This window comes from Kitasatospora aureofaciens (genome assembly GCF_019192735.1).
GTDB lineage: Bacteria > Actinomycetota > Actinomycetes > Streptomycetales > Streptomycetaceae > Kitasatospora > Kitasatospora aureofaciens_A.
The window spans coordinates 56,206-171,548 of record NZ_JAHTKP010000009.1 but is presented as its reverse complement, the minus strand read 5'-3'; the positions used below and the strand labels follow the sequence as shown (position 1 = coordinate 171,548).

The 115,343-nt window shown below is 73.7% G+C and carries 97 protein-coding genes, 1 tRNA gene and 2 riboswitches (2 of these 100 only partly in view); of the genes, 41 read left to right on the top strand and 57 right to left on the bottom strand.

Going from position 1 to position 115,343, the window contains the following annotated elements; translation table 11 throughout:
- On the top strand, positions 1-692 hold the 3' portion of the coding sequence (locus KV557_RS44435; RefSeq protein ID WP_308129872.1) for a phosphatase PAP2 family protein. It extends 112 nt beyond the left edge of the window; 692 of the gene's 804 nt are visible here — the last part of the coding sequence; its start codon lies off the left edge, out of view; its stop codon occupies positions 690-692.
- A 23-nt stretch (positions 693-715) separates the two neighbouring features.
- Here the strand turns inward: KV557_RS44435 and KV557_RS12645 are convergent, their stop codons facing one another.
- Positions 716-931, bottom strand: a complete 216-nt coding sequence (locus tag KV557_RS12645) for an I78 family peptidase inhibitor (protein ID WP_218199948.1) — start codon at positions 929-931, stop codon at positions 716-718.
- A 75-nt stretch (positions 932-1,006) separates the two neighbouring features.
- On the opposite strand from KV557_RS12645, the gene KV557_RS12640 reads away from it, so the two are divergent.
- Positions 1,007-1,279 carry a DUF6343 family protein gene (locus KV557_RS12640; protein WP_218199947.1) on the top strand — a complete coding sequence of 91 codons (273 nt, stop codon included), beginning with the start codon at positions 1,007-1,009 and terminating at the stop codon, positions 1,277-1,279.
- 66 nt (positions 1,280-1,345) lie between these two features.
- Here KV557_RS12640 and KV557_RS12635 read toward each other — a convergent pair whose 3' ends face one another.
- From KV557_RS12635 to KV557_RS12565, 15 genes are all read right to left on the bottom strand, one after another.
- The gene (locus KV557_RS12635; RefSeq protein ID WP_218199946.1) at positions 1,346-2,752 is read right to left on the bottom strand and encodes an aspartate aminotransferase family protein; all 1,407 of its coding nucleotides are present in this window, start codon (positions 2,750-2,752) and stop codon (positions 1,346-1,348) included.
- Positions 2,742-4,652: a 1-deoxy-D-xylulose-5-phosphate synthase gene (dxs, locus tag KV557_RS12630; protein ID WP_218199945.1), complete on the bottom strand. Its 1,911-nt coding sequence runs from the start codon at positions 4,650-4,652 to the stop codon at positions 2,742-2,744. The genes KV557_RS12635 and dxs overlap by 11 nt, the downstream gene beginning before the upstream one ends.
- Positions 4,653-4,765: 113 nt before the next feature.
- Positions 4,766-5,794 carry an adenosyl-hopene transferase HpnH gene (gene hpnH, locus KV557_RS12625; protein ID WP_218199944.1) on the bottom strand — a complete coding sequence of 343 codons (1,029 nt, stop codon included), beginning with the start codon at positions 5,792-5,794 and terminating at the stop codon, positions 4,766-4,768.
- 2 nt (positions 5,795-5,796) lie between these two features.
- Positions 5,797-6,477, bottom strand: coding sequence for a phosphorylase family protein (locus KV557_RS12620; RefSeq protein WP_218199943.1), 681 nt, complete (start codon positions 6,475-6,477; stop codon positions 5,797-5,799).
- Positions 6,474-8,573 (bottom strand): squalene--hopene cyclase, encoded by a 2,100-nt coding sequence (gene shc / locus KV557_RS12615; RefSeq protein WP_256177298.1) that lies wholly within the window; start codon positions 8,571-8,573, stop codon positions 6,474-6,476. The genes KV557_RS12620 and shc overlap by 4 nt, the downstream gene beginning before the upstream one ends.
- A gap of 7 nt (positions 8,574-8,580) precedes the next feature.
- Positions 8,581-9,669, bottom strand: coding sequence for a polyprenyl synthetase family protein (locus tag KV557_RS12610; protein WP_374106618.1), 1,089 nt, complete (start codon positions 9,667-9,669; stop codon positions 8,581-8,583).
- 128 nt (positions 9,670-9,797) lie between these two features.
- Positions 9,798-11,231, bottom strand: a complete 1,434-nt coding sequence (gene hpnE, locus KV557_RS12605) for a hydroxysqualene dehydroxylase HpnE (protein WP_218199942.1) — start codon at positions 11,229-11,231, stop codon at positions 9,798-9,800.
- Between the two features lie 127 nt (positions 11,232-11,358).
- A complete protein-coding gene (gene hpnD / locus KV557_RS12600; RefSeq protein ID WP_218200004.1) occupies positions 11,359-12,216 on the bottom strand; it encodes a presqualene diphosphate synthase HpnD in 858 nt (285 codons plus the stop codon).
- A 41-nt stretch (positions 12,217-12,257) separates the two neighbouring features.
- On the bottom strand, positions 12,258-13,223 hold the full coding sequence (gene hpnC / locus KV557_RS12595) for a squalene synthase HpnC (RefSeq protein ID WP_218199941.1): 966 nt from the start codon (positions 13,221-13,223) through the stop codon (positions 12,258-12,260).
- Positions 13,224-13,543: 320 nt separating this feature from the next.
- Positions 13,544-14,353 carry an ABC transporter ATP-binding protein gene (locus tag KV557_RS12590; protein ID WP_308129871.1) on the bottom strand — a complete coding sequence of 270 codons (810 nt, stop codon included), beginning with the start codon at positions 14,351-14,353 and terminating at the stop codon, positions 13,544-13,546.
- The gene (locus KV557_RS12585) at positions 14,346-15,287 is read right to left on the bottom strand and encodes an ABC transporter permease (protein ID WP_218199940.1); all 942 of its coding nucleotides are present in this window, start codon (positions 15,285-15,287) and stop codon (positions 14,346-14,348) included. The genes KV557_RS12590 and KV557_RS12585 overlap by 8 nt, the downstream gene beginning before the upstream one ends.
- 136 nt (positions 15,288-15,423) lie before the next feature.
- Positions 15,424-16,329, bottom strand: coding sequence for a glycosyltransferase family 2 protein (locus KV557_RS12580; RefSeq protein ID WP_218199939.1), 906 nt, complete (start codon positions 16,327-16,329; stop codon positions 15,424-15,426).
- Positions 16,326-17,063 (bottom strand): CDP-alcohol phosphatidyltransferase family protein, encoded by a 738-nt coding sequence (locus KV557_RS12575; RefSeq protein ID WP_218200002.1) that lies wholly within the window; start codon positions 17,061-17,063, stop codon positions 16,326-16,328. Before KV557_RS12575 ends, KV557_RS12580 begins: the two co-directional genes overlap by 4 nt.
- A gap of 91 nt (positions 17,064-17,154) precedes the next feature.
- Complete coding sequence (locus KV557_RS12570) at positions 17,155-18,216, bottom strand: iron-containing alcohol dehydrogenase family protein (RefSeq protein ID WP_218199938.1); 1,062 nt, start codon at positions 18,214-18,216, stop codon at positions 17,155-17,157.
- Positions 18,204-18,959, bottom strand: coding sequence for a phosphocholine cytidylyltransferase family protein (locus KV557_RS12565; protein WP_218199937.1), 756 nt, complete (start codon positions 18,957-18,959; stop codon positions 18,204-18,206). Before KV557_RS12565 ends, KV557_RS12570 begins: the two co-directional genes overlap by 13 nt.
- Before the next feature lie 558 nt (positions 18,960-19,517).
- On the opposite strand from KV557_RS12565, the gene idi reads away from it, so the two are divergent.
- Positions 19,518-20,168 carry an isopentenyl-diphosphate Delta-isomerase gene (gene idi / locus KV557_RS12560; protein WP_218199936.1) on the top strand — a complete coding sequence of 217 codons (651 nt, stop codon included), beginning with the start codon at positions 19,518-19,520 and terminating at the stop codon, positions 20,166-20,168.
- Between the two features lie 81 nt (positions 20,169-20,249).
- Here idi and KV557_RS12555 read toward each other — a convergent pair whose 3' ends face one another.
- On the bottom strand, positions 20,250-20,726 hold the full coding sequence (locus KV557_RS12555; protein ID WP_308129876.1) for an ATP-binding protein: 477 nt from the start codon (positions 20,724-20,726) through the stop codon (positions 20,250-20,252).
- Positions 20,727-21,151: 425 nt separating this feature from the next.
- On the opposite strand from KV557_RS12555, the gene KV557_RS12550 reads away from it, so the two are divergent.
- Both KV557_RS12550 and KV557_RS12545 read left to right on the top strand, forming a co-directional pair.
- Positions 21,152-21,239, top strand: a tRNA-Leu gene (locus KV557_RS12550).
- A gap of 338 nt (positions 21,240-21,577) precedes the next feature.
- Positions 21,578-23,281, top strand: coding sequence for an APC family permease (locus KV557_RS12545; protein ID WP_218199934.1), 1,704 nt, complete (start codon positions 21,578-21,580; stop codon positions 23,279-23,281).
- A 204-nt stretch (positions 23,282-23,485) separates the two neighbouring features.
- Here the strand turns inward: KV557_RS12545 and KV557_RS12540 are convergent, their stop codons facing one another.
- Positions 23,486-24,487, bottom strand: a complete 1,002-nt coding sequence (locus tag KV557_RS12540; protein WP_218199933.1) for a class I SAM-dependent methyltransferase — start codon at positions 24,485-24,487, stop codon at positions 23,486-23,488.
- Between the two features lie 384 nt (positions 24,488-24,871).
- Here KV557_RS12540 and KV557_RS12535 point away from each other — a divergent pair, with 384 nt between their 5' ends.
- Positions 24,872-25,405: a DUF6624 domain-containing protein gene (locus KV557_RS12535; protein WP_374106617.1), complete on the top strand. Its 534-nt coding sequence runs from the start codon at positions 24,872-24,874 to the stop codon at positions 25,403-25,405.
- A 122-nt stretch (positions 25,406-25,527) separates the two neighbouring features.
- Positions 25,528-26,967: an aldehyde dehydrogenase family protein gene (locus tag KV557_RS12530; RefSeq protein ID WP_218199932.1), complete on the top strand. Its 1,440-nt coding sequence runs from the start codon at positions 25,528-25,530 to the stop codon at positions 26,965-26,967.
- 75 nt (positions 26,968-27,042) lie between these two features.
- Here KV557_RS12530 and KV557_RS12525 read toward each other — a convergent pair whose 3' ends face one another.
- Complete coding sequence (locus tag KV557_RS12525; protein WP_256177297.1) at positions 27,043-28,515, bottom strand: glycine hydroxymethyltransferase; 1,473 nt, start codon at positions 28,513-28,515, stop codon at positions 27,043-27,045.
- A 19-nt stretch (positions 28,516-28,534) separates the two neighbouring features.
- Positions 28,535-28,632, bottom strand: a riboswitch (ZMP/ZTP riboswitch).
- Entirely contained in the window at positions 28,626-29,219 is a 594-nt protein-coding gene (locus tag KV557_RS12520) for a GNAT family N-acetyltransferase (RefSeq protein ID WP_218199930.1), read from the bottom strand. Its footprint overlaps the riboswitch before it by 7 nt.
- A gap of 41 nt (positions 29,220-29,260) precedes the next feature.
- On the opposite strand from KV557_RS12520, the gene KV557_RS12515 reads away from it, so the two are divergent.
- The 3 genes from KV557_RS12515 to KV557_RS12505 all read left to right on the top strand — a co-directional run bounded on the left by KV557_RS12515 (position 29,261) and on the right by KV557_RS12505 (position 30,958).
- The gene (locus KV557_RS12515; RefSeq protein ID WP_218199929.1) at positions 29,261-29,683 is read left to right on the top strand and encodes a cytidine deaminase family protein; all 423 of its coding nucleotides are present in this window, start codon (positions 29,261-29,263) and stop codon (positions 29,681-29,683) included.
- A 215-nt stretch (positions 29,684-29,898) separates the two neighbouring features.
- On the top strand, positions 29,899-30,180 hold the full coding sequence (locus KV557_RS12510; RefSeq protein WP_218199928.1) for a hypothetical protein: 282 nt from the start codon (positions 29,899-29,901) through the stop codon (positions 30,178-30,180).
- A 214-nt stretch (positions 30,181-30,394) separates the two neighbouring features.
- Positions 30,395-30,958 carry an EF-hand domain-containing protein gene (locus KV557_RS12505; protein WP_218199927.1) on the top strand — a complete coding sequence of 188 codons (564 nt, stop codon included), beginning with the start codon at positions 30,395-30,397 and terminating at the stop codon, positions 30,956-30,958.
- 61 nt (positions 30,959-31,019) lie between these two features.
- Here KV557_RS12505 and KV557_RS12500 read toward each other — a convergent pair whose 3' ends face one another.
- Entirely contained in the window at positions 31,020-31,595 is a 576-nt protein-coding gene (locus KV557_RS12500) for a TetR/AcrR family transcriptional regulator (protein WP_218199926.1), read from the bottom strand.
- A 128-nt stretch (positions 31,596-31,723) separates the two neighbouring features.
- Here KV557_RS12500 and KV557_RS12495 point away from each other — a divergent pair, with 128 nt between their 5' ends.
- Complete coding sequence (locus KV557_RS12495) at positions 31,724-32,329, top strand: dihydrofolate reductase family protein (protein WP_218199925.1); 606 nt, start codon at positions 31,724-31,726, stop codon at positions 32,327-32,329.
- Here KV557_RS12495 and KV557_RS12490 read toward each other — a convergent pair.
- A complete protein-coding gene (locus KV557_RS12490) occupies positions 32,283-33,275 on the bottom strand; it encodes an EamA family transporter (protein ID WP_218199924.1) in 993 nt (330 codons plus the stop codon). The two genes, KV557_RS12495 and KV557_RS12490, sit on opposite strands and share 47 nt — an antisense overlap.
- A 133-nt stretch (positions 33,276-33,408) precedes the next feature.
- Here KV557_RS12490 and KV557_RS12485 point away from each other — a divergent pair, with 133 nt between their 5' ends.
- From KV557_RS12485 to KV557_RS12470, 4 genes are all read left to right on the top strand, one after another.
- The gene (locus KV557_RS12485) at positions 33,409-33,828 is read left to right on the top strand and encodes a gamma-glutamylcyclotransferase family protein (RefSeq protein WP_308129870.1); all 420 of its coding nucleotides are present in this window, start codon (positions 33,409-33,411) and stop codon (positions 33,826-33,828) included.
- A 201-nt stretch (positions 33,829-34,029) separates the two neighbouring features.
- On the top strand, positions 34,030-35,268 hold the full coding sequence (cbiE, locus tag KV557_RS12480) for a precorrin-6y C5,15-methyltransferase (decarboxylating) subunit CbiE (protein ID WP_218199922.1): 1,239 nt from the start codon (positions 34,030-34,032) through the stop codon (positions 35,266-35,268).
- On the top strand, positions 35,265-36,026 hold the full coding sequence (gene cobM / locus KV557_RS12475; RefSeq protein ID WP_218199921.1) for a precorrin-4 C(11)-methyltransferase: 762 nt from the start codon (positions 35,265-35,267) through the stop codon (positions 36,024-36,026). The genes cbiE and cobM overlap by 4 nt, the downstream gene beginning before the upstream one ends.
- Positions 36,026-36,766: a cobalt-precorrin-6A reductase gene (locus KV557_RS12470; RefSeq protein ID WP_218199920.1), complete on the top strand. Its 741-nt coding sequence runs from the start codon at positions 36,026-36,028 to the stop codon at positions 36,764-36,766. The genes cobM and KV557_RS12470 overlap by 1 nt, the downstream gene beginning before the upstream one ends.
- Before the next feature lie 169 nt (positions 36,767-36,935).
- On the opposite strand, the gene KV557_RS12465 is transcribed toward KV557_RS12470, so the two are convergent.
- Together KV557_RS12465 and KV557_RS12460 are read right to left on the bottom strand one after the other, a co-directional pair.
- A complete protein-coding gene (locus tag KV557_RS12465; protein WP_218199919.1) occupies positions 36,936-38,465 on the bottom strand; it encodes a UDP-N-acetylglucosamine 1-carboxyvinyltransferase in 1,530 nt (509 codons plus the stop codon).
- 145 nt (positions 38,466-38,610) lie between these two features.
- The gene (locus KV557_RS12460) at positions 38,611-39,747 is read right to left on the bottom strand and encodes a cobalt-precorrin-5B (C(1))-methyltransferase (RefSeq protein WP_218199918.1); all 1,137 of its coding nucleotides are present in this window, start codon (positions 39,745-39,747) and stop codon (positions 38,611-38,613) included.
- Positions 39,748-40,133: 386 nt separating this feature from the next.
- On the opposite strand from KV557_RS12460, the gene KV557_RS12455 reads away from it, so the two are divergent.
- Positions 40,134-41,873, top strand: a complete 1,740-nt coding sequence (locus KV557_RS12455; RefSeq protein WP_256177295.1) for a TIGR03767 family metallophosphoesterase — start codon at positions 40,134-40,136, stop codon at positions 41,871-41,873.
- Between the two features lie 137 nt (positions 41,874-42,010).
- Here KV557_RS12455 and KV557_RS12450 read toward each other — a convergent pair whose 3' ends face one another.
- From KV557_RS12450 to KV557_RS12440, 3 genes are read right to left on the bottom strand one after another with little or no spacing between them, the layout of a single operon-like run.
- Entirely contained in the window at positions 42,011-43,531 is a 1,521-nt protein-coding gene (locus KV557_RS12450; RefSeq protein WP_218199916.1) for a precorrin-2 C(20)-methyltransferase, read from the bottom strand.
- Positions 43,528-44,154, bottom strand: a complete 627-nt coding sequence (locus KV557_RS12445) for a precorrin-8X methylmutase (RefSeq protein ID WP_218199915.1) — start codon at positions 44,152-44,154, stop codon at positions 43,528-43,530. The genes KV557_RS12450 and KV557_RS12445 overlap by 4 nt, the downstream gene beginning before the upstream one ends.
- The gene (locus KV557_RS12440) at positions 44,151-45,503 is read right to left on the bottom strand and encodes a hypothetical protein (RefSeq protein ID WP_256177294.1); all 1,353 of its coding nucleotides are present in this window, start codon (positions 45,501-45,503) and stop codon (positions 44,151-44,153) included. The genes KV557_RS12445 and KV557_RS12440 overlap by 4 nt, the downstream gene beginning before the upstream one ends.
- A gap of 223 nt (positions 45,504-45,726) precedes the next feature.
- A riboswitch (cobalamin riboswitch) is annotated at positions 45,727-45,812 on the top strand.
- 115 nt (positions 45,813-45,927) lie between these two features.
- On the opposite strand from KV557_RS12440, the gene cobN reads away from it, so the two are divergent.
- Entirely contained in the window at positions 45,928-49,557 is a 3,630-nt protein-coding gene (gene cobN, locus KV557_RS12435) for a cobaltochelatase subunit CobN (RefSeq protein ID WP_218199913.1), read from the top strand.
- Between the two features lie 160 nt (positions 49,558-49,717).
- Positions 49,718-51,301 (top strand): apolipoprotein N-acyltransferase, encoded by a 1,584-nt coding sequence (gene lnt / locus KV557_RS12430; protein ID WP_256177293.1) that lies wholly within the window; start codon positions 49,718-49,720, stop codon positions 51,299-51,301.
- On the opposite strand, the gene KV557_RS12425 is transcribed toward lnt, so the two are convergent.
- The 4 genes from KV557_RS12425 to gdhA form a co-directional block, all read right to left on the bottom strand.
- Positions 51,277-52,041, bottom strand: coding sequence for a VOC family protein (locus KV557_RS12425; protein WP_218199912.1), 765 nt, complete (start codon positions 52,039-52,041; stop codon positions 51,277-51,279). The two genes, lnt and KV557_RS12425, sit on opposite strands and share 25 nt — an antisense overlap.
- A 78-nt stretch (positions 52,042-52,119) precedes the next feature.
- Positions 52,120-53,028 (bottom strand): NADP-dependent oxidoreductase, encoded by a 909-nt coding sequence (locus KV557_RS12420; RefSeq protein ID WP_218199911.1) that lies wholly within the window; start codon positions 53,026-53,028, stop codon positions 52,120-52,122.
- A gap of 300 nt (positions 53,029-53,328) precedes the next feature.
- Complete coding sequence (locus KV557_RS12415) at positions 53,329-54,204, bottom strand: AraC family transcriptional regulator (protein WP_218199910.1); 876 nt, start codon at positions 54,202-54,204, stop codon at positions 53,329-53,331.
- A 132-nt stretch (positions 54,205-54,336) separates the two neighbouring features.
- Complete coding sequence (gene gdhA, locus KV557_RS12410) at positions 54,337-55,737, bottom strand: NADP-specific glutamate dehydrogenase (RefSeq protein WP_218199909.1); 1,401 nt, start codon at positions 55,735-55,737, stop codon at positions 54,337-54,339.
- 361 nt (positions 55,738-56,098) lie between these two features.
- Here gdhA and KV557_RS12405 point away from each other — a divergent pair, with 361 nt between their 5' ends.
- Complete coding sequence (locus KV557_RS12405) at positions 56,099-56,728, top strand: GTP cyclohydrolase II (protein WP_218199908.1); 630 nt, start codon at positions 56,099-56,101, stop codon at positions 56,726-56,728.
- 85 nt (positions 56,729-56,813) lie between these two features.
- On the opposite strand, the gene KV557_RS12400 is transcribed toward KV557_RS12405, so the two are convergent.
- The 3 genes from KV557_RS12400 to KV557_RS12390 form a co-directional block, all read right to left on the bottom strand.
- Positions 56,814-60,149: a protein kinase domain-containing protein gene (locus KV557_RS12400; protein WP_218199907.1), complete on the bottom strand. Its 3,336-nt coding sequence runs from the start codon at positions 60,147-60,149 to the stop codon at positions 56,814-56,816.
- A gap of 268 nt (positions 60,150-60,417) precedes the next feature.
- Positions 60,418-62,553 (bottom strand): putative bifunctional diguanylate cyclase/phosphodiesterase, encoded by a 2,136-nt coding sequence (locus KV557_RS12395; protein ID WP_218199906.1) that lies wholly within the window; start codon positions 62,551-62,553, stop codon positions 60,418-60,420.
- Positions 62,554-62,719: 166 nt separating this feature from the next.
- The gene (locus KV557_RS12390) at positions 62,720-63,526 is read right to left on the bottom strand and encodes an SAM-dependent methyltransferase (protein ID WP_218199905.1); all 807 of its coding nucleotides are present in this window, start codon (positions 63,524-63,526) and stop codon (positions 62,720-62,722) included.
- A gap of 181 nt (positions 63,527-63,707) precedes the next feature.
- Between KV557_RS12390 and KV557_RS12385 the strand changes: the two genes are divergently transcribed.
- The 9 genes from KV557_RS12385 to KV557_RS12345 all read left to right on the top strand — a co-directional run bounded on the left by KV557_RS12385 (position 63,708) and on the right by KV557_RS12345 (position 73,210).
- On the top strand, positions 63,708-63,848 hold the full coding sequence (locus tag KV557_RS12385) for a glycoside hydrolase family 15 protein (RefSeq protein WP_218199904.1): 141 nt from the start codon (positions 63,708-63,710) through the stop codon (positions 63,846-63,848).
- A gap of 9 nt (positions 63,849-63,857) precedes the next feature.
- Complete coding sequence (locus KV557_RS12380; protein WP_218199903.1) at positions 63,858-64,343, top strand: SRPBCC family protein; 486 nt, start codon at positions 63,858-63,860, stop codon at positions 64,341-64,343.
- Positions 64,340-65,515, top strand: a complete 1,176-nt coding sequence (locus KV557_RS12375; protein ID WP_218199902.1) for an aminotransferase class I/II-fold pyridoxal phosphate-dependent enzyme — start codon at positions 64,340-64,342, stop codon at positions 65,513-65,515. Before KV557_RS12380 ends, KV557_RS12375 begins: the two co-directional genes overlap by 4 nt.
- Before the next feature lie 175 nt (positions 65,516-65,690).
- Positions 65,691-67,055, top strand: coding sequence for an ergothioneine biosynthesis glutamate--cysteine ligase EgtA (egtA, locus tag KV557_RS12370; RefSeq protein ID WP_218199901.1), 1,365 nt, complete (start codon positions 65,691-65,693; stop codon positions 67,053-67,055).
- The gene (gene egtB / locus KV557_RS12365) at positions 67,052-68,395 is read left to right on the top strand and encodes an ergothioneine biosynthesis protein EgtB (protein ID WP_218199900.1); all 1,344 of its coding nucleotides are present in this window, start codon (positions 67,052-67,054) and stop codon (positions 68,393-68,395) included. The genes egtA and egtB overlap by 4 nt, the downstream gene beginning before the upstream one ends.
- Positions 68,395-69,198 carry an ergothioneine biosynthesis protein EgtC gene (gene egtC / locus KV557_RS12360; protein WP_218199899.1) on the top strand — a complete coding sequence of 268 codons (804 nt, stop codon included), beginning with the start codon at positions 68,395-68,397 and terminating at the stop codon, positions 69,196-69,198. The genes egtB and egtC overlap by 1 nt, the downstream gene beginning before the upstream one ends.
- Positions 69,199-69,243: 45 nt before the next feature.
- Complete coding sequence (gene egtD / locus KV557_RS12355; RefSeq protein ID WP_218199898.1) at positions 69,244-70,215, top strand: L-histidine N(alpha)-methyltransferase; 972 nt, start codon at positions 69,244-69,246, stop codon at positions 70,213-70,215.
- A gap of 163 nt (positions 70,216-70,378) precedes the next feature.
- Positions 70,379-71,803 (top strand): sugar porter family MFS transporter, encoded by a 1,425-nt coding sequence (locus KV557_RS12350; protein ID WP_308129869.1) that lies wholly within the window; start codon positions 70,379-70,381, stop codon positions 71,801-71,803.
- A 120-nt stretch (positions 71,804-71,923) separates the two neighbouring features.
- Positions 71,924-73,210, top strand: a complete 1,287-nt coding sequence (locus tag KV557_RS12345; RefSeq protein ID WP_374106616.1) for a nitric oxide synthase oxygenase — start codon at positions 71,924-71,926, stop codon at positions 73,208-73,210.
- Positions 73,211-73,284: 74 nt separating this feature from the next.
- Here the strand turns inward: KV557_RS12345 and KV557_RS12340 are convergent, their stop codons facing one another.
- Complete coding sequence (locus KV557_RS12340) at positions 73,285-73,986, bottom strand: TetR/AcrR family transcriptional regulator (protein WP_218199897.1); 702 nt, start codon at positions 73,984-73,986, stop codon at positions 73,285-73,287.
- A 203-nt stretch (positions 73,987-74,189) separates the two neighbouring features.
- On the opposite strand from KV557_RS12340, the gene KV557_RS12335 reads away from it, so the two are divergent.
- The 4 genes from KV557_RS12335 (at position 74,190) to KV557_RS12320 (ending at position 79,119) form a co-directional block, all read left to right on the top strand.
- A complete protein-coding gene (locus tag KV557_RS12335; protein ID WP_218199896.1) occupies positions 74,190-75,353 on the top strand; it encodes an acyl-CoA dehydrogenase family protein in 1,164 nt (387 codons plus the stop codon).
- Between the two features lie 43 nt (positions 75,354-75,396).
- On the top strand, positions 75,397-76,584 hold the full coding sequence (locus KV557_RS12330) for a thiolase family protein (protein ID WP_218199895.1): 1,188 nt from the start codon (positions 75,397-75,399) through the stop codon (positions 76,582-76,584).
- A gap of 121 nt (positions 76,585-76,705) precedes the next feature.
- Positions 76,706-77,464 (top strand): 3-oxoacyl-ACP reductase FabG, encoded by a 759-nt coding sequence (gene fabG / locus KV557_RS12325; RefSeq protein ID WP_218199894.1) that lies wholly within the window; start codon positions 76,706-76,708, stop codon positions 77,462-77,464.
- A 284-nt stretch (positions 77,465-77,748) separates the two neighbouring features.
- Positions 77,749-79,119 (top strand): S53 family peptidase, encoded by a 1,371-nt coding sequence (locus KV557_RS12320; RefSeq protein ID WP_218199893.1) that lies wholly within the window; start codon positions 77,749-77,751, stop codon positions 79,117-79,119.
- 273 nt (positions 79,120-79,392) lie between these two features.
- Here the strand turns inward: KV557_RS12320 and KV557_RS12315 are convergent, their stop codons facing one another.
- The 14 genes from KV557_RS12315 to KV557_RS12250 form a co-directional block, all read right to left on the bottom strand.
- Positions 79,393-81,582, bottom strand: coding sequence for a hypothetical protein (locus KV557_RS12315; protein ID WP_218199892.1), 2,190 nt, complete (start codon positions 81,580-81,582; stop codon positions 79,393-79,395).
- Positions 81,583-81,929: 347 nt separating this feature from the next.
- Positions 81,930-85,643 (bottom strand): LysM peptidoglycan-binding domain-containing protein, encoded by a 3,714-nt coding sequence (locus tag KV557_RS44050; RefSeq protein ID WP_218199891.1) that lies wholly within the window; start codon positions 85,641-85,643, stop codon positions 81,930-81,932.
- A gap of 170 nt (positions 85,644-85,813) precedes the next feature.
- Positions 85,814-86,197 (bottom strand): hypothetical protein, encoded by a 384-nt coding sequence (locus KV557_RS12305; RefSeq protein WP_218199890.1) that lies wholly within the window; start codon positions 86,195-86,197, stop codon positions 85,814-85,816.
- A 259-nt stretch (positions 86,198-86,456) separates the two neighbouring features.
- On the bottom strand, positions 86,457-86,858 hold the full coding sequence (locus KV557_RS12300) for a TadE/TadG family type IV pilus assembly protein (RefSeq protein WP_218199889.1): 402 nt from the start codon (positions 86,856-86,858) through the stop codon (positions 86,457-86,459).
- 137 nt (positions 86,859-86,995) lie between these two features.
- Positions 86,996-87,370: a TadE/TadG family type IV pilus assembly protein gene (locus tag KV557_RS12295; RefSeq protein WP_218199888.1), complete on the bottom strand. Its 375-nt coding sequence runs from the start codon at positions 87,368-87,370 to the stop codon at positions 86,996-86,998.
- Between the two features lie 35 nt (positions 87,371-87,405).
- Positions 87,406-87,747 (bottom strand): hypothetical protein, encoded by a 342-nt coding sequence (locus tag KV557_RS12290; protein ID WP_256177292.1) that lies wholly within the window; start codon positions 87,745-87,747, stop codon positions 87,406-87,408.
- A gap of 54 nt (positions 87,748-87,801) precedes the next feature.
- Positions 87,802-88,680, bottom strand: a complete 879-nt coding sequence (locus KV557_RS12285; RefSeq protein WP_218199887.1) for a hypothetical protein — start codon at positions 88,678-88,680, stop codon at positions 87,802-87,804.
- Positions 88,677-89,645 carry a type II secretion system F family protein gene (locus KV557_RS12280; protein WP_218199886.1) on the bottom strand — a complete coding sequence of 323 codons (969 nt, stop codon included), beginning with the start codon at positions 89,643-89,645 and terminating at the stop codon, positions 88,677-88,679. The genes KV557_RS12285 and KV557_RS12280 overlap by 4 nt, the downstream gene beginning before the upstream one ends.
- Positions 89,642-91,261, bottom strand: a complete 1,620-nt coding sequence (locus KV557_RS12275) for a CpaF family protein (protein WP_308129868.1) — start codon at positions 91,259-91,261, stop codon at positions 89,642-89,644. Before KV557_RS12275 ends, KV557_RS12280 begins: the two co-directional genes overlap by 4 nt.
- Positions 91,251-92,573, bottom strand: coding sequence for a hypothetical protein (locus KV557_RS12270; protein WP_218199885.1), 1,323 nt, complete (start codon positions 92,571-92,573; stop codon positions 91,251-91,253). Before KV557_RS12270 ends, KV557_RS12275 begins: the two co-directional genes overlap by 11 nt.
- Positions 92,573-93,451 carry an SAF domain-containing protein gene (locus tag KV557_RS12265; protein ID WP_218199884.1) on the bottom strand — a complete coding sequence of 293 codons (879 nt, stop codon included), beginning with the start codon at positions 93,449-93,451 and terminating at the stop codon, positions 92,573-92,575. Before KV557_RS12265 ends, KV557_RS12270 begins: the two co-directional genes overlap by 1 nt.
- 111 nt (positions 93,452-93,562) lie before the next feature.
- On the bottom strand, positions 93,563-94,492 hold the full coding sequence (locus KV557_RS12260; RefSeq protein WP_218199883.1) for a hypothetical protein: 930 nt from the start codon (positions 94,490-94,492) through the stop codon (positions 93,563-93,565).
- Entirely contained in the window at positions 94,486-95,109 is a 624-nt protein-coding gene (locus KV557_RS12255; RefSeq protein WP_218199882.1) for a hypothetical protein, read from the bottom strand. The genes KV557_RS12260 and KV557_RS12255 overlap by 7 nt, the downstream gene beginning before the upstream one ends.
- A 137-nt stretch (positions 95,110-95,246) precedes the next feature.
- On the bottom strand, positions 95,247-96,101 hold the full coding sequence (locus tag KV557_RS12250) for a hypothetical protein (RefSeq protein WP_218199881.1): 855 nt from the start codon (positions 96,099-96,101) through the stop codon (positions 95,247-95,249).
- 152 nt (positions 96,102-96,253) lie between these two features.
- Between KV557_RS12250 and KV557_RS12245 the strand changes: the two genes are divergently transcribed.
- The 3 genes from KV557_RS12245 (at position 96,254) to KV557_RS12235 (ending at position 98,708) form a co-directional block, all read left to right on the top strand.
- Positions 96,254-96,682, top strand: a complete 429-nt coding sequence (locus KV557_RS12245; protein WP_218199880.1) for a pyridoxamine 5'-phosphate oxidase family protein — start codon at positions 96,254-96,256, stop codon at positions 96,680-96,682.
- Positions 96,683-96,785: 103 nt separating this feature from the next.
- Positions 96,786-97,238, top strand: a complete 453-nt coding sequence (locus tag KV557_RS12240) for a MaoC family dehydratase (RefSeq protein ID WP_218199879.1) — start codon at positions 96,786-96,788, stop codon at positions 97,236-97,238.
- 270 nt (positions 97,239-97,508) lie between these two features.
- The gene (locus tag KV557_RS12235) at positions 97,509-98,708 is read left to right on the top strand and encodes an MBL fold metallo-hydrolase (RefSeq protein WP_218199996.1); all 1,200 of its coding nucleotides are present in this window, start codon (positions 97,509-97,511) and stop codon (positions 98,706-98,708) included.
- Between the two features lie 71 nt (positions 98,709-98,779).
- Here KV557_RS12235 and KV557_RS12230 read toward each other — a convergent pair whose 3' ends face one another.
- Both KV557_RS12230 and KV557_RS12225 read right to left on the bottom strand, forming a co-directional pair.
- A complete protein-coding gene (locus KV557_RS12230) occupies positions 98,780-101,626 on the bottom strand; it encodes a DUF7824 domain-containing protein (protein WP_218199878.1) in 2,847 nt (948 codons plus the stop codon).
- Positions 101,623-102,990: an SWIM zinc finger family protein gene (locus KV557_RS12225; RefSeq protein WP_218199877.1), complete on the bottom strand. Its 1,368-nt coding sequence runs from the start codon at positions 102,988-102,990 to the stop codon at positions 101,623-101,625. The genes KV557_RS12230 and KV557_RS12225 overlap by 4 nt, the downstream gene beginning before the upstream one ends.
- A gap of 148 nt (positions 102,991-103,138) precedes the next feature.
- Here KV557_RS12225 and KV557_RS12220 point away from each other — a divergent pair, with 148 nt between their 5' ends.
- On the top strand, positions 103,139-104,038 hold the full coding sequence (locus KV557_RS12220; protein WP_308129867.1) for an acyl-CoA thioesterase: 900 nt from the start codon (positions 103,139-103,141) through the stop codon (positions 104,036-104,038).
- Between the two features lie 114 nt (positions 104,039-104,152).
- On the top strand, positions 104,153-104,803 hold the full coding sequence (locus KV557_RS12215) for a TetR/AcrR family transcriptional regulator (protein ID WP_218199876.1): 651 nt from the start codon (positions 104,153-104,155) through the stop codon (positions 104,801-104,803).
- A gap of 51 nt (positions 104,804-104,854) precedes the next feature.
- On the opposite strand, the gene KV557_RS12210 is transcribed toward KV557_RS12215, so the two are convergent.
- Positions 104,855-106,102, bottom strand: a complete 1,248-nt coding sequence (locus tag KV557_RS12210; RefSeq protein ID WP_218199875.1) for a sulfite oxidase — start codon at positions 106,100-106,102, stop codon at positions 104,855-104,857.
- Between the two features lie 375 nt (positions 106,103-106,477).
- On the opposite strand from KV557_RS12210, the gene KV557_RS12205 reads away from it, so the two are divergent.
- The 3 genes from KV557_RS12205 to KV557_RS12195 all read left to right on the top strand — a co-directional run bounded on the left by KV557_RS12205 (position 106,478) and on the right by KV557_RS12195 (position 108,029).
- The gene (locus KV557_RS12205) at positions 106,478-107,260 is read left to right on the top strand and encodes an alpha/beta fold hydrolase (protein WP_218199874.1); all 783 of its coding nucleotides are present in this window, start codon (positions 106,478-106,480) and stop codon (positions 107,258-107,260) included.
- A gap of 47 nt (positions 107,261-107,307) precedes the next feature.
- The gene (locus tag KV557_RS12200; protein ID WP_218199873.1) at positions 107,308-107,679 is read left to right on the top strand and encodes a MerR family transcriptional regulator; all 372 of its coding nucleotides are present in this window, start codon (positions 107,308-107,310) and stop codon (positions 107,677-107,679) included.
- Between the two features lie 170 nt (positions 107,680-107,849).
- Positions 107,850-108,029, top strand: coding sequence for a hypothetical protein (locus KV557_RS12195; RefSeq protein ID WP_218199872.1), 180 nt, complete (start codon positions 107,850-107,852; stop codon positions 108,027-108,029).
- Positions 108,030-108,106: 77 nt separating this feature from the next.
- Here KV557_RS12195 and KV557_RS12190 read toward each other — a convergent pair whose 3' ends face one another.
- A complete protein-coding gene (locus tag KV557_RS12190) occupies positions 108,107-109,828 on the bottom strand; it encodes a DUF2398 family protein (protein WP_218199871.1) in 1,722 nt (573 codons plus the stop codon).
- Between the two features lie 243 nt (positions 109,829-110,071).
- Between KV557_RS12190 and KV557_RS12185 the strand changes: the two genes are divergently transcribed.
- Positions 110,072-110,782: a lysoplasmalogenase gene (locus KV557_RS12185; RefSeq protein ID WP_256177291.1), complete on the top strand. Its 711-nt coding sequence runs from the start codon at positions 110,072-110,074 to the stop codon at positions 110,780-110,782.
- Between the two features lie 105 nt (positions 110,783-110,887).
- Here the strand turns inward: KV557_RS12185 and KV557_RS12180 are convergent, their stop codons facing one another.
- The 4 genes from KV557_RS12180 to KV557_RS12165 all read right to left on the bottom strand — a co-directional run.
- Entirely contained in the window at positions 110,888-111,475 is a 588-nt protein-coding gene (locus KV557_RS12180) for a hypothetical protein (RefSeq protein WP_218199870.1), read from the bottom strand.
- 153 nt (positions 111,476-111,628) lie between these two features.
- Positions 111,629-112,432, bottom strand: a complete 804-nt coding sequence (locus KV557_RS12175; RefSeq protein ID WP_218199869.1) for an exodeoxyribonuclease III — start codon at positions 112,430-112,432, stop codon at positions 111,629-111,631.
- A 132-nt stretch (positions 112,433-112,564) separates the two neighbouring features.
- On the bottom strand, positions 112,565-114,352 hold the full coding sequence (gene ggt, locus KV557_RS12170) for a gamma-glutamyltransferase (RefSeq protein ID WP_218199868.1): 1,788 nt from the start codon (positions 114,350-114,352) through the stop codon (positions 112,565-112,567).
- 163 nt (positions 114,353-114,515) lie between these two features.
- Positions 114,516-115,343: the 3' portion of an ROK family glucokinase gene (locus tag KV557_RS12165; RefSeq protein ID WP_218199867.1), read on the bottom strand. The gene runs 279 nt beyond the window's last position; only the last 828 of its 1,107 coding nucleotides appear in the window; its start codon lies beyond the right edge, outside the window; its stop codon occupies positions 114,516-114,518.

Sequence of the window (115,343 nt, the reverse complement as noted above, 5' to 3'; positions counted from 1 at the left end):
GTGACCGCCCCGGCCCGGACCGCCCCGAGCCCGGCTGGCCGCCGATGAGCCGCCGCCGGACCACGCTGCTCGCCGCCACCCTCGCCGTATATCTGCTGGTACTGGCCGGTGTACTGCTCAACACCGCCCTCGTCGACCTCGACTGGTCGGTCCGGCTGCTGCGCCCCTACGAGCGCTGGCCCAGTCTGCAGCCGCTGCTCGACACCTGGGTGGTGGCCGGCCAGCGCGGGCCCTCCGCGATCGCCGCCTTCGCCTGGCTCGGCTGGCGCGCCCACCGCCTCGGCCGGCTCCGCCCCCTGCTGGTGATGGGCATCGCGCTGCTGTTGCTCAACGTCACGGTCGGCGCGGTCAAGATCGTCACCGGCCGGCTCGGACCGCACTACGCCCAGTACGTCGGCTCCCCCGAACTGTTCTCCGGCGGCACCATCTTCCCCTCCGGCCACACCGCGAACGCCGTGGTCACCTGGGGCGTGCTCGCCTACCTCGCGGTCCGCTGGCGGCGCACCGGCGCGGTGCTCGCCGCCGCCACCGCCTGCTCGATCGGCCTGACCACCGTCTACCTGGGCACCCACTGGGTCACCGACGTCCTGGCCGGCTGGGCCGCCGGACTGCTGGTGCTGCTCTCGCTCCCCCTGCTGGAACCGCTGGTCACCACCGTCGAGCAGCGCCTCGCCCGGTACCGAACGCGCTGAGAGAACGCGCCGAGACGCGGGCGTCACCCCTCCCAGCTGCGCTCCACCACCCCGTCCCGCACCGCCAGGTTGAGCCGCCCTTCCCGGTGGTCCATGGTCATCATCGCCCCCGGCGCCAGCACCCGGACCGCCGCCCACCCGTGCCGCCGGGCCAGCTCCTCCGCCCGCTCGACCCGCAGCCCCGCATAGCCCTCGGCGTCACCCATCGCGCCCGGCCCCACCGCGTCCGACCCCGTCATCGCCCCTCCCCGGCCCGCCCCTCGGACGTACGCTGGAATCGTAGCCCGCACCCGCACGGCCGGGAGGTGAATGGCATGCGCACCACGACCCCGCGACGCTGGCGCAGCGGCACCGAGCCCGCGACCGCCCGCAGCGACCTCAAGCTCCGGTACCTGCTGTCGCTCACCTTCACCCCGCTGTTCGCCCTGGCCACCGTGGGCTTCGCGGTCTGGGCGGCCAACTCCCCCACGTACGGCGCCCCCAGCCGGGGCACCCTCACCGGCTTCGCCGTCGCCTGCGGCCTGCTCACCCTGTTCGCCGTCGTCGATCTCGTGGTGGTCATCCGGCGCCGCCGGACCGAGCTCTGACGCGGTATCTCCCACGGAGTGGGAAGTCGACCCGGCCGACTTCCCACTCCCAATGCGGTGGACGTCTCAGCGGTTGCCGACCGCCTGCTTCACGAGCGTCCGCCCGAAGTCCCACATCAGGCCGCTCCCCCGGTGCGCGTCGTCCATGACGTCGGTGAAGGCGGCGACGAACCGGTCCACATCCCGCTCGGTGATGATCAGCGGCGGGATCAGCTTGATCACCTCCAGGTGGTCCCCGGACACCTGGGTCAGGATCCGGTGCCGCTGGAGCAGCGGCACGACCACCATCTGGGCGAACAGCCCCTTGCGGGCCGCCTGGAGCGCGGTCCACCCGGTGCGCAGCTTGAGCGACTTCGGCCGGCCGAACTCGATGCCGATCATCAGCCCCTTGCCGCGCACCTCGGCGAGCAGTTCGTACGTGTCGACGAGCGCGGCCAGCCGCTCCCGGAGGTGGTCGCCTACCTGGCGGGAGTTCTCGACCACCTTCTCGTCGCGCATCACCTCCAGGGTCGCCAGCCCGGCCGCCATCGCCTGCGCGTTGGAGCCGAAGCTGGCCGAGTGCACCAGCACCCGGTCCATCGAGGAGTACACCTTCTCGAAGATCCAGCTCTTGCCGAGCGTCGCCCCGACCGGCACGTACCCACCGGAGAGGGCCTTGGCCACGCACACCAGGTCGGGCAGCACGCCCTCCTCGTGCTGGTAGGCGAAGAACTCGCCGGTGCGGCCGATCCCGGTCTGCACCTCGTCGCAGATCAGCAGCGCCTTGTGCTCGTGCAGCAGGTCCTGCGCCGCCCGCAGCCAGCCGGGCGGCGGAGCGAGCACGCCCTTGCCCTGGATCGGCTCGACGATCAGGGCCGCGACGTCGCCGCGCTTCAACTCCTTGGCCAGCGCGCCGAGATCGCCGAGCGGGATGGCGGTGTCCGGCAGCAGCGGGTCGAAGCCCTTGCGGAAGCCGCTCTCCCCGTTGACCGAGAGCGAGCCGGTGGTCAGGCCGTGGAAGGCGTGGTCGGCGTAGAGGATCCGCTTGCGGCCGGTGGCGTAGCGGGCGAACTTGAGCGCGGTCTCGACCGCCTCGGTGCCGCTGTTGCCGAAGAACACCCGGTCCAGCCCCGGCGCGTACGAGAGCAGCCGCTCGGCCAGCAGTCCGGGCAGCGGCGAGCAGTCGAAGCGGACGAGGTCGGGCAGGTCGAGGTCCATCACCTGCTGGATCGCCGAGCGCACCACCGGGTGGTGGCGGCCGAGCGCGAAGATGCCGAAGCCGGCCAGCATGTCGAGGTACTCGTTGCCCTCGGCGTCGTAGAAGTACGGGCCCGTGGCGCGCTCGTAGTACTTGTCGAAGCCGATGGTGTGGAGCATTCGCGGCAGCTGCGGGTTGAGGTAGCGGCTGTGCAACTCGTAGCGTTCGGCGCCGCGTTCGGCGATCAGCGCGGCGAGGTCGAAGCGGCCGTCAATCGGGTCGGGGTCAGCCGGCATGGCGCTGGTTCGCTCCTCGGGTCGGTAGCAGGTTCTTGGCGAAGACGGCGGTCTGGGCCGCGACCCCGGTGCCGGTCAGCCCGGTCTCCTCCAGGATCTCGCCGCGGGCGGCGTGCCCGAGGAACTCCTGGGGCAGGCCGAGCACCCGCACCGGCACGTCGACGTCGGCGTCGCGCAGCGCCTGGGCGACGGCGGCGCCGACGCCGCCCACCCGGCCGTTGTCCTCGACGGTGACCACCAGCCGGTGCGCGGCGGCGAGTTCGGGAAGCGCCGGGTCGACGGGCTTGACCCAGCGCGGGTCGACGACGGTCGCGGTGAAGCCCTCGGCGAGCAGCAGCCGGGCTGCGTCCAGGCAGGCGGAGGCGGTGGTGCCGACCGCGACCAGCAGGATCTCGGGCAGTTCCCCGGTGCGCAGCAGGACGTCCACCCCGCCGATCCGCTCGACGGCCGGCACGGTGGGCCCGATGTTCGCCTTCGGGAAGCGGACGACGGTCGGGGCGTCCGCCACGTCGACGGCCTCGCGCAGCTGGGCCCGCAGCTGGTCGGCGTCGCGCGGCGCGGCCAGCCGCAGGCCGGGCACGACCTGGAGGATCGACATGTCCCACATGCCGTTGTGCGAGGCACCGTCCGTGCCGGTGACGCCCGCCCGGTCGAGGACGAAGGTGACGCCCAGCTTGTGCAGGGCGACGTCCATGAGCACCTGGTCGAAGGCCCGGTTCAGGAAGGTCGCGTAGACGGCGACGACCGGGTGCAGCCCTCCGATGGCCAGGCCCGCCGCGCTGGTGACGGCGTGCTGCTCGGCGATGCCGACGTCGAAGATCCGGCTCGGGTAGGCCTTGGCGAAGCGGGCCAGCCCGACGGGCTGGAGCATCGCCGCGGTGATCGCGACCAGGTCGGGCCGCTCCGCGCCGAGCGCCACCATCTCGTCGCCGAACACCGAGGTCCAGGAGACCCCGCCGCTGGGCAAGATCGGCAGGCAGGTGTACGGGTCGATCGGGTTGACGGCGTGGAAGCGGTCCGCCTCGTCCTGCTCGGCGGGCCGGTAGCCGCGCCCCTTGACGGTCAGGCAGTGCACGATGACCGGGCCGCCGAAGTTCCGGGCCTGGCGCAGCGCCTGCTCGACGGCGCCCAGGTCGTGGCCGTCGATCGGCCCGAGGTACTTGAGCCCGAGGTCCTCGAACATGCCCTGCGGGGCGAAGGCGTCCTTGAACCCCTTCTTGGCGCCGTGCAGCGCGTCGAAGATCGGCTGGCCGACCAGTGGGGTGCGCTGCAGCGCCTCCTTGCCGAGGGCGAGGAAGCGTTCGTAGCCCTGGGTGGTGCGCAGGGTGGCGAGGTGGTTGGCGAGGCCGCCGATGGTCTTCGCGTAGGAGCGCTCGTTGTCGTTGACGACGATGACGAGCGGCCGGTCCCGCGCTTCGGCGATGTTGTTGAGCGCCTCCCAGGCGAGCCCGCCGGTGAGCGCGCCGTCACCGATGACGGCGACGGTCCGCCGGTCGTGCTGGCCGAGCAACTGGGCGGCCTTGGCGAGGCCGTCGGCGTAGGAGAGGGCCGTGGAGGCGTGCGAGTTCTCGACCAGGTCGTGCTCGGACTCGGCCCGCGAGGGGTAGCCGGACAGGCCGCCCTTCATCCGCAGCCTGGTGAAGTCCTGGCGGCCGGTGAGGAGTTTGTGGACGTAGCTCTGGTGGCCGGTGTCGAAGACGATCCGGTCGTGCGGGGAGTCGAACACCCGGTGCAGGGCGATGGTCAGTTCCACCACGCCGAGGTTGGGACCGAGGTGCCCGCCGGTCCGGGTGACGGCGTCGATCAGGAATTCGCGGATCTCCTCGGCGAGCAGCGGCAGTTCGGCCGCCGGGAGCTTCCGCAGATCGGCCGGGGACGTGACGCTGGAGAGCAGTGACATGGGTACACCTCACGACTCGGAGTGGAGCGGTGGTGCCTCCGCCCGGCGGGGGCGGAGCCGGCCCGGGCGCGCGGCCCGGGCCGGGGGGGCTCACGAGCGGGTCAACTGCCCGCTCAGTGGCCGCGGTTGGCGCTGATGGTCTCGGTGATCGCGCGCAGCGACTCCTTGAGCGAGCCCATGGTGGCGAGCACCGCGGTCGGCTCGTAGCCGCAGTGGGCCATACAGTTGGCGCAGCGCGGGTCCCTGCCGCGCCCGTACTTGCTCCAGTCGGTCTTCTCGACCAGCTCGCGGTAGGTGGGCACGTAGCCGTCGGCCATCAGGTAGCAGGGCCGTTGCCAGCCGAACAGCGAGTAGTTCGGGATGCCCCAGGGCGTGCACTCGAAGTCCTTCTTGCCCTCCAGGAAGTCCAGGAAGAGCGGACTGTGGTTGAGCCGCCAGCGCCTGCGGTTGCCACCGGCGAACGCCTTGCGGAACAGCTCCCTGGTCTGCTCGACGCCGAGGAAGTGCTCCTGGTCGGGGGCCTTCTCGTAGGCGTAGGCCGGGGAGATCATCATCTCGTCGACCTTGAGCTCGTCGTTGAGGTAGTCCAGCACCTCGACGACGGTCTGCGGGGTGTCGGTGTTGAAGAAGGTGCTGTTGGTGGTGACCCGGAAGCCGCGCCGCTTGGCCTCCTTGATCGCCGCCACCGCCTCGTCGAAGGTGCCCTCCTTGGCCACCGACTCGTCGTGCCGCTCGCGCATGCCGTCGATGTGCACGGCGAAGGTGAAGTACGGCGAGGGCTTGAACTTGTCCATCTTCTTGCGCAGCAGCAGCGCGTTGGTGCAGAGGAAGACGTACTTGCGGCGCTCGACGAGCTGGCGGACGATCTCGTCGATCTGCGGGTGCATCAGCGGCTCGCCGCCGGCGATCGAGACCATCGGGGCACCTGACTCCAGGACCGCGCCGACCGCCTGCGCGACCGGCATCCGCTGCTTCAGGACGCCCGCCGGGTGCTGGATCTTGCCGCAGCCCTCGCAGGCGAGGTTGCAGGCGAACAGCGGTTCGAGCTCGACGATCAGCGGGAACTTGTCCCGTCGCTTGATCAGCTTCTGCTGCATGAGGTAGGTGCCGACCCGCACGGTCTGGCGCAGCGGCATGGCCATGGCTAGCTCGCCTCCTGAGGGAGCGTCGAGGATGTGGGGTGGTGCAGGGCCGGGGCGCCGGTCGGCAGCTCCTGCCGGTGCCAGTCGACGAGGGCGGGGACGGTCGCCCGCAGGGTCCGCCAGGCGCGCACCCCTGCGGGCAGGGTGCCGGGCCGCAGCAACTCGCGCTCGGGGGTGTCCACCACCACCCGCAGGACGGCCGCGGGCAGCGCCGGCCGCATCTCGCGCAGCGCGGCGAGGACGGCGGCGGCCTCCATGTCGACGGCGAGCGCGCCCTGCAGGTGCAGGGCCCGCCGTTCGAGGCCGCGGACGACGTGGTCGGCGGTGTGGTGCACCCCGGTGTGCGCGGTCAGCCCGCGCTCCTTGAGGGCCCGGGCGAGATCCGCGGCCGAGCCGACCGCGAAGAGGTTGCCCTCCGCGTCGCGCACACCATCGGCGACGATCACGTCCCCCGGGGCCATCCCCGGGGCGACGGCCGCACCGAACCCGGCCACGACGACGGCCCCGTAGCTGCCCGGGGCCGAGCCGAGCACCCGCCGCACCGCGTGGGCGGCGCGCCGCCGGCCGACGCCGGTGCGGACCATCACCGGCGGCCCGCCCGCCGAGCCGCGCCAGTCCCCGCCGCGCAGGGCCCAGACCTCGGGGCCCAGTGCGCAGAGCACCAGCAGGGGGGCGGTGGTCACCGCGCCGCTCCGATCGCCTGGGCGCCGCCGCTCTCCCGGCCGCCGCTCTCGCCGCCGGTGCCGGGGCTGCCGTGGAGGTAGCGGCCGAGCGCGGTGACCGGGAAGACCAGCCGGTACAGGTGGTAGTTGATGGAGAAGTCCCACGGGAAGCCGGTTCCGGTGAACTGCGGCTCGTCCCAGGTGCCCTCGGGCAGCTGGGTGCGGACCAGCCAGTCCACCCCGCGCTCCACCGCCGGGTTGGCCCGGCCGTCCGGGCCCTCGCCGGCCGAGAGCAGCGCCATCAGCGCCCACGCGGTCTGCGAGGCGGTGGAGTCGCCGCGCCCGGCCCAGCGCGCCGGGTCGTCGTAGGAGCGCATGTCCTCGCCCCAGCCGCCGTCCGCGTTCTGCCGGTCCTCCAGCCAGCGGACGGCCTGGCGGATCGCCGGGTGCTCCTCCGGGATCCCGGCCGCGACCAGGGCGGGCAGCACCGAGCCGGTGCCGTAGATGTAGTTGGTGCCCCAGCGGCCGAACCAGGAGCCGTCGGCCTCCTGGTTGCGCAGCAGCCACTCGACGCCGCGCCGGGTGGCCGGGTCCCGCGCCTGGCCGACCTCGGCGAGCATCTCGACCACGTGCGCGGTGACGTCCGCGGACGGCGGGTCGACCACCTCGCCGAAGTCGCAGAACGGCAGCTTGTTCGGCAGCGTACTGGTGTTGTCGACGTCGAAGGCGCCCCAGGCGCCGTTCTTGGACTGCATGCCGAGGTTCCAGCGGACCCCGCGGTCCACCGCCCCGCCGACCTTCTCCGGGTCGGGGTGGGCGACCCTGCGCAGCGCGAGCACCACCTCGGCGGTGTCGTCGATGTCGGGGTAGGTGTCGTTCTCGAACTCGAAGGCCCAGCCGCCCGGGTCCAGCGAGGGCCGCCGCACCGCCCAGTCGCCGCGCTTGCGGATCTCCTCGCCGAGCATCCAGTCGACGGCGGAGACCAGCGCCGGGTGGTCGGCCGGCACCCCGGCGTCGACCAGGGCGATGGTGGCCAGGCAGGTGTCCCAGACCGGGGACTGGCAGGCCTCCAGCCAGCGCCGGCCGTCCTCGGTGTGCACGGTGAAGCGGTCGAAGGCGGCGAGCCCGGCCTGCACCACCGGGTGCTCCAGCTCGTAGCCCTCCAGGTGCAGGGCGATCAGCGAGTAGACGGCGGGAGGCTGGATGCCGCCCCAGCAGCCGTCGGCCTCCTGCCGTTCGACGATCCAGCGGCAGGCCTGGGCGATGGCGAGCCGGCGCAATGGGCGCAGCGCGCGGCGGTGGTAGGCGTGCAGGACCTTGTCGAGGCGCTCGAACAGGCCGTCCCAGGTGGTGGCGGGGGCGAGCGGCCGGTCGGGGAAGGGGTGGTCCGGGTCGGTGTGCAGCTCGGTGAGCGCGAAGGGCGCGGGGCGGACCGGGCGGTGGGCCGAGACGATGGTCAGCGGGACGATGGTCTGGCGGGCCCAACAGCCGAAGGCGTAGATGTTCAGCGGCAGCCACTTGGGCAGGAAGATGATCTCGGGCGGCATCTCGGGGAGCCGATCCCAGGGCCACCAGCCGAAGAGCGCCAGCCAGATCCGGGTGAACACCCGGGCGGCGGCGATACCCCCGGCGGAGCGGACGTAACGCGCGGCGGCCAGCATGTGCGGGGCGTTGGGGTCGTCGCCGGCGAGCTTGAGGGCGACGTAGGCCTCGACGGTCGTGGACAGTTCGGGCGGCCCGCCGTGGAAGGTGGACCAGGTGCCGTCCTCTCGCTGTTGGGAGCGGATCCATTCGGCAGTCGCCTTGGTCTGTTCCTCGGTCCTGATCCCGAGGAACTGCCGGAGCAGTAAGTCCTCGGCATCCATGGTGACGTTGGTCTCCAGGTCGCCCTTCCACCAGCCCTCGGAGCTCTGCAGCGAGAGCAGGTGGGTGGTGGCCCGGGCCAGCGCCTCCCGGGCGTCGGCCGGTACGGGGTCCGCCTCGGCGCCCGGCCGGAGCGGGGCGGTGTCTTCGGGCTGCCATCGCCCGGCACCCAGCAGCGCCGGTGGGCGGTCGCCCACCGCGACCGGCTCGGAATCGTACTCAGGGTCGAGCCGGCCGTCCGCGGTTGCTGTCAACGTAACGTCACCTCTCTCGTACCACCACGAATTCGGCGAGTGCGACGAAGTGCTCGCGCACCTCGTCGGACATGGGCACCTCGTCCAGGGCGGCGAGGGCAGTCGTGTGCTGGCGGCGGGCTTCCTCCTGTGTCCAGGCCCGGCCGCCGGCCTCCTCGATCAGTGCGGCGCGGGCGGCGAGCTGGGGCTCGCTCTCCTCGCCGCGGCCCTTCGGGTCGGCCAGCTGCTGGGCCAGCCGGCGCGAAGCGGCACCGCCCTCGGCCAGGGCGGCGGCGACCGGCAGGGACTTCTTGCGCTGGCGCAGGTCACCCCAGTGCGGCTTGCCGGTGACCTCGGTGGCGCCCCAGATGCCGAGCAGGTCGTCCACCGCCTGGAAGGCCAGGCCCAGGTGGTGACCGTAGCGCTGGAGGCAGTCGGAGACCTTGTCGTCGGCCCCGGCCAGCACGGCGCCGATCGCCGAGGCGGCGGCGAGCAGGGCGGCGGTCTTGCCGCCCTCCATCTCCAGGCACTCGGCCACGGTGACGCTGTCCCGCTGCTCGAAGGCGACGTCCATGGCCTGGCCGTCGATGAGCCGGCGGGTGGCGGTGGTGAGCAGCCGGACGGCGCGCGCGACGTCGGTGGCGCTCGTTCCGCCGGCCGCGCCGGCGTCGAGCAGCACCTCCGTCCCGAGCGTCGCCAGGGCGTCGCCGACCAGGATCGCCTGGGCCGGACCGAAGACCGTCCAGGCGGTGGCCCGGTGGCGCCGGGTCTCGTCACCGTCCATCAGATCATCATGGAGCAGGGAAAAGTTGTGCACCAGTTCAACGGCGACCCCGCCGGGCACCCCCGCCTCCGCCGGAGCGCCCGCGGCCCGGGCCGACAGCAGCGCCAGGGCCGGGCGGACGGCCTTGCCGCCGTCCCCCTTCACCGGTGTGCCGTCCCGGTCGATCCAGCCGAAGTGGTACGCCGCGACGGTGTCCATCGGTGCGGCCAAACGGGCGACGGCGGCACGCAGCGGCGGGGTGCAGAGCGTGCGGCTGCGGGCGAGCAGCTCCGGCACCGAGACCGGTTCGGCGTGCGCCGTGCCTCCGACGGCGATGCCGGTGCGTGACTCCACGTGCGTTCCCTCTCCCTGATGGTGCCGGACCGCGCGGGCCGGCCGGATGCTTGCGATGCCGGTGCGCTCCGTGCGCCCGGCGGTGGGGCCGCCGGCTCTCGCGGGGTCGCCGGCGGCGGGGCCGCTCGTCACCTCGGCCACCTCCCGTCGCCCCGGTCCACGGGGAGCCGGGTGCCGGCGCCGGCGAGCGCCGCGTCGGCCGCGGCGTGGCCGCTGCGCACGGCTCCCTCCATGGTCGCGGGCCAGCCGGTGGCCGTCCACGAACCGGCCAGCAGTAGGCCGGGGACGTTCGTCGCGGCCGACGGGCGCAACGCAGCGCTGCCGGGGGCCGGGTCGAAGGTGGCGGTGCGCTCGCGGGTGACGAAGAAGTCCAGCACCTCGGCGCCGGCCGCGGCGGGCAGCAGCCGGGCGAGTTCGGGCAGGTAGCGGGCGCGCAGCTCGGCGACCGGCAGGTCGATCTCGTCCTGGACGGCGGACTGTGAGAGAGCCAGGTACTGGGCGCCGGGGTGCTCCCGGCCGAGCGAGGTGCCGGCCAGGCCGGAGTGCGCGGTGCGGTCGAAGACCCACTGCACCGGGGAGTCGAGCGCCGCGAAGAACGGGCGGCGCAGCAGCTTGCGGTCGTAGATCACGTGGACGTTGAGGATCGGCGAGGTGCCGAAGCCGGCCAGCCGGTCCTGTCCGGCGATCGCCTCGGGCGGCAGCAGCGCGGCGGCGCTGTCCTGGGCGCCGGCCAGGACGACGGTGTCGGCGGTGAGCAGCTCGCCGCCTTCCAGGCGGACGGCGTGCTGGGGCGCGCCCGGCTTGAACTCCGCCACCCGGGCGCGCAGCAGTACCGTCACGCCGGCGCGTTCCAGCTCGGCCAGTGCCCGGTCGTGATGGATCGCGCCGAGCGGGACGGCGGCCATGCCGATGTCCGAGGCGCCCGGGTCGGAGAGCAGGCCGGTCTTGAAGACCATCGCGGCCAGGGCCAACGACACCTGGTCGGCCCGGGCGTTCAGGGTGGCGACGCCGACCAGGTCCCACAGGGCGGCGAGGGTCTGCTCGTTCTGCCCGTGGCGGCGCAGCCACTCCCCGAAGGAGACCCCGTCCAGCGCCGGGTCCGCCAGGTCCAGGCCCTGCAGGGCGAGCGCGCCGCGGACCACCCGGGCGCGGTCGGCCGGGCCGAGGTGCTGGTAGCGGGCGAGGCTGCCGGCCAGGTGCAGCGGGACGGGCAGGCCGGCCCGCCGCAGCCTGCCGAGGGTGCGCACGGGGGCGTCGGCGGGCCCGGTGACGGACAGCACCGGGACGTCCAGGCGGTCCTGGAGGTGGACCAGCCGGGTGGCGCCGAGCCGGTCGAGCAGGCCCCGGTAGGCGGTGCAGCAGCGCAGGTAGACGTGCTGGCCGTTGTCGACGGTCAGCTCGCCGCGCCGGAAGGAGAAGGCCAGCCCGCCGAGGCGGGGCCGGCCCTCGGCCAGGGTGACCCGGTGGCCGGCCTCGGCCAGGCGCAGCGCCGCGGTGATCCCGGCCAGGCCGCCGCCGACCACGACGGCGGCCGGGCGCGCGGCATCGGCTCGCCCGGTCATCGGCCCTCCCCCTCGCGATCGCTGGACCGCCCGGCGGCGGCTGCTGTGGTCGGTACAGTCGTGGACAACACGGCTCTACCCATAAGTGATTCCCCGCTGACACAGCGTGACAGAACTGCGGCGAGAATCAAGAACGCCCCCCGGCGAGCCCGGAAAGCGCCACGTACGCCTTCTCCCAGCCCGGCAGCGAGACCCGGCCGCGCAGCACCGACTCGGGGTCGCCGGCGATCCGGCCGAGCAGCCGGTGGTAGATGCCGGCCATCGCGGCGGTGCACGCCCGGCTGCGGCGGTCGAGCATCGGCAGCAGCCGCAGGCCCTCCTCGAACGCGGCCTGGGCACGGGCGGCCTCGAAGGCCACCAGGCCGGTGAAGTCGGCACCGGCCGGCGGCTTCGGCAGCGCGAAGCCCTGCTGGCAGCCGAACCGGACCAGGTCCTCGGTGGGTAGGTAGGTACGGCCGTTCAGGGCGTCCTCGCGCAGGTCGCGCAGGATGTTGGTGAGCTGGAGCGCCAGGCCCAGGGTGTCGGCGTAGTGCGCCCCGCGCTCGGGGTCGTCACAGCCGTACACGCCGAGCGAGAGCCGGCCGATCGCGCCGGCCACGCAGCGGCAGTAGACCTTCAGCTCCTCGTACGTCTGGTACTCGGCGCCCTTCAGGTCCATCTCGACGCCGTCGATCAGCTCGTCGAAGCCGCCGAGCGGGATCGGGAAGCGCCGGGCCGCGTCCGCCAGGGCGACCTTGATCGGGTCGGTGTCGTCCTCGGCGACCACGCCGGCGCGGACCTCGTCCAGCAGTTCGCGGGTGCGCAGCAGCGCCTCCGCCTTGCGGTCGCCGGGCAGGTCCCCGTCGCCGATGTCGTCCACCCGGCGGGCCAGGGCGTACAGGGCCGACATGGCCAGCCGCTTGGGCTCCGGCAGCAGCCGGATGCCGTAGCTGAAGTTGCGCGCCTGCAGACCGGTGACTGCCTCGCAGTACCGGTACGCCGCCATGACCTGTGCCGACGCCAGTGGTGATGCCGCCACGCGGGCGTTCACCTTCCCTTCGCGAAGATGGCCGCCGCCTTCGCTGCGAGGCGGCGCTTGTCCGGCTTCGCCTGCTGGGCGAGAACGTCGTACCCGGCGTCCTCGATGGCCGCCAGGGCCGCGTATCCGCCTGCGGTGAATCCCGCCAGCAGCAGTCGAAGCCTCCCCCGAACCGTACCTACCAACGGCGCGCCGCGGTCGAGCAGGGTGCGGGCCCGCTCCGCCTCGTAAGCGATCAGCTCGCGGACGGCGCCGTCGGCCGAGGGGGCGGCGAGGTCGGCCTCGGTGACGCCGAAGCGCGCGAGATCCTCGGTGGGCAGGTAGATCCGGCCGCGGGCCAGGTCCTCGGCGACGTCCTGCAGGTGTTCGACCACCTGGAGGGCGGTGCAGATCGCGTCGGAGAGCTCGATCCGTTCGGGGGTGGAGACGCCGGCGATGGCGAGCACCAGGCGGCCCACCGGGTCGGCGGAGAGGGTGCAGTAGCCGACCAGGTCGTCGAAGGTGGCGTAGCGGGCGGTGGTCTGGTCCACCCGGTTGGCCTCGATCAGGCGGCGGAACGGCTCCTGGGTGAGTCCGTGCCGGTCGACCAGCGGCACCAGGCGGCGCATCAGCGGGTGGCGCGGCCGGTCGGCGGTGTCCGGGCGCATTGCCGTCTCGAACACTCGGGTGAGGTCGTGCTCCAGTCCGTCGAGCAGGGCGAGGCGGAAGACGACCTCCTCCGGAGCGGGCGGGCCGGACTGGGCCGAAAGGGTGGACTGGGCCGAAGGGGTAGCCGGGGGCTGGGCGTCGACGCCCAGCAGGCGGGCGGTGCCGACCGGGTCGGCCAGGTCGCCGTCGCCGGCGTCGTCGACCAGCCGGGCGAAGCCGTAGACCGCCATCAGGTCGTCGCGCCAGGCGGCGGGCAGGAAGAACGGGGCGACCGGGAAGTTCTCCGCGCTCGCCTTGTCCAGGGTCGCCCCCGCTGAACGGTCCACTGGCTCACTGCTGGGCTGGGCCGAAGCCGACACTGCTGTCACTCCCCCGTTCTACACCGATGGGCATCAGCGGCCCGACTCGGACACGCGTCCGAGCACGGGCGTCACGTCCGGCACACGACCCCCGCGCCTACAGCCTGACACCACGGGCCGCGCCGGAGAAGAGTGCCCCGCCCGGCGCACGGGGCGCTCACCCCGGCGGCGGCGGGCCACCCGGGGGTACTGGCGGGGGTACACGACAAAGGGCACACGCAGGAGGGCACACGACGGAGGGGCCGGTCCCGGAGACTCCCGGAACCGGCCCCTGAGTGCCTCGGGTACTACGGGCGCTCGCCGCGCTCGTAGCGGCCGACGACCTCGTCGGTCGGGCCGTCCATGACCAGCTCGCCGTGCTCGATCCAGATGGTCCGCTCGCAGACCTCGCGGATCGAGCTGTTGTCGTGGCTGACCAGGAAGACCGTACCGGCCGACTTGCGCAGCTCCTCGATCCGCTTCTTGCTGCGCTGCTGGAACGCCTGGTCGCCGGTGGCCAGCGCCTCGTCGATCAGCAGCACGTCGTGGGTCTTCGCGGCGGCGATGGAGAAGCGCAGACGGGCGCCCATGCCGGAGGAGTACGTGCGCATCGGCAGCGAGATGAAGTCGCCCTTCTCGTTGATGCCCGAGAACTCGACGATGTCGTCGTAGCGCCGCCGCACCTCGGCCGGCGGCATGCCCATCGCCAGGCAGCCGAGGATGACGTTGCGCTCACCGGTGAGCTCGTTCATCAGCGCCGCGTTCACGCCCAGCAGCGAGGGCTGGCCGTTGGTGTAGATGCCGCCCTTCTCGGTCGGCAGCAGGCCCGCGATGGCGGCCAGCATGGTCGACTTGCCGGAGCCGTTCGAGCCGATCAGGCCGACCGCCTCGCCCTTGTAGGCGGTGAAGCTGATGCCGCGCACGGCGTGCACCTCGCGCACGCCCGCGCTGCGCTTGCGGCTGAGGATCCGGCTCACCGCAGAGGTAGCGCTGCCCTTGCCGGAGCCGGCGCCGTGCACCCGGTAGACGATGTGCACGTCGTCGACGATCACGGTGGGCTCGCGGGCCACGTCGGCATCGCGGACGATGTCGTTCTTACTCAGGTCGATGTCAGCCACGGCCGTACTCCTCCTCGGCCTTCCAGAAGAAGACGTATCCGATCGCCAGCAGGACCACGCCCCATGCCAGGCCCATCGCCCACAGGTGGTGGGGCAGCTTCTGCGCGTGCTCACCGTAGATGTGCTTGTTGTAGATCTCCGGCGCGAGGGCGTGCCGGATCAGGTCCATGTACACCGAGGCCGGATTGACCGTCATCAGCCACTGGATCGCCGGGGTCCACTTGTCGATCCGGTCCTGGATGCTGTACATGACGCCGGACATGTAGAGCCAGGCGCGCATCGCGAACGGGATCAGCTGGGAGATGTCACTGGTCTTGGCGCCGATCCGGGCCATGATCAGCGCGACGCCGGTGTTGAACATCGACTGCAGGATCAGCGCCGGGATCACCAGCACCCAGGTGACGCTTGGCTTGACTCCGGTGGCCACCACCACGACGACCAGCACGACCATCGAGATCAGCAGCTGCTGGAGCTGGATCACGGTGAAGGCGATCGGCAGCGAGGCGCGCGGGAAGTGCAGCGCCCGGATCAGCCCCAGGTTGTCGGAGATCGCCCGGGTGCCGGACTGCACCGCGCTCTGGGTGAACTGGAAGACGAAGACGCCGATGCACAGCCACGCGATGTACTTCGGGAATCCGTCCTTGTTGTTCAGGATCACGCCGAAGACCAGGTAGAACACCGCGCAGTTCAGCAACGGGGTCACGACCTGCCACAGCTGGCCGAGCTTGGCGTCGGTGTACTGCGCCACCAGGCGGGCGGTGGCGAAGGCCCAGATGAAGTGGCGCCGGGCCCAGAGCTGCTTGGTGTAGGCGATGAGGCCGGGCCGTCGGCCGCTGACCGACAGACCGTACTTGTCCGCAAGCTGCTTGGGGGTCAGGCCCGCGTCCGCCCCCCTGGGGGCGGAGAGGCTGACGGGTTCACTCACTGTCGACACATTCGTCCTTCACGCGGGATCGGTCGGGGCGGCCGGTCGGCGGGGGTCCGCCGGCCTTGCGCCGATGGGGATCCACTGGGATCACGGGAGAGTCCGGCCGGTGTGTGGTCACCGGCCGCGGTGATCGATCATTCGATCAGATGACCGGTGGCCGGCCCAGCCTGGTCAATCGCCAAACGGTACGCCATCGCATCGGCCGACGCGGGCCGCAGGGCTCGCGCCAGCCTGCCCGGAACCCGCCCCACCAGGCCTTCAGCGCCTCCGGGGAGGGGCGGCGGGCCAGGGTCAGCAGGAACCAGGTTCCCAGATAGAGAGGCATCAACAGGGCCGGAAGGTTCCGCCTCGCGAGCCAAACCCTGTTCCGGGCCACGTTGTGGAAGTACGTGGCGTGCCTTGCGGGCGAGGTCGTCGGGTGGTGCAGCACCACGTCCGCCCGGTAGTCGATCGCCCAGCCGGCGTCCAGCGCGCGCCACGCGAGGTCGGTTTCCTCGTGGGCGTAGAAGAACTCGGCGGGCAGCTGGCCGGCCTGCTCGAACACCGTGCAGCGCACGGCGCTGGCGCCGCCCAGGAAGGTCGTCACCCGGGACGAGCGCAGCGGGTCGCTGGCGCGCAGCCGGGGGACGTGACGGCGCTGGGTGACGCCGGTGTCGGGGTCGGCGATCCGGAAGGACACGATGCCCAGCTCCGGATCGGCGGTGAAGGCCTCGCGCAGAAGTCGGGCCGAGTCGGTGCGCGGCAGGTGCCCGTCGTCGTCCAGGAAGAGGACGGCGTCGACGTCCCGGCCGTCGCGGCCGAACAGCTCGATGCCGACGTTGCGCCCGCCCGGAATGCCGAGGTTCTCCGGCAGCTCGACGCTGCGCACGCCCTCCGGGAGCGGCGGCAGCGGGGCGCCGTTGGCGACCACGGCCAGCTCGACCTCCGGGCCCGTCTGGGCGCGGACGGACTCGATCAGGGCGTTCAGCTCCGCGGGACGGTTGCCCATCGTGATGATGACGGCGCCCAGCTTGAACGTGTCTGCGGCCGTACTGCTCGCGGCGCTCATCGCAGCCTGCTCGAAAGGACGATGCTGAGCAGGTGCAGCACGGTCTGCAGCATGGCGATCGCGGCCAGCACGACCACCGCGAGGCGGGTGAAGAACAGCCCGCCGTGGACGGCGTCGGCGACCCCGGCGGCCAGGATGAACAGCGAGGCCTCGACCGCGCCCACCAGGCGGTGGAACTTGAGGAAGGAGGCCGCCCGGCGGGCCTTGGCCACCGAGGACGAGCGCGGCACCGAGGCGCTGTCCTCGACCGCGGTCATGCCGCTGCGGGCCCGGGCCACGTCCACCAGGTCCGTCTCGGACTTGATCAGGATCGCGCCGAGCGCCGCCAGCGTGCCGAGGAACGCCCACTCCCAGTGCGCGGTGGCGCCGGCCCGGTGGAACAGGTCGCAGCCGCGCAGACCGAGGCCGGTCAGCAGGGCCGCCTCGGACATGTAGTGGCCGACCCGGTCCAGGTAGACGCCGGTGAGCGAGGTCTGCCGGCGCCAGCGGGCCACCTCGCCGTCCACGCAGTCCAGCAGCAGGTAGACCTGGATCAGCGCGGCGCCCAGGATCGCGCCGGTCAGACCCGGCACGACCAGCGCGGCACCGGCCAGGACGCCGGTGAACATCATCAGGTAGGTCAGGCCGTTGGGCGTGATCGCCGTCATGGTGGAGAGCACGCGGGTGATCCGCAGCGAGATCTTCCGCATGTACAGGCGCCCGGCCCAGTGCTCGGCGCTGCGGCGCTGGAGCATGCCCTCCGGGTGGATCACCGCGCGCAGTTCCTCGATCGAGGGCCGGCGGGTCAGGTCCACCGGGGGCCGCTCGGCGCCCGCGGTGGAGGGGTCAGCTGTTGACGGCTTGGACATAGTCGGCGTACGCGTCCCTGATTGCTGAGGGGGAGAGGTCGAGGTGCTCAAGAATGGTGAAGCGGCCCGGGCGGGTGTTCGGAGCGTAGTGCACCGCTTCGGTGAACTCCGCCTCGGTGAAGCCGATCTGAGCGGCGGTCACCGGCAGCCCGTGGCGCGCCAGGCGCTCCACGATCAGACCGGTCAGCTCGCGCTCGCCCCGCAGGAAGCTGGCGAACGCCGCGCCGAGGCCGACCTGTTCGCCGTGCTGGGCGGACCGCTTGGGATACAGCACATCCAGGGCATGCGAGATCTCGTGGCAGGCGCCCGACGAGGGCCGGGTGCTGCCCGCGATGTTCATCGCGATGCCGGACAGTACCAGGGCTTCCGCGAGCGCCGTCAGGAGGTCCTGGTCCGCCAGGCTCCCGGGGTGGCGCAGCAGGTTCTCGCCCGCCGAGCGGGCCATCGCCACGGCCAGTCCGTCCACCGGTTCGCCGGTCACGGCGTGGGAGAGCTCCCAGTCCGCGCAGGCCGAGATGTTGGAGATGACGTCGCCGATGCCGGCCGCCACGAAGCGCGACGGGGCCTGCCGGATCACGTCCAGGTCGACGACGATGCCGATCGGGCTGGGCACCCCGTAGGAGCCCCGGCCGGCGTCGTTGTCGAGCGTGGAGACCGGCGAGCAGATGCCGTCGTGGGCGAGGTTGGTGGCCACCGCGACCAGCGGCAGGCCGACCCGGGCCGCGGCGTACTTGGCGGCGTCGATGATCTTGCCGCCGCCGAGGCCGACGACCGCGTCGTAGTGCCCGCCGCGCATCGCCTCGGCCAGGCTCACCGCACTGTCCAGGCTGCCGTCGTCCACGTTGTACCAGTCGGCGCCGGGCAGGGCCGGCTCCAGGCGCTCGCGCATCGCGGCGCCGGAGCCGTTGCTGATCGCCACCGCGATCCGGCCCGAGGCCGACAGCCGCTGGTCGGCGAGGATGCCGCCGAGCGCGTCCAGCGCGCCCGGGCGGATCTCCACGAAGAGCGGCGACGGGACCAGCCGGGTCAGTACTGGCACGCGATCTCCCGCGCCTTCGCCAGGTCGTCGTGGTTGTCGACCTCGACCCAGGACACCTCGCCGATCGGCTGCACGTCGATCCGCAGGCCCCGGTTCACCATCTCCTGGTAGCCGTCCTCGTAGTACAGCTGCGGGTCGCGCTCGTAGGTGGCGCGCAGCGCGTCGGTCAGGTCGGCGGCGGCGGACGGGTTGATCACGGTGACGCCGATGTACTCGCCGGTCGCCTCGGTCGGGTCCATCAGCTTGGTGATGCGGCGCATGCCGGCGGCCGGGTCGACAACGACCTTCATCTCCTCGTCGGCGAGCTTCTTCACCGTGTCGAGGGCGAGCAGGATGCCCGGGGCCTGGCCGGCCTCGGTCAGGCGCTGGTTGCCCTCCAGCATGGTGCGCTGGACGGAGGCCGGGTGGACGGTGTCGCCGTTGGCGAGCAGCAGGCCCTCGGCGAAGAGGTCACGGGCGCACCACAGCGAGTAGGCGTTGTTCCACTCCTCGGCCCGGTCGTTCTCGACGAGGGTGAGCTTGACGCCGTACTTGCTCTCCAGGGCGGCCTTGCGGTCGTACACGGCCTCCTTGCGGTAGCCGACGACGATCGCGGCCTCGCGCAGGCCGACCTCGGCGAAGTTGCCGAGGGTGAGGTCCAGGACGGTCCGCTCCCCGTCGACCGGCACCAGCGCCTTGGGCAGGGTGTCGGTGTACGGGCGCAGTCGGCGGCCGGCGCCGGCTGCCAGAACGAGGCCGATCATGCGGGGGTCTCCTGATCCGTCGTGCTGTGCGCGCGGGTGCGCCGGGGCACCGGCACGGGGTCGGCCGGGCTGCACAGCGGCGCGCCGGTGCCGGCGCAGATGCGGGCACCGTGTCGTAAGCGATGGTAGGCGACCCGGGCGACCAGCCCGAACGCGGCCGGGGAACTGGGAGGTGGCTGGGAGGTGACTGGGAGTGGTGGCTGGGAGTCGTGGCTGAGTGGTGGTCGGGAGTGTGCCGGCGGTGGGGGCGGGAGCGGTGCGAGGAGGGGGCGGGGGCGGTGCGAGGAGGGGCGTACGGTGCTCGAACGCGCCCCGAACGGCTCCGAACTGTTTTGCTACCTCCGTGACCCTTCCGGGGCCCTCTCCGGCCCTCCTGTGCCCGGAAAAGACCCCTGGAGGGTCATGATCCGCCCGGTTGTGCGTGGGACCCGTGCCGACCGCCACCCATACGGCAGACTGGAGCCCGACGCCGGCGCCGGTGCCCCCGCTGCGTCCGCTGCCCCCGCTGCACCGGACGCACCCGATGCTCCCGTTGCTCCCGTTCCCGAAAGAGGCCCCATGCCCCAGAGTCCGCCGACCAACCCGACGCACTTCACCTCCGAGATCGACACCGGTCTCGACGTGGAGACCGACGTAGCGGCCGACCCGCGGGCCGCGGCCGGGGCCGCCGGCACCGAGATCCTGCTGGAACTGGTCGACGACGAGGGCGTCACGATCGGCACCGCCGAGAAGCTCTGGGCCCACCAGCAGCCGGGCCGGCTGCACCGGGCGTTCTCGGTGTTCCTCTTCGACCGCCAGGGCCGGCTGCTGCTCCAGCGCCGCGCGCTCTCGAAGTACCACTCCCCCGGCGTCTGGTCGAACACCTGCTGCGGCCACCCGTACCCGGACGAGCCGCCGTTCGTCGCCGCCGCCCGCCGCACCGCCGAGGAGCTGGGCGTCGCCCCGGCGTTGCTGTGCGAGGCCGGGAACGTCCGCTACGACCTGCCGGACGAGGCCTCCGGGCTGATCGAGCGGGAGTGGAACCACCTGTTCGTGGGCCTGGTCACCGCGCCGGTCGTGCCCAACCCGGACGAGGTGGACGAACACGCCTTCGTCACCGCGCAGGAGCTGCGGGAGCTGCAGGCCGAGCGGCCGTTCTCGGTCTGGTTCGACACGGTCTTCGAGGCGGCGCTGCCGGGGATCCGCGAGATCGCCGGGCGGGACTGGTAGTCCGGCCGTTCTCGTCACGGTCGGTCGTCTCCCCGTCATGGGCAACCGTCTCCGTGTCACGGGCAGTCGTCGAGGTCCGGTTCACGGACAGTCGTCGAGCTCCGGGGGGATGGGCAGCGAGGCCCAGATGACCTTGCCGCCCTCCCCCGTCCGCTCCACGTCGCACACCCCGCCGGCCTGCAGGGTCACGCTCTTCACCAGCAGCAGGCCGCGCCCGCCGGTCCGCCCGGCGTCGCTCTCCAGCGCCTTCGGGCGGTACGGGTCGCCGTCCTCGACCGAGACCCGCACCCAGCCGTCGCACACCGCCAGCTCGGTGGTCACCTCGGGCGACAGCTCTGCGGCGTGCGTCACGGCGTTGCTCACCAGCTCCGAGACGATCAGCAGCAGGTCGTCCACCAGCTCCTGGTAGCGCACCCCGGCCATCCCCTGGGCCAGCAGGCGGTCCCGCACCGCGTGCCGGGTGCGCGGCACCGAGGACGCCGAGGCCGGTACCGGGAACCGCCACACGCCCTCGGCCGGGTCCGCCGCCGTACGGCCGGCCCGTCGGGCGGGCCCCACCGTGCGCGTGGCCCCGCGTGCGGCCCCGTCGCGTCTCGGCTCGGCCTTCGCCGCCCCGCTGATCTGCTCCACGTCCAGCCGCCCTTCGTCCGCGACCCGGGATGCCCGCGACCCGGGAATCAGGCGTTCCGCCATGGCGCCCTCGGTGCACAGAGGCTAGGAGAGGCACCCCCGGGACCGTGGCACCGTCGACAACTTGCCCGTGTCGGACCACTCCGGATCGGTTCTGATCGGCAGCCTTGGCGGAGGCGATCGTTTCGTTCACGCTCGCCATCGCTTCGCCTCCGGTTCGCGCACCCTCGCGAGCCGTCCCAGCCAGCCCAGGCATCCCGGCCGGGGAAACGCAGGTGAGAAGCACTCCGGAACCCTGGTAATGTTCTCTCTGTCGCCGAGGGGGCGAGCAAAACCCCCGAAGCACACACCCCGTCCGGGTGGCGGAATGGCAGACGCGCTAGCTTGAGGTGCTAGTGCCCTTTATCGGGCGTGGGGGTTCAAGTCCCCCCTCGGACACCATCGAAATTCCCCGCAGGATCCTCAGGGATTCTGCGGGGAATTTCTGTTTTCCGCCGTCGGGTTTCGCCGGGCTTTCGCCGTCGGGTCTCGCCATCGGGCCTCGCCGCCGTGTTCTGCCATGCCATCCGGCCGGTCTGCGCTGGTGGCGGGCCTGCTCCAGGGGCGATGACACCCCGGAAACCGGACACGAGATGGCAACGATCGGACGGTTTGAGCTTCCTCTGAGGTATACGCCCCATTTCGCCCCATAGGCTGCTGTGCGTTTGTCCGGAATACCGGCGCAAAACCATAAAAACGACGACACCACCCGATGACCCCCGAGCGAGAGGACCGATACGTTGAGTGAGCCAGAGCCGTCGACGGCATCGCATCAGAACTACCGACGCTCGCTCGGAACCATCAGCCTCACAGCCGTCGGGCTGGGCTCGATCATCGGGTCCGGGTGGCTGTTCGGCGCCGAGCGGGCCGCCCGGCTCGCCGGGCCCGCGTCGATCCTCGCCTGGGTGATCGGGGCCGCCGTGGCACTGACCATCGCCCTCACCTACAGCGAGCTGGGATCGATGTTCCCCAAGGCCGGCGGCATGGTCCGGTACGGCCAGTACTCGCACGGCTCGCTGGCCGGCTACCTCGCCGCCTGGGCCAACTGGATCGCCATCGTCTCGGTCATCCCCGGCGAGGCCACCGCGTCCGTCCAGTACATGAGCTCCTGGCACTTCGGCTGGGCGAAGGGCTTGTACGACGGCAAGGAGCTGACCCTCAGCGGCGTCGCGCTCGCGAGCGTGCTGCTGGTCGGCTACTTCGTCCTCAACTGGTTCGCAATCACGCTGTTCGCCAAGACGAACACCGCGATCACCGTGTTCAAGGTCGTCGTCCCGACGCTGACCGCCGGCGCCCTGCTGTTCGCACACTTCGACACCGCCCACTTCACCGACCACGGCGGCTTCGCGCCGAACGGGTGGAGCGCGGTGTTCACCGCCGTCGCCGTCTCCGGCATCGTCTGGGCGTTCAACGGCTTCCAGTCCCCGCTCAACATGGCCGGCGAGGCCCGCAACCCCGGCAAGTCGCTGCCGAAGGCCGTCATCGGCTCGATCCTGATCGCCCTGGTGATCTACGTCGCGCTGCAGATCGCCTTCCTCGGCGCCATCCCGGCCGCCGACCTGTCGAAGGGCTGGAGCGGCCTCGGCTACACCTCGCCGCTGGCCGACCTCGCGATGACCTGGGGCCTCAACTGGCTCGCCCTGCTGCTGTACGCGGACGCGTTCATCTCCCCCAGCGGCACCGGCATGATCTACGCCGCCACCACCTCGCGCATGATCCACGGCGTGCAGGAGAACGGGCACCTGCCGCGGATCTTCGGCAAGGTCGACGCCCGGACCGGCATCCCGCGCCCGGCCCTGCTGCTCAACCTCGTGGTCGCGTTCCTGTTCCTGGCCGTCTTCCGCGGCTGGGGCTCGCTCGCCGAGATCGTCTCGGTGGCCACCGTCATCTCGTACATCACCGGCCCGGTCGCCGTGATGGCGCTGCGGCGCCTCGCCCCGGACCTGCCCCGCCCGGTCCGGCTGCGCGCGATGCCGGTCATCGCGCCGATCGCGATGATGTTCGGCTCCCTGGTCCTGTACTGGGCCCGCTGGCCGCTCACCGGCAAGGTCATCCTGCTGATGGCCGCCGGCCTGCCGATCTGGGCCTGGTACGAGCTGCGCAAGCCGTGGGCCGAGCTGCGTCCGCACCTGAAGGCCGGCGCCTGGATGGTCGCGTACCTGTTCGTAATGTCCGCCGTCTCCTGGGCCGGGAGCACCGACTTCGGCGGGCACGGGTACCTGCCGAAGGGCTGGGACCTGCTGATCGTCGCCGCCATCGCGTTCGCCTTCTACCGCTGGGGCGTCGCGAGCGCCTGGGCCAACCCGTCCCTGGCGGCGGTCCGGCGGGAGCTGAGCGAGGCGGAGTCGGTCGAGGCGGAGTCGGTCGAGGGCGCTGCGGGCGACGCGGCCTCGGGCGGGTCGGCTGCCGACGAGGCAGTGTCGCGGGAGCCGTCGCGGGCCTGAGGTGCTGAGGTCGGGACGCGTTGACGTCCTGAAACGCGGAGAGTGCCGGTCGAGCTTGTCTCGACCGGCACTCTTGCGTCTGGGCGGGGGCGGGAAGGCGGGTGGCGGGTGACGGGTGACGGCGAACAGATGACAGCGGACAGATAACAGATTTCAGAGTCTGTTATCTGTCATCTGTCAGTTGTCATCCGCCACCGCCGCTCCTCAGCCCCGTCGGGCGCGGCGAATGGCGGAGGTGACCACCGGGGGGAGCAGGTCGCGGGCGGCGCGCTTGGCCACGTTGACCGGGCGGCGCTGCTCGGCGGCGCGGGCGCGGCGGGCGGCGAGGTCGCGAGCGGCGTCCTCCTGTGCCTCCAGGAGGGCCCGGCGGGACTCCTCGGCAGCGTGATCGGCCTCGCGGCGGGCGGCCACGGCGGCCAGCCGGCGCTGGTAACGGGACGGGCGGAACGGCTCGATGCCCTCCGAGGTGCCGGTCATCCGCAGCACCTGCCGGCCGTTCAGGGTCTCGATGCTCAGGTGACAGCCCTCGGCGAGGTCCACCCGATCCAGGAGGTCACGCTGGAAGGGCTCCGGGTCCCCCCAGGTGCCGTAGAACTTGCACTCGGTCAGCAGGATCGGCCTGAGCCCGTGGTTGAACACGGCCTCCCAGGTCGCGGCAGCGACGCCCGGGGTGTGCTGGGCGCGATAGTCGTCGAGCACCACGACGCCCTGGTCCTGCAGCGCGACGCGGGCCACCTGGAGGTCGCCGACGACGTGCTCGTAGAGGTGGGAGGCGTCGATGTGGATGAACCGGAACGCGCCTGCTGGTATCCGGCCGCCCGCCAGCGACGAGGTCGGCGCCTGGATGATCTCCGGCAACTCGCCGTGGAACGCGAGGTAGTTGGTCTCGAAGGCGTAGCGGGTCAGGGTCTTCCGGTAGGAGGTGTCCATCTCGGCGGCGTTCTCGTCGTCCGGCGCGTCCGAGTCGAAGAGGTCACAGACGGTGAACGTCTCGCCGGGCCGGAGGTGCTCACCGATGACGATCGCGCTGCGGCCCAGGTATGCGCCCATCTCCAGCAGATCACCGGTGGGTCCGGCCTTCTCCTGCCGGCCCAGGAACCATTCGAAGGAATGCCGGTCGTGATCCCAGAACCACCCCGGGACGTCGTCCAGCGAAGCCGGCTCGGCGGGCCGCTGCTGCTCGTCGGTGAACGCGGCGTCGGTCACGGGAAGCTCCTTATGCGGCACGGATGACCTGCGGAATCGAGCCTGACCTCAGAACGGCGGCGACCTCGCGTCGACCTCGGGACACACGAAATGCCGACGGCGTGCGCACTACTTGCACCCGCCACCAACAGTGTTCCCCCGCAGCTGGGTCCGCTGCAATCTACAGCGGCGCCATCGGCGTGAGGAGGGTTTCGCGCAAGGAGTTTCGTGGACCGTCGCATCAGGGCCGGGAGGTGAACACGGCAGCGCTGGGCACGTAATCCATTGTGCCTCGTCGGATCCGCAGCGTCACCATCCCGCGGAATGATCTTCGTCGCATTTCCGGCGCCTACCGTTGTGGCGGGCGGCCCGGACGAAGGGCCCGGGCGTGAGGAGTGGAGCGCGATGCCGGCAGCGGAGCAATCGGACCAGGGGCGGACGGTACTGGGTGGGCCGGCCGGGGAGTTGGCCGCGATGATGGCCGAGGACGCCGCCTCGGCGCGGCTGGCGAACAGCCCCGACCTGGCCGAGCAGGCCGTCTGGCGGCGGCTCACCGCCCGGCACGGGGACCGGCTCGCCGAGATCATGGCGGCGCACGGCTGGCCGACCGAGGCGCTGGTCGGTCCGGACGCGGCGAAGGCAGCCTGGCTGGTCGCCCAGCACGCGGACCGCCAACTCGACGTCCAGCGGCGGGCCGTGGAGCTGATGACCGCGGCCGTCGCGGACGGCGCGGCGAGTCCACGGGACCTGGCGTTCCTTCAGGACCGGCTCGCCGTCAACGAGGGCCGCGAGCAGCGGTACGGCACGCAGATCGGCGCGGTCGCGGACGGCCGCCCGGTGCCGTGGCCGTGCGAGGACCCGGAGCGGCTGGACGAGCGGCGCGCCGAGGTCGGGATCGAGCCGTTCGACGAGTACACCGCGCGGTTCGCACCGCGGTAACCGGCCGGTCCGCCGGGCCGGATTGACTCTTGCGCGCGGCCATCCGGCCGCCTTGACTTGGCCTTTGACCAGCGCTGGTAGTTAAGCGCGGTCGATCGGCCAGGCGGACGAGAGGACTATCGGTGCAGCAGGACGCGGAACAGTGCGAGCGGTACGGCGACCAGTACATCGACGGCGCGTGGCGGCCCTCCGGGGACGCCGGGTCGATCCCGGTGCTGAACCCGGCGACCGAGCAGGTGCTCGCCACCGTGCCGGCCGGCGGAGCGGCCGACGTGGACGCCGCGGTGTCCGCGGCCCGCCGGGCGGCCCGGGCCTGGGGCGCGACCACCCGCGAGGAACGGCTCGCGTTGCTGACCCGGCTGCGGGACGGGATCGCCGAGGCGCAGGACGAGATCACCAGGACGGTGGTCGCCGAACTGGGCGCCCCGGTCGGCTTCGCCGCCGCCGTGCACGCCGGACTGCCGCTGACCGTCGCGACCTCCTACCTGACACTGCTCGCCGAGCACCCCTTCGAGGAGCGGATCGGCAACTCGGTGGTGCTCGCCGAGGCGGCCGGGGTGGTCGCCGCGATCACGCCGTGGAACTACCCCCTGCACCAGATCGTCGCCAAGGTCGTCCCGGCCCTGGCGGCCGGCTGCCCGGTCGTCCTCAAGCCGGCCGAGGACACCCCGCTGGTGGCCCGGCTGTTCGCGCGGCTGGTGCACGAGGCGGGCCTCCCGGCGGGCGTGTTCAACCTGGTGACCGGCACGGGCGCGGTGGCCGGCGCCGCGCTCGCCGCCCACCAGGGCGTGGACGTCGTCTCGTTCACCGGTTCCACCGCCGTGGGCCGCCAGATCGCCGAGACGGCCGGTCGCGGTCTGAAGCGGGTCACCCTGGAGCTGGGCGGCAAGTCCGCCAACGTGGTGCTGCCCGGCGCCGACCTGACCCGCGCGGTCAACGTCAACGTGGCCAACGTGTTCGCCAACTCCGGTCAGACGTGCAGCGCGTGGACCCGTCTGCTGGTGCCCGAGGACCGGTACGACGAGGCCGTCGCCATCGCCGCGAACGCCGCCGCCAAGTACACCCCGGGCGACCCCACCGACCCGCAGACGCGGGTCGGCCCGCTGGTCAACGCCAAGCAGCTGGCCTGGGTGCGGAGTTACCTCGAAGGGGCGCTCGCCAAGGGCGCTCGCACGGTCGCCGGCGGCCCGGACCCGATACCCGAGCTGCCCACCGGCTTTTACGTCCGACCGACCGTTCTCGCGGACGTCACACCGGATATGACGGTGGCTCAGGAAGAGATCTTCGGCCCGGTGCTGGTGATCCTCCCCTACCGCGACGAGGACCACGCCGCCGAACTCGCCAACGACACGCCCTACGGGCTGGCCGGCGGCGTCTGGGCCGCCGACACCGAGACCGCCGCCGCCTTCGCCCGCCGCCTCGACACCGGCCAGGTCGACCTCAACGGCGGCCGCTTCAACCCGCTCGCCCCCTTCGGCGGCTACAAGAGCTCCGGCCTCGGCCGCGAACTCGGCCGTCACGGGCTGGAGGAGTTCCTGCAGTACAAGTCGCTGCAGTACTGAGGCAGTTGAGGAGGTCAGATGGTTGAGGAGGGGCGGGGCGCACGGTCGCGTCCCGACCCTCCTCGACGCAGGCCGTCAGGCGAGGTCGACGCCCGGGTAGAGGGGGAAGGGGGCGAGGAGGTCGGCGGCGCGCTTGGCGATGCCGTCGCGGAGGGACTCGTCCAGGGCGTACTGGGCCTTGGACGGGGCACGGTTCGCGGTGGTGGTAGGGGTGGTGGCGCGCAGGACGGTGTCGATCAGGGCGGCGATCTCGTCCATCTCGACGGCGCCCAGGCCGCGGGTGGTGAGGGCGGGCGTGCCGAGGCGGACGCCGGAGGTGTACCAGGCGCCGTTCGGGTCCTGCGGGACGGAGTTGCGGTTGGTGACGATGCCCGAGTCGAGGAGTGCCGCCTCGGCCTGACGACCCGTCAGACCGTAGCCGGAGACGTCGGCGAGGACCAGGTGGTTGTCGGTACCGCCGGTGACGAGCTTGCCGCCGCGCCGCAGCAGGCCCTCGGCGAGGGCCTGGGCGTTGTCGACGACGGCCTGGGCGTAGACCTGGAACTCGGGGCGGCGGGCCTCGGCGAAGGCCACCGCCTTGGCCGCCATGACGTGCGAGAGCGGGCCGCCGAGGACCAATGGGCAGCCGCGGTCGACGTGTTCGGCGAGTTCGGCGGTGCTCAGGACCATGCCGCCGCGCGGGCCGCGCAGCGACTTGTGGGTGGTCGTGGTGACGATCTGGGCGTGCGGCACCGGGTCGTAGTCGCCGGTGAGCACCTTGCCCGCGACCAGGCCGGCGAAGTGCGCCATGTCGACCATGAGGGTCGCGCCGACCTCGTCCGCGATCTCGCGCATCCTGCGGAAGTTGACCCGCCGCGGGTAGGCGGAGTAGCCGGCCACCAGGATGAGCGGCCGGAACTCGCGGGCGGTCTCGCGCAGCGCGTCGTAGTCGATCAGGCCGGTGACCGGGTCGGTGCCGTAGCTGCGCTGGTCGAACATCTTGCCCGAGATGTTGGGCCGGAAACCGTGGGTGAGGTGGCCGCCGGTGTCCAGGGACATGCCGAGCATCCGCTGGTTGCCCAGCTCGTGGCGCAGCTGCGCCCAGTCCTGCTCGGTGAGGTCGTTGACGTTGCGGACCTTGGCGCGCTCAAGGGCCGGGCTCTCGACGCGCTGGGACAGGACCGCCCAGAAGGCGGTGAGGTTGGCGTCGATGCCGGAGTGCGGCTGGACGTAGGCGTGGTCGGCGCCGAACAGGGCGCGGGCGTGCTCGGCGGCGATCGTCTCGACGGTGTCGACGTTGCGGCAGCCGGCGTAGAAGCGTCGGCCCGCGGTGCCCTCGGCGTACTTGTCGCTGAGCCAGTTGCCCATGGCGAGCAGGACGGCCGGGGAGGCGTAGTTCTCGCTGGCGATCAGCTTGAGGGAGGCGCGCTGGTCCTCGATCTCCTGGCCGATCGCGGCGGCGATCCGCGGCTCGACGCCCGCGACCACGTCGAGGGTGCTGCGGAAGGCGGTGTTGGCGGCGTCGGTGGCGGCGGTGTGCGGGTGCTGGGGGTGTTGCTGGGCAGCCAAGGCAGTCTCCTGGTGGGATGCGGACGGCCCAGGCGCTCGGCAACTTTGACGTGAGGTGCCACGAAGCCGCTTCCCGATGGTTGATTCCATCCCTACGCGCCAGTCGCGGCTCACCGGGATCGTATCAACACGCCACCAGGGCCGACCGGGAGCTGCGGCGCCGGCTCAGCCGCGAGGAGGGCGTAGAGCTCCATGTCTCGGCGCTCGCCGGCGATCGTCCGATGGCTGCGCAGCAGGCCCTCGCGGCGGAAACCGGCCCGCTCGGCCGTCCGGAGCGAGCCGGTGTTCCACGGCTCGATGTGCAACTCCAGTCGGGCCAGCCCCAGTTCGCTCAGCGCCCAGCCGGCGACCGCGCGCAGCGCGTGCCCGGCCACGCCCTGTCCGCGCGTCGAGGCGGCCGTCCAGTAGCCGATCGACGCGCGGCCGTCGCCCTGCGGGAACAGCCCGACGAAGCCGACGGCCCGCTCGTCCACCCGCCGCGCCACCGCGAACGAGTAGCCGGCGCCGGTGGCGGCCTTCTCCCACTGCCGCTCGACGAATGCGCGGGCGGACTGCGCGTCGTAGCGGGCCGGGACGGTGGTCACGAGCGGGATGTACGGGTCCGCGCCCGCCTCGCGGAGCACGTCGGCGTCGCTGAGCCGCCAGGGGCGCAGGTCGAACGGCCCGGCGAAAAGTGTTGGCACGAACAAGGGTCGGCGGTCCATGCTGGAAGCGTGCCACGATCGACCGAGGAGCCCCACCGATTATGGCCGCCGCCCAGCCCGCCTCCGCCGCCTTGCCCGCCGCGCACCAGGAACTGATCGACGCCGCCGAGGACGTCGCCCGCCGCTTCGCCTGCGGGGACAACCACACCGTCGCTGCTGCCGCCCGCAACGCCGACGGGCGCATCGTCACGGCGCTCAACGCCTACCACTTCACGGGCGGGCCCTGCGCCGAGCTGGTCCTGATCGGCGCGGCGGCCGGGCAGGGCGCGTACGACCTCACCGCCATCGTCGCGGTCGCCCACCAGGGCCGGGGCGTCATCCCGCCCTGTGGCCGGTGCCTGCAGGTGCTGCTCGACTACTTCCCCGAGATCGAGGTCCTCGTCGGCCGAGGCCCCGAGCTGCGCGCCGTCCCCGTGCGGGAGCTGCTTCCCGAGGCGTACGTCTGGGCCGACCACCAGGGCTGAGGCCCGTCTTTCGGTGTGCGGCGCCCCCGCCGTTCGGTGCGGATCCGGGGGCTCCGCCTCGGCCCTCGGGGTGACGCCGGGGCCTGCGCCGCTCTGGGAGAGTTCAGCGATCCCAGCCGCGCGGGCGCGTCGTCGGGAGGACATGGCCGGGGGAACGCAGAGGGCTGGGGGACCGGGTGTACGCGAGTCCGCGATTACGGTGGCCGCTGATCGGCGTGAGCCTGGCGGTGTCGGGCCTGGTCGCCGGCAGCGCCGGGGCCTGGCAGCTGTTCCACCAGGACGCGCCCTGCGAGGGCGAGGAGCCCGGGTGGCCGGCGTCCGCGCTCGGGGCGATCGGGCTGGGCGTCGTCGGCACGGTCGCGGTGGCGCTCTCCTGGTCGGCCGAGCGGTGGGGCAGCTCGCGCGCCGCCGAGGTCGCGGTCTGGGCGCTGGCGGCGGTCGCCATGCTGTGCGCGATCGGGATGGTGCTGCTCGGGCGGTCCTCGTACTGCGGCTGAGGTCCTGCTGCAGAGGGGCGGATCGTCTATCACCGGCGCCATGGGTGTGGCAGCGGATCGTGGACGATTCACCCATGCGAGTCGCGTGCGGTGGGGACGCGTAACTGTTCGCTCACCGTTCGGCTGCGCGGCCTCAGGGTGAGGCGTTAGCGTGCTGGCGTCGTGGCGTGAGATCGCCAGTCGTGTCGCAAGAGATCGCCAACCGAGGGGACATATGTCGGACGAGCTGCTCATCGCAAAGATCAACCACGGATTCGGGTACCTCGACGCCGACGGGGACGGGCTGATCACCGAGCGGGACCACGTCCTCATGGGCCACTCGGTGGCGCGCTCGCTCGGACACCAGGAGGGTTCGGAGGCCGAGGCGGTCATCGTCCGCGCGTATCTGACGATCTGGCACGACCTGCACCTCGCCCGGCTGCCGGCCGGGACGGAGTCGATCACGCGCGAGCAGTTCATCCGCTCGACGAGTTCGCTGGCGGACGACCCGGAGGCGGCGCAGGCCAGCCTCGGGGCGCTCGCCAAGGCGTTCCTCGCGGTGGCCGACGCCGACCGCAGCGGGACGGTGGACGCGGGCGAGTTCTTCGTGTTCCAGCGCGGCCACTTCGTCGGACTCTCCCGCGACGACGCGGACGAGGCGTTCCGTCGGCTCGACCGCGACGGTGACGGCACGCTGTCCGGGGACGAATTCACCTCCGCGATCATCGAGTTCTGGACCAGCCGTGACCCCGAGGCCCCCGGCAACTGGTGGACGGGCACAGCGCCGCAGGAGCTGTGACGTTCAGGCTCTGCTTCTGCGCAACGGGAGTTGGGGCGCGCCCGCGAGCCGGCCGCCCCGGTCAGGTGGCCGGGACGGTCCGCCCGACCACGGTGTCGACCAGTGCGGCGAGGCCGTCCACGCCCAACACCTCGGGCAGGGTGAGGTGTTCGAGGATCAGGCCGGTCATGGCGAGGTAGAGGACGACGACGGTGTCGCGGTCGCCGGGCAGGCCCTCGGCGAGGTGGTAGGCGATGTTGTTCTCCAGGTCCTCCCGGATGGTGCCGGTGAGCTGGGTGCGCAACTCGGGTCGGCGGGTGGCCTCCAGGCGCAGTTCGAGCATCGCCAGGTAGCCGGCGCGGTCGGCGGAGATGCGGCGGATCAGGTCGTGCATCAGCGCCGTGACGAGCGCGCGGTCGCGGGGGGCGCGCAGCAGCTCGGCGAGGATCAGCGGGTCCGGGGTGAGCCGATGGTGGATGTGGCGGGCGGTCTGGTGGAGCAGGTCGTCGCGGTTGGCGAAGTAGTTGGACGCCGTGCCGTTCGGGACGCCGGCCTCGACGTCGACCGCGCGGAAGGTGAGGCCGCGGGCGCCCTCGCGGGCGAGGACGTCGATGGCGGCGTCAGCGAGGGCGGTGCGACGGGCGGGATTCTGGACCATGGGCCGATTCTCTCTTGATAACCACTACGACTGGAGTACTATAACTGGAGTGGTTGGCCAGGGCGGGCCTCACCGGACCGAGCGCCCTCTCCACCACTCTCCAATCCTCCGCGACCCCAAGGACCTGAATGCGCAAGCTCACGTACTTCATCGGCGCCACCATCGACGGCTACATCGCCGGCACCGACGGCGACTTCGACTTCTTCGCGCCCTACCTCACCGAGGACTACGTCCCGGTGCTCATGTCCGAGTACTCGGACGCCCTGCCCACCCCCGCCCGCGCGGCGTTCGGCGTCGCGGATGCGCCCAACAAGCGCTTCGACACCGTCCTCATGGGGCGAGGCACCTACGACCCGGGGCTGGCCGTCGGCCTCACCAGCCCCTACGCCCACCTGCGGCAGATCGTGTTCTCGCGCTCGCTCGGCACGAGCCCGGACCCGGCGGTGGAGGTCACCGCCGAGGATCCGCTGACCGTCGTCCGCCGGCTCAAGCAGGAGGACGGGCTCGACATCTGGCTCTGCGGCGGCGCGGACCTGGCGGGCCAACTACTGCCCGAGATCGACGAGTTGATCGTCAAGCAGTACCCGGTGGTAGCGGGCTCCGGCATCCCGCTGTTCCGTGCGGAGTTCACGCCGCGCGCCTTCGCCCTCACCGACAGCCGGATCTTCGAGCGGGGCAACGTCGTCCTCACGTACGCGATGGCCGCCGACCGGGCTTCGACGGCTTCCGGCTGACACTCACGACGAGGCAGACCCCGGCCACCACGATCCCGCCGCCCGCAAGCGTCGGGCCGGTCAGCGGCTCGGCCAGGATCAGCCAGCCCAGCAGCACCGCCACCACCGGGTTCACGTACGCGTAGGTCGCGACCAGGGTAAGCGGCGCGGACCGCAGCAGCCACGCGTACGCGGTGAAGGCGAGCAGCGAGCCGAACAGCACCAAGTAGGCGAGGGCCAGCCAGGACCGGCCGGAGACGGCGGCCAGGTCCAGGCCGTGCGTTTCGCCGCGCACCAGTCCGATCAGCAGATCGCCGAGCCCGCCCGCGAGCATCTGATAGCCGCTCGCGGCGAGGACGTTGCCCGGCATGGGGATGCGCTTGCTCGCGAACGAGCCGGCCGCCCAGGTCAGGGTGGCGCAGATGATCAGGATCACGCTGAGCGGCGCGATGTCCCCGCCGATCGCGGGGGCGGAGAGCACGGCGAGGCCGACCAGCCCGAGCAGCACCCCGGCCAGTTCGGCGCGCTTCGGGCGCTCGCCGCCGACGACCGCCGTCAGCAGGACCATCCACAACGGGACGGCGGCGACCAGCAGCGCGGCCAGGCCGGACGGCACCGACCGCTCGCCCAGTACCACCAGCCCGTTGCCGCCGGTCAGCAGCAGCACGCCGACCAGCGCGGCGGAGCCGAACTGGCGCAGGCTCACCCGCAGGCCGGCCGGGCCCTGGCGGACGAGCACGAAACCGGTCAGCAGCAGGCCGGCGGTGAGGAAGCGGGCGGCGGCGGAGAGGAAGGACGGCATCGTCTCCAGCGTGATCCGGATCGCCAGGTAGGTGGAGCCCCACACCACGTAGACCACGGCGAGCGCCAGCCAGACCGCCCCGCCGAGCCGGGCCGGACGGGTGGCGTCGGAGGAGGCAGCGGCGGCGGAGGCCTTGGCTGATCGGGAGGAGGCGGGCGCTGTCATGTGTGTCTCCCTTGGACGGTGCTGGCCGAACACCCGCCATGACAGCGCATCGGCGGCCCTGTGCGCCAGTGGGTATCACGAAGTGGGCGCGAGGACGTACCGTGGGCCCTCTCCCAGCCAGGAGGTCGAACCCGTGTCCGACGAGGCGCTGCCGTTCTTCGTCTACGGCACCCTGCGCAGCGACGGCCACAACCATGTCACCCACCTGGCCGGTCGCTGCGCCGACATTCGCCCGGCCGTCCTGGAGGGCGCCGCGCTGCACGACGGCCCCGGGTTCCCGTGGGCGGTGCCGGATCCGACGCCCGGGCGCCGGATCGTGGGTGAACTCGTCAGCGTACGCCCGGGCGCGTACGCGGGCGCGCTCGCGACGCTGGACGAGTTGGAAGGGTGCCGCGCCGACGGGGCGGGCCTCTACGTGCGGCGGCGGATGGTGGTGCGGACGGAGGCGGGCGAGGCCCGGGAGGCGTGGGTGTACCTGGCCGGGCCGGCGGCGGCCGAGCGGCTGCGGGCGCGGCCGGCGCTCATCGTCTCGGGGGACTGGGCGGACAGGTGATGGCAAACAACTAACAGATTACAGATTTCGAAATCTGTTATCTGTCATCTGTTAGTTGTCGCCTGTCGGTTGTCATCCGCTCCCTCGCCCCACCTCCTCCGACCGAAGGCCGCCCACAGCCCGCCGACATACCGCCAGGTAGGCTGCCCCGGCCACTTGCGTTTCGTACTCACGGCCCGCCGAACCACGAGGAGCCACCCGGTGCCCGAGCTGCCACCCCCGATCACCGTCGTCGGGATCGGGGCCGACGGCTGGCCCGGCCTCGCCGCCACCTCCCGGGCCGCACTGCGGGCGGCCGAGGTAGTCGTCGGCGGCCCCCGGCAGCTGGACCTCCTCCCCCACGACGAGGTCCCCGCCGAGCGCGTCCCGTGGCCGTCCCCGCTGCGCCCGGCCGTCCCCGGGCTGCTCGCCGCACACGCCGGCCGACGGGTGGCCGTACTCGCCAGCGGCGACCCGATGTTCTACGGCATCGGCCGCACCCTCGCCGAGACGGTCGGCGCCGAGCGGCTGCGCGTCCTGCCGCACCCGTCCTCCGTCTCCTATGCCTGCGCCCGCCTCGGCTGGCCGCTGGAGGCCACCGAGGTGGTCAGCCTGGTCGGCCGCCCGCTGGACACCCTCGCCCTCGCCCTCCACCCCGGCCGCCGCCTGCTGGTGCTCAGCGCCGACGCCGCCACCCCGGCCGCCGTCGCCGCGCTGCTCACCGCCCGCGGCTACGGAACCGCCCGCCTGCGGGTGCTCGAACAGCTCGGCGGCCCGAGCGAGCGGCAGCTCGACGGTCCGGCGGACGCCTGGCCGCACCCGCCCGGCGACCCGCTGAACGTCATCGCCGTCGACCTCGGCGACGGCCCTCGTACCTCCCTCGTCCCCGGCCTGCCCGACGCCGCGTACGAGAGCGACGGCCAGCTCACCAAGCGCCACGTCCGCGCCGCCACCCTCGCCACCCTCGCGCCCGCCCCCGGCGAACTGCTGTGGGACGTCGGCGGCGGCTCCGGCTCGATCGCGATCGAGTGGCTGCGCGCCCACCGCGACTGCCGGGCCGTCAGCGTCGAGCGCGACCCCGTCCGGGCCGAGCGGATCGCCCGCAACGCCGCCGCGCTCGGCGTGCCCCGGCTGCGCGTGGTGACCGGCCCCGCCCCCGCCGCGCTCGCTGAACTTCCCACCCCTGACGCCGTGTTCATCGGCGGAGGCCTCACCGCGCCCGGCCTGCTGGAGAGTTGCTGGGCCGCTTTGCCGCCGGGCGGCCGGCTGGTCGCCAACACCGTGACGCTGGAGTCCGAGGCGCTGCTCACCGACTGGTACCGGCGCCACAGCGGCGAGTTGCTGCGACTCGCCGTCGCCCACGCCGTCCCGGTCGGCGGCTTCACCGGGTGGCGGCAGGCCATGCCGGTCACCCAGTGGTCCGCCGTCAAGCCCAACACCCCTCAGGAGGACGCCTCGTGACCGTCTACTTCATCGGAGCCGGCCCGGGCGCCGCCGACCTGATCACCCTGCGCGGCCAGCGCATCCTGGCCCGCGCCGAGGTCTGCCTCTACGCCGGCAGCCTGGTGCCGCGCGAACTGCTCGACGAGTGCCCGGCCGGCGCCCGCCTCGTCGACACCGCGCAGCTCAACCTGGACCAGATCATCGCCGAACTGGTCCGCGCCCACGAGGCCGGGCAGGACGTGGCCCGGCTGCACTCCGGCGACCCGTCCGTCTTCTCCGCCGTCGCCGAGCAGATGCGCCGCCTGGACGCGGTCGGCGTGCCGTACGAGGTGGTCCCCGGCGTGCCCGCCTTCGCCGCCGCAGCGGCAGCGCTGAAGCGTGAGTTGACCGTGCCGACCGTCGGTCAGACCGTCATCCTCACCCGCATCGCCAAGCGCGCCACCCCCATGCCCGAGGGCGAGGACCTCGCCACCCTCGGCCGCAGCGGCGCCCTACTTGTGCTGCACCTGGCCGCCGGCTACGTGGACGACGTCGTCGAGCAACTGCTGCCGCAATACGGCGCCGACTGCCCGACCGCCGTCGTCGCGATGGCCAGCCGCCCCGACGAACTGGTGCTGCGCGGCACGCTCGCCGACATCGCGGCACAGGTCAAGGCGGCCGGCGTGGTCCGCACCGCGGTGATCATCGTCGGGCGGACGCTGGCCGCCGAGCAGTTCCGCGACAGCCACCTCTACTCGGCGGACCGTGAGCGCCCGCACGAGCCCTGCGGCGCCTGATGCGGCACGTCCTGATCCTGGGCGGGACGACCGAGGGCCGGGCGCTGGCCGAGGCGCTCGTCCCGTCCGCTCTTCGGGTCACCAGCTCGCTGGCCGGCCGGGTGGCCCAACCCCGGTTGCCCGCCGGGGAGGTGAGGATCGGCGGCTTCGGCGGTCCGGACGGGCTCACGGCGTGGCTGCGCGCCGAACGGGTGGCCGCCGTGGTGGACGCCACCCACCCGTTCGCGGCCGGCATCTCCCGCAACGCCGCCCTCGCGGCCGCCGCCACCGGCGTGCCGCTCCTGGCCCTGCGGCGGCCCGGCTGGACGCCGGTCGCCGGGGACCGCTGGCACCCCGTGCCCTCACTCGCCGCAGCGGCCGAGCTGCTGCCCGGGCTCGGGCGTCGGGTGTTCCTCACCACCGGGCGGCAGGGCATCGGCACCTTCGCCCACCTCGACGGTCTGCACTTCCTGGCCCGCTCGGTCGACCCGCCCGAGCCTCCGCTGCCGTCCGCGCTCGAAGTCCTGCTGGACCGCGGCCCGTTCACCCTGGACGACGAGCGGGCGCTGCTGCGCGAGCACCGGATCGACGTCCTGGTCACCAAGGACAGCGGCGGCGCCGCCACCGCGCCCAAGCTCACGGCCGCGCGCGAACTCGGGCTGCCCGTGGTCGTCGTGGAGCGTCCGCCGGTACCGGCCGGCGTCCCGGTCGCCCCGGACGTGCCGGGAGCGGTCCGGTGGTTGGCCGAAATGGCAGGCTAGGGGCGGCGGTTACGGCCGGTACGGGTTGGCCCGGCCTGCGAACGGCGCGCCTCGGAAGCCTGGGCACTGAACAACCCGGTGTTCGTGGAGTACCTGAACACCGGGTTGGATGTGGCGCTGTTGCTGTCCGGCCTCAACGGGTGAGGCCGGACGGCGATGTGACCAAGGCTCAGATGTCGCGGAAGGTCTCGATCTGGGCGCCGATGGAGTTGAGGCGCTCGGCGAGGTCCTCGTAGCCCCGGTTGATGACGTAGACGTTGCGCAGGACGGAGGTGCCCTGGGCGGCGAGCATGGCGAGGAGGATGACCACGGCGGGGCGCAGGGCGGGCGGGCACATCATCTCGGCGGCGCGCCAGCGGGTCGGGCCCTGGACCAGGACGCGGTGCGGGTCGAGGAGCTTGACGTCCGCGCCGAGCCGGGTCAGCTCGGTGAGATATATCGCGCGGTTGTCGTAGACCCAGTCGTGGATCATCGTGGTGCCGTGGGCCGCCGCGGCGATGGCGGCGAAGAACGGCACGTTGTCGATGTTGATGCCGGGGAACGGCATCGGGTGGATGGTGTCGATCGGCGCGGTCAGCTTGGACGGGCGCACGGTGAGGTCGACCAGGCGGGTGTGGCCGTTGTGGGCCGGGTACTCGGGAGTGCGGTCGTAGTCGAGGCCCATGCCCTCCAGGACCGCGAGCTCGATCTCCAGGAACTCGATCGGCACCCGGCGGATCGTCAGCTCGGAGGAGGTGACGACGGCGGCGGCGAGCAGGCTCATCGCCTCCACCGGGTCCTCGGCCGGGGTGTAGTCGACGTCGCAGGTGATCTCGGGCACGCCGTGCACGGTGAGGGTGGTGGTGCCGATGCCCTCGATCTTCACGCCCAGCTTCTCCAGGAAGAAGCAGAGGTCCTGGACCATGTAGTTGGGCGAGGCGTTGCGGATCACGCTGACGCCGTCGTGCCGGGCGGCGGCGAGCAGGGCGTTCTCGGTGACCGTGTCGCCGCGCTCGGTCAGCACGATCGGGCGGTCCAGCAGGGTGCCCGGCTCGACCGAGGCGTGGTAGGCGCCGCCGGTGGTGGCGACCTCCAGGCCGAAGCGGCGCAGCGCGGTCAGGTGCGGCTGGACGGTCCGGGTGCCGAGGTCGCAGCCGCCCGCGTACGGGATGGCGAAGTGCTGGGCGCGGTGCATCAGCGGGCCGAGGAACATCAGCACGCTGCGGGTGCGGCGGGCGGCCTCGACATCCATCGCGGCGAGGTCGAGCTCGGCGGGCGGGGTGAGTTCGAGGTCGCGGCCGCCGTTGATCCAGCGGCTCTTGACGCCGATGCTGGTGAGCACCTCAAGGATGCGGTAGACCTCTTCGATCCGGGCGACGCTGCGGATCGTGGTGCGGCCGGTGGTCAGCAGCGAGGCGCACAGGATCGCGACGCAGGCGTTCTTGCTGCTGCGGACGTCGATGGCGCCGGAGAGGCGAGTGCCGCCGGCGACCCGCAGGTGCATCGGACCGGAGTAGCCGAGGGAGACGATCTCGCTGTCGAGGGCTTCGCCGATGCGGGCGATCATCTCAAGGCTGACGTTCTGCTTGCCCTGTTCGATGCGGTTGACCGCGCTCTGGCTGGTGCCGAGGGCCTCGCCGAGCTGCGCCTGGGACCAGCCGCGGTGCTGGCGCGCGGTACGGATGAGGGTGCCGATACGGGTGAGGTAGTCGCCTGTCACCCGGCAGACCATATCTCATGGTTGAGATGGCAACAGAATCGAGGCTTGGCACATCGCTCTTTTTGTCCGTTTCTCACCCCGTATTGGCGTCAGATCTTCACATCACCACATGAAAAGGCATACGCCTCATCGCGACTCGGGCGCCTCACGGGCCGAGCGGCTCCACCCGTCCGACGATGGTGCCCGCGCGGTCGATGCAGATGACGTCCACCGCCACCGGCGAACCCACCAGCACGCCGAGGGCCGTCGCCCGGGCCGCCTCGGCGACCAGGTCTCCCAGCGGCACGCCCGCCGCCCGGCACAGCTGCACCGCCTCCAGCCCGGTGTTGGCGGCGGCCACCGCCTGCTCCAGCGCGTCGTCCGCCCCGCCGCGCCGGGCCAGGTCCGCCAGGTACCCCTTGTTCACCTGCGAGCGCGCCGAGTGCAGGTCGAGGTGCCCGGCCGCGAGCTTGGACAGCTTCGCGAAGCCGCCCGCGATGGTCAGCCGGGGCACCGGGTGGCGCTTGAGGTACTTGAGGACGGCGCCGGCGAAGTCGCCCATGTCCAGCAGCGCGTCCTCGGGCAGCCCGTGCACGGCGACGGCGACCTTCTCCGACGTCGAGCCGGTGCAGCCGGCCACGTGCGTCCGGCCGGCCGCGCGCGCCACGTCCACGCCGCGGCGAATGGAGTCGATCCAGGCCGAGCAGGAGTAGGGGACGACGATGCCGGTCGTGCCCAGGATGGACAGGCCGCCGAGGATGCCGAGCCGGGGGTTCCAGGTGGAGCGGGCGATCTCCTCGCCGTGGTCGACTGAGATCTCGACGACGACGTCCCCGGTGCCGCCGTGCTCGGCGGCCACCTCGGCGATGGCATCGCGCATCATCTGCCGGGGCACCGGGTTGATGGCAGGCTCGCCGACGGGCAGCGGCAGGCCGGCCTTGGTGACCGTCCCGACCCCGGGACCGGCCCGGAACACCACCCCGGCGCCGGGCTCGCCGGCCCGGACGGTCGCGCGGATCAGGGCGCCGTGGGTGACGTCGGGATCGTCCCCGGCGTCCTTCACCACGCCGACCATGGCGTGGGCTCCTTCGGGTGCGCCAGTGGGCGCGAGCTCCTCGGCGGCCAGGGCGAAGGCGGGCTGCTGGCCCTTGGGGAGGGTGATGGTCACCGGGTCCGGGAACTCGCCGGTGAGCAGCGCGGTGTAGGCGGCCTTGGTGGCGGCGGTGGCGCAGGCGCCCGTCGTCCAGCCGTGCCGCAGGCCGCTGCTCTTCAGCTGCCCGGCCCGGCCTCCCGGTTCGGCCACGTCCGCCTCGCTTCGCTGACCCGGGACGGGGCCGCCGGCCGTGCCGGGGTGCGCCGTCCGCTTCCGTTCCTGTTTCGGTACGGCCGCAGCGGCCGCCGGGGCCGATTTTCCCCCATTCGCCTGGCGGCGCCCCGACCGGGGCCCTCCGCGCAGCTGCGAGGCGGCCGAGGCAGGACACGCAAGACGGGAAGCGCGGCAGGAAGTCAGGCAGGAACTGGAGAGCAAGCGCTGCCCCGCGTTCCCGAAGAGTTCTCTGCACGGGCCTCGCACCCCGCGCCTACCAGTGAGTAATCTGGCGCTCCGCCAGAAGCGGGTTCATGACACGAGGCCACGCAGCCGGGGCAGCCGGCCGGGCCATCAGGTATGTGGGGGTTTTTGTGGCTGGGATGAGTCGGCGTACGTTCGTCACGGGTACGTCGGTGGCCGCCGCCTGGGCGGCCCTGTCGCTGGGCGGCGCGCAGTTCGCCTCGGCAGCGACGCGCGAACAGGAACTGGCGGCCGGCGCCGCCAGAGCGGTCCGGGTGACCGGGACCACCCTCGACCAGGTGGCGACGCCGGTCGGCAGCGGGACGTACAAGCGGCTGACGGCCGGGCCCGGCTGGCCGCTCGTCGTACGCGGCGACATCGCGACGCCGGGCACCGGCCGCGACGACCGCCGCACCGGGCTGGCCAGCTTCGTCCAGTTCTCCGACCTGCACCTGGTGGACACCGAGTCCCCGGTGCGCTTCGAGTACCTGGCCCGGTTCAACGGCAGCGCGTACCGGCCGCAGGAGACCCTGAACGCCCGCGGTGTCTCGGCCCTCGTCGAGCGCGTCAACTCGCTCGCCGGCGGCCCCTACACCGGGATGCCGTTCAGCATGGTGATGGCCACCGGCGACAACACCGACAACCACGAGCACGCCGAACTCGACTGGTACCTCACGGTGATGGCGGGCGGACGCCTCGCCCAGAACACCGGTGACCTCACCCGCTACGAGGGCGTGCAGAACTCCGGCAGCGCCACCTACTGGAACCCCGAACTCGCCTTCCAGGACGAGTACAAGGCGAAGGGCTTCCCGGAGATACCCGGCTTCCTCTCGGCCGCCGGCCGCCCCTTCGACGCGCCGGGCCTGCACACGCCCTGGTACACGACGGTCGGCAACCACGATGACAGCCTTGAGGGTTCGCTGCCGGACTTCGGGCTGCTGAACGACCTCTACACCGGCGAGTACAAGCTGGAGGGCTGCAACGACGCCGATGCCGCGCAGCTGATGGAGTCGCTGCGGCGCGACCCGGCGGGCGCGGCCCTGCTGCTCGGCAAGCTGCTGGCGACCGGCGACGCGGTGCGGGAGATCACCCCGGACGAGCGCCGACGGCCGTTCACGCTCAAGGAGTTCGCGAAGGCCCACCTGGACCCGGCCGTCACCGGCGCGGGGCCGCACGGGCACGGCTTCACCTCGGACATGGTGAGCAGCGGCAAGCTCTACTACACCTTCCGGATCTCGGAGAAGGTGGTCGGCATCAGCCTGGACACCACCAACCAGGCCGGGTTCGCGGACGGTTCGCTCGGCACCGCGCAACTGCGCTGGCTGGAGCAGCAGTTGAAGGCGCACAGCGGGCACTGGTACGACTCCGACGGGCGGAAGGTGACGGGCGGCAGCACCGACGACCTGATCCTGGTCTTCAGCCACCACACCAGCACCACCATGGGCAACCTGCTGCCCGACCCGCGCAACATCTTCGAGAAGCGGCACGACGGCAACGAGCTGGTGGCGCTGCTCCAGCGCTACCCGAACGTCGTCGGGTGGGTGAACGGCCACACCCACATGAACAAGATCACGGCGCACGGCCACGCGGTGCCGGAGCGGGCGTTCTGGGAGATCAACACCGCCTCCCACATCGACTACCCGCAGCACGGCCGCATCATCGAGATCGCGGACAACGGGGACGGCACGCTGTCCCTGTTCACCACGCTGATCGAGTCCGCCGCGCCGTACGGGACGGACTTCGCCAGCACCTCGGACGCCAACCTGGCCGCGCTCTACCGCGAGCTGTCGTACAACGACCCGTACGGCCGGCCGGCCGCGCTGCTCGGGTCGGGGCAGGACCACAACACGGAGCTGCTGATCGCCAAGCCGACGCGGTGACGGCGGGCGGGTAACAGGCGACAGAGAACAAGTAACAGAAAACAGATGACAGCTGACAGATGTTGAAATCTGTCAGCTGTCATCTGTTACTTGTCACCCGTCGGCTGCTACCCGCCAGCCTCCCGTCGCCCGCGCCGTCAGCCCTCCGGGTACCGCCGGGGCGTCCAGACGACCTCCACGCCGCCGTCTCGCTCGACCGCCCGGGTCTGCGAGGAGCCGATGAGCAGGATCGTCCGCATGTCGACCAGCGCCGGGTCGAGCTCGCCCAGCCGGACGATGCGCACCCGCTCCGTCGGCCCGCCGACGTCGCGCGCCATCACCACCGGCGTCTCGGGCGCGCGGTACTCCAGCAGCAGGTCCCGGGCCAGGCCGACCTGCGTCGTCCGGGACTTCGAGCCCGGGTTGTACAGCGCGAGCACCAGGTCCGCTTCGGCCGCCGCGCGCAGGCGCCGGGCGACCGCGTCCCAGGGCTTGAGCCGGTCCGAGAGCGACACCACCGCGTAGTCGTGCCCCAGCGGGGCGCCGGCGCGGGAGGCGGCCGCATGGGCGGCGGTCATGCCGGGGAGGACCCGCACCGGGACGTCCCGGTAGCCCTCCTCGCAGGCGACCTCCAGCACGGCCGTGGCCATCGCGAAGACGCCCGGGTCACCCGAGGACACCACCGCCACCCGGTGCCCGCGCCGGGCCAGGTCGAGGGCGAACTCGGCGCGCTCCGACTCCACCTTGTTGTCCGAGCCGTGCCGCCGCTGCCCCGGCCGCTCCGGCACCCGGGCCAGGTAGGTGGTGTAGCCGACCAGGTCGGTGGCCTCGGCCAGCGCGCCGCGCGCCTCGGGGGTGAGCCAGAGCGGCCCGGCCGGCCCGGTGCCGACGACGGTCACGCTGCCCATGCCGTCCGCCACCCGGGCCACCGGCTCCAGCGGCGCGACCTTGCTCGGCAGCACCGCGACGGAGAAGTACGGCACGGTCTCGCCGTCGATCTCGGCGAGCGGCGCGATGCGCTCCCCCTCCATGAAGGCGCGCTCGACGTACTGCGCGTCCTCCAGACGCCCCGCCCGCTCCAGCGCGCGCCGGACGACCGGGAAGGTGCGCCCGAGCTTCATGATCACGGCCGAGTCGGCCGAGGCGATCCGCGCCGCCAGCTCCTCCTCGGGCAGCGTGCCCGGGATGACGGTGAGCGTCTCCTCGGCCTCGGTCAGCGGCTGCCCGAGCCGGGCGGCCGCGGCGCTGACCGAGGTCACGCCCGGCACCACCTCGGTCGGGTAGCGGTGGGCGAGCCGCTTGTGCATGTGCTGGTAGGAGCCGTAGAACAGCGGGTCGCCCTCGGCGAGCACCACGACGTCCCGGCCGGCGTCCAGGTGGGCGGCCAGCCGGGCGGCGGCCTCCTCGTAGAAGTCGTCCAGCGCACCCCGGTAACCGCCCGGGTGGTCGGTGGTCTCGACCGTGATCGGGTAGACGAGCTTCTCCTCGACCTGACCACCCGTCAGATACCGCTCGGCAATGGAACGCGCGATGGAGCGCCCGTGCCGGGCACTGTGGTACGCCACGACGTCGGCCTTGCCGATGAGTTCGGCCGCGCGGACGGTCACCAGCGACGGGTCGCCCGGGCCGAGCCCGACCCCGTACAGCCGTCCCGTGGAACCGGACTGACGCTCCGTCACTCTTCTTCACTCGCAATCGCGTTGACGGCGGCGGCGGCGATCGCGCTGCCGCCGCGCCGGCCGCGCACCACCAGGTGCTCCAGGCCGGACGGGTGCTCGGCCAGGGCCTGCTTGGACTCGGCCGCGCCGATGAAGCCGACCGGGACGCCGATCACGGCGGCCGGGCGCGGCGCGCCCGCCTCGATCATCTCCAGCAGCCGGAACAGCGAGGTCGGCGCGTTCCCGACGGCCACCACCGCGCCCTCCAGCCGGGGCAGCCACAGTTCCATGGCGGCGGCGCTGCGGGTGTTGCCCATCTTCCGGGCCAGTTCGGGGACCGCCGGGTCGGTGAGGGTGCAGATCACCTCGTTGTCGGCCGGCAGCCGCTTGCGGGTGACGCCGCTCGCGACCATGTTGACGTCGCAGAGGATCGGCGCACCGGCGCGCAGCGCGGCGCGTGCGGAGGCGACCACGCCGGGCGAGTACACCAGGTCCTCGACCAGGTCGACCATCCCGCAGGCGTGGATCATCCGCACCGCGACCTGGGAGACGTCCGCCGGCAGGGCGGCCAGATCGGCCTCCGCGCGGATGGTGGCAAAGGACTGGCGGTAGATGGACGCGCCGTCCTTCTCGTACTCGATCACTTCGTGGTCCTCCTGGCCTCGGCGACCGCCTCGGCCATCTCCTCGTTCGTCACATCCACGGAAACCGCATCCGCAGCCGGCTCATCCACAGGCACCGCGCGCGCAGCCGCCGCGTCCGCCCCGTCCGCGACCGCCCCGGCGGCTGCCGGACCGTTCACGGTCACCCGGTAGCCCTGCCCGGTGGCGAGCACGTCCACCCATCGCCCGGCCGGATGGCCGCAGCGCCGTTCACAGCCGGACCAGTGCACGGGCCGGCCGCCACCGGCCACGACGTCCAACGCCCGTGCCGCGTCGGCCCGGACGTCGGCGAGCGACTTCGAGCACCCGGGCAGCCCGGTGCAGGCGGTGGCCCGCTCCCAGGGCGAGCCGGGCGCGGTCCGGAACCCGGCAGCGGCGAGCGCCGGCAGCCGGTCGGCCGGGGCGCCCGGCAGCACTGCGCCGCGCCAGGGCGTCAGCCGCAGCTCACCGGCCGAGGCCGCCACCAGGGCCCGCCACTGCGCCACGGTCGCCCGGCCGAAGCGCATGCCCACGGAGAGCCCGCCGGTCAACGCGCCGACGACAGGCACAGGTCCGGCGACGGCGGGCAGCGCACCGACGGCGGGCGCGGCTCCGGCGAAGGCGGGCAGCGGTACCGGTCCGTCCGGCAGGAGGTCGGGCACCTCGCGCAGGTGCCAGGCCTTGCGACCGCTCGCCCGCAGCGCGTCCAGGAAGGACCGGGCCGCGTCCAGCACGGCCGTCACCTCCTGCCCGGCCTCGACCGGATGCCCGTAAGCGGCCCGCCCGAGGCGCAGCAGCCGGGTGCCGTCCGAACCTGCGATCAATGTCACATCGGCGTCGAGCGCGGCGACGTCGCCCCGCCCGTCGTCCAGCGCGAACAGGAACTTGCCGGAGAGCCCGGCCGCCCAGTCGCTCGCGCACAGCCGCGCGTCCAGCTCCCGCACCCAGGCCTGCACGTCAGCCCGAACGTCGGCCCGCGCGTCAACAGAAGGAGCCGGAGAAAGCCCCGCGAGCGGCGAGGCGACGATGTTGCGCACCCGCTCGTGCGTGTCCGAGGGCAGCAGCCCGACGGCGCGCAGCCGTTCGGCGAGTTCCGCGCCGCAGTGCGAAGCCAGGCCGCGGAGTTGGACGTTGCCGCGCGAGGTGGTCTCCAGCTCGCCGTCGCCGAGGGCCTCCGCTGCATCGGCCAGCGCAAGTGCCTGACGGTCCGTCAGCAGACCGCCGGGCAGGCGGATCCGGGCCAGGGCGCCGTCGTCGGCGGTGTGCAGACGAAGCGCCCCTGGGCAGGCGTCCGCGCGCCCCCGGTCGGGCACCGCGGCGCCCGGCGCGGTGGCGTCGGGTGTCGGTGGCATGGCGGCGAGCATACAGATGATCCGATCGGTTGCCTCCGTCCGCTGCATCACACCTCCCGACACCTCCCGCTTCAGACCTCCGCGCACCTCCGCACACCTCCGGCAGCAAACTCCGCCCGTGCACCCGTCGACTCGAAGCTCGCTCTCCCCCAGGTCAGCCGCACCCCGTACGATGCTGGCGGGCGGTCCCCGCGGACCGTCCGACGCCAGCGACGGCGCAGGGGAGGAAACCGGTGCAAACCCGGTGCGGTCCCGCCACTGTGACCGCGGTTCACCGGGACGACCGGCGGCCGCGGGAGCCAGGAACTCCTGCCGTCCTCCACCGGCCCGGGGCGCGGACCCCGAGGAAGGCAGAAATGCACCAGCGCCGCCGCATGCCCGCGCCCGCGTCCCTGGCCACCTTCGAGGCCGGGAGGGCCTTCGCATGATCCTGCTGCTGTCGACGTCCGACACCGACCTGCTCAGCGCCCGCGCCTCGGCCGGCCCGGTCCCGTACCGGCTCGGCAACCCGGCCCGGCTCGCCCCCGAGGACCTGCCCGCCCTGCTGGAGGGGACCGACCTGGTCGTGATCCGCCTGCTCGGCGGGCGCCGCGCCTGGCAGGAGGGCCTGGACGCCCTGCTGGCCGGCCCCCGCCCGGTGGTGGTGCTGACCGGTGAGCAGGCCCCCGACGCCCAGCTGATGGAGCTGTCCACCGTCCCGGCCGGCATCGCCGCCGAGGCGCACGCCTACCTCGCCCACGGCGGCGCGGCCAACCTGGCCGAACTGGGCGCGTTCCTCTCCGACACCGTGCTGCTCACCGGTCACGGCTTCGCCCCGCCCGCCTCCGCCCCGGCCTGGGGCCCGCTGGAGCGCGAAGCCCGTACGGAGAGCGGCCCGACGATCGCGGTGCTCTACTACCGCGCCCACCACATGAGCGGCAACACCGCCTTCGTCGAGACCCTGTGCCAGGCAATCGAGGACCAGGGCGCGCAGGCGAAGGCCTACTACTGCGCCTCGCTGCGCGGCGCCGAGCCCGAGCTGCTGGCCGCCCTCGGCGAGGCCGACGCGATCGTCACCACCGTGCTCGCCGCCGGCGGCACCCGTCCGGCCGACGCACAGGCCGGCGGCGACGAGGAGGCCTGGGACGCGGGCGCGCTGGCCGCCCTGGACCGCCCGATCCTCCAGGCGCTCTGCCTCACCTGGTCGCGCGCCCAGTGGGAGGCCAGCGACGACGGCCTGTCGCCGCTGGACACCGCCACCCAGATCGCGGTGCCGGAGTTCGACGGCCGGCTGATCAGCGTCCCGTTCTCCTTCAAGGAGCTGGACGAGGACGGCCTCACCGTCTACGCCGCCGATCCGGAGCGCGCCGCCCGCGTCGCCGGCACCGCCGTCAGGCACGCCCGGCTGCGGCACGTCCCGGCGGCCGAGCGCCGCCTCGCGCTCGTGCTGTCCGCGTACCCGACCAAGCACGCCCGGGTCGGCAACGCCGTCGGCCTGGACACCCCGGCCAGCGCCGTCCGCCTGCTGAACCGGCTGCGCGAGGAGGGCATGGACCTGGGCTCGGCCCTGCCCGGTCTCGACGAGAACAGCGACGACTCCCAGGAGGGCGCCGGCCACGAGGGCGACGCCCTCATCCACGCCCTGATCGCCGCCGGCGGCTACGACCAGGACTGGCTCACCGAGGACCAGCTGGCCCGCAACCCGGTCCGCATCCCCGCCGCCGACTACCGCCGCTGGTACGCCACGCTCCCCCAGGGGCTGCGCGAGCAGGTCGAGGAGCACTGGGGCCCGGCCCCCGGCGAGCTGTACGTCGACCGGTCGCAGAACCCGGACGGCGACATCGTGCTCGCCGCGATCCACTCCGGGAACCTGCTCGTCCTCATCCAGCCGCCGCGCGGCTTCGGCGAGAACCCCGTCGCGATCTACCACGACCCCGACCTGCCGCCGAGCCACCACTACCTGGCCGCCTACCGCTGGATCGAGGCCGCGCAGGAGGACGGCGGCTTCGGCGCCCACGCCGTCATCCACCTCGGAAAGCACGGCAACCTGGAGTGGCTGCCCGGCAAGACCGCCGCGCTGTCCGCCGAGTGCGGCCCGGACGCCGTCCTCGGCGACCTGCCGCTGATCTACCCCTTCCTGGTCAACGACCCGGGCGAGGGCACCCAGGCCAAGCGCCGCGCCCACGCCACCCTCGTCGACCACCTCGTGCCGCCGATGGCCCGCGCCGACTCCTACGGCGACATCGCCCGCCTGGAGCAACTGCTCGACGAGCACTCCAACATCGCCGCGATGGACCCGGCCAAGCTGCCCGCGATCCGCGCCCAGATCTGGACCCTCATCCAGGCCGCCAAGCTCGACCACGACCTCGGTCTGGACGAGCGCCCCGAGGACGACGGCTTCGACGACTTCCTGCTGCACGTCGACGGCTGGCTCTGCGAGGTCAAGGACGCCCAGATCCGCGACGGCCTGCATGTCCTCGGCCAGGCCCCGGCCGGCACCGACCGGGTCAACATCGTGCTCGCCATCCTGCGCGCCCGGCAGATCTGGGGCGGCGTCAGCGCACTGCCCGGCCTGCGCGAGGCGCTCGGCCTGGACGAGGCCGCGCTCACCCTCGGCGCCACCGACGCGGCCGAGGCGCAGGCCCGCGCTCTGGTCGAGGCGATGGAGGCGCAGGACTGGGCGCCCGAGGCGGTCGAGAAGGTCGCCGCCGGTCTGCCGGAGGCCGTCCACGAGGTGCTCGCCTTCGCCGCCACCCAGGTGGTGCCGCGCCTGGCCGCCACCACCGACGAACTGGACGCCGTCCTGCACGCGCTCCAGGGCGGTTTCGTCCCGGCCGGCCCGTCCGGCTCGCCGCTGCGCGGCCTGGTCAACGTGCTGCCGACCGGCCGCAACTTCTACTCCGTCGACCCGAAGGCCGTGCCCAGCAAGCTCGCCTGGGAGACCGGCCAGGCCCTCGCCACCTCGCTGATCGACCGCTACCGGGCCGACAACGACGGCGCCTTCCCGCCCTCGGTCGGGCTCTCGCTCTGGGGCACCAGCGCGATGCGCACCGCGGGCGACGACATCGCCGAGGCCTTCGCCCTGCTCGGCGTCCGCCCGGTCTGGGACGACGCCTCGCGCCGGGTCACCGGCCTGGAACCGATCCCGCTCGACGAGCTGGCCCGCCCGCGCATCGACGTCACGCTGCGCATCTCCGGCTTCTTCCGGGACGCCTTCCCGCACGTCGTCGCCCTGCTGGACGACGCGGTGCGCCTGGCCGCCGCCCAGGAGGAGGCGGACGAGGACAACTACGTCCGCGCCCACGTCCAGGCCGACCTCGCCGTCCACGGCGACGAGCGCAAGGCCACCGTCCGCGTCTTCGGCTCCCGCCCGGGCACGTACGGGGCGGGCCTGCTCCAGCTGATCGACAGCCGCGACTGGCGCACCGACGCCGACCTCGCCGAGGTGTACACGGTCTGGGGCGGCTACGCGTACGGGCGCGGGCTGGACGGGCGGCCGGCCCGCGAGGAGATGGAGACCGCGTACAAGCGGATCACCGTCGCCGCGAAGAACACCGACACGCGCGAGCACGACATCGCCGACTCGGACGACTACTTCCAGTACCACGGCGGCATGGTGGCCACCGTCCGCGCGCTCACCGGCAAGGCGCCGACCGCCTACATCGGCGACTCGACCCGCCCGGAGACGGTCCGCACCCGGACGCTGACCGAGGAGGCCGCCCGCGTGTTCCGCGCCCGGGTGGTCAACCCGCGCTGGATCGAGGCGATGCGCCGGCACGGGTACAAGGGCGCGTTCGAGATGGCCGCCACCGTGGACTACCTGTTCGGCTACGACGCCACGACGGGCGTGGTCGCGGACTGGATGTACGAGAAGCTCACCCAGGAGTACGTGCTCGACCCGGTCAACCGGGAGTTCCTGGCCGGGGCCAACCCGTGGGCCCTGCACGGGATCAGCGAGCGGCTGCTGGAGGCGGCGAGCCGCGGGCTGTGGGAGCAGCCGGACCCGGAGCTGATCGAGCAGCTGCAGGCGGCGTTCCTGGAGACCGAGGGCGACCTGGAGGGCGGCGAGGGCTGAGTCCGCCTGGCTCATGCCGTTCGGCGGTTCATACCGTTCCTCGGTTCGTACCGTTCCTCGGTTCGTACTGTTCCTCGGTTCGTACCGTCGGGGTTCCCGTCATCTATTCGGGTGACGGGAACACTGGTGGCCTACCCCGTCCAAGCGGACAATACGGGGCATGCCGCGCCGCCTCACCCTCAGCCGTCCTGCCGTCCGCACACCTGGTCCGGGCGAAGCGGTAGCGGTGCCCGCGCACCGCTACCGGGCGCGCCTCGGCGCGCTGGCGGCCGGGGCGGTGCCGGTGCTCGCGTTCCCGGCGCCGGGACTGGCGTGGCTCGCGTGGGTCGCGCTGGTGCCCGGGATGCTGCTCATGCAGCGGGCGCCCGGTGGCCGGGAGGCGGCGGTGCGCGGGTGGTGGTTCGGCACGGGCTTCATCCTGACGGCGATGTACTGGCTGGTCCCGTCGATCGGGCCGGCCCTGCCGGTGCTCGCCGTCCTGTTCGGGGCGCTCCAGGCCGGTGTCGGGTACGGCGTGCACCGGCTGCTGCACCCGCCGCTGACGGCCCGTCGGGCGCTGCTCGCGCTGGCCGTTGTCCCGGCGCTCTGGCTGACCACCGAGTACGCGCGCTCCTGGCACGCGCTCGGCGGGCCGTGGGCGCTGCTCGGCGCCACCCAGTGGCAGCACCCGGCGCTCCTCGGGCTCGCCTCGGCGGGCGGGATCTGGCTGGTCAGCGCGGTGGTGGTGGCGGTCAACACCGGGGTGCTGATCGTACTCACCGCCGCCCCCTGGCGCCCGCGCGCCGTCGCGGCGGTGACGGCCGTGCTGGTGCTGGCGGCCGGTCCGCTGCTGTTCGCGCTGCGCGACGCGCCCGTCCGGGCCGGGGCGGTGACGGTGGCCCTGGTCCAGCCCGGGATCGTCGACGACCCGCAGGCGCGGTTCGACGCGAGCGCCCGCGCCACCGCCGCGCTCGGCGGGCGGCCGGTGGACCTGGTCGTCTGGGGCGAGAGCAGCACCACGTCCGACCTTGACCGCGACCGGGTCGCGCTCGACCGGCTGCGCGAACTGTCCGCCGCCACCGGCGCGCAGATCCTGGCCGGCGAGGACGCGCGCAAGGCGGACGGTCGCATCTCCAAGGACGCGGTCCTCGTCTCCCCGGCAGGCGTGATGGACCGCTACCGCAAGATCCGGCTGGTGCCGTTCGGCGAGTACATCCCGCTGCGGCCGGCGCTCGGCTGGATCGCCGGGGTCAGCCGGGCCGCGAGCGAGAACCGGGCGCCCGGCACCGCCTTCCACGACCTGCCCGCCACCGACCGGGCGGGCGGCCCGCTGCCGGTCGGGGCGCTGATCTGCTTCGAGTCGGCCTTCCCCGACATGGCCCGGACGGCGGCGCGCGACGGCGCCCGGGTGCTGGTCTACCAGTCGTCGACCTCGACCTTCCAGCACACCTGGGCGCCCGAGCAGCACGTCTCGCTGGCCGCGATCCGGGCCGCCGAGACCGGCCGTCCGGCCGTGCAGGCCTCGCTGACGGGGGTCTCGGCGGCCTTCGACGCGCAGGGGCGGGAGCTCGCCCGGCTCGGCACCGACGGCACCGGCGCGCTGACCGTCCGGCTGCCGCTCACCGCGCCCGGGACGCTGACCTGGTACGACCGGGTCGGCGACGTGGTGCCGCTGGCCGCGCTGCTGGTGACGGCGGGGTCGGCGGTCGTGGTGTGGCGGCGCTCCCCTCGTGCGGGCGCTCAGCCCTCGGCGGCGGCCAGGTAGACGCCGAACGCGGCGCCCTGGGCGTCGCGCAGGACGGCGATGCGTGGGCCGTCCGGCACGTCCGTCGCGGGCATCAGCACGTCGGCGCCGAGGGCGGTGGCCCGGGCTACCGTGCCGTCGACGTCGGCGACCGAGAAGTACGGCAGCCAGTGCGGCGGGACCTGCGGCGGGAAGCGGTCGTCCATCACCAGCATGCCGCCGAAGTCGGCGCCGTTCAGGCCCCACTGGGTGTACTGCTCGGACGCGGTGACGGACCAGCCGAACACCGCCGGGTAGAAGGCGGCCGCGCCGGGCGCGTCCCGGGTGAGCAGCTCGACCCAGCCGAGCGCGCCGGGCTCGTTGAACACGCCGGCGCCCTGGAAGGCGCGGGCCTGCCAGAGCGTGAAGACCGCGCCGGACGGGTCGGCGACCACCGCGAACCGGCCGAGGTCGAACACGTCCGCGGGCTCCATCAGGGCGCTGCCGCCCGCGGCCTTGATCTTCGCGACGGTGGCGTCGTTGTCGGCAACGGCGAACGACACCGTCCAGGCTATCGGCTGCTTCGGGGCGTAGATCGGGGTGACGGCGGCGGCCGGGGCGTCGCCGAGGAACATCTGCGTGTAGCCGCCGGCCTCGGGGCGCACGTCGGTCTCGGCGCGCCAGCCGAACAGCTCGCTGTAGAAGGACTGGGCGGCGGCGGGGTCGGAGGTGCCCAGCTCGACCCAGCAGGGGGCGCCGGTGGTCACGGAGTTCTGCTTCATCGCTTCTCTCTAGGTTGCTAGGTTGGATCTGACGTCACTGTCCGTCAGATCCCATGTGAGTCAGGCGACTTCTTCGGGTCAGGCGACTTCGAGGACGAGTTTGCCTCGGACATGGCCGGACTCCACGAGGGCCAGCGCCTCGGCGGCGTGGGTCAGTGGGTAGCGGCCGGTGATGTGCGGGTCCAGTTCGCCGGCGGCGACCAGGGCGGCCAGCGCGGCGAGGCTCTCGGGGGTGGTGGAGCGGGTGACGTAGCGGCCGCCGAGCTCGGCGGCGGTGGCCGGGTCGGCGGTACTGACCAGCTTCGAGCGGTCGGCGAGGGCGACGGCGGCGGCCCGCAGGGCGTCACCGCCGACCAGGTCGAGGATGCCGTCCACGCCGTCCGGCGCCGCCTCGGCGATCCGCTCGGCGACGCCGTCGCCGTACCGGACGTGGGCGGCGCCGAGCGACTCCACGTGCCCGCGGTTGGCGTCGCTCGCGGTGCCGGCCACGCGCAGGCCGCGGCTGCGGGCGATCTGCGCCGCGGCGCTGCCGACGCCGCCGGCGATGCCGAGGATCAGCAGCGTCTGCCCGGAGCCGAGGCCGACGTCGCGGACGGCGTCGTCGGCGGTGGCCACCGAGACGCACAGGATGGCGGCCTGGTCGAAGCCGACGCCCGCGGGTTTGACGGCGCTCATCCCGGCGCGCAGCAGCGTCTGTTCGGCGAAGGCTCCGGCGGCGGCGACCCCGAACACCTCGTCGCCCGGGGTGAACCCGGCCACCCCCGGGCCGACCTGCTGCACGACGCCCGAGGCCTCCTGGCCCATGACGGCGGGCAGTTGGCGCTCGCGGCCGAGCAGGCCGCGCCGGATCTTCCAGTCCACCGGGTTCACCCCGGCCGCCCGGACCGCGATCGCCAGCTGACCCGGACCGGCGTCGAGCTCCGGGCGGTCCAGGAACTCCTGAGTCTCCGGCCCGCCGTAGTCGACGAACCCGAACGTCTTGGCCATCTTGATCCCACTCCTCGGGTAGCCGGTCCTCGGGTAGCCGGCCGACGATCGCCGGCCTGGCGGTCACCGGCGCCTCCGGTCACCGGCCGGCGTTCGCAGCTTTGCGATCCCCCGCCCCAGCATGCGGGGACCGTCCGGGGCGGGCCGCTGGTGCTGCGCCGAACGGGGGTGGGCGAACAAAAGACAGATGACAGATGACAGATTTCGAAGTCTGTGATCTGTCATCTGTTAGATGTCAGCTGTCCGCCGCCGGCCTGTCCAGCCTGTCCGACCCGTCCGGCCCGGCCAACCCGTCCCCCGCTACTGGCGCACGGCCCGCGTCACCGGCACCCACAGCTCGGCCTCGGCGTCGCCCGCCCCCGGGACGAAGCGGGTCCGCAGCAGCTCCGGGCCCGGCCGCGACTCGTACGGGTTGGACGGGAACCACTGGCTCGCCACGTCGCCCCACATCTCCTGGAGCGCCTGCGGGAACGGGCCGGTGTTGCTGAACACCGCCCACGTGCCGGCCGGGACGTCCAACACGTCCAGACCCTCCGGGAGTTCGGCGTCGGGACCCGCCACCACCGCGTGCCAGTAGTCGAGTTCGGACCCCTCCTCGCGGCTGACCGACAGGTAGTCGGTCACCGAGACGATGCCGTCAGGGTCCTGGTCGGAGAGCGCCGAGATCCGAGCGACGGTCTCCGCGCCGAGTCCCTTGATGAACTCGGCGATCCCCGGGTTCACCCCCTGGTAGATCAGGGTGACCCGGGCCTTCTTGCCGACGATCCGGAAGTCGGGCTTCTCCACAATCCGGTATTCCATGCTGCTTGTTCCTTCCACGACGAGTCGGAAGGACATCCGGGGCTGGGACTTGAGCACCGCACCGTCGCGCCGGGCCTCCCCCGGCCCGACCCCGTGCATCGCCCGGAACGCCCGGGCGAACGCCTCCCCCGAGGTGTAGCCGTAGCGCACCGCGACATCGAGCAACGTCCGCTCGCCACCAAGCACTTCGGCCCCCGCGACGGTCAGCCGCCGGCGCCGCACGTACTCCGACAGCGGCATCCCGGCGAGCATCGAGAACAGCCGCCGGAAGTGGTACTCCGACGTCATCGCGATCCGCGCCAGCTCGGCCACCTCGACCTCGTGGTCCAGGTTCCGCTCGATGTGGTCCATCGCGCGGTTCAGGTGCTCCAGCACGCCGGCCCCCGTCCTTCCTTGTTGATCTCCACCGTAGGAAGGACCCAGCTTGCCGCACCCGACAATCGGTGCCCGCTCCGATCGGGTGCGCCCGGGTCAGGCAGGCACCCCGCCCGAGCGGGCACCGGGAGGTCAGACCAGGCCCTGCGCCAGCATCGCGTCCGCGACCAGCTCGAAGCCCGCAATGTTCGCGCCCACCACGTAGTTGCCCGGGTGGCCGTAGCGCTCGGCGGTGGTGGCGCAGGAGTCGTGGATGTGCCGCATGATCCCGGCCAGCCGCTCCTCGGTGCGGGCGAAGGTCCACGAGTCGCGGGAGGCGTTCTGCTGCATCTCCAGCGCGCTGGTCGCCACGCCGCCCGCGTTCGCCGCCTTGCCCGGGCCGAAGGCCACGCCGGCCTCCTGGAACACCCGCACCGCCGCCGGGGTGGTGGGCATGTTGGCGCCCTCGGCGACCGCCTTCACCCCGCCCCGAACCAGCGCGAGCGCGTCCGTCTCGTCCAGCTCGTTCTGGGTGGCGCAGGGCAGCGCGACGTCGCACGGCACGCCCCACACCCCCGTACCCTCTCCGGCCGCCTCCACGAACCGGACGTGACTGCCGCGCAGTTCGGCGTAGTCGGCGACCCGGCCGCGCCGGACCTCCTTGACCTCCTTGAGCAGTTCGAGGTCGATGCCCTTCTCGTCCACCACGTAGCCGGAGGAGTCCGAGCAGGTGACCACGGTCGCGCCGAGCTGCTGCGCCTTCTCGATCGCGTAGAGCGCGACGTTGCCCGAGCCGGAGACCGCGACCCGGCGCCCCTCCAGGCCCTCGCCGCGGCTGCGCAGCATCTCGGCGGTGAACAGCACGCAGCCGTACCCGGTCGCCTCGGTCCGCACCTGCGCGCCGCCCCAGCCCAGGCCCTTGCCGGTGAGCACGCCGCTCTCGTAACGGTTGGTGATCCGCTTGTACTGGCCGAACAGGTAGCCGATCTCCCGGCCGCCGACGCCGATGTCCCCGGCCGGGACGTCGGTGTGCTCGCCGAGGTGGCGGTACAGCTCGGTCATGAAGGACTGGCAGAACCGCATGATCTCGGCGTCCGAGCTGCCCTTGGGGTCGAAGTCGGAGCCGCCCTTGCCGCCGCCGATCGACAGCCCGGTGAGCGCGTTCTTGAAGATCTGCTCGAAGCCGAGGAACTTGACGATGCCGAGGTTGACGGACGGGTGGAAGCGCAGCCCGCCCTTGTACGGGCCGAGGGCGCTGCTGAACTCCACCCGAAAGCCGCGGTTGACGTGGATCGTGCCGGAGTCGTCCGTCCACGGCACACGGAACATGAGCTGCCGCTCGGGCTCGCAGATCCGCTCGATGATCCGGGCGTCGGCGAACTCGGGGCGGCGGGCGAGCACCGGTCCGAGGGTCTCCAGGACCTCGTGGACCGCCTGGTGGAACTCCGTCTCGCCCTTGTTCCGGCGGACGACGTCCGCGTAGAGCGCCTCGATGACGCGGTTCTCCGCGTCGAACGAGGCCGGGGAGGTAACGGTTTGAGGGTTGGTGGGCATCCTGTTCGGGACCTTCCGTGGTCGGCAGTGGTCGTGCGCGAGGCGTTCCCGTGCCCAGGAAACACGGGCAAGTCTCGCAGTGTCCACGGCCCGGGCCCACGACCCATCCACATGCTGAAACCCGCTCACCTGACGGGCAGCACGATCCACCGGCGCCGCCCCGACGCCGAACACCACTCATGACGGAACGTGGTCGCCCCGAGTGGGAACAGCTGAGGCGGACGTGGCGTTCTCCGCCTCCGTAGTCATCCCGGGCACCGACAGTACCCAGTTGTTCAAATTGGAACGACCGAGTACGGTCGGAGTCCGGCTCATCCCCAGACAGCTCATCCCCAGGCAACTCGGTAACGGAGGCCCGCCCATGCCGCAGCCCGGCTCCGCCACGGTGCGCTCACGTGTGCGCATCCCGCTGACCTTCCCGGACGGCTACCGCGCCGACGCGGAGGTCTTCACCTTCCACGGACTGGCCGACGGCGCCGAGCACCTCGCGCTCGCGTTCGGCGAGGCCCCGGAGGGCGGGACGCCGCTGGTGCGGCTGCACTCGGAGTGCCTGACCGGCGACGTGTTCGGCTCGGACCGCTGCGACTGCGGCCCGCAGCTGCGCGAGTCGGTCGAGCGGATCAGCGAGGCCGGCGGTTACCTGCTCTACCTGCGCCAGGAGGGGCGCGGCATCGGGCTCTACAACAAGCTCGATGCGTACGCCCTCCAGGACTCGGGCCTCGACACGTACGATGCCAACACCGCCCTCGGCCTCCCCGAGGACGGCCGGGACTACACCGCCGCCGCCCAGATGCTCACCGCCCTCGGTGCCACCGGCATCGAGCTGCTGAGCAACAACCCCGACAAGGCGGCACAGTTGGCCAGCCTGGGCATCAGCGTGGAACACCGCACGCCGACCGGCGTCCACCTCTCCGCGAGCAACGTCCGCTACCTGCGCGCCAAGGTGGAGCGGACCGGGCACTCGATCGAGCTGTCCCGGCTGGTCGGCTGAGCGCGGCCCCGTTCGGCGAACAACTAACAGATGACAGATTTCGAAATCTGTCATCTGTCATCTGTTAGTTGTCAGCTGTCACTCCTCACCCGTCCCCCTCCCGCAGCCGCACCACCCGCAGCACCCCGTACGCCGTGACCGGCAGCGCGATGAGGAGCGCGGCCCAGAACGCGGCGTGCCCCCAGAGTTCCGCGACGGCCCTGAACTGCCCCTCCAGCACCGGGATGCGCAGCGCCTCCACCGGGCCGAGCGGCCCGGGCCAGGCGCCGAGCAGCAGCGTGCCGGCGATCCAGCCGACGAACAGGACCCGGGCGGTCCGCGCGGTCGCCAGTGTGCTCGCGAGCGACACGGCGGCCAGCATGATCACGAACCCGGCCTGATACCTCGCACCCGTCCGGCCGGTCCCCCAGGAGGCCGGTGTGGGGTGGTGTCCGGTCGCGGCCAGCCGGACCTCGACCACCGCCCACAGCAGCACGACCAGCACCAGAGTGCTCCGGAGCGCGAACACCACGCGGTCGCGGGCACCTTCGCGGCCCGTCCGCCACTCCTTGCCCGCGCCCTTCGACTTCCCGCCGTTCTTCGTCCTCCCCGCGCCCTTCGCCTTCCCGTCCGGTCGGGCTCCCCTCCCACGGAGCCCGCGGCACGCCTCCCGCGCCCGCCTCCGGGCCTCGTGGGCAGGCTTGAGCAGCCGGCCGGCGGCCCGCTCGATCAGGACGAGCGACGCCACGAGCGCCGTTACCGCGACCACACCCGCCCAGCTGCCCATCCCACCCTCGAACGTCACCACCCGGTCGGCCACCGGCTGCGGCGGCTTGAGGACCGTCATCGGAGGTCCGAGCCGCAGGTAGCCGATCGCGAAGGCGCCGGCCCCGGTCAGGGCGGCCGTGCCGAAGCCGACCCGGGCGGGAAAGACCGCGAGCACGACGGCGGCGGTCAGGGCCGCACCGAGTTGCCCGACCACCTGGTGCGCCGCGTGCTCGCCGGCCCGGCGCAGCGGGCCGCCGAAGGCGCCGTTGGGCCAGATCTTGAGCTGTTGCCCGGCATCGATGGGGTACCGGAAGACCGCGCCCGCCCACATCAGCAGGCCGAAGGCGACGAGCAGCAGCAGCGCCGCCCCGGCCCGGCGCGGCAGACCGGTGCGCGCGTGCGGCCACCAGGCGCGGACGACGGCCCGCACGTCGAGCGACGGCCACTCCCGTTTGGCCTTCTCCACGGGTTGCGCAGCCTGCCCCGACCCGTCCGTCCGGCGCCCGCCGCGCGCCCGCAGGGCCTCGGCCGCGACGAGCGCCGCACGCCCGGCGAGGTCCCCGGGGTCGGCGCCCACCGCCCGCCGCCGCAGCGCCGACCAGCGGCGCCGGACGGTGTTCGACGCACCCTCCGGCCCCTTCCGGCCGACCGCCGAGCGCGCGCCCAGCACCGCATCCGCGACCACGGCCGCCAGCACCGCCGCCCCTTCGGATAGCCGCTCGGGCAGCGGCAGCCGGTGCAGGGCGGCGGGCAGCGGCGAGAGCCGGCCGAGCAGTCGGGAGCGCTCCTCGGGGCGGACGGTCAGCCACACCGTGAGCCGGTGCGCCTCCTCGCGTTCCTCCGCACTGAGCCCGTCGCCGCCCCGCCGCCCACCGCCGAGGCTGCGCGCCGTGGCGTTCACCTCGGCCAGTACGTCCGGCAGTTGGGCGAGGGCGAGCAGCCGAGCACAGTGCTCGCCGGAACACTCGGGGTGGAAGCAGTCGTAGCGGGCGGCGACGGCGGGGACGCCGGCCGCGACGAGTCCGTCGACGAACGCGGCCCCGTCCGGCCCGGTGGCGATCCGTTCGAGCCCGGTTGTGTCGATCGGGCGGTCGAGGTAGTGCGGGGTGGCGGAGGGCGCGAACGCGGCGCCGAGGGCGAGGACGGCGAGGGCGGCCACCGCGTCGCGCCGGTCGCCGCGCGCCTTGACCACGTCGGTGAGGTAGTGCAGGTCGAAGACGGTGTCCTTGACCTCGTCGCGCAGCCAGTCGCGCAGCCGTTCCGCTCCCCCGGCGGCCAGCCAGCGGGCGGCGTCGGCGGAGCGTCCGAGGAGGACGACGGCGAGCGCGGCCGGGTCGTGGTACGGGGTTCCGAGGAAGGTGACCGGCCGGTGGGTGCGGCCGCCGGCCGCGCGGGCCCGGTGCCGGGCGACCTCCGGGCTGCCGCCCGCGAGCCAGCTGCGGACCTGCGGGGCGGTCCAGCGCTCGGCCGGATTCTTGGTGAACAGCCCTTGGAGGAGCAGCAGTCGGCGTGGGTCGGCGACGGCGGAGAGGTCGACCTCCTCGCCCATGACCAGGTCGTACTGCAGCACCTCGTCGCTGAGCAGCCGCCCGTCGGCGCCCAGGAAGCGGGGGCGGCCGGTGAACAGCTCGTACAGGATGTTGCCGAGCGCCCACCAGGGCCCGGCGGGGTGGTTGGTGCCGGCCAGTTGCTCGGGGGCCATGTAGGCGACGGTGATCGTCATCTCGGGCGTGAAGCGGCGGCTGGCGGTGAGTCGGGCGATGCCGCCGAAGTCGGCGATCACGAACTCCGCAGGGGTGCGGCCGGGCCGGACCAGGACGTTGGCCGGCTTGAAGTCCACCGGGTTGCGCATGATCCGCTTCTGCCAGAAGTCGAGCAGCGCGACCAGCTCGTAGATGATCTGCTCGGTCTCGCGCACGTCGGTGTGCCGGCCTGCGCGGCGCAGGGCGGCGAAGTGGTCGGCGAGGGTGACGGGCAGGTACTCCATGGCCGCCCAGCCGTGTTCGACGCCCTGGTGGGAAACCCGTCCGAAGCCGATGATGCGCGGGACGTGGCGGAGGTAGGCGTCGTTGGAGAGGTGCTCCAGGAGTTCGGCGTCCATGGACTGGCCGACGGCCGTCACCTTGACGGCGGCCTCACCGCGGCCGTCGGTGCGGCGCACGTGCCAGACGGTGCCCTCGGTACCGGAGCCGGCGACGCCCAGCGGCTCGAAGCGGTCGCGCAGCGCGGCCGGGAAGCCTCCGACGTACTGCCCTCCGGCGGCGCGGTCGCCGGAGCGGTCGGCCGTACGGTCGCCGGACCGGTCGGCGGTGCCGTCGTCGACGGGCGCCCCACCGCCCCTGCTGGGCCCGGGCCCGACGTTGGCCGCCCACGCGCCGTCCGCCCAGGTGCCCGCCGAGGCGTCCGCGCCCGGGGCCGCTCCGCGCGCCCTGCGCGGGGTAACCCGGGTCGGCGCCTCCGGGTCCACCCGGACCGAGGGGTCCGGCACGCGCCTCGTCGCCGCCTCCGGGTCCACCCGGGTGTGCGGGACGGCCCCGAGCCGCGACGGCGGATCCGGGACGACGCCGAGGGTGCGGCGGCGGCCCCACGGCCGCCGGTCCACCTTCGTCCGGGGCTCGGGCCCGCGCTCCCGCCCCTCGTCGCCGACCGGGCCCGGGTCCGCCGGTGTGGCCATCGTGGCGCTCTCCTCCCCGCTCCCCCGGGGCCGGTGCGGGGGTCGTGCCCGCGCTGTACGGCACCGGGAAGGTGATCGTGACGCGCCATCATCCCGCATGCGGGGCGGCGCCGTTGAGCTCTTTCCCGGAACGCGACGCGGCCGTTTCCCTACCGCTGCCAGACCCGGACAAAGTCGACGCGAAACGTCGCCGGGACGTCGCCGCCCCGCGGCCGGGCGCCTGATCGGGGTTCCAACCGGGAGCCAACGGGCGAACGGTGACGCCAAGTCACCGCGCCCCTTGACCTGTCCCACCCCCGACCGGCCGGCCCTCCGGCTCCTCGGCGATCCGACGGGCGATCTCGGAGGGGCGCACCGGCCGCCCGAAGTGCCAGCCCTGCGCCCAATCGCAGCCGATGGTCCGCAGCCGGTCGGCGTCCTTGCGGGTCTCCACACCCTCCGCGGTGACGGTCAGCCCGAGCGCGTGCGCCATCGACACCAGGCCGCTGATGATCCGCCACCCGGTGGACTCGTCCTTCCCCGGATCGTGCAGATCGCCAACGAAGGACCCGGCGATCTTCAGGCCGGAGACCGGCAGGTCGCGCAGGTAGGCGAGGTTGGACCAACCGGTGCCGAAGTCGTCCACCGCCAGCGAGACCCCGAGGTCCACCAGCCCGTGCAGGGTCCGCAGCGCCTCGTCCTCGGGTCCGACCACGGTGGACTCGGTGATCTCCAGCTGGAGCCGGGCCGGGTCCAGGCCGGTGGTGTCGAGGATCCGGCCGAGGTCGGCGACCAGCGCCGCGCTGCGCGCCTGACGGACTGCCAGGTTGACGTTGAGCTGCGGCGCGGCGTCGCCGAACCGCTTGATCCAGTCGGCCGCCTGGCCGCAGGCCTGCTCCAGCACCCAGCGGCCGAGTGGCATGATCAGGCCGGTCTCCTCGGCGGTGGTCACGAACTCGTCCGGGCCGAGCACGCCGAGCTGCGGGTGGCGCCAGCGCACCAGCGCCTCCACGGCGGCGAGCCGGCCGTCGGCCAGCGCGTAGAGCGGCTGGTAGTCGATGAAGAACTCGCCGCGGTCGAGGGCGGCCGGCATCCGCACCGACACCGCGTACCGGCTGACCGCGCGGGCGTTCTCCTTGGGGTCGAACAGCGTCCAGCGGCCCCGGCCGGCCTCCTTGGCCCGGTACAGCGTCAGGTCGGCGGCCCGGACGGCGGCGCCCGGGGTGGTCGTGGAGACGCGCCGCTCCAGCACGCCGACGCTGGCGCCCACCGCCAGCTTGTGATCGCCGATCAGCACCGGCCCGGCCAGCGCCTTGAGCACCGTCTTCGCGGCGGCCACCGCCTCCTGCTCGCCCCGGCAGTTCTCCAGCAGGACGACGAACTCGTCGCCGCCGAGCCGGGCGACCAGGTGGCCGAGCGGGGTGAGCGCGGCCTTCAGCCGGGCGGCGACGGCGGACAGCAGCTGGTCGCCGGTGTCGTGGCCGAGGCTGTCGTTGACCACCTTGAAGCCGTCGAGGTCGACGTAGCACAGGCCGAACCGGGCGCCCGGCTCCGGCTCCTCGAACAGCTTCTCCAGCCGCTCGAAGAAGGCCGCCCGGTTGGGCAGTCCGGTCAGCGGGTCGTGGGTGGCCTGGTGGCGCAGCCGCTCCTGGAGCCGGTAGCGGTCGGTGATGTCCTCCAGCATCGCGACCTGGTACTGCGGGGTGCCGTCGTCGTCGCGGATCAGCGAGACCGTCAGGTGCGTCCAGACCACCTCGCCGTCCTGCCGGTAGTACGGCTTGTCGAACTGGAAGTAGTCCCGCTTGCCGCTGATCAGCTCCTCGTACGCCTCCCACACGCCCGGGGTGTCCTCGGGGTGGACGAGGTCGCCGACCCGGCGGCCGGTCATGTCCTCCGGACCGACGCCGAACAGCTCCTGCAGCGCCTTGTTGACGGCCAGGATGTTGCCGTCGGTGTCGCCGATGCCGATGCCGATCGCCGCACTCTCGAACAGCGCGCGGAACCGGGCCTCGGAGGCCCGCAGCGCTCGCTCGGCCTCCTTGCGGGCGAGGTCCGCGGCAGCCCGGATCGACTCCTGCTCGCGCAGCGTGCGCTCGCGCAGGGCCGCCGCCCAGCCGGCCGCGAAGGCGCCGGTCAGGGCCGGGCCGCGGTCGTCGCCGACCGGCTGGGCCTGGAGCAGCTCGACCGCCCGGGCCAGCACGGCCGGGTCGGTGAAGTGCGCGTCCACCAGCTCGGCACCGGCCTGGGCGGCCAGGTGCGGCTCGAACGGCTCTTCCTGCTGGGCGCGGTGGAGCAGCGCGGCGGTGCGGGCCACCAGCCGGCCGAGCAGGCCGGGGTGGACGGCGATGCCGTGGTCGCTGGAGAGCAGCAGGGCCCAGTCCTCGTGGAACCGTTCCGCGCTGCCCGACACCGGGGCCGTGCTCATACGACCGCCGCCCCGCCGCGTCCGGCGAGGCCGGGCCTGGTGAAGCCGGGCCTGGTGAAGCCGGGCCTGGTGAACAGGAGGCAACGCCGGCGCGCGGCGGCCGCCTCGCGGGACCCCCGGCCGTCGGTCGGTCGCCCGCTCCACCCGCTCCGTCCGCCCCGTCCGCTCAAGGGCGGAACCCCACGCCCGCCACCCCGCTCATCCGCTCGGGGTGCTCCCCGACCGCCTCCGGCTGGTCCGGCCGCCACTGCGGCAGGTAGACCACGCCCGGCTCGACCAGCTCGAAGCCCGCGAACATCGCGGTGATCTGCTCGTGGGTGCGCATGGTCAGCGGGGTCGGCGTCATCCGGTACAGCTTCTGGTGGTCCTCGGCCTGGTCGGGACGACCCTCCGAGGAGGCGTGCGAGAGGACCAGGGCGCTGCCGGCCGGGAGCGCGTCGCGGATCGTCGCGATCAGCTTCCGCGGGTCCTCGTCGTCGCTGACGAAGTGGGCGACGGCCACCAGCAGGACGCCCACCGGCTCGCCCGCCGCCAGCAGCTCGGTCACCTCGGGGCGGCCCAGCAGGTCGTCGACGTCGCGCAGGTCGGCCTGGACGATCGCGCTCCACGGGTCGTCCGCCAGCATCAGGCGGCTGTGCGCGACGGCCACCGGGTCGCGGTCCGCGTACACGACCCGCGACTCGGGGCGGATCGCGCGGGCGATCTCGTGCACGGCGCCGAAGGTCGGGATGCCGGAGCCGATGTCCAGGAAGCGGGTGATGCCGCGCTCGGCGAGGAGGGTCACGGCGCGGCGCAGGAAGGCCCGGTTGGAGCGCATGATCTGCGGCAGCTCCGGCCACAGGGCCATCGCCTTGCGGGCCATCTCCCGGTCCACCTCGAAGTTGTGCGAGCCCCCGAGGTAGTAGTCGTAGACCCGCGCGGCGTTCGGTTTGTCCAGGTCCGTGCCCTCCGGTACCCAGCTCGGTCGCCGCATGCCTGTGACTCCTTCACTCCGGTTGTGGGGCGGCAGCGCCCGCAGGCCACTGCTGTGACAGATGAGACTACAAGCACGGAAGATCCTCCCCCGGCACCCCGAACGGGTGCAAGCGGAGTGTGCCCTTCCCGCTCACAGTGGAGTGCGCCCTTCCCGCCCAGGCGAGGGACTGTTCGCCCGCGTGGGCGAGCTCGCCGACGACCTCGACCTGTTCCCGGAGCAGTGGGGGCTGCACGCCGGACGCCAACTCGGCAACACCCCAAAGGCGTTCAGCCATGTGAGCCTGGTCAATACCGCGTTCACCCTGCCCGAACCGGGCTAGGGTGGCGATGTGGACCCCAACCACTACCGCTTCCGGGGCGCGTGGCAACTCGCCGCGCCCGCATCGGAGGTGTACGCGGCGCTGGAGGACGTGCGGAGCTACCCGCTGTGGTGGCCGGAGATCCAGGACGTGCGGCAGACCGGCGAGGAGTCGGGCGAGGTCGTGGTGCGCGCGCTGCTGCCGTACCGGCTGGTGATCGAGCTGGAGTCGCGCCGGCAGGACCCGGCCGCCGGGGTGCTGGAGGCGGTCATGCGGGGCGACCTCATCGGATGGTCCCGCTTCACCGTGACGCCGGAGGGTACGGGCAGCCGCGTGCTCTTCGAGGAGGACACCCGCCCGGGGAAGGCCCTGCTGCGGCGGCTCGCCCTGCCGCTGCACCCGCTGTTCCGGGCGAACCACACGGTGATGATGTGGCGCGGGCGGCGCGGGTTGGCGGCGTACTTGGGGCGGGTTAGCGTGGCGGCGCCCGCCCGACGCCCCGGAGGCCCGCCGTGAGCCGTACCGTCCCCAGCGCGCCGTCCGACGACCACGGTTTCGGGCGGCCCTTCGACCGGGCCGGGACCGGGAGCAGCAAGTGGGCGCGGGCCACCGGGCCAGGGGTGATCGCGATGGGCCTCGCGGACATGGACCTGCCCGGGCCGCCCGCCGTCGCCGAAGCGCTGGAGCGGCGGGCGAGGCACCGGGCGTACGGGTACACCGTGTGCGACCCGGCCGGGCGGGGGCTGGTGGCGCGCTGGTACCGGTCCCGGCACGGCGTCGAGGTGGACCCGGACTGGGTGCTCCTGCTGCCGTTCGGCCCGCGCACCGCCGTCCGGCTGCTGCTGGAGGCGGTGCGCCCGGCGGGGCCCGTCGTGTTCCCGACGCCGGAGTGGGGCGGTTTCGCGCAGGTCTGCCGGGCGGCCGGTCTGCCGTACCAGGAGCTGCCGCTCGTCGAGCTGCCACTCGCCACCGACCCGGGGGACGGCTACCACCTCCCGTCCGGCCCGCTCCCCCGCCCGACCGGGGCCGTACTGCTGAGCAACCCGCACAACCCGTCCGGCCGGGTCTGGCCCGCCGCCGAAATCAGCGCTCTCGCCGAGGCGGCGGCGGAGGCCGGCGCGTTGCTGGTCTCCGACGAGGTGCACGGCGACCTCACCCACCCCGGGCACGCCCACCCGGTCGCCGTCACCACCGTCCAGAAGCAGCTCCGCCACCGGGTCGTCACCCTCAACTCGGTCGGCAAGACCTTCAACGCCTCGGGCCTCCCGAGCAGCTTCGCGCTCGTCCCCGACCCCGGCCTGCGCGCCCGATTCCTCGACACCATGGCCGGTTTCGGCTTCTGGGAGGGCGGCCTGATCGAGCAGACCGTCCATCAGGCGGCGCTCGGCGAGGGCGCTCCGTGGCTGGACGCCCTGCTCGCCCACCTGTCCGCTGCCCGCGCCCGCCTGACGGACCGCCTCGGCCCTGCCGTCCGCTCCACGCCCCAGGCCTCCTACCTGCTCTGGCTGGACGCCGCCGCCCTCGGCCTCCCGCCCGCCACCGCGCGCCGGGCGCTGCTGGAGCGCTGCGGCCTCGAAGCCTCGGACGGCACCGAGTTCGGCCCCGGCGGCCACGGCTTGCTGCGCCTGAACTACGCCCTGCCACGGCCGACGCTGGAGGCGGTCCTGGAACGTCTTCAGCGCCTCTGAGCAGCCCCTGAGTAGCCCCCGAGTAGCCGCTGAGCAGCCCCCGCACGCGCCGTTCACCCGATTGCACCGACTCTGACCTGCGACGATGAACATTCACGCGAACTTTGCGAAGCGCCCCCGCATGCTCCGTAGCAGACTGGGCAAGGTAGACCGGGCCGCAATCGTGATCCCGAGGATGGTTAGTCCGGTGATACCCGTATCCCCCGCCACTCCGCCCCATCGGCAGAGCACGCCACCGCCCCCGACGGGGGTGACCCCGCTGACCGAGTCGGGGGCGCGCAGCCACATGTCGGGCGTCTGTTTCAAGATCGGACCTCCCCGGCTGGTGGGTGTCGAGGTCGAGTGGTTCGTCCACGACGACCGATGTCCGACCCGGCCGGTCCAGCCGGAACGGATCCACGCCGCCCTGGAGTCGCTGCCGCTCGGCGGCGCGGACGGCACCTCGCTCCCCTCCGGTTCGCGCCTCACGCTCGAACCCGGCGGACAGGTCGAGCTCAGCTCCCCGCCCGCCACCGGCCTCCTGGCCTGCGTCGACGACACCCGGCGCGATCTCACCGCCCTGCGGGCCGCGTTCGCGGCGCAGGGCCTTCGCCTCACTGGCACCGGCACCGACCCGCTCGCCCGCCCCCGCCGGATGGTGCTGGACCACCCCCGCTACCTCGCGATGGAGCGGTTCTTCGACTCCGCAGGCCCCTGGGGCCGGATCATGATGACGGGCACCGCGTCCGTGCAGGTGTGCCTGGACGCCGGCGACGCGGACGGCCCGCACGCGGTGGAGCGGCGCTGGCGACTGGCCCACCAGCTCGGGCCGGTGCTGGTCGCGGCCTTCGCCAACTCGCCACTGCTGGACGGGAAGCCGACCGGCCACCGGTCGACCCGGCAGACCGTCTGGTCCCGGATGGACCCGACCCGCACGCTCGCCCCCGGCCTCGACCACGGCGACCCGCGCGAGGCGTGGGCGCAGTACGTGCTGGACGCCGAGGTGCTGTGCGTCCGCCGCCCGGACGGCCTGCCGTGGACGGCACCGCCCGGCCTCACCTTCCGCGACTGGGTGCGCGGCGCGGGTGAACGCCCGCCCACGCTGGCCGACTTGGACTACCACTGCACCACGCTGTTCCCGCCGGTGCGCCCGCGCGGCCACCTGGAGCTGCGGATGATCGACGCCCAGCCCGGGGACGGCTGGGTGGTGCCCGCCGCCCTGGTCACCGCGCTGCTGGACGACCCGCCGGCCGCCGACGCCGCGCTCGCCGCGCTGGAGCCGCTGGAGTGCGCGGACGGTCCGCGCCCGCCGCGCAGCGACGTCTGGCGCCGGGCCGCCACCCTGGCCGTCGCCGATCCCGAACTGCGCCGCGCCACCCTCACCTGCTTCGCCGCCGCCGACGCCGCGCTGGGCCGACTGCCCGGCGCCGGGCGGCTGCGCGCCGCCGTCGCCGAGTTCGCCGAGCGCTACCCCGCGCGCGGCCGCTGCCCGGCCGACGACCAGCTGGACGCCCTGCGCTCCGGCACCCGACGCACTCCTCCGGAGGAGGCCGCATCATGACCGACATCCGACCCCCTGCCGCCGCACCGGCGGACGCCGAGGCGCTGCGCGAGACGATCGCCACCGAGCTGCTGGCCGCCCGCGCCCGGACCGCCGCGCTGACCGACTGCGTCGAGGACCGTGACCTCACGGCCCAGCACTCGCCGCTGATGTCGCCGCTGGTCTGGGACCTGGCGCACATCGGCAACCAGGAGGAGCTCTGGCTGCTGCGCAACGTCGGCGGGCGCGACCCGATGCACCCGGAGATCGACCCGCTGTACGACGCCTTCCAGCACCCGCGCGCCGAGCGCCCAAGCCTGCCGCTGCTGCTGCCGGGCGAGGCCCGCGCGTATGCGCACGAGGTGCGCGGACGGGTGCTCGACCTGCTCTCCGCCAGCCCACTGGAGGGCGCGCCGCTGCTGGACGCCGGGTTCGCGTTCGGCATGATCGCCCAGCACGAACAGCAGCACGACGAAACGATGCTGATCACCCATCAGCTCCGCAAGGGCGAACCGGCGCTGGCCGCTCCCCCGCCGCCGCCCGCACCCGCCGACGCGGCCACCCTGCCCGCCGAAGTCCTCGTCCCCGCAGGGCCGTTCACGATGGGCACGGACATCGAGCCGTGGGCGCTGGACAACGAGCGCCCCGCGCACGTGGTCGACCTCCCGGCGTTCCGGCTCGACACCACACCCGTCACCAACGGCGCGTACCTGCGGTTCATCGCCGACGGCGGCTACGACGAGCCGCGCTGGTGGACGCCCGAGGGCTGGGCGCACCGGCAGCACGCCGGCCTGACCGCCCCGCTGTTCTGGCGGCACGAGGACGGCCAGTGGCTGCGCCGCCGCTTCGGCGTACTGGAGCCCGTTCCGCTGGACGAGCCGGTCCTGCACGTCAGTTGGTACGAGGCGGACGCGTACGCCCGGTGGGCCGGGCGGCGGCTGCCGACCGAGGCGGAGTGGGAGAAGGCGGCCCGGCACGACCCGGCCACCGGCCGCTCCCGCCGCTACCCGTGGGGCGACGCGACCCCCGGCCCGGAGCACGCCAACCTCGGCCAGCGGCACCTGCGCCCGGCCCCGGCGGGCAGCTATCCGGAAGGACAGTCCCCGTACGGCGCACGGCAGTTGATGGGCGACGTGTGGGAGTGGACGGCCAGCGACTTCCACCCCTACCCCGGGTTCCGGGCGTGGCCGTACAAGGAGTACTCGGAGGTCTTCTTCGGTCCCGAGTACAAGGTGCTGCGCGGCGGCTGCTTCGCGGTCGCGCCGGTGGCCTGCCGGGGCACCTTCCGCAACTGGGACTACCCGATCCGGCGGCAGATCTTCTCCGGATTCCGCACCGCCGCCGACGCGGAGAGGGACTGATGTGCCGTCACCTCGCTTATCTGGGTGAGCCGGTGGCGCCCGGGGAACTGCTGGTGGCGCCGCCGTGCGCGCTGTACCGGCAGTCCTGGGCGCCGCGGACGCAGCAGTACGGCACGGTGAACGTCGACGGCTTCGGCCTCGGCTGGTACGCGGACGGGGACGGCATCCCCGCCCGCTACCGCCGGGCCGGACCGATCTGGGCGGACGCCTCCTTCGCCGACCTCGCCCGGGTGATCCGCACCCGGGCACTGCTGGCGGCCGTCCGCTCCGCGACCGACGGCTGCGCGGCGGGCGAGCAGGCCGCCGCGCCGTTCGCCTCCGGGCACTGGCTGTTCAGCCACAACGGCGTCGTGGCGGGCTGGCCCGGGAAGGTGGACGCCCTCGCCGCGCTGCTGCCCCCGGCCGAACTCCTGGACCTGGAGGCGCGCACCGACTCGGCGCTCCTGTGGGCGCTCACCCTGCACCGGCTCCGCGCCGGGGCCGGGCTCGGCGAGGCGCTGGCCGGAACCGTCGCGGACGTCACCGCGCACACCACCGGGCGGCTCAACCTGCTGCTCACCGACGGCCGGACGATCGCCGCGACGGCCTGGGGCGACACCCTGCACCACCGCACCCTGCCGGGGCTCGGCGTGGTGGTGGCGTCCGAGCCGTACGACGACGACCGGGGCTGGACGGCCGTCCCGGACGGTTCGCTCCTGCTGGCCGGGCCGGGCGACGCGGGTGAGCAGCCGAACGCGGCCGAACAGCCGAACAGGGCCGACCGGCTGACCGTCGTCGTCCGCCCGCTCCCGGGCCGCGACTGATCCCGCGCCCTTCCTTCATTTACTGAACAGAGGAACCACCCTGTCATGAACAGCTTCGACCTCACCCGCCTCCTCCCCGCCGACCACTTCAGCACCGCCTTGCACCACGACGTGCAGCACGGTCTGACGTCCGAACCCAAGTGGCTGCCGCCGAAGTGGTTCTACGACGCGCGGGGCAGCGAGCTGTTCGAGGAGATCACCCGGCTGCCGGAGTACTACCCGACCCGCACCGAGCGGGCCATCCTCACCGCCCGGGCCGGCGAGATCGCCGCCGCCACCAAGGCCCGCACCCTGGTCGAGCTCGGCTCCGGCTCCTCCGAGAAGACCCGGCTGCTGCTCGACGCGCTGAACGCGCTCGGCACCCTGCACACCTACGTCCCGGTGGACGTCAGCGAGAGCGCGCTCACCGCGGCCGGCACCGCGCTCGCCGCCGAGTACCCCGGGCTCGCGGTGCACGGGGTACTGGCCGACTTCACCGCCCGCCTCGGCCTGCCGCCGGACGGCGGCCCGCGCCTGGTCGCCTTCCTCGGCGGCACCCTCGGCAACCTGCTGCCCGACGAGCGCGCCGCCTTCCTGCGCGGCCTGCGCGCCGCGCTCGACCCGGGCGACTTCCTGCTGCTCGGCACCGACCTGGTCAAGGACCCGGCGGTGCTGGTCGCCGCCTACGACGACGCGGCCGGGGTGACCGCCGAGTTCAACCGGAACGTGCTCAACGTGCTCAACCGCGAGCTGTCCGCCGACTTCGACCCCGACGCGTTCGAGCACGTCGCGCTCTGGGACCCGGAGCGGGAGTGGATCGAGATGCGGCTGCGCTCGCTGCGCGCGCAGACCGTGAAGATCCCGGCCCTGGACCTGCCGGTGCACTTCGACCGGGGCGAGGAGCTGCGCACCGAAGTGTCGGCCAAGTTCCGCCGCGAGCGGGTGGCCGACGAGCTGGCGTCGGCCGGGCTGCGGCTGAGCCACTGGTGGACGGACGAGGAGGGCCGATTCGGGCTGTCGCTGGCCGCCCCGGCGTAGCCGGCCTTCGGACTCCGCCGCACCCGCCGTCCGCGCTCAATTTGGTTGTTCACCTTACGAATTCTCAGAGCAAAACTTGAGGATCCCGGTGTACAAGACTTAAACGAACAGGGGTTACGATCTCGGCTACCGAGCTCAGCGTTGAGTACCAGGAGTCAAGATCGTGAGCGTCACCCAGAAGCCCTCCGGGGCGGTCGAGGCCTCCGCGCCCGGCCGCCTCGGCTTCGTCGTCTTCATCACCGCCGCCGCAGCCCTCGGCGGATTCCTGTTCGGCTACGACAGCTCCGTGATCAACGGCGCCGTCTCCGGCATCAAGGAGAAGTTCGGCGTCGGCGACGGCGTGACCGGCCTGATCGTCTCCTCGGCCCTGCTCGGGTCGGCGGTGGGCGCCGCGGTGGCCGGCCGCTTCGCCGACAAGTACGGCCGGATCAAGGTCATGAAGGCGGGCGCGCTGATGTTCGCGGTCAGCGCGGTCGGCTCGATGCTCCCGTTCTCCGCCTGGGACCTCGCCTTCTGGCGGGTGCTCGGCGGGGCCGCCATCGGCATCGCCTCGGTGATCGCGCCGACCTACATCGCCGAGGTCGCGCCGACCAAGTACCGCGGCCGGCTGGCCTCCTTCCAGCAGGCCGCCATCGTCCTCGGCATCGCGATATCCCAGCTGGTCAACTGGGTGCTGGCGGACGCGGCCGGCGGCGAGACCCGCGGCCACCTGCTCGGCCTGGAGGCCTGGCAGTGGATGCTCGGCATCTGCGTGATCCCGGCCGTCGTCTACTTCGTGCTCTCCTCGGTCATCCCCGAGTCCCCGCGCTACCTGATCCAGGCCGGCCGCCTGGACGACGCCCGCAAGGTGCTCGCCGAGGTCGAGGGCGAGGGCATCGACGCCGACGCCCGGATCGCCGAGGTCCAGGCCCTGATCGCCTCCGACCACCGCCCGCGCTTCCGCGATCTGCTCGGCGGCCGGTTCGGCCTGCTGCCGGTCGTCTGGGTCGGCATCGGCCTGTCGGTCTTCCAGCAGCTGGTCGGCATCAACGTGATCTTCTACTACTCGTCGATCCTGTGGCAGTCGGTCGGCATCGACCAGAGCAACTCGCTGCTGATCAGCTTCATCGGCTCGGTCATCAACATCCTCGGCACCGTGGTCGCGATCCTGCTGGTCGACCGGATCGGCCGCAAGCCGCTCGCCCTGATCGGCTCGGCCGGCATGGCGATTTCCCTCGGCGCGGCCGGCTGGGCGTTCTCCTCGGCCACCGGCAGCGGGGACAACGTCTCGCTGCCCGACCTCCAGGGCACCGTCGCGCTGATCGCCGCCAACGCGTTCGTGCTGTTCTTCGCGATGTCCTGGGGCGTGGTCGTCTGGGTGATGCTCGGCGAGATGTTCCCGAACCGCATCCGGGCCGCCGCGCTCTCCGTCGCCGCCTCCGCGCAGTGGATCGCCAACTGGGCGATCACCGTCTCGTTCCCGTCGATGTCGCGGTGGAACCTGTCGGCGACCTACCTCGTGTACGCGGCCTTCGCGGCGCTGTCGATCCCCTTCGTGGCCAAGTTCATGAAGGAGACCAAGGGCGTCCGGCTGGAGGACATGGGCTGATCCGACAGTCGGACCTTCGGCCCCCGCACCCTAGCGCGATCAGCGCGGGTGCGGGGGCCGAATCGTTCACTCTGTGCGGCGGACCGGACACCTCCGGTACTCCTGTTCGGCAGGAGGGATGTGTCCTTGATCTTCAACCGGCTTCGCACCCGCAGACCCGCCGCCACGCCCGCCGGCGGCTGCCCGTACGCCCACACCCACGCCCCGGCGGTGCACGCCCCGGCAGTGCACACGCCACCCGTCCTGGGACCTGTCGCATTCCGGCCGGTCGTCCCGACCGACTCGCTGCTCCCGGCGGCGCCGCCGTTCACGGACCCCGACCAGGCCACCGAATTCGTCCGTCAGTTCCACCGCGAGCAGCCCGCCGCCGGCGACCCTGACGCCCGGGTGCGCGCCGTCCTCGACGAGATCGACCGCACCGGCACCTACGAGCACACCCCCGCCGAACTCGCCTACGGCGCCAAGCTCGCCTGGCGCAACGCGGCCCGCTGCATCGGCCGGCTGTACTGGCGCAGCCTGGTGGTGCGCGACCTGCGGCACCTGAGCGCGGCCGACGACATCGCCGCCGAGTGCTTCGAGCACCTGCGACTGGCCGGCAACGGCGGACGGATCCGCCCGGTGGTCTCGGTGTTCGCCCCCGACCGGCCCGGCCGCCCCGCCGCCCGCATCGTCAACCAGCAACTCGTCCGCTACGCGGGCCATCCGGCCCCGGACGGCACGGACGGAATCACCAACGGCATCACCGGCGACCCGGCGGGCGTCCAACTCGCTGCCCGCGCCCGGGACCTGGGCTGGAAGTGCGCCGAGGAGCGGTTCGAGGTGCTGCCGCTGCTGATCCGGGAACGGGCCGGCGAGCGCCCGCAGTGGTACGAGCTGCCGGACGACACCACGCTCGAAGTGCCGCTCTGCCACCCCGAGTTCGACTGGTTCGCCGAACTCGGCCTGCGCTGGTACGCGGTGCCGGCGATCAGCGACATGACGCTGGAGATCGGCGGGGTCCGCTACCCCGCCGCGCCGTTCAACGGCTGGTACATGGGCACCGAGATCGGCGCCCGCAACCTCGCCGACGCCGACCGCTACGACATGCTCGGCACCGTCGCCGAGCGGCTCGGCCTGGACACCTCCAGCGACCGCACGCTCTGGCGGGACCGCGCGCTGATCGAGCTCAACGTCGCCGTTCTGCACTCCTTCCAGGAGGCCGGGGTGACGATCGCCGACCACCACACCGAGTCGGAACGTTTCCTCAGGCACGTCGCCCAGGAGAAGCGGCTCGGCCGGCCCACCCCGGCGGACTGGAGCTGGATCGTGCCCCCGGTCTCGGGCGGGCTCACGCCGGTCTACCACCGGTACTACGACCCGGTGGACCCGTCGTTGCGGCCGGCCTTCGTGGCCCGCGAGCCCGGGTAGCCGGTACTGGTAACTGGTAACTGGCAATGCCACGAAGTTCGTTCGGGTACGTTCGCTCGGATACGGCTGTTCGACTACGGTCGTTCGGCGAGGCGCTCGAAGCGCAGCGCGAGCCCGTCGAGGAGCGCCTCCAGACCGGTATCGAAGGCACCCTCGTCGACGGTGCCACGGTGTCCGGCCAGGCGGTGCGCCTCGCCGAGGTGCGGGTAGTCGGCCGCGTCGTACACCTCGGCGTCCGCCGGGAACCCGGCCGCGAAGGAGGCCAGCGCCGAACCGGTGACGAAGTAGCGCATGAGCGCGCCGATCCGGGTGGCCTGGCCGCGCGGCCACCCGGCGTCGACCAGGTGGCCGAAGACGGCGTCGGCCAGCCGCAGCGCGTTCGGCCGGCGGCCGGGGCCCTGGGCCAGCACCGGGACGATGTTGGGGTGGGCCGCCAGCGCGGCGCGGTAGGAGCGGGCCCAGTCGCGCAGCGCGTCCGGCCAGGGGGTCTCCCGGCCTCCGGCGGCGGCTTCTCCGGCAGCGTCTCCTTCGGCGGCGATTCCTGTGGCAACGGATCCGAACATCGACAAGTCGACTTCGCCGATGACGGTGTCCACCACCGCGTCCAGCAGCTCGTCCTTGGTGGCGAAGTGGTTGTAGAGCGACGGCCCGCTGACCGACAGCTCGGTGGCGAGGCGGCGGGTGGAGAGGGCGTCCAGGCCCTCGGCGTCGATCAGCTGCAACGCAGCGGCGACGATGCGCTCGCGGCTGAGCAGCGGGGTGCGCGGGCGGGCCATCGTGGCGCCTTCCTCCGGGTCGGTCTCCCCGGCCGTTCCTCCGGCCGGGTGGGTGGGGACCGATTCTGGCAGGCGCCTCTTCCCAGCGCGGGCCGGTCGGGCTACAGTCCCCCCATAAAACTTGCAGCGCTAGTTTACTGGGTCTGGGGCCTGGAGTCGCCGTGAAGGAGTCGCCGTGAAGGAGTCGCCGTGAAGGAGTCGCCGTGAATCTGGAGCTGTCCGAGGAACAGGCCGCCGTCCGGGATCTCGCCGCCGAGTTCACCGACCGCGAGATCGCGCCGTACGCCGCCGCGTGGGACCGCGCCGAGTCCGTCGACCGCGCGATCATCGGCAAACTGGGCAAACTCGGCTTCCTCGGCCTCACCCTCCCCGAGGAGTACGGCGGCAGCGGCGGCGACCACCTCGCCTACTGCCTCGTCCTGGAGGAGCTCGGCCGCGGCGACTCGGCCGTGCGCGGCATCGTCTCGGTCTCGCTCGGCCTGGTCGCCAAGTCGATCAACGGCTACGGCACGGAGGAGCAGAAGCGGCACTGGCTCCCCCGGCTCACCGCCGGCGAGGCGCTCGGCTGCTTCGCGCTCACCGAGCCCGGCACCGGCTCGGACGCGGCCAACCTCACCACCCGGGCCGTCCGGGACGGCGAGGACTGGCTGATCAGCGGCGCCAAGACGTTCATCACCAACGGCACCTGGGCCGACGTCGCCCTCGTCTTCGCCCGCACCGGCGGCAGCGACCCGGACCGGCAGGGCCACAAGGGCATCACCGCCTTCCTCGTCCCCACCGACCTGCCCGGCTTCACCCGCACCGAGATCCACGGCAAGCTCGGCCTGCGCGGCCAGGCCACCGCCGAACTCGCCTTCGACCAGGTCCGGGTGCCCGACAGTGCCCGGCTCGGCGCGATCGGCAAGGGGTTCAGCGTGGCGATGAGCGCGCTCGCCAAGGGCCGGATGTCGGTCGCCGCCGGGTGCGTCGGCATCGCCCGCGCCTGCCTGGACGCCGCCGTCCGCTACGCCGGGGAGCGCGAGCAGTTCGGCAAGCCGATCGCCTCGCACCAGCTCGTCCAGGAACTGCTGGCCGGCATCGCCGTCGACCTCGAGGCCGCCCGGCTGCTCACCTGGAAGGTCGCCGACCACATCGAGCGCGGCCTGCCGTTCGCCACCGAGTCCTCCGTCGCCAAGCTCTACGCGAGCGAGGCCGCCGTCCGGGCCGCCAACAACGCGCTCCAGGTGTTCGGCGGCTACGGCTTCATCGACGAGTATCCGGTCGGCAAGTACCTGCGCGACGCGCGGGTCATGACCCTCTACGAGGGCACCAGCCAGATCCACCAGCTGCTCATCGGGCGCGCGCTCACCGGCGTCAACGCCTTCTGATCAACCCAATTCATCGGATCAATCGGATAAGGAGCCCGACGACGTGCGTCCTGTCTACTTCGCCGCAGCCCGCCGCACACCCATCGGCCGGCTGCGCGGAGCGCTCGCCACGGTCCGCCCGGACGACCTCTCGGCCACCGTGCTGCGCGCCCTGCTCGCCGACGTGCCCGCCCTCGACCCGGCCCGGATCGACGACGTCTACTGGGGCGCCGCCAACCAGGCCGGCGAGGACAACCGCAACGCCGCCCGGATGGCCGTCCTGCTGGCCGGCATGCCGGAGACCGTCCCCGGAGCCACTGTCAACCGGCTCTGCGCCTCCGGCCTGGAGGCCGTCACGCTCGCCGCGCGGGCGATCGGCTCCGGCGAGGCCGACGTGGTGCTGGCCGGCGGCTGCGAGTCGATGACCCGCGCCCCCTTCGTCCTCCCCCGCCCCGACGAGGCGCTGCCGCACCGGATCGAGACCTACGACACCCGGCTCGGCTGGCGGCTCACCAACCCGCGGATGCCCGAACTGCACGGCGTGCTCAGCATGGGCGAGACCGCCGAGGAGGTGGCGACCCGGTACGGCATCGGCCGCGAGCGCCAGGACGCCTTCGCGCTGCGCAGCCACCAGCGGGCCGCCGCCGCCCGCAAGGACGGCCACTTCGACGCCGAGCTGATCCCGGTCGAGCGGCCGGACGGGGTGACGGTCAGCCAGGACGAGGGCATCCGCGAGGACACCAGCCTGGAGAAGCTCGCCCGCCTCAAGCCCGCGTTCCGTCCCGGCGGCACCGTCACCGCCGGCAACGCCTCGCCGATGAACGACGGCGCGGCCGGGCTGGTCCTGGTCAGCGAGGAGGCGCTGCGCGACCTCGGGCTGGAGCCGCTCGGCCGGTACGTCGCCGGGGCCTCCGCCGGGGTGCACCCGGACGTCATGGGCATCGGCCCGGTGCCCGCCACGCAGAAGGCGCTCGGGCGCAGCGGCTGGTCGATCGGCGACGTCGACACGGCGGAGCTGAACGAGGCGTTCGCGGCCCAGGCCCTGGCCTCCATGGACGGCCTGGGCATCGACCCGAAGCTGGTCAACCCGAGCGGCGGCGCGATCGCCCTCGGGCACCCGCTGGGCGGCTCCGGCGCCCGCATCCTGACCACCCTGCTGCACCGGATGCACCGCACCGGCGCCCGGCGCGGGCTCGCCACGATGTGCGTGGGCGTCGGCCAGGGCACCGCCGTGCTGGTCGAGAACGCCTGACGTCCCCGCTCATCCTGACGTCGCCGCTCGTCCTGACGTCGTCTTGTCCGGACCTTGTTTTGTCCGGACATCCCTTTGTCTACATATCCACCCTCAGGATCCACCCCCCAGGGAGTACGAAGTGTCGCGTTTCGCAAGAAAGGTTGCCGTGGTCACCGGTGCGGCGCAGGGCATCGGCGCGGCGACGGCCCGCCGGCTGGCCGAGGAGGGCGCGGCGGTCGCCGTCGTCGACCTCACGGCCGAGCGCGCGGCCGGGACGGTCGCCGAGATCACCGCCAAGGGCGGCACGGCGCGGGCCTACGGCTGCGACGTGGCCGACTACGACGCCGTCGAGGCGGTGTTCGCCCAGGTCGCCGCCGACCTCGGCGGCGTGCACATCCTGGTCAACAACGCCGGGATCACCCGGGACAGCCTGTTCTTCAAGATGCCGAAGGCCGACTGGGACGCGGTGCTGACGGTCAACCTGACCAGCGCCTACAACTGCAGCCACGTCGCGCAGAAGTACATGGTGGCGCAGAAGTTCGGCAAGATCGTCTCGCTCAGCTCGCGCTCGGCGCTCGGCAACCGGGGCCAGGCCAACTACGCCGCCGCCAAGGCCGGGATCCAGGGGCTGACCGCGACCCTGGCCATCGAGCTGGGCCCGTTCAACATCAACGTCAACGCCGTCGCGCCCGGCTACATCGCGACCGCGATGACCGCCGCCACCGCCGAGCGGGTCGGCAGCTCGGCCGAGGAGCACCAGGCCGAGGTGTCCGCCCGCACCCCGCTGCGGCGGGTCGGGCAGCCGGAGGAGATCGCCTCGGTGGTCGCGTTCCTCGCGAGCGAGGACGCCTCGTACGTCAGCGGGCAGACCCTGTACGTCAACGGCGGGGCACGCTGACCCGACGAAGGCTTACCCCGCGCCGATGAACTTGGTAAAGTTGGCCAACACGGTGAAAACTGTGAAATCGGTGAGGCTTCCCGACGTGTAGTCAACGGGCCGTCCCAGCAACGGAGTTACTTTCCCCTGGGACGGCCTTTACCTTTTCGCGTGGCCGAACATGACCATGCCGTTCGTAACACCACCACACCAAATGACTATGGCATGATCATGTGGCAATCGATGGGATGGCCGGACCGACCCGACCGGACCAAGGTCGGGCCCTGCGTCCCCCAAGGAGTCCCATGGGCAGCCCCGCTACCCTCCGCCGCGCCCTGGCTCTGCTCGCCGTCGGAGCGACCGCCGTCACGGCCGGCACCGTCTCCGTCCCGGCGGTCGGCGCTGCCGTCGCCGCGCCCTCGCACAACCTGGCCGGCGTCCACGTCCAGCCCGCCTCGGCCGGACACCACCTCGCCACGGCCCGCCCGGCCCCGCTGAGCACCACCCAGTGCGTCAGCCAGATCGGCATCCACTGCTACTCGCCGCTCCAGTACCAGAAGGCCTACAACCTGGGCCCGCTGTACCAGGAGGGCATCACGGGCAAGGGCCGCACGATCGTCATCGTCGACTCCTTCGGCTCGCCGACCATCCAGCACGACCTGGAGGTCTTCGACAAGCAGTGGGGCATCAAGGACACCAACGTCGAGGTGGTCAAGTGGGGCAACGTCCCCGTCTTCGACCCGAAGAACCCCGACCACACCGGCTGGGCCGGCGAGACCACCCTTGACGTCGAGTACGCCCACGCGATGGCCCCCGACGCCCACATCGTCCTGGTCGAGACCGGCGTCGCCGAGACCGAGGGCGTCACCGGCCTGCCCGAGATGATGGACGCCGAGAAGGACCTCATCAAGAAGGGCGTCGGCGACGTCATCTCGCAGAGCTTCGGCGCCACCGAGAACACCTTCCCGGGTTACGACAAGGGCGACTTCAAGTCCCTGACCGACCTGCGCTACGCGTTCAAGGCCGCCGCGGCCCACAACGTCACCGTCCTCGCCGCCTCCGGCGACAACGGCGCCACCGACGCGCAGCTCAACGGCACCGACCTGTACCCGTACAAGGTCAACTCGTGGCCGTCCTCGGACCCGCTGGTCACCTCGGTCGGCGGCACCCAGCTCACTCTGGACGACAATGGCAACCGCACCGCGGCCGACAAGGTGTGGCACGACAAGTCCGGCGCCGGCGGCGGTGGCGTCTCCGGCATCTTCGAGCGCCCGTGGTACCAGGCCGGCGTCGCCAACGTCACCGGCAACCACCGCGGCACCCCGGACATCAGCATGAGCGCGGCCGTCGACGGCGCCGCCTGGACGTACGAGTCGTACGACCCGACCGCGGTCGGCTGGCACCTCACCGGCGGCACCAGCGAGGCCACCCCGCTGTTCTCCGGCATCGTCGCCCTGGCCGACCAGGCCGCCGGCTACCGCCTCGGCCAGATCAACTGGCGCATGTACGGCCTGAGCCTGCTCCCGAGCGACTGGAGCGGCATCACGGACGTCAAGGACGGCGACAACGGCTGGAACGGCGTCACCGGCTACAACGCGACCGAGGGCTACGACCTCGCCAGCGGCCTCGGCACCATCGACGGCACGAAGTTCGTCCACGCCCTCGCGGGCCGGTGACGGACCTTCAGCGGTCACAGCAGGGACGCAGCACGGTAGCTGTGCGCGGTAGGGACCTCCGGTAGGGACCTGCGCGACGGCGACAGCACATGCACTGGGCGGGAAGTCGGCGGCGGCCGGCTTCCCGCCCAGTGGCGTTCGGGGATGGTGTGCGCGGGGTGCGGGTGCAGGGACGCCGGGGTGCTGGAGGCGGGGCGCGGAGCGCGAACAGATAACAGATTTCGAAATCTGTTATCTGTTCGCTGTTATCTGTCACCTGTCGGCTGTCGCCGGTCAGTTGCCCGGCGCCGCCAGCTGGGCAAGGTAACGCTCGGCGGCGCGGAGCTTACGGCCCTCGGGGCCCGGGAGGTAGGCGCGCAGTTCGATGATCTCGGGGGCGATGCGGATGGCCTCCGCGCGGTCCGGGATCGCGCGCCAGCAGGCCTCGGCGTTGGTGGCCGCCTGCTGGGTCTCCGGATGGTCAGCACCCTGCGAGCGGAGCAGGGTCAGGGCCACCTCGCGGTAGATGTCCGCGGCCTCGGCGGGCTTGCCGGCCAGGCGGCACACGTGGGCCCGGACCTGGCGTACCTGGAGGACCGGCTCGGACACGGCGCCGTGCTCGGCGATCGCCTCCAGTTCGAGGGCGAAGGCGAGGTCGGTGGCGGCAGCGTGGTTGCCCGCGTCCGCGCTGCGGACGATCCGGCCGAGGGTCTCGCGGTAGTCGGCGCGCGGTTGGTGGGCGGCGGGCGTGGGAGCGTCCGCGGGGGCCGGGGGCTCCGGCTGGGGGGCGGCGGACGCGGCTGCGGCGGCCTCGGCCTCCGGCTGGGGCTCGTCGGCCGCTTCCGGGGCCTTCGACTCCTGCGGTTCCTCTGCCTCTTCCGGCTCCTCCACGGTGGCGTCCTGTGGCTCGTCGGCCGTCTCGGGAGCTGGGGCCGGGGCCGGGACGGCGTCGCGGGGCTCGTCTGCCGTCGGCTCCGGAGCCAGGACGGCGGCGTCCCGCGCCTCGTCGGCCGTCGCCTCGGGAGCCGGGGCCAGGACGGCGTCGTGCGGCTCGTCGGCCGCCGCCTCCACGGTCGGGGCCGGGACGGCGTCCTCGGGCGCCTCCGGCTCGTCTGCGGGCGGGGCGGGCTTCTCCAGCGTCACACCAGGCGTCGGGGTGGCGTCCTCGGGGGTGGCGTCCGGGGCGGGCTTGCGGAGAGTCACGCCTGACGGGGCTTCGGGCAGCTGCTTCAGCAGGCTGACCGGACGGGCCGGCGCCGGCGGGGTGGGCGGTACGCCCGGCTTGACGAGGCTCACCAGGATCGGGGCGCCGGCCGGGACCTCCGCCGGGGCGGGCGGTTCGACCATGGCATCGCGCGGTTCAGCCATGGCATCGTGCGGTTCCGCCGGTTCCGCCGGCTGCGGCAGGACCGTTGCCGGCCGCAGCGCGGGCACCGGGACGGCGTCCGCCACCAGGGCGGCGTCCGCCGGCACCGTGTCCGCCACCGGGCCGTCGATGCGGCGGGCGGTGTTGCGGAAGACCGGGCGGTCCGGGGCGTGCGCGGCCACGATGACGACGTCCGGGCGCAGCACCGAATACACCTGCTGGCGCAGCTGCTCGGGCGCGAGGACGTCGCCCGCGCCGGGGCGTCCACCGTGCAGAGCCTCGATGAGCGCGCGGGTGAAGGTGCCGATCTGCTCCGGGTCCGGGCTGACGACCGCCCACAGCGGGATCCCGTCGCTGAGCGGCGAGGTGGGGCCCTGGAGGTACGGCCAGGCGCCCGGGTCGGCGCTCAGGTCGGCGATGACGAGGGTCTGCCACTCGGCCGGACGGTGGCCCAGTTCGGCGGCGATCGCCTGCCAGGGCAGGCCGTCCTGCCGGATGCTGCCGGACTTGGAGTCGCGCAGGGTCAGGTGGAGCTGGCCGCCGCGCTTGTCCGCGAGCAAGTGGCCGCCGAGGTGGACGAGCAGCGGCCCGGGGTGGCGGGCGGCGGCGCGCAGGTGGGCGAGGACGGTGTGCGGGTCGCTGGCGCCGGGCAGGTGGACGGCGTCGACCGCGTCCGCGGCGAGCAGCACCTGCGGCGAGACGGCGGCCAGCATCGCGGACAGCACCGGCGCCTGGGCGGGCCCGCCGCGGCCCCAGGTGCGGCGGCCGGCGTTGCCGTAGCCGCCCTCGACGACCAGGATCCGCCCGCGCGGCGCCGCCCCCAGCCCGCCGCCGACGCCGGGAACGGTGAACGGCAGCGGCGTCGCAGCGGCCGGTACGGGCGCCGAAGCGTTTGCAGCCGAAGCGTTTGCAGGTGCGGCGGCCATGTTGGTGAGCGTCCATCCGGTCGGCGCGACCGGGGGCTGCGGCGGAACGGGCGCGGCCGGCGGCTCGTACAGCGCGGCCGGGCCGGGCGGGTGCTCGTCGGCCGGGACGCGCGGGGACGGCGGTACGGCGTCCCGGGGTCCCGCGTCCGCTGCCGGATCGGGGCCTCCTGGGACAGCTTTCGCTTCCGCCATCTTCTGGTCACCGCCCCGCCCCGCCGCTTGTGCGGCGTCTGATGCCCTTGCTGCGTGGTGTCCGGCACCACTCCCGTTCGCGCCACCCTACGAGATCCCGGCACACCCGATCCAGGCCGGGTGGCCGATCGGCGCGCCCGGCCGCACGTCGCCGCTCAACTGCGCGCCGGAGAGGGCTTGTTGGAGAACGTCAGGGCGGATCCCGTCGCACCGCTCCCCCGACGTGTGAAGCTTTCCGCCGGGCAGTGATCGAACTGTGCCCGGACGGCGACCCCGTGACGCCCCCTCCGGCGGCGGGCGAGCCCGGGGACTCGCCCGCCATCAAAGATCCGGCACCCGCCCGGGCGTCAGGAACCCGCCAGGAGGTCGCGGAGCAGCGCGACGGTGTCGGCGTCGAGTTCCCGGCCGGTGCGGCGGCTGAGGGCGTCGAGGCGGTTGACGGCGCGCAGGAGTTGGTCGCGGGCGCCGGCGGAGGCGTAGGCGTAGAAGAGGTCGCGGTGCAGGAGTTCGACGTCCGGGGCGACGGCGAGGCCCCGGAAGACGGCCGCCTCGGCGCTGCGGTGGTCGCCGTACTGGAGACGGCGGGCGGCGAGTTCGTGGGCGGTGTCGACGATGGCGGCGATCATGTCCTGGCGCTCGGCCTCGGCCCAGCCGTAGGAGGCGGGCGGGGCCTCGGCGAAGGGGGCGCCGCGGACCAGCGCGAGGGCGTGCGCGAGGGCGGCGTCGGCGGTGGCGCTGGTGCTGCGCATGCCGCGCCGGTAGAGGCTGCGGAACTCGTCCCAGTCACAGGTGACGGCCGGGGCGAAGGAGTAGCCGTCGGGGCTGTCGGTGGGCAGGAAGGCGCGGCCCTCGGGGGTGGTGCCGAACCAGGCGGCCAGGTCGGCGATCTTGCCGGGGAGCGGGCTCTTCGCGTCGGCCGCGGTGGGGTGCGGGTCGAGGTGGGCGGCGCCGGGGTGGAGGTCGTGGTCGAGGGCGTTGTGGTCGGCACCGGGGCGCAGCGCGAGGTAGACGGCGAGCTCGGTGAGGCGGGGCAGGGCGGCAGGTTCGGCGGTGCCGAGGGTGCCGGCCACGTCGACCGGGCCGAGCAGGCGGATCCGGGGGGCGTTGCGGGCGGCGTGGGCCTCCGGGGAGCGGAGGATGGCGAGGAGGTCGTCGCAGTCGCTGCGGCCGGAGGCGGTTGCGCGGGCGACCGGGGCCGTGGCGGCCGGTCCGGGTTCGGGCCCGGCCGCCCGGTCCGCCACGGGGACGGGCTCGGCCTCCGGCTCCGGGCGGGCCGGCACGCGCGGGTCCGGAGCCGTGGGCGCCGGGGCGGCGTCATGGGTCGGAGCGGGTTCGGCGGCCGGCTGCGGGACGACCGGCTGCGAGACGCCGGGCTGCGGCACGACCGGCTGGACCGGGATCACGACGTCGGCCGAGGCCGGCACCCGCAGGTCCCGGGTCGTCTCGTCGGCGGCCGGCGCAGTCTCGGAGGTGACCGCCTTCCGGCCCTGCCCGTTGACGGCATGCCGGGCGGACCCGGGCCCGACGGCCGGCACAGCCGCCGGCGCCGCCGGGTCGGTGCCCGCGAACGGGCTGGCGCCGGTGCCGATGACCCGGGTGAGCGCCCGCGGCCCGGCCGCCGGGCCGGTGCCGTCGGCGCCCTCCTCCGCCGGGCCGCCGACGGTGGCCAGCACCGGTACGGCGGCGGGCAGTTCGGCGGTCTCGGCGTCGGAGTCAGCGTCGGTACCGGGGTCGAGGCCGGGACCGTCCAGGGTCCAGGCGGGCGCCGGGTGCTGGGTGGTGTCGTCGGCGGCCCGGAGCAGTTCGGCCACCTGGTCGTACTGCGGACCGCTCAGCCGCTGCAGCTCGACGGTCAGGTGCAGGCCGGGGACGGCGGCCTGGCCGGTGGTGGGGAGCGTCCAGCGGGCGACCGGGCCGGTGCCGCGCTCGGGGGCGCGGGTGACGACGGCGACGCAGGTGCGCGGGCGGGCGTCGAGCAGGCGGCCGAGTGCGGCGGGGACGTCGCCGCCGGGCTGCTGGGCGCAGAGCACGATCTCCGGGGTCCAGGACTCGTCGGCCTGGCCGCGGCTGCGGGCGTCGCGCGGGCTGGTGGCCTCGGCGGCGACCAGGGTGGCGCGGGCCTTGGCCGTGCGCGGGCCGAGGGCGGCGAGCGCGGCCTCCAGGGTCGGGTGGCGGTGGACGCGTTCGGCGGCCGGGCCGGTGACCGGCACCTCCTCGGCCAGGTCCACCAGGTGGAGGTGGAGCCGGTCGGCGAGCGGGCTGTGGGCGAGTTCGAGGGCGAGGGTGCGCAGGACGTCGCGGGCGTCGTCGGGGTGGCCGGAGAGGTGGAGCAGCCGGACGGTCTCCAGGTCGGCGAGGACGACCGAGCCGTCGGGCGAGGTGCCGAGGGTGACCAGGGCGGGGTAGGGGGCGGCGGTCCGGCGGGCCTGGGTGGCGTTGAGCAGGTCGCCGGCGTCGGGGCTGCACCACCAGACGTTGGGGGTGTGCGCGGCGCGGAACGGCGCGATGGGCGTGGCCGGGCCGGAGAGGTGCAGTTCGACGGTGTGGCCGGGGGTGATCCGGGCGGCGACGATGGCGGGCAGGCGCTTGCCCCCGCGGACGGTGTTGCGGGCCATGGTGCGCAGCGCGCGGTCGAGCAGGTCGAGGCCGGCATCGTCCTGGCGGGCCCTGAGCTCGTTCTCGAAGGACGCGGCCTCGGCGGCGGGCATGGAGATGCGGTGCCGGGGGCGGCGGGCGCGCAGCTGGGTGCCGCGCTTGTGGGCGACGGTGCCGACCATGATCGCGGCGAGCAGCACGCTGACGGTGGAGGCGGCGAGGGCGACGGTGTAGTCGCCGCTGGTGGCCGGGTCGGCGTGCGCGCCGGGGGCGGGCGCGTTGCCCGGGGCGTGCGCGGGTGCCGGGGTGACCGGGTGCGGCGCGGCCTGGGTGGGTGCGGCCTGTGTCGGGGCGGGTGCCGGGGCCGCGGTGGCGGGCGGCTGGGTGGCAGGCGCGGACGGGGCGGGGGCCGGCTGCGCGGGAGCCGGCGCCGGCTCAGGGGCCGGCGCGGGCGCAGGGGCAGGGGCGGGAGCAGGCGCGGCCGCGCCCGGCACCGTGAGCACCGTCCCCGGCACCAGCTCGTCCGGGTCCGTCAACCGTTCGCCGTCCGGCGCCTGCGCGCCCTTGTTCGCCTCGAACAGCTTCGGCCACGCCTCGGCGTCCCCCAACTCCCGCTGGGCGATGGCGGACAGGCTGTCCCCCTCCTTGACGGTCACCGTCGCGTGCCCGGCGCCACCGGAGGAACCGGACGCACCCGACCCGTCCGTCCCGGCCTGCGGCGTCTGCGCCGGGGCGGGAGCGGGCGCCTGGGCGGGCGCCGGAGCCGGAGCCGGGGCCGGAGCCTTGGCCTCGTCCGGCTTGGCGTCGGCCGGCATGAGCAGTTCCCACCCGGGCTGGATCGGCCGGTCGGCGTCGAAGCGGACGCCCGAACCGTCCATCACCCGGCCGTCGTTGAGCTTGGCGATCTCCACCCACCGCTCCCCGGAGCCCAGTTGCCGCTCGGCGATGGACCACAGGCTGTCGGCGGGCCGGCTGTCCCGCACGGTGTACGTGGGGTGCTGGTCGGCGGCGGGCGTCAGGGCGGGCGCGGCCTGCGCCGCGGGCAGCGCGGCCCGCTGCACGCCGGCGCTCAACTGGGCCGGGGCGGTGGCCGCCTGGGGCCGCTCGGGGACGGCCGCGAAGGCCGAACCGGCCACCGGCAGGAGCGCGAGCACCGAACCGACCAGTCCGGCCGCGAGCCGCTGGCTCCAGCCGAAGGCGGGGATCCGGCGGGCGATCCGTCCGCGCAGCTGGGCGGGGATCTCCAGCAGGACGGAGAACGCGAAGCAGGCCCACGCGAGCCAGCCGACGACCACGAGCAGCCAGAGGAACAGGCGCCCGTCGTCCGGGCTGGTGAGCGCCTGCCCGATGCCGTCCGGCGCGACGTCGCCCATCGCGGCGACCGCACTGGTGCCGTGGAGCAGCAGCGCGGGCAGGCCGACCAGCAGGGCGGCCAGGGCGACCAGCGCGGCGAGCGCGGTGATCACGGCGCCGGCGCGTCCCCGGCCGCCGCCCGGCCGGGCCGGGGTCCGGGCAACCCGCTTATGACTCCCGGCAGTTCGGGCCTGAGCAGTTCGGGCCTGGGCGGTCCGGGCCTGGGCAGTTCGAGCCCGGTCCGGAGCAGGTCGGGCCTGGTCCTTGGCACGTGGCGCGGCCATCAGTCGGTCTCCGCTTTCTCGACTCCGTGGACGAGGGTGGCACTGCCCTTGCCCAATACCTTCCGCTCGCCGAACCTGCCCAGCAGGACGGGCCGGAAGTCGCTCTCCACCGTGACGGTGACGACCGTGCCGTCCGCGGAGAAGTCGACCTGAGCGGCCTTGAGGCCGTACAGCCCGAGGTAGGCGTTCGCGGCCTGCTCGACGTACTTTTGCTTGACCTTGACGCCCTTCCCCTGGAGGACGGCCGCCTGGTCGAGCTGCTGTCCGCCAACCCGGGCGGCCTCCTGGGCGTAGGCGTCGGTCCGTTCGGCGACCCGCAGCCGGCCACCGACGTCGACGACGATGGCGATCACGAACACGAGGTAGACCGCGCAGATCGCCACGAAGAGGGAGATCGCACCGCGATCCGACCGGCGCGATCGGAACCGCCAACTCCCCGCACGTGTACGCACCTTCACACCCCCTCGCACAACCGCACCTCGTCCGACTCCCGGAGCCCCCGGCCCCCACCGAGCGGCACCGCTCGGCCCCGTACCGTCATCACCCGAGCGCTCTCCGCTTGCGTCTCCCCCGCGCGGGCCGTCCCCAATCCCCCGATCCGGCCCGCCCGCCGTCCAGTTCCGTCACGTGCCCCGGTATCCGTCATGCGCCCCGGTAACGGTCCACCACCGAGGTGAACTCGCCGGCCAGGGTCTTCGTCACGGGCACCCCCGACAGCCAGCCGAGCAGGTCGCCCAGCCCGACCTTGCACACCACCCGGACCTTGACGGTCGCGACCGCGCCGCCCGGCAGTTTCAGTTCGCCCAGGGTGACCGCCACGTTCAGGTCCTGGCAGGACACGCCCTGCTGCTTCAGCTCCTGCTCGACCGTCGTCCGCGCCGGCTCCTCCATCCCGTCGAAGCTGCGCGCCAGCGAGGCCGTCCGGGCGGCGGAGCGGGCCGCCGCCTCGACCGTGCCGGAGGTGGTCTGCAGCCGCCCGGCGGCGATGGCGATCAGCACCAGCCCGACGACGTACGGGGCGACGATCGCCGCCTCCACGGCCACCCCGCCGCCGTCCGAACGCCACCGGGACGCCAGCCCGTTCCGCGGCGATAGCCCGTTCCGTCGCGAAAGCCCGCCGCGCAGCGCAAGCCCGTTCCGTGGCGAAAGCCCGTTCCGTCGCGCAAGCCCCTTCCGCCCCCTCACGGCGCCGCCACCGGCGAGACGAAGCGCTCGCGCGGCGCCTCGGCGAACTGCGTGATCTTCGGCGCCGTCAGGCCCGGGATCAGCAGCGTCGGGGTCAACTGGACGGTGACCCGCACCAGTTCCGGCGTGCTGCCGGCCGTGCTCACCTGGTACGAGCCGCTGCCCTGCCGGTGCAGGAAGTCCTCGGCCTGCCGCTGCGCCGCGCCGTCCTTCATGGCGTCGCTCGCGCTCCCCTGCGTCCGGCCCGCCTCGACGCCCTCGCGGGCGGCGGTGAGCGCGACCTGGCGCGCGTACCACCAGAGCGAGGCCTGGACGACCAGCAGCAGGAGCAGTAGGACGACCGGGAAGACGATGGCCAGGCTCAGGCTCATCGCTCCCCTGTCGCCACGGCGGCGGGCGCGGTGCCTCACGGGGTCGCCGCACCGCCGCCCGGGTACTTCGGGTCCTCCTCGACCTTGGTCGAGACCTTCTTCTGCAGGACCACCAGCGAGGCCGCGACCGCACCCGCGACGACCACCAACGCGATGATGGCCAGGGCGAGTTCGATGCTGATGGCGCCGCGGTCGCCGCGGGCCCGGGCGGCGCGCAGCCGGCCGAGCCGGAAGGTGAGGAGCAGCAGGGCGAACTGGACCGGCAGGAGCACCGGCCTCAGCCACAGCCCCGCCAGGTATTTGGCTCGTAGGGCCAGCGGTGCGGTCAGTGGTGCGGTCAGTGGTGCGGGCCGTCGTACGGTCCGTCGTACGGTCATCGGGTTCTCCGGGGGTGAGGTGTGGTGACAGGCGCTCTGCCCGGCAGACGGGCGTCAGGCGAGCATCTGGTGGAGCGCGGGAAAGACGATCAGCACGGTCATCAGCAGGGTCAGCGCGGACCCGGGCGCGACCATCCGCTCGCTGTCGGCGTTGGCCCGGGCCAGGTCCTCGGCGAGCAGTTCGCCCCGCAGGCCCTTGGCGCGGGCGCGCAGGGTGTCGTACACGGCCGCGCCGTCGGTCCCGGACAGCCGCATGATGTCGGCGACGTCCTGGAGCGGGGTGAGGCCGAGTTCGGCGGCCAGCGCGTCCAGTCCGGCCCAGGGCGGCAGCCGGTCGGTGGCGGCCCGGTCGAGGGCGTCGCGGATCCGCAGGAACACCGTGCCGCGCCCGACCGAGGCGGCCCGGCGCAGCGCCTCGGCGGGCCCGCAGTCGGCGGCCCGTTCGAGCGCGACGAGTTCCAGGTAGGCGGCGATGCCGTGCAGGTACTCGGTGCGCGCCTCCTTGGCCTCGCCGCTGACGATGGCGTCCGGGACGAACCAGAGCAACGCGGCCAGCAGCGGCCCGGCGACCAGCGGCAGGGCGAAGGGCAGACCGATGTCCATGAGGGCGGCCATCGCTGCGAGATAGGCGGGCAGCATCAGGCCGATCACGGCGAACAGCAGTTTGTGCACCATGAAGCGGGCCGAGGTGCGGCCGATCAGGGCGAGTTCGCGATGCGGGACGCGGATGCCGCGCAGGGTGACGGAGCGCTCGCCGATCCGGTCGTACCAGCGCGGGCGCTCGTCCGGATCGTCGGGCCGGTCGACCGGGGTGCGGTGCAGCCGGTCCAGGGCCTGGCGCAAGTCCGGTGGCGCGGGCCGCAGTTCGGCGATCAGCAGGGCTAGGCCGCCGGCCGCGACGGCGCCGGCCAGGACGGACCATGGGGAGATCATCGGGCCTCCCGCAGCAGGTCGGACGGTTCCTCGGCGGCCTCGTCGCGGGCGAGCCGGCCGCGGCCGGTGCGGCTGCGCCGGTCGGCCACCAGCAACCGGGGCACCGGCGGGTGGGCGGCGAGCGCGCGCATCCAGGCGATGATCGCCACGAACAGCGCGGCCACGACGGCGAGCACGATCTGCCCGACCAGCGTGCTGTAGGGGCGGGTGTAGTCGGTGTTGAACGCGCCGACCGTGATGACCAGCGTGATGATGCCGACCAGCCAGCGGATGGTGGTGCGGTGCTTGGCCCGGTCGGCCTCGATGGCGCGGCGCTGGCGGACCTCCTCGCGCACCGAGTCGGCCATGTCGGCGAGCGCGCGGGCCAGGCCGGGGCCGCTGTCGCCGGCCCGCAGGACGAGCGCGGCGAGCACCTTGTCGGCGGTGGCGTCGGCGAGGCTGTCGGCGAAGGCGCGCAGCGCCTCCTCGGGCCGCCAGCGGGCCTGCAGCCGGGCGGCCAGCTCGCCGATCTCCTCCTCCAGGGCAGCGGGGGCGGTGCGGCGGCTGGTGACGATGGCCTGGTTGAGGCCGACGCCGAGCAGCAGCACGTCGGCGATGCGCTGGGTCCACTCGGAGAGCGCCTCCAGGCGTTCGATCCGGTGGGTGTCCGAGCGGGTGGTGTCGAACAGCCAGGGCAGGCCGAACACGGCCAGCGGCACCAGCAGGGCGGTCAGCGGGATACCGGTGAACAGCCAGGCGAGCAGCGCGCCGGCGAGGGCGAGCGGCAGCTGGATCCGGCGCAGCCGGACCATCCGGGCCGGCGCGGTGCCGGGTGCGCCGTACCAGAACACGTGGGCGCGGCCGGCCAGCGGGTTCTCCCGCCCCTCGCCGTCCTCCTCCGCCGGATCGCTGCCGCGCGCCCAGGCCACCAGCGCGACCAGCCCGGCCGCGACCAGCAGCCCGCACAGCACGAAGAGCAGCATCATCGGGCGCCACCGCCGATCCGCAGCTGGAGCGGCGCGGCCCAACTCCCGTACCGGGAGCCGAGCAGCGAGGCGTCGAAGCCGGCCCGGCGCAGGTCGTCCAGGCACTGCGGCGGGGTGTGCGGGACGGCCCGCGGCTCGCCGAGCTCCGGGCGCGGGCCGAACACGGTGTTCAGCGCGGGCCGTCCGCTCTCGCCGAGACCGGTGACCTCCAGGACGTGGGAGACGAAGCGGTGCCGGCGCCCGCCGACGGCCGTCTCGTCGACCATGGCGACGTGCACGATCAGGTCCAGGGCGTTGGCGGTGAGCCGGTAGGCGAGGGCGTCGGTCATGTGCGAGCCGTACTCCAGGCAGAGTTCGGCGATGCGGTCGACCACCATGTGCGGGCCGCGGGCGTGCAGCGTGCACATCGAGCCGCCCTCGCCGTTGGTCATGACGCGCAGCATCGGGACCACCTCGCCGGAGCGGACCTCGCCGACGATGATCCGCGAGAGCGTCATCCGCAGCGCGGCCGGGATGAGGTCGCCGATCGTCAACTCCCCGGCCAGGCGGCCCTCGACGCGCTCGCCGTTGCCCTCGCGGGCCTCCATCGGGACGACCTGGCGCAGGTGGCCGAGAGTGTGCAGCCAGAGCTCGAACTCCGACTCCAGGGTGCCGATCCGCTCGTCCGGCGGGATCTCGGCGGCCATCGCGCGCAGCAGGCTGGTCTTGCCGACACCCTGCGTGCCGGTGATCATCACGTTCTTCCTGGCCCGGATCGCGGCGGCCAGGAAGGCGGCCAAGGTTGAGTCCAGGGTGCCGAGTTGGACCATCTCGGGAAGCGTCGCGGAGGCCACCCGGTGGCGCCGGATCGCGACGTACGGGCGGGGCGTCACCTCGGTGAGCGCCTGGAGGCGCATGCCGCCCTCCAGGCGCAGGGCGAGGGTCGGGCTGGCGGTGGAGAGGCTGCGCTCGCCGCCCCCGTGCTGGCGGGCCAAGTCCTGGAGCAATTCGACGAGTTCGGCGTCGGTGTCGGCCACCGGCGGGACCTGGCGCAGCGGTTGGTGCACCCGGGAGACCCAGACGTCGTCGCAGCCGTTGATCAGGATGTTCTCGATCTCCGGGTCGTCCAGGTAGGGCTGGAGCCGCCCGGCGCGGAACAGCAGGTCGAAGACGGCCTCGGCGAGCGCGCGGTCCTGCTCCCGGGTGGGCGGGATGCCGTGGGTCTGCGCGTAGGCGTCGGACCAGCGGGCGACGGCCTCCTCGATCAGCGCCCGGCCGCGCTGGCGGCGGGTGGCGCGGTCCGGCTCGGCGCCGGAGCCGGCGGTCAACCGGGTGATCTGCTGGTGCAGTTCGGCCGCGACCTGGCGCTTGAGCTCGCGGGCCACCTGCGGGTCGACGGCCGGCCGGGTGGCGGCGCCGCGCAGGTCGAGCGAGGGCAGGTGGGACGGGACCGCGGTGGGCGTGGCGGCGGCGGGCGTGGTGGCGGGCGCGCCGGCGGGTGCGGCGTACGCCGGTGCCTGCGGGCTGCCGGGCTGGACGGCCTGCGGGCGGACCGGGCCCGGCTGGGGCAGCGGCGCCGACCACGGGACCGCGGCCGGGTCCGCGGACGGGCGCTGGTGCAGGGGGCTACCGCGCACGGAGCACCTCCCCGGGGCCGTGGGGCCGTCCGTTCACCGGGTGCTCCTGCTGGTGCGGTTCGACCGGGGGCTGTTGCCCGTACTGGGCCTGTTGCGCGTACTGGGCCTGTTGCGCGTAGTGGGCCTGTTGCGGGTACTGGGCCTGTTGCGGGTACTGCTCCTGGACGTACGGCCCCTGAACGGGCTGCTGCGGGTGCACGTGTGCCGGGAACGGCGCGGGCGCGGCCGGCTGCGGCGCCAGCCCGGCGAGCGGCGCCACCGGACCGGTGACGATCACCGGCGGAACCGGCTGCGGCGGTGTGTACGACAGCGGTTCGCCCTCGGGCCCGGACGGCGAAGCCATCGGCGCTGCCATCTGGGCTGCCATCTGGGCTGCCATCTGGGCTGCCATCGGCACCGCCATCGGCATCGGCGTGGTCATGGACGGCGGCACCGGGGCCGGTATCGGTGACGGCACGGACGACGGCAGGGGCGACGGAACGGGCGACGGCCCGGACGACCGCACCGGCGCCGCGATCTGCCCGGGCGCCAGCCGCTGCCGACGCCGGCGCACCGCCAGCTGCACCTCGTCCGCCGCCGACCGCGCCGTCCGCATCAACTCCGAGCGGATGAACCGCCGGTCGGTGATGTCCCCGCCGTCGGACAGCACCCGCGCGGTACGCACGGCGTGCGGCAGCAGCCCGAGCACCGGCAGGCCGAACTCGCGCGACACCTCCGCCCCCGAGTACGGCCCCTCACCGACCAGCAGCAGCCCGAGCGCGTCCGCCCCGGTGCCGGCCGTCGCCAGGTCCTCGGCGAGCGCGGACAGCCGGGGCCGGGCCGAGCTCAGCCCGCGCAGCGTGGTCCGCACCGTCGCCGCGACCACGTCCGCCCGCCGGGCCAGCACGGCGCTCGGGCCGGTGGCGCCGGAGCGGCCGAGGTCCACGATGACGTCGTAGCCCTGCTGTTCGAGCCCGTGCAGCACCTCGGCGAGCGGCTCCCAGGTGTAGGCGAGGCCGGGGGCCTGGGTGGGGTCGGTCAGCCCGGGCAGCAGCAGCCGTTCGGCGGTGCCGTCGGGCGAGAGGTCGATCAGCTGCTCCCAGAGCGTCTGGGCAAGCAGGCCACGCCGGTCGGCGACGGCCAGGTTGCGCAGCCCGTACACCGCCTCGACGCGGCCCTCCAGGGCTCCCGCGAGCACGGCGCCGCCGTCCGGGTCGGCCTCGACCAGGACGATCCGGCGCCCGGCCGGCAGCGGCCAGGCCAGCAGCAGCGCGAGCGCGGTCGTGGTCGCGCCGGGTGCGCCCGGGCCGCCGACCACCGCGATCACCGCCATCAGGCCCCACCCGCCCCTGCGGTCGGACTCGCCCCGGCGGTCGGGCCGGCCCCGGCGGCGGGGGCACCGCTCGCCCCGGCCGCGCCGCTCGGCGCGGCAGAAGGAGCACCGGACGGGACCGCCGAGGGTGCGGCGCTGCCACCGGCGGCGGCGCGCGGCGCCAGCAGCACCTGGATCCGCCCGCTGGCCACCCACTGCGCCAGCCGGGTGCCGTCCGCCGTGCCGACGGCCACGTCGAGCACCATGCTGCCGTCGGTGTCCGGCCGGCCGACCGTGATGACCGTCGCGCTCAGCGAATCGGACCGGGCGTTGTCCGGGGTGTAGACCAGCACGACCTGCATCCCGGGCTGGAGCCGGGTGGCGGGCAGCTGGCTGCGCCGGGCCGACACGCCGACCACGATCTGGCCCGGCTGGACGGCCAGCGTCTGGGCCAGATCGCCCTTGGTCAGCATCGCGCCGCGCTTGAGGTCGGTGGCGGCCCGCATGCCGATCGCGCCGCCCCGGTCCTGGGCCGATACCGGGCGCAGCGCCGGGTCCCCGGCGATCCGGGCCACCACGAGGTCGTCGTTGGTGAGCACCTGCCCGTACGGGACGTCCCGGGCGAGCGCCAGGACGGCGACCCGCTGACCGGTGCTGTTGTAGAGGACCGCCCCGCCCAGCCCGCCGGCGGCGATCAGCGCGACCGACATGGCCAGCACCGCCGGACGGCGCCGCCGGGCCCGCAGGGTCCGGGCGGGGGCGTGCGGAGTGGCGCGCCCCTTGCCCTTGCCCTGCGGCGTGCCCTGGCCCTGCCCCTGCTCCTGCCCCGGGACGGCCACGGACACCGTGGCGCCTGCGGGTGTGCCGGATCCCGGCGTCGCGTATATACGGTTCTCCACCGGGTTCCGGCCTTTCGCGTGTCGTCGTTCAGCGCTTCGGGGTGGTGCGTCGTGCCGAGCAGGTCAGTTGCCGAGCAGGTCAGTTGCCGAGCAGGTCGATTACCGGGCAGGTCAGTTGAGGACCTGCACCTCGGCGACCTTGAGCTGGAAGCCGGCGTTCTGCGGCATGCCGATCTCGAACTTCTTGGTGTTCAGGCCCGTGACGGTGACCTCGCCGACCCAGTTCGCCGTGGCGTTCACGCTGAAGGCGCCGCCGGGCTCGCCGGCCGAGCCGGTCGGGAACTCGAAGCCGCAGTCGGGCGACTTCGCGTCGCCGTACTTGTCGTCGTACGGCGTCCCGGGCTTGTCGCAGGTCACCGAGTACTTGTCACTGAAGTTCCAGACCACGTTCTTCAGCCTGGGCGTGACGGTGACGGTGACGCCCTGGAGCGTCAGGGACACCGGCTGCGGCGGCTGGTAGCCCTTCACCCAGAGCCAGACCGGCGACTTCACCACGGCCGTGCCGAGCGGCGCGGCGGCCGGCGCGGGGGCCGGGAAGGCCATCCGGTCCTTGAGGATCTGGAGGGCCATAGCCCGCGGGTCCGGCGGCGGCGCGGCCGGCGCCACCGCGTGGAATTTGATGTCGCCCGGCGACCATCCCCCGGCGCCATTCGGGCAGGACGGCAGGTACAACGCGCCCTCCGACGGTTTGTGCCCCTCCCACGCCGGGTCGTCCGGCTTGTCGACGGTGGTGTAGTAACAGCCGTCGCTGTTGCTGAACCAGCCCATCTCCGGGTCGTGGCAGGGGTATTCCTGCCCGTGGTAGCTGCACAACAGCGGGCCTTCGCTGCTGCCGCCCCCGCCACCGCCTCCCCCACCGCCCCCGGTGGGCTTGCCGCCCCCGCCGTGGACCTCCCCGCAGATCGCCACCGGCTCACATTGCTCGGCCCCGCCGCCCGGTGTTTCGTCCGCGATCGCCGATATCGCCGAGGTCAGCAACAGCCCCGCCGACAACGGCGCGAGGATCGCGAATCGCCGCGCCGGTTTCCCGGTGTTCAGCATGTCCGGTCCGCCTCCCGCTTGAAGTCGTAGATCAGCCAGCGTGCTTGGAACCAGCGCAGGGATGCCGTCGCCACGTATCGGTTGACCCGCCCCACCGGTTCCCGCGCGGCCTTCGTGGCGGCGTCGACCCGATGCCAGTCGGACACGTCGAGGCAGTCCTCGATCACCGCGGTCCGCGGATCGGCTTTCAGGTCGACCGCCGTCACCACGGCGGAATTGCGCGGCGCACCGGTCATCACCAGTTTGGCGTCGTGAAGTTGACGGAGTCCGACGAGAGTGTCGGACAGGGCCTTGCCCGAGGAGTACGTCTCCAGACCGATTCCGTCCGAATCCTTGTCCCCGAAAGCCTGGGTCTGGGCCTGCCACCAGTCCTGATAGGTCTTCAGGACCAGGCGTGCGGCGGATCCCTCGGGGCCGGTGGTCGGCGCGATACCGGCGTTTACGGAACCACCCGAAGGAGTTATCGGGTTCACTCCGGCCACCGTGGGCGCGCCCGTCCCGAGACGGTCGACGGAACCAGCGGCCCCGCTGCTCGCACAGGCGCTCAGCAGCATCACCAAAACCACCCCACCGACCCCAACCGCCTCAGGGCGCAACACATTTCCGCGCTGCCGCATCGCCCCACCTCATCGCGACCGAACCCGACCGAGCTCCGTGGCCGCCGGATGAATTCCGTCGTCCCACCAATGTTTCCGTGGGGCATCGATTCTTCGCCAACCCACCCCATCACGGCAACACCTCGGGCCCCCTGACCTTACGCGGAAGGCGGATCCGTCGGGGCACTTTCGCGCCACAGAACGGCCAACAGTTCTTCCGAAAGCGACAATCCGGCCAATGCACCCCGCACGGCCGCCCGATTGCGCATCAACAGGCGTCCGCCCTCCGGCGGAACGAGCAGGCGCGCGCCCGGCGCACCCGAACTTCCGTGCGCCGCCGCGCCGTCCAGCAGTGCCGCGACGGCGGGCTGGAGATCCAGCGGGCCGACGGCGGCGGGCGCGCCCGGCAGGCCCTGGCGCAGCACCGCGGTCAGGGCGTGGCTGAACGATCCCTCGCCGCCCGGCAGTACGGCGTCCCGACCGCGTCTGCCCGGGGCGTAGCGGCCTATCCGGCCCCACAGCGGGACGCGCGAGTAGCTCAGCAGTTCGCCTGCGCCGTCCTCGCCGCCGCCGCGCTCCAGCGCCGCCCAGGTGTCGCGGTCGGCCACCGCGTCGACCAGCAGCAGCGCCTCCTCCTGGTCGCCGTGCACCATCGCGCTGACCACCCAGTCCCAGGCCAGGCCCCGGCGGTAGGCGTTGTCGGCGGTGCTGCCGCCCGTCACCAGGGCGAGCCGGCGCCCGCGCGGGTCCGCGATCAGCTGGCCGACCAGACAGACCACCAGCCAGCGGCCGGGGTGCTGGGCCGCCGAACGGACCGCCGTGAGCATCGCGTTGGCGTCCGCGTCCGGCTCCACGGCGGTGACCCGGCAGCCGCCCGCGCCGGCGTCGAAGCACATCCCGGGCAGCACCTCGGCCAGCAGCCGGGCGCCGTCCGGCGCGTGCGCCGAACCGCCGAAACCCCGGTCGGGGCCGCCGTCCGCCCCGATCACCACCAGATCGACCCCGCCGACCATCCGCACGCCCCCTTTTCGCCGGCCCGGCGCTCCCCGAGCCGCCCGCCGGGCAGGCTACCGCCCCCTGCCGCCGCCGGCGGGGCTCCCGGCCCTTCCGCTGAGGGACCATGGGCCCTATCGGCCCGCGCGCCGACCGGAGGACGATCGGACGCATGGAGCGCGAGGACCGTGTGGAGACCCTGAGCGAGGCCGAGTGCCTGCGGCTGCTCAGCACCGTGCCCGTCGGGCGCGTGGTGTACACCGAGCACGCGCTGCCGGCCGTGCTGCCGGTCTCCTTCGAGGTCGCGGACGGGCGGCTGCTGCTCGCCGTGCGCCGGGGAAGTACCACCGCGCGCGGGCTTGACGGGACGGTGGTGGCCTTCCAGGCGGACCTGCTGGACCCGGTCACCCGCACCGGGTGGAGCGTCCTGGTGCACGGGCGGGCGAACGTCGTGCGCGATCCCGAGCAGGTGCGGCGGGCACTGCGGTCCGGACTGCGGCCGTGGGTGGGCGATCCGGAGCCGATGTTCGTCGCGCTGGCGCCGGAGCTGGTCAGCGGGCGCCGGCTGCTCCCTGCGGGGCACGGGGTGCTGTGGTCATGACCTTGAGGAGCGCCGGACGCCTGACAGGTACCGGCGAGTAGGCATACGCTGCCGACGTCCTGATCACCGGGCCGCCCGGCCCGTCCCCCTCCAGGAGCGCACCGTGACGAGCTTCGCCTCCCTCGCCGACCTCACCGCCGCCGTCGGCACCGAGCTGGGCACCAGCGAGTGGCACACGATCGAGCAGCGGCAGATCGACCTGTTCGCCGAGGCCACCGGCGACCACCAGTGGATCCACGTGGACCCGGAGCGGGCCAAGGAGAGCCAGTTCGGCTCGACCATCGCGCACGGCTACCTGACCCAGTCGATGATCCCGGTCCTCGCGAAGGAGTGCTACAGCGTCCACGGGGTGCGGATGGCGCTGAACTACGGCTCGGAGAAGGTGCGCTTCCCGGCGCCGGTGCCGGTGGGCACCACGATCCGGGCCACCGCCGAACTGGTCTCGGCCACCGAAGTGCCGGGCGGGGTCCAGGCGGTCGTGCGATTCACGATCACCAGCGCGGAGAGCGCCAAGCCGCATTGCGTCGCGGAGACGATCACCCGCTTCTACGTCTGAGGACGCCTTTCGGCAGCGGGTTGGCCTGTCCCCCGATTAGCCCGCACGAGGCCTTCCATCGGGTCCGGACGACTCACGGGGAGTAATCTCCGACGAGATGGTTGTCGCACCACACCGGGCTTCCCCGCCCGCGGTGCGCGCCCGGCATGCCCGGTAGCCGTGACCGTCCCTGGAGGAGCCTTGCCCCGCCCTGCCCCGTGGTTCTCCCGCCTCGCCGGTCTGAGCTCTCAGCTCGCCCCTCCGCCCACCCACCCGGCCCCCGCACCCGGCCTGGCCGGGCTGCCCCGCGCGGCCTGGCACCGGGTCCGGGCCGAGGCCTTCGGGGCCGAACCCCGCGGCGAACGGCTGGCCCGGATCCACCGCTCGCCCCAGTTCGCGGACGGCGCCTTCCGCAACCCGCTGCCCACCCGCCGCCTGGTCTACGAGCGCACCCCGCTGGAGATCACCCGCGCCCAGCTGACCGGCGACAAGACCCGCCGCGTCCCGGCCGCCGCCGTGCCGGTGCACCGGCTGCTCCCGGCCGACCTGGCCGAGCCGCCCGGCTCCGGCCTCCGGCTGACCTGGCTCGGCCACGCCACCGTGCTCGCCGAGATCGACGGGCGCCGGGTGCTGATCGACCCGGTGTGGGGCGAGCGCTGTTCCCCGTTCGCCTGGACGGGCCCCAAGCGGCTGCACCCGGTGCCGCTGCCGCTGTCCGAACTCGGGCCGGTGGACGTGGTGGTGGTCTCGCACGACCACTACGACCACCTCGACATGGCCACCATCCGCGCCCTCAGTGGGACGGACGCGATGTTCGCCGTCCCGCTCGGGGTCGGCGCGCACCTGGAGCACTGGGGGGTGCCGGCGAGCCGGATCGTCGAGCTGGACTGGTGGGAGTCGGCCGAGGTCGCCGGGCTGACCCTGACCGCCACACCCGCCCGGCACTACTGCAGCCGCGGCCCGCGCACCAGCACGCTGTTCCTGTGGGCGTCCTGGGTGGTGGCGAGCGGCGGGCACCGGATCTTCCACAGCGGGGACACCGGCTACTTCCCCGGCTTCGCCGACATCGGCCGCCGGCTCGGCCCGTTCGACGCGACGATGATGCAGGTCGGCGCCTACAGCGACTTCTGGCCCGAGGTGCACATGACGCCCGAGGAGGGCGTCCGGGCCCACCTGGACCTGGGCGGCGAGCTGCTGCTGCCGATCCACTGGTGCACCTTCAACCTCGCGCCGCACCCCTGGGAGGAACCCGCAGAACGGGTCGTCACGGCGGCCCAGGCCCTGGGCGCCCGGCTCGCCGTGCCCCGACCGGGCAAGCCGTTCGAACCGGTGGACCCGCCGGCACTGCGCCTGTGGTGGCGGGCGGTCGCGGTCGCGGCGCAGGGCATCGAGCCGCTGGTCCAGGACACCCGGGCGCTGGCGGCCCGAGGGGAGCGGGAGCGGGCACGGGAGAGGGATTTCAGCGAACAGATCTCAAAGTCTGTTCGCTGAAGTCTGTCATCTGTTTTCTGTCATCTGTGACCTGTCAGCTGTCCGCTGTCACCGGGGGGCTCCCGCTCGTCCTAGGTCCGGTCCGCCAGCACATCCCGCAGCGCTCGGGCCTCCTTGACCACGCGGCCGGACCCGCCCTTGGCCGCCGTCGCCGTCACTTCCTCGATCGGGCCGCGCGCGCCTGTCCGCCGGGCGCAGTCGGCGGCCAGGGCCACGAGGTCGCCGAGGCCGCGAACGGTCTGATCGCCGGTCAGCAGGGCGGGCAGCGCGGGGGCGAGCACCGACCAGACCGTCCCGTACGCGCCCGTCCCGGCGGCCAGCGCGAGCGCCCGGGAGAGCCGGGTGGGCTTCACCGCGCCGCAGTCGACGAGTGCGCCCAACTCGCGCCCGAGCAGCGCGCCGTCGAGGTGGCCGCGGGCGGCGAGCACGAGCAGGGCATCGACGGCGGCCGTCCGGTCCTCGGTGTGGCGGGCGCCCAGGCCGTACGCGAGGACCAGGTGCAGCGCGAGCCCGGCCGGGCCGCCGGCCTCGGCGAGGACGGGCAGCAGCCGCCCGGCGCCGCGCTCGTCGCGGTCGGCGGCGGAGGCGAACCAGTCGAGCCAGCGGGCGGCCAGCTCCTCCCGGTGCCACGGGAGCATCGCGGCCCAGTGCGCGCTGGGCTGCCAAGTCCAGCGCGTCTGCGCCCGGATCCGGTTCATGCCCGGCTCGGTGCAGTCCAGCAGTGCCACGAACTCACGGGCGAGCCGTTCGCCGCCCGGCCCCTCCGGGCCGGCGTCGATACCGGGCTGGGCGACGGCGACCCGCCGCAGGTCCTCCCACCAGCGCTCGCCGTAGGCGTGGCCGTGCCGGGAGCCGCGGCCGGGCGCGAAGACCACCCGCTCGGACGGCTGGGCGGGCAGGCCGCCGGTGCGCAGCCACGCTGCGGCCCACCGCCCGGCCGGCCTGGTCAGCGCCTCGGCCGCGCGTATCACCTCCCCGCCCACCGTCGGGCCGACCCGCAGCAGGGCGGCGCACAGGTCGGCCTGGCCCGGCGTGACGCCCGCCGCCCGGTAGCCGACCAGCCGCTCGACCAGCACTGCCGCGTCCACCGCGCCGGTCGCGTCGGTGGGTGTGGCCAGCAGGTACGGCGGCCGAGTGGCCGTCACCTGCCAGGCGGCCTCCTCCAGGCGGGCGGCCAGCACATGGCCGTGGACGGTGTTGTTCTGCCCGCGCAGCGGCGAGCGGCCCTTGCCGCCGAGGAAGTCCCAGAGCCGGTGCGGCGGCGCCTGCCCGGCCACCGCCGCCGCAACGTAGAGGACGTCCCGGGGCCCGCAGTCCTGCCAGCGCCCGACCCCGTTCCACGGATACACCCGCAGGACCGGCCCCAGCGCCTCGACGAGCGCCGCCCGGTCGCGATGGGCGTGCCGGACCAGCCCGTCCAGCACGCGCTCGAAGTCCGCCACCTCCGGTTCCTGGGCGGCGAGCAGCGCGGACAGTTCCTCCGCCACCTCCGCCGCCGAGGCGATCGGCGCCCCGAGCGGGCGCGGTTCGGGGACGGGCGGCAGCATCTCGTTCCACCCGGTGTCCGGGTCGTCCCCGCCGACCGGCGCGCCGAACAGCTCGGTGGCGCGCGGGTGGTGGACAAGGTTCAACGCCTCGGCCGCGTAGCGGAGTTCGGGCAGCACCGCGCTCCCGGCCGCCTTGAGGTGACGGGCGACGACGTTCAACGCCCGTTCCTGGACGCCCGAATCCGCGTGCCCGAAGGCTCCGGCCGCGGCGAGCACCACGGCACCGGCCCGCTCGGGCGAGCGCCGGGCCGCCTTCTCCAGCCACCCCAACTGGGCACGCACCAGCTTCTTCTCGGCCCGGAACAGCACCACCGCCGAGGCCTCGCCCAGCAGTTCGAGCTCGATCAAGCCGGCCTCGTCCAGCCCGGCGAGCACCCCCTGGGCGTGCCCGGCGACCGTCGACGGCCCGTCCAGCAGCGCCACCAAGTCCCGCGCGCGGGCGGCGTACTCCTCGGGCGTGGGCGCGAGGGCGAGCAGTACGTCGACGAAGAGCCGCTGGTCGGCGGTCCTGCCGCCACGCAGCAGCCGGGCCAGGCAGCGGTCGATCACGTCCGCGCGGTCCAGCACACCGCCGGCGGCGAGTTCGGCCAGCGCCTCGGCGAAGACGTCCCCCGGCCGCGGGCTGAGCCGCCAGGACAACATCCCGCCGATGTCGGCGAGTTCGAACACGCGAGGCAGCAGCGCCGGAGTGAACGCGTCGGCGCGCAGGTCCTCGGCGAGCGTCGGTCGGGCACCGGAGTGGCGGAACCTGCGCTCCAGCCACTCTCGGACGAACGGCTCGGTCTCCGGCACCGCGCAGCCGGTGCGCCGCACCACGGCCTCGATCAGCGGGTAGAACGACCGGCCCCAGCTCGGCGCCGGCCGGGCCGCGAGCCGGGTGGCCACCTCGATCTGCCACTCCACCGGCTGCGCCTCGACGACCTGGGCCAGCGCGGGGTGCACTGCGCCGCTGCGCCCGCTGAAGTCCCGGCTGCCTATCCACGTGGCGGCCCCGGCCGGACCCACGTGGCAGCCGGCCCCGGCGACCAGCAGGGCGCCCGCGCGCGCGTTCGCGACATTCGACCACTCGCCCCGGATCTCCTGGCGCACCGCCTTCAGCCCGGGCAGACACGCCCGCCGCTGCGCCGGGTCCAACACGGCCACCAGCGCGGGTATCTGCGGCGTGCGCCCCTCCCGGACGGCCTGCAGCAGCGCCTCGACCGGGCCCACCGGCTCCGACGACTCCACCACGCTGCCCGCCACAGGCTCACCCGCCGCCGTGCCCATCGCCGACTCGCCCACCACTATGCCCGTCACCAGTTCCTCGATCGCACTGCCCGTCAGCAGCGCCCCCAGCACGCTGCCCGCCACCGGATTCTCCACCGCGCTCACGCCCCGGCCCCCGTCGCCGTCTCCCGCACGATCCCCACCGCGAGCGCGTGCTTGCACGGCCCGCGCCCGCCGCGGTACTTGGCCCACCACAGGCAGGTGCAGCTCACCCGGCCCGCCTCGTCCGTCCGCACCCGCTGGACATGGTCGTCCACCGTGACGACGGCCGTCGCACCGCCCTCCTCCAGCCGCACCGCGCCCGCCGCCGCCAGGGCCCGCGCGGCCCGCAGCCGCGGGTTCGCGGCCTCGGCCCGCCCGGCGTCGTACGGGAGCTGCCGGTGGAAGTACGCGGCCTCGGCGGTGTCGTAGCCGATCTGCCCGGCCGTCCCGAGCCGGGTGAGCGCGGCCCGCACCCGCTCGGGGGTGAGCCCGGACTGCTCGGCCAGGTCGGCGATGTCGATCCGCGACTCCCAGGCGAGCAGCACCGCGACCAGTTCGGCGTCCTGCTCGGCGGTGCCGGTGGCCAGGGCGCCGAGCACCCCGCCCTCGCCGGAGAAGCCGCGGGAGGCGTCGGGCGAGAGGGTCAGGGTGAGCCGCATCCCCGGCAGCACCACCTCCCACGCGGAGGCCGGCGGCCCCCCTTGCGAAACCGGCCCGTAGACCCGCAGCGCGAGCGCGTGCCGCAGCACCCGCTGGAGCGCCACCAACCGCTCGGGGCCCGGCAGGCAGACCGCGCCCGGCACCGGCCGGGTGGTCGGCCGCAGCGTGCGCCCGGCCGGGACGACCCACCCGACGCTGCTGCGGCCGCCGCGCGGCAGCGAGCGCAGGAAGCGGACCGCCTCGGCGGCGGGCAGCTCGGCCCTCAGGTCGAAGCCGGCGGCGGTGACCTGCGTCTCGGCGAAGCCGCGCACCCAGCGCTCCGGCAGCGGCACCTTCTTCTCCACCAACGGCCCGTCGAAGGTGGTGACCTCCAGCGCGTCCGGCCCGACCGCGAGGTGCAGCGGGTCGGCCGGGCCGATCCGGGTCAGGGCTTCCCGCAGCGGGTTGTTGACGTCCACGTTGGTGGTGCCGTGGCCGATGTCGTCGCCGTCCAGCCCGGCCTGGAGCACGTCGAGCCGGGCGTAGACGCCGCAGCAGCCGGAGAAGGACTCGAAGCGCAGCCGGTCCCCGTTGGCGGTGACCACCGGGTCGAGCGAGGCGCGCAGCTGCGGCTGGTAGTAGCGGGCGGCGGCGACGTCCGCGACGGCGAGCAGCGCGGCGGCGGCCGGCGCCGGGTCGGCCAGGAAGCCCGCGAAGAACCGCGGATTCGCCGCCGCCCCGAGCGGGGTGGCGCCGCCGGAGGTGGCCAGGTCGAGCCGCCGCCCGTCGACGCCGTCGAGGACGGCGGACGGACGCAGATAGGCGTACGCGTGTGCGGATTGCGTCATGCCGAGCACGCTAGGTGAGGGCACTGACAATCCGTCCGACCCCGCCTCAACTGAAACAGGTTCTACACGGAAACGAACACCGAACTGAACCCCGGGAGGGTTACCCAGGTCACACCGCTGCACGGTTGGCTTCTGCCACTATGGGCCCGTGACCGACCTGACCGAACAGGAAAGACGGGCCGCCGACCCCGCCGGCTCGTTCGCCGGACTGCTGGAGATCGAGCGGTTGGACGAGAACACGTTCCGGGGCCGCTGCCACGCCGGGGCGCCGATGCGCGCCTTCGGCGGCCAGGTCGCCGCGCAGGCGCTGACCGCCGCCGGGCGAACCTGCGCCGGCGACCGCGCGGTGCACTCGCTGCACAGCTACTTCCTGCTGCCCGGCGATCCGACCGGGCCGATCCGCTACGAGGTCGACCGGGTCCGCGACGGCATGTCGTACACCACCCGCAGGGTCACGGCGGTGCAGAACGGGAACGCGATCTTCACCCTCTCCGCCTCGTTCAAGCGCCCCGAGCCCGCCGCCGACCGCCACCGTGAGATGCCCCCGGTGCCCGGCCCCGAGGAACTGCCGGACGCGTTCTCGCTCTGGGAGCCCGCCGCCCGCGCCGCCCTCGCCCGCACCGAGGGCTTCCGCGAGCTGGAGCTCCGGTTCGTCCCGCCGGACGCGCCCGGCGTGCCGCCCGCCGTCCCCGGGATGCCGCAGCAGTTCGTCTGGCTGCGCACCGGCTCCCCGCTGCCGGACGGCGACCCGCTGCTGCATGTCTGTGCCCTGACCTACCTGTCCGACCTCACCCTGGCGTCCACCGCCGGGCTGCACGTGCAGCCGAACTTCTTCCAGCGCGTCGAGCCGCCCCGGCTGCTGATGGCCTCGCTGGACCACGCGATGTGGTTCCACCGCCCGTTCCGGGCCGACGAGTGGCTGCTGTTCGCCCAGCGCAGCCCGTCCTCCTCGGACGGCCGGGGGCTGTCGCTCGGCGAGTTCTACGACCGGGACGGCCTCCTGGTCGCCTCCGCCGTCCAGGAAGCGCTGATCCGGGACCGGCGCTGAACGGGACCGACATCGGCGGCGGCCCCGGACGGACCCGGCGGTGACCGCCCGGCGAACGGAGGGGGCCGGTCGGCGTCATACTCCTGAGCGGCCCCGGCCCGTATCATGGTGCGGGTGACCAAGGTTGACCTGTCACCACGGCCGGTGGAGGCGATGTCTCCGCGTCAGCTCGAACGCCGCGAAGGCCTGATCGCGGCGGCGCTCGCCCTGGTGAACGAGATCGGCGTCGAGCGACTGCAGATGAAGCAGGTCTGCGAGCGGTCCGGAGTCGCCCTGGGGACGGCGTACCGCTACTTCTCCTCCAAGGACCACCTCCTGGCGGCGGCGATCGCCGAATGGCACCGCCTGCTGCTGGCCGACCTGGTGGCCGAGCTGCGCGGACCCCGCGCCGGGCTGGGGGCCACCGACCGGGCGGTGCGGTTCGTCCGCGGCGGAATGCGGGCCTACCAGCGGCAGCCCGAACTGGCGCGGCTGCGGGTGGCCGTCGCAGCCTCCACCGACCCCTTCGCCAGCGAGGCCCTGCAGGGCATGGCCCGGGCCGACAGCGCCGCGCTCCAGGCGGCGATGGGCGAGGTGCCGGCCGCCGCGAGCGACCTGGTGCGGCACATCGTCGGCCACGCCTGGCAGGGCGAGCTGACCGCGTGGGTGACCGGCCGCACCACCCTCGGGGACGCCCGGCGGCGGCTGGAGGACGTGGTGCGGCTGGTGCTGACCCCGTACGAGACGCCGTACCCGGCGCCGTACGAGGTCCAGTCCACGGTCTAGGCCGCGGTCTGGACCAGAGCGTCCAGACCAAGGCCTGGGCCACAGGGCCGCTCAGACCACCGTCACCGGGTGGGCCACCACCGCGCCGAACAGGTAGCCCTCGCGGTTGAACACCGCCGTCTCCGGCTGCGTGCTGCCCCGGTGGTCCGTCGTACGGGCCCGCAGCTCGTACGGGCCGGGGCGCTCGGGGAGCCAGTCGAAGGTCCAGCGCGTCCAGTTGTGGGCGCGCGGCTCGTCGCGCAGCTCGGCGCGCCGCCAGGTCCGGCCGCCGTCGGTGCTCACCTCGACCCGGCGCACCGCGGCCGCACCGGACCACGAGCGGCCGTGCAGCCGGTGGGTGCTGTCCGCCTCCAGAACGGCGCCGGCGGCCAGTTCGAAGGCGCTCTTCGGCACCTGGTCGGTCAGCACGGCGCCGCCGCCGGGCGGGTAGTCGGGGCCGAACATCCGGTAGAAGTCGGTGTTCCAGGGCGAGTACAGCGGCCGGTCGGCCACCTCGATCGTGCCGACCCACTTGATCGAGGCGATGCCCACCCAGCCCGGCACCACCAGCCGGGCCGGGGCGCCGTGATCGGGGGTCAGCGGTTCGCCGTTCATCTCGTAGGCGAGCAGCACGTCGTCCAGCGCCTTGGCGAGCGGCAGCGGGCGGCGCACCGGGCCGTAGTCGGTGCCGCCCGCGATGTAGGACGGGTCGAGGCCGGTGGGCAGCACGTCCACCGCGTCCGCGGTCAGTCCGGCCGAGCGCAGCACGTCCGCCAGGCGGACGCCGCGCCAGCTCGCCGAGCCGACGCCGCCGAGCGTCCACGGCGTGCCGGGGACGGACTGCTGCTGCTGGCTCCGGTAGTAGCTGCGGGCGTTGCCCGCGCACTCGATCAGCGAGCTGATCGTGGCGGCGGGCAGGGCCCGGAGGTCGCCGAGGGAGAACTCGACCGGCCGGTCGGCGGTCGGGGCGCCGCTCAGACCGGTGCCGAACAGCTTCAGCCGCCAGGTGCCGGGGTCGATCAGCGGGGTGCTGGTGTGGTTGCGGACGAAGAACCGCTCCACCGGGACGTGCCGGCCGATGCCGGTGCCGCCGTCCGCGTCGCGCAGCGTGTCCCAGCGCATCTCGGCGTTGGTGCCGCGCGGCACGAACCACTCCGCGGGCAGCGGCTTGACGATCCCGGGCACCGGACCGGTCCCGGCGGCGTCGGTCCCGGCGGCGTCGGTCCCGGCGGCTCCGCGGGCAGCGGCGCCGCGGGCAGCGGCAGCGGCGCCGGGGGCTTCATCGGTCTGCTCGGAAGGGGCGTGGTCGTCGGCGGCCATGAGCGGACTCCTTCTCTGCCATGGTAGGCGGTTCGGCGGAGCGCGCCGTCACGGCCGAAGGCGGGGAGCGGAGCCGGACCGGGGCGGCACGCGCGGGCGGGAGCCCCTCTGGCCGGAGGAAGGCCAGGGGGCTCAGCGAGATCTCGAACAGCTCGGACACCACACAAGCGGGCAGACGGCCACCCGGACTGCACGGACGGCGTTCCGCCCGGACGGCCCCACGGCGCGGCGTGCCCCGGTCACGCTTCCGGAGCCTAGGCCCGGGACGGGCGGCGCGCCAGCCTGTCTGCCGAGACCCGGCTTGACCTTCACACCGGTGTGAACTCCTACCGTACGAACGGCCGAAAACCGCACCGACGTACAGGAGCACCCGCCATGCCGTCCACCCCCGTGCCCCCGCTCGCCCGGATCGTCCGCGGCTCCGGCCCCGGCCTGCTGCTCGCCCACGGCGCGGGCGGCAGCGCCCGGGACAACTGGGGCCCGCTGCTGCCCGACCTCGCCGCCCACCGCACGGTCGTCGCCCCCGACTACCCCGGCTCCGGCGACACCCCGTACGAGCCGGGCGAGCCCACCCTCGACGAACTCGCCGACCGGCTGGTCGCGACCGCCGTCGAGGAGGGACTGGACACCTTCGACCTGGCCGGGTACTCGCTCGGCGCCGCCGTCGCCGTCCGGGCCGCGACCCGCCACCCCGAGCGGGTCCGCTCCCTGCTGCTGCTCGCGGGCGTGGCCGGCGGCTCGGCGCGGCTTCGGCTGCTCGCCGGGCTCGCCATCGACCTGGCCGACCGTCCGGCCGACCTCGCCCGGCTGATGCTCACCATGGTGTTCGGCGGGACGTGGGTCGACGCGCTCCGGGCCGGCGAGCTCGCCGTCCTCCAGGAGGCGCTCAACTCCCCCGTCCCGCAGGCCTTCCGCCAGCAGTTCCGGCTCGCCGCCGAGGTGGACGTCCGCGCCGAGCTCGCCGGGATCACGGTGCCCGCCCTGGTCGTCAGCACCACCGAGGACCAGCTCGTGCCGCCCTCCCAGCACCGCTCCCTGGCCGACGGCATCCCCAGCGCCCGCCTCGCCGAACTCCCGTCCGGCCACCTGCCGATGGTCGAGCGGCTGCCCGAACTGCGGGACATCGTCCTGCAGTTCGTCAAGGAACTGGACGCATAGGAAAGTAGACAGGGAACACCCGCACACGGCAGGACGTTCGCCCGGTCATGCGCATCGGAGAAGTCTCCCGCCTGACCGGGGTGTCCACCCGCCTGCTCCGTTACTACGAGGAGCAGGGCCTGCTCAACCCGGCCCGCTCGGCCGGCGGCTACCGCGAGTACGCGGAGGCCGACACCGTCCGGGTCCGGCAGATCCGCAGCCTGCTGGCGGCGGGCCTGTCCACCCGGGTCATCGCCGAGATCCTCCCCTGCGCCACCGGTCCGCTCCCCGCCCTGGAGGCCTGCCCTACCCTGCTCGCCACCCTGCGCGGCGAACTCGCCGATCTCGACACCCGCATCGACGAGCTGACCCGCAGCCGCCAGGCCCTTGCCCGCTACCTCGCCACCGCCCATGCCCCCACGCACGAGTACGCGGCCTGACAGCGCCGGACGCCCGGACACCCGGACACCATCCGCGTGACCCCCCTGACCAGGCACGACGCCCCGCCCCGCCCGGGATGGGGCGTCCCCGTCCCAACCGACGCCCAACCCCCGTCCGGACTTCACCCGTGCGTACCGATCGTTCATTCCGCCCTGCCACCCTCCGTGACATGAACGCCCACCCTCCGGCGCCCTACCAGGAACCGCGCTTCCCGCTCCCCCAGCGCCACCGCCGTCTCCTCGCCTGCGCCGCCGTCCTCGCCTCCATCGCCCTGGGCACCTTCGGCGTCGGCGCCACCGTGGAAACCGTCCAGAACAACACCGTGGCCACCGCCACCGCCGGCAAGTAGCTCATCCGCCCCACCAGCACCGCCGTCCAGCCTCCGGACGCGGTGCTTTCGCATGTCGGCGGCAAGAACGACGCCCCTCAGGCGCGCTGTTGCTCCGCCGGGCGAGAGTGGCGGCCGGTGCCCGGGGCGGGGAGGAGGTTGGGGGCGGGGGCGTAGCGGGCGGCCGGGGGGCGGAGGAGCCAGGACGGCGGGCGGGTTGCGCGGGGGGCCGGGGTGACCAGGCCGAGGCGGTGGAGCAGGTCGAGGGCGTCGCGGCGCAGGGCGGTGCGGTCGGCGAGGTAGTCCCAGCCGGCCGGGAGGCCGTACTCGTCGGCGATGTCGCCGAGGACGCCGTCTATCAGCGCGTCGGGGATCGGCACATCACCCTCGGTGGGCTCACCCGGGAGCGGGCGGACCTCCTCGACCAGCCGCTCGACCAGCAGCATGGCCGCCTGCGGCAACGTGCCCGCGCCCGGCAGGGCGAGGTCCGTCAGTTCGTCCGCCGGGTCCAGCAGGGCGACCCCCTCCGCCCTCAACTCGGCTTCCAGGCCCAGGAAATCGGCGAGCGCCGCCGGCCCGCCGATCCGGTGTTCGCGGAGCCAGGCGCGCTGGTCCTCGGGGAGGTCGGCGGCGAGGACGGCGGGGGTCTCGGCGAGGAGGCGGCGGACGGCGGTGGCGGGTTCGGCGTCGGCGGCGCGGCGGATCAGGTCGGTGGCGTCGTCGGCGAGGGCTGGGGGTCCGGCCGGGACGGCGCGGGCGAGTTCGCGGTCGACGGTGAGCATGGAGGACGCGTCGGCCGGGTCCGCCGGGAGGTCACCGAGCACCTGCCAGTCGGCGAGCGCGGCGAGGGCCATGGCGCGTTCGGCGGGCGCGGCGGCCAGGTCGGGAGCGGCCGCGTGCATGGCGTCGAGCAGCCGCCGGTACGGGAGTTGCTCGGGGGCGTCGACGAGCAGGGCGAGCGCGAGGGCGAGCTGGGCGTAGCCGGCGGGGGTGAACGGGGCGCCGGTGCCGGGGTGTTCGAGGCGGCGGGCGGCGCCGGGGCCGAGGCCGGCCTTGCAGAGCCGGGCGTGCCAGGGGCCGACGACGAGGCGGTAGCCGAGCAGGGTGTCGAAGCGCTCGGTGAGCCAGTCGCGGTGACGGCGGATCAGCGGGAAGCCGTCGGCGTGCGGGCCGGAGGCGGTGACCAGGGGATGCGCGAGCAACAGCCGGGCGGCGATGCGGCGTTCGGCGGTGAGCCGGTCGACGGGGACGTGGTCGGTGCCCGGCTGCTCCTGGGCGGAACGATCCTGCGCGCCGGCCACCGGCCGGGTCCGCTCGGGCTTGCGGTGCTTGCCGGACGTGCCCGGCTTGGCGCCTGAGCGGACGACGGGCAGCGCGGCGGCGTCCCGGCGGGCGCGGCGCGGGCCGCGGGCGGGGCGGGCCTCGCGGGAGCGCCGGACGGCGCCGGCGTGGGCGGTGGGGCCGTGCCACCAGCTGACGTCGGCGTCGGCGGCGGCGTCGGCGGGAATGCCGAAGTGGCGGGCCGGGTAAAGGCCGAAGGAGGCGGTGCAGAGGTCGTCGGCGGTGCCGGGGGCGGCGGCGGCGAACCAGTGGGCGAGCCGGAGCAGGCCCGGGTCGGGCGAAAGGGCCGGGAGGCCCGACAGAACGGCGGCCGCCTGCTCCTGCGGTCCGTCAGACCGGGTGGCGGCAGCGGGTACGGACGCCACGACGGGTACGGCGAGGACGGCGTCGGGGGTCCCCCGCCCCGCCCCGCCCGTGCGCCCGTCCGGCCTGCCGGCGGCCACCCGGGTGGTGCCGGTCGCGTACTCCTGCTGCTCCATGTCGGGAACCAGACTAGACGGTGGCCGCGTCCCCCGGTGGCAGCAACCGGGCCTCCCGGCCAAGTAACCGGCCGTCCTCCGGTAGCGCGCCGACGGCCCCGGGCGCGCCGCCGGGCCGTCATCGGCCGGGCGCCGCCGGGGTTACGCACGGGTAACCCCGCCTTCCGCCGCGCGGACCGGTCGCCTAGGGTGCGACGGCAGGCTCACAGCCATCCCCCCTCGCCCCCGGAGGTCAGCCGCCCGATGAGCATCCGTACGACCACCCGTGCCGTCCTCGGCGCGCGCCTGCGCCCGGCCGGCGGCCTGCGCTCGGCCACCGGTCTGCTGGGCGGCTTCGCGGCCGCCTCGGCGGCTCATCTGGGCGCGATCCTGTCCGGCACCTCGGCGCTCCGGCACGCCACCAAGCCCGCCCTGATGCCGCTGCTGGCCGCCCACAGCGTCACGGCCGCGGCGACGGCGGAGCGGGAGGCGCCGAAGCTGCTGGCGCCGGCGCTGCTGCTGAGCGCGGGCGGGGACGTGCTGCTGCAGCTGAAGAACGACACCGCGTTCCTGGCCGGGATGGGCTCCTTCGCGGCGGCGCACGTGTGTTACGTGACGATGTTCGTCCGACGCGGCGCGCTCACCGACCGCAAGCGCGCCCTGGTCGTGGCGGCGGCGTACGCAACGGCCTGGGCGGGAATGATCGGGCAGCTCTGGCCGGACCTCGGGGACCTCCAGGTGCCGGTGGCGGGGTACAGCCTGCTGCTCGCCTCCACCGCCGTCACCTCGGCCGGGCTGGGCTGGCGGACGGGCCTGGGCGGGGCGCTGTTCCTGCTCTCGGACACGCTGATCGCCACCCAGCTGGCGAAGTGGCGGGAGCTGCCGGGGCATCAGTTCTGGATCATGGCGACGTACATCCTGGCCCAGTACCTGCTGGCCAGCGGCACCCTGGAAGCCGAGCAGCAGCGGGCCTGACCACACGTCCGCCGGGCACCCACCCGGCCACACGTCCGCGCCGCCGGCCCTGGTCGGCCCGGCGGCGCGGAGGACACGCACGCGAAGCGGTGGCGCGAAGGCCCATCAGGCACCACGCCGCCGCAGCAGCCAGAACCCGCCGACGCCGCCCGCGACGAGCGCGAGGCCGCCGGCCAGCTCCCCCGGGTTGGCCGCGACCGAGCCGCCGAGGCCGGTGTGGACGGCACCGTGCGGGGCGACCTGATAGCTCTCGGCACCGGACTGGCCGAGCGAGCCGGCCCACTCCCCCGCCGCCTTGCCCCAGTCGCCGAGGCCCTTGTCCGGGGTGGAGACCGCGACGGTGGTGACCGTGACCGAGGTGGAGAAGGCACCGCCATCGGGGCAGGTGCCGTCGACCTTGCTGTCCCCGGCATGCTGGCCGGCCAGGCGGGCGGAGCCGGTGTGCTTGCCGTCCGAGCCCAGGGTGAGAGTGGCCGGGCCGCCCTCGAAGGCGGCGGAGTGGGCGGTGATGGTCTTGGCCTCGGGCTTGTCCGACTTCTCGCAGGAGACCGTGACCTTCACGGTCTGGCCCGCTTCGGCGTGGGACGGGCTGACCGAGGCCGCGCCGTCCCTGGCAATCGCGAGGGGGGCTGTCAGGCCGGTCAGCACCGTCGCGCCGATCAGGGCGGCGGCGGCCGTACGCATGGGGCGCATACCGGAACCTCCGGGATTCTCGGGCGCAGCCGGGGACTCCGACGTCCACGTGGTCGAACCACTGCGCCCGGTCTCTCACCGACGGTAAGCACGGCCCCCGCGCCCGGCCACCGCTCAGGACCGTTCGAGTTACGGCCCGTCACGCACCGTGACTCACAGGTCGAGGTCCACCACGACCGGGGCGTGGTCGGACGTGCCCTTGCCCTTGCGGGCCTCGCGGTCGACGTAGCTGTCGGTGACGGCGTCGGCGAAGGGCTTGTTGGCGTAGGTGAGGTCGATCCGCATGCCCCGGTTCTTCGGGAAGGCCAGCTGGCGGTAGTCCCAATAGGTGTACGGGTGGTCGTACTTGAGCGGGCGGGGCACCACGTCGTGCAGGCCCACCTCGCCGAGGGCGTCCAGCGCGGCCCGTTCCAGCGGGGTGACGTGGGTGAGGCCCTCGAAGGCGGCGACGTCGTAGACGTCCTCGTCGGTGGGGGCGATGTTGAAGTCCCCGAGGACGGCGTACGGGCGTGGGCCGGCGGCGTCCTCGGCGGAGGCCTTGCGCAGCGCCTCCAGCCACTCCAGCTTGTAGCGGTAGTGGGCGTGGCCGACCTCGCGGCCGTTGGGCACGTAGACGGACCAGACCCGGACCGGGCCGCAGGTGGCGGCGATGGCCCGGGGCTCGACGACGGGCAACATCGCGTCGTCGGCGAGGAAGCCGGGCTGGCCGGGCAGGTCGCGGACGACGTCGTCGAGGCCGAGCCGGGAGACGATCGCGACGCCGTTCCAGCGGCCGGTGCCGTGGGCGGCCGTCTCGTAGCCGAGCGCGCGGACCTCCTCGTACGGGAAGGCGTCGGCCGCGCACTTGAGCTCCTGGAGGCAGAGCACGTCGGGCTTGGCGCTCTCCAGCCACTCCAGGAGCTTGGGCAGCCGCGCGGTGACGGAGTTGATGTTCCAGGTGGCGATGCGGACGGTCACGGCGGGCGGCCTTCCCGGGTGGTTCGGACGAGGGGTTCGGACAAGTGGCGGACGAGGGGTGGGCACCCGCCAGGGATGCCCACCCCGAATCTACCGCCGAGGACCGACAGAGCCCGCCGCGAGAGAGCCGTCTCAGTCCGAGGGCCGGACCACCGCGGCCGCGCCGCCGCCCCGGCGGACGGGTTCGGCGGCGGCCACCCAGCGCCCGTCCGGCAGCCGTTCGACGCCGGTCGCGGCGCCGATCTCGTCGACGCTGCTGAAGCTGTGCCCCAGCCCCTCCAGCGCCGACCGCTCGGGCAGCGCGAGGAAGCCCGGCTCGGCCTGGGTGGCGGCCGTGTTGCGCTGGCTGGCGCGCGGCGCGGCGATCGCCTGCTCCAGGCTCAGCCCGCGGTCGAGGCGGCCGAGCAGCACCTGCAGGGTGGTGGTGATGATGGTCGCGCCGCCGGGGCTGCCGGTCGCGAGCAGCGGCTCCCCGTCGCGCAGCACGATGGTCGGCGACATCGAGGAGCGCGGGCGCTTGCCGGGCCCGGGCAGGTTGGGGTCGGGCACGCCGGCGGCGAGCGGGGCGAAGTCGAAGTCGGTCAGTTCGTTGTTGAGCAGGAAGCCGCGGCCGGGGACGGTGATTCCGCTGCCGCCGGTCTGCTCGATGGACAGGGTGTAGGCGACGACGTTGCCCCAGCGGTCGGCCACGGTGAGGTGGGTGGTGTTCTGGCCCTCGTAGGACTCCGGGACGGCCTGGCCGGTGTCGGCGCAGTCCGCCGGGTGGCGCGGGTCGCCGGGGGCGAGCGGGCTGGTGAGGGCGCGGTCGGGGCTGATCAGGCAGGCCCGGGAGGCGGCGTAGCGGGGCGAGAGCAGCTCGCGGGTGGGGACGTCGGAGTAGTGCGGGTCGCCGACCCAGCGGTTGCGGTCGGCGAAGGCGATCCGGGAGGCCTCCAGGAAGTGGTGGTAGTACTGCGTGCTGCTGTAGTCGCCGAGGTCCCCGTCCTCCAGGATGCCGAGCGCCTCGCCGACGGTCGTGCCGCCGGAGCTGGACGGGGCGATCGAGTAGACGTCGTAGTCGCGGTAGGCCACGTGGGTGGGGGCCTGCGGGCGGACCTGGTAGGCGGCGAGGTCGGCGGTGTCGACCTTGCCGGGGCGGGCGGTGCGGCCGGAGGCGGGGTCGACCGGCGGGCGCTGGAGGGTGTTGACGACGTCCCGGCCGATGTCGCCCTGGTAGAAGGCCTTGATGCCGTCCTTGCCGAGTTGCCGGTAGGTGGCGGCGAGGTCGGGGTTGCGCAGGAGCGAGCCGGCCTCGGGGAGCTTGCCGCCGGGCAGGAAGAGCTTGGCGGTGTCGGGGAAGTCCTTGAAGCGGCTGTAGTTGTCCCGGGTCATGCCGCGGAAGGTGGCGTTGACGACGAAGCCGTCGTCGGCGATCCGCTCGGCGGGGGCGAGGTTCTCGGCGAGCGAGCGGCTGCCCCACTCGCGGAGGGCGGCGTCCCAGGTGGCCGCGGTGCCGGGGACGCCGACGGACAGGCCGCTGGTGACGGCGTCGGGGAAGGCGAGCGGCTTGCCGTTCTCCAGGAAGAGCCCGGCGTCGGCGGTCCGGCCGGCCTTCTCCCGGCCGTCGATGGTGTGGACCCGGCCGGTGGCGTGGTCGTAGTAGACGAAGTACCCGCCGCCGCCGATGCCGGAGGAGTACGGCTCGGTGACGCCCAGGGCGGCCGCGGCGGCGACGGCCGCGTCCACCGCGTTCCCGCCCGCGCGGAGCACCTCGATCCCGGCGGCGGTGGCGTCGGCGGAGACGGTGGACACCGCCCCGCCCCAGCCCACCGCCTCGGGCACCTTGGGCGGCGGGGCCGCCGCCCCGGCCGGCCCGGCGGAGGACCAGATCAGGGCTGTGACGAGCAGCAGCGGTGGCGCGAGACGGGGCAGAGCTCTCATCCGAGTCCTCCTGAGTCGACGTCAACTCCGTTCTTTCACAGGAGGCATGATCCCGACAACCACATCGCACGGCTACCAACCGGTAGTTGACCCGACGGAACCCTTCGGGGAGATCGCCGAAGGGGTGGCTCCGCGGCCGGAACCACCCCTGTCCCGACCGGCGTTACAGCGCGCTGCGCTCCACCCGGCGGCGCTTGATCGTGCGGAACCGCCGGGCCACCTGCCGGGCCAGGTCGGCGGCGCCGACCAGGCCGGCCTCGTTGCCCAGGGCGGCGTGCACGATGGTGGCCTCGGGGCGGAAGCCGCGGCCGGTGAGGGTGCGGCGGAAGGTGTCCCGGGCCGGGCCGAGCAGCAGGTCGCCGGCCTCCGAGACACCGCCGCCGATCACGAAGCGGCCGGGGTCGAGCGCGGCGGCCAGGTTGGCGATGCCGACGCCGAGCCAGGTGCCGACCTCGTACAGCAGCTCGGTGGCGGTCGGGTCGCCGGCCCGGGCGGCGTCGGTGACCAGCGGGCCGGTGATGCCCTCGACGGTGCCGCCGGCCCGGGCGAGCAGCGGCTGCACCACCGGCGACTCCTCGGCGACGAGCTCGCGGGCGTCGCGCACCAGCGCGTTGCCCGAGGAGTACTGCTCCCAGCAGCCGCGGTTGCCGCACGGGCAGCGGTGGCCGCCGGGCACCACCTGCATGTGCCCGAACTCGCCCGCCAGGCCGTACTTGCCGCGGTCGACGTAGCCGTCGCGGACGACGGCGCCGCCGATGCCGGTGCCGAGGGTGAGCATCACCATGTGGTCCTCGCCGCGCCCGGCGCCGAAGCGCCACTCGGCCCAGGCGGCGGCGTTGGCGTCGTTCTCGACGATCACCGGGAACCGCAGCCGCTCGCTGAGCGCCTGCTGGAGCGGCTCGTTGCGCCAGTTGAGGTGGGGGGCGAAGAGCACCTTGGACCGCTCGGCGTCCACCCAGCCGGCCGCGCCGACGCCGACGGCGTGGACGTC

Excerpts from the sequence above, each read along its gene's own strand:
- KV557_RS12645 (WP_218199948.1), bottom strand. The coding sequence starts at position 931 with ATGACGGGGTCGGACGCGGTGGGGCCGGGCGCGATGGGTGACGCCGAG.
- KV557_RS12640 (WP_218199947.1), top strand. The coding sequence starts at position 1,007 with ATGCGCACCACGACCCCGCGACGCTGGCGCAGCGGCACCGAGCCCGCG.
- KV557_RS12635 (WP_218199946.1), bottom strand. The coding sequence starts at position 2,752 with ATGCCGGCTGACCCCGACCCGATTGACGGCCGCTTCGACCTCGCCGCG.
- dxs (WP_218199945.1), bottom strand. The coding sequence starts at position 4,652 with ATGTCACTGCTCTCCAGCGTCACGTCCCCGGCCGATCTGCGGAAGCTC.
- hpnH (WP_218199944.1), bottom strand. The coding sequence starts at position 5,794 with ATGGCCATGCCGCTGCGCCAGACCGTGCGGGTCGGCACCTACCTCATG.
- hpnE (WP_218199942.1), bottom strand. The coding sequence starts at position 11,231 with ATGACCGGGCGAGCCGATGCCGCGCGCCCGGCCGCCGTCGTGGTCGGC.
- hpnD (WP_218200004.1), bottom strand. The coding sequence starts at position 12,216 with ATGGCGGCGTACCGGTACTGCGAGGCAGTCACCGGTCTGCAGGCGCGC.
- KV557_RS12580 (WP_218199939.1), bottom strand. The coding sequence starts at position 16,329 with ATGAGCGCCGCGAGCAGTACGGCCGCAGACACGTTCAAGCTGGGCGCC.
- KV557_RS12575 (WP_218200002.1), bottom strand. The coding sequence starts at position 17,063 with ATGCTCCAGCGCCGCAGCGCCGAGCACTGGGCCGGGCGCCTGTACATG.
- KV557_RS12565 (WP_218199937.1), bottom strand. The coding sequence starts at position 18,959 with ATGATCGGCCTCGTTCTGGCAGCCGGCGCCGGCCGCCGACTGCGCCCG.
- idi (WP_218199936.1), top strand. The coding sequence starts at position 19,518 with ATGCCCCAGAGTCCGCCGACCAACCCGACGCACTTCACCTCCGAGATC.
- KV557_RS12535 (WP_374106617.1), top strand. The coding sequence starts at position 24,872 with ATGCCGGCAGCGGAGCAATCGGACCAGGGGCGGACGGTACTGGGTGGG.
- KV557_RS12520 (WP_218199930.1), bottom strand. The coding sequence starts at position 29,219 with ATGGACCGCCGACCCTTGTTCGTGCCAACACTTTTCGCCGGGCCGTTC.
- KV557_RS12515 (WP_218199929.1), top strand. The coding sequence starts at position 29,261 with ATGGCCGCCGCCCAGCCCGCCTCCGCCGCCTTGCCCGCCGCGCACCAG.
- KV557_RS12505 (WP_218199927.1), top strand. The coding sequence starts at position 30,395 with ATGTCGGACGAGCTGCTCATCGCAAAGATCAACCACGGATTCGGGTAC.
- KV557_RS12500 (WP_218199926.1), bottom strand. The coding sequence starts at position 31,595 with ATGGTCCAGAATCCCGCCCGTCGCACCGCCCTCGCTGACGCCGCCATC.
- KV557_RS12495 (WP_218199925.1), top strand. The coding sequence starts at position 31,724 with ATGCGCAAGCTCACGTACTTCATCGGCGCCACCATCGACGGCTACATC.
- KV557_RS12490 (WP_218199924.1), bottom strand. The coding sequence starts at position 33,275 with ATGACAGCGCCCGCCTCCTCCCGATCAGCCAAGGCCTCCGCCGCCGCT.
- KV557_RS12470 (WP_218199920.1), top strand. The coding sequence starts at position 36,026 with ATGCGGCACGTCCTGATCCTGGGCGGGACGACCGAGGGCCGGGCGCTG.
- KV557_RS12455 (WP_256177295.1), top strand. The coding sequence starts at position 40,134 with ATGAGTCGGCGTACGTTCGTCACGGGTACGTCGGTGGCCGCCGCCTGG.
- KV557_RS12440 (WP_256177294.1), bottom strand. The coding sequence starts at position 45,503 with ATGCCACCGACACCCGACGCCACCGCGCCGGGCGCCGCGGTGCCCGAC.
- cobN (WP_218199913.1), top strand. The coding sequence starts at position 45,928 with ATGATCCTGCTGCTGTCGACGTCCGACACCGACCTGCTCAGCGCCCGC.
- lnt (WP_256177293.1), top strand. The coding sequence starts at position 49,718 with ATGCCGCGCCGCCTCACCCTCAGCCGTCCTGCCGTCCGCACACCTGGT.
- KV557_RS12425 (WP_218199912.1), bottom strand. The coding sequence starts at position 52,041 with ATGAAGCAGAACTCCGTGACCACCGGCGCCCCCTGCTGGGTCGAGCTG.
- KV557_RS12420 (WP_218199911.1), bottom strand. The coding sequence starts at position 53,028 with ATGGCCAAGACGTTCGGGTTCGTCGACTACGGCGGGCCGGAGACTCAG.
- gdhA (WP_218199909.1), bottom strand. The coding sequence starts at position 55,737 with ATGCCCACCAACCCTCAAACCGTTACCTCCCCGGCCTCGTTCGACGCG.
- KV557_RS12405 (WP_218199908.1), top strand. The coding sequence starts at position 56,099 with ATGCCGCAGCCCGGCTCCGCCACGGTGCGCTCACGTGTGCGCATCCCG.
- KV557_RS12400 (WP_218199907.1), bottom strand. The coding sequence starts at position 60,149 with ATGGCCACACCGGCGGACCCGGGCCCGGTCGGCGACGAGGGGCGGGAG.
- KV557_RS12395 (WP_218199906.1), bottom strand. The coding sequence starts at position 62,553 with ATGAGCACGGCCCCGGTGTCGGGCAGCGCGGAACGGTTCCACGAGGAC.
- KV557_RS12390 (WP_218199905.1), bottom strand. The coding sequence starts at position 63,526 with ATGCGGCGACCGAGCTGGGTACCGGAGGGCACGGACCTGGACAAACCG.
- egtA (WP_218199901.1), top strand. The coding sequence starts at position 65,691 with ATGGTTAGTCCGGTGATACCCGTATCCCCCGCCACTCCGCCCCATCGG.
- egtB (WP_218199900.1), top strand. The coding sequence starts at position 67,052 with ATGACCGACATCCGACCCCCTGCCGCCGCACCGGCGGACGCCGAGGCG.
- egtC (WP_218199899.1), top strand. The coding sequence starts at position 68,395 with ATGTGCCGTCACCTCGCTTATCTGGGTGAGCCGGTGGCGCCCGGGGAA.
- egtD (WP_218199898.1), top strand. The coding sequence starts at position 69,244 with ATGAACAGCTTCGACCTCACCCGCCTCCTCCCCGCCGACCACTTCAGC.
- KV557_RS12340 (WP_218199897.1), bottom strand. The coding sequence starts at position 73,986 with ATGGCCCGCCCGCGCACCCCGCTGCTCAGCCGCGAGCGCATCGTCGCC.
- KV557_RS12320 (WP_218199893.1), top strand. The coding sequence starts at position 77,749 with ATGGGCAGCCCCGCTACCCTCCGCCGCGCCCTGGCTCTGCTCGCCGTC.
- KV557_RS12315 (WP_218199892.1), bottom strand. The coding sequence starts at position 81,582 with ATGGCGGAAGCGAAAGCTGTCCCAGGAGGCCCCGATCCGGCAGCGGAC.
- KV557_RS12295 (WP_218199888.1), bottom strand. The coding sequence starts at position 87,370 with ATGAGCCTGAGCCTGGCCATCGTCTTCCCGGTCGTCCTACTGCTCCTG.
- KV557_RS12290 (WP_256177292.1), bottom strand. The coding sequence starts at position 87,747 with ATGACCGTACGACGGACCGTACGACGGCCCGCACCACTGACCGCACCA.
- KV557_RS12285 (WP_218199887.1), bottom strand. The coding sequence starts at position 88,680 with ATGATCTCCCCATGGTCCGTCCTGGCCGGCGCCGTCGCGGCCGGCGGC.
- KV557_RS12280 (WP_218199886.1), bottom strand. The coding sequence starts at position 89,645 with ATGATGCTGCTCTTCGTGCTGTGCGGGCTGCTGGTCGCGGCCGGGCTG.
- KV557_RS12270 (WP_218199885.1), bottom strand. The coding sequence starts at position 92,573 with ATGGCGGTGATCGCGGTGGTCGGCGGCCCGGGCGCACCCGGCGCGACC.
- KV557_RS12260 (WP_218199883.1), bottom strand. The coding sequence starts at position 94,492 with ATGCTGAACACCGGGAAACCGGCGCGGCGATTCGCGATCCTCGCGCCG.
- KV557_RS12255 (WP_218199882.1), bottom strand. The coding sequence starts at position 95,109 with ATGCGGCAGCGCGGAAATGTGTTGCGCCCTGAGGCGGTTGGGGTCGGT.
- KV557_RS12250 (WP_218199881.1), bottom strand. The coding sequence starts at position 96,101 with ATGGTCGGCGGGGTCGATCTGGTGGTGATCGGGGCGGACGGCGGCCCC.
- KV557_RS12245 (WP_218199880.1), top strand. The coding sequence starts at position 96,254 with ATGGAGCGCGAGGACCGTGTGGAGACCCTGAGCGAGGCCGAGTGCCTG.
- KV557_RS12225 (WP_218199877.1), bottom strand. The coding sequence starts at position 102,990 with ATGACGCAATCCGCACACGCGTACGCCTATCTGCGTCCGTCCGCCGTC.
- KV557_RS12210 (WP_218199875.1), bottom strand. The coding sequence starts at position 106,102 with ATGGCCGCCGACGACCACGCCCCTTCCGAGCAGACCGATGAAGCCCCC.
- KV557_RS12205 (WP_218199874.1), top strand. The coding sequence starts at position 106,478 with ATGCCGTCCACCCCCGTGCCCCCGCTCGCCCGGATCGTCCGCGGCTCC.
- KV557_RS12200 (WP_218199873.1), top strand. The coding sequence starts at position 107,308 with ATGCGCATCGGAGAAGTCTCCCGCCTGACCGGGGTGTCCACCCGCCTG.
- KV557_RS12195 (WP_218199872.1), top strand. The coding sequence starts at position 107,850 with ATGAACGCCCACCCTCCGGCGCCCTACCAGGAACCGCGCTTCCCGCTC.
- KV557_RS12190 (WP_218199871.1), bottom strand. The coding sequence starts at position 109,828 with ATGGAGCAGCAGGAGTACGCGACCGGCACCACCCGGGTGGCCGCCGGC.
- KV557_RS12185 (WP_256177291.1), top strand. The coding sequence starts at position 110,072 with ATGAGCATCCGTACGACCACCCGTGCCGTCCTCGGCGCGCGCCTGCGC.
- KV557_RS12180 (WP_218199870.1), bottom strand. The coding sequence starts at position 111,475 with ATGCGCCCCATGCGTACGGCCGCCGCCGCCCTGATCGGCGCGACGGTG.
- ggt (WP_218199868.1), bottom strand. The coding sequence starts at position 114,352 with ATGAGAGCTCTGCCCCGTCTCGCGCCACCGCTGCTGCTCGTCACAGCC.